At 70.5% G+C, this 115,343-nt stretch carries 94 protein-coding genes (2 of these 94 running past the window's edge); 38 read left to right on the plus strand and 56 right to left on the minus strand.

The features are described from left to right. The 5 genes from urtE to urtA all read right to left on the minus strand — a co-directional run. Positions 1 to 365, minus strand: the 5' portion of a protein-coding gene (gene urtE / locus J2S22_RS06825) for an urea ABC transporter ATP-binding subunit UrtE (RefSeq protein ID WP_272780575.1). Its footprint begins 331 nt before the window's first position; the window shows 365 of its 696 coding nt (coding positions 1-365); it begins with the start codon at positions 363 to 365; its stop codon lies off the left edge, out of view. A 145-nt stretch (positions 366 to 510) separates the two neighbouring features. Further along, positions 511 to 1,263, minus strand: coding sequence for an urea ABC transporter ATP-binding protein UrtD (urtD, locus tag J2S22_RS06830; RefSeq protein WP_272780574.1), 753 nt, complete (start codon positions 1,261 to 1,263; stop codon positions 511 to 513). Between the two features lie 4 nt (positions 1,264 to 1,267). Beyond that, positions 1,268 to 2,428, minus strand: a complete 1,161-nt coding sequence (gene urtC / locus J2S22_RS06835) for an urea ABC transporter permease subunit UrtC (RefSeq protein ID WP_272780573.1) — start codon at positions 2,426 to 2,428, stop codon at positions 1,268 to 1,270. A 154-nt stretch (positions 2,429 to 2,582) separates the two neighbouring features. Beyond that, positions 2,583 to 4,214, minus strand: coding sequence for an urea ABC transporter permease subunit UrtB (gene urtB / locus J2S22_RS06840; protein ID WP_370878184.1), 1,632 nt, complete (start codon positions 4,212 to 4,214; stop codon positions 2,583 to 2,585). Positions 4,215 to 4,468: 254 nt separating this feature from the next. Next, complete coding sequence (gene urtA / locus J2S22_RS06845) at positions 4,469 to 5,728, minus strand: urea ABC transporter substrate-binding protein (protein ID WP_272775259.1); 1,260 nt, start codon at positions 5,726 to 5,728, stop codon at positions 4,469 to 4,471. Positions 5,729 to 6,156: 428 nt separating this feature from the next. On the opposite strand from urtA, the gene J2S22_RS06850 reads away from it, so the two are divergent. The 5 genes from J2S22_RS06850 to J2S22_RS06870 all read left to right on the plus strand — a co-directional run bounded on the left by J2S22_RS06850 (position 6,157) and on the right by J2S22_RS06870 (position 11,530). Then, positions 6,157 to 7,362, plus strand: a complete 1,206-nt coding sequence (locus J2S22_RS06850; RefSeq protein ID WP_284701244.1) for a urate hydroxylase PuuD — start codon at positions 6,157 to 6,159, stop codon at positions 7,360 to 7,362. Between the two features lie 236 nt (positions 7,363 to 7,598). Continuing rightward, on the plus strand, positions 7,599 to 8,486 hold the full coding sequence (gene uraD / locus J2S22_RS06855; RefSeq protein WP_272775249.1) for a 2-oxo-4-hydroxy-4-carboxy-5-ureidoimidazoline decarboxylase: 888 nt from the start codon (positions 7,599 to 7,601) through the stop codon (positions 8,484 to 8,486). A gap of 257 nt (positions 8,487 to 8,743) precedes the next feature. Next, positions 8,744 to 9,781 (plus strand): ABC transporter substrate-binding protein, encoded by a 1,038-nt coding sequence (locus tag J2S22_RS06860; protein ID WP_272775248.1) that lies wholly within the window; start codon positions 8,744 to 8,746, stop codon positions 9,779 to 9,781. Between the two features lie 190 nt (positions 9,782 to 9,971). Next, positions 9,972 to 10,760, plus strand: a complete 789-nt coding sequence (locus tag J2S22_RS06865) for an ABC transporter ATP-binding protein (protein WP_272775247.1) — start codon at positions 9,972 to 9,974, stop codon at positions 10,758 to 10,760. Then, positions 10,757 to 11,530, plus strand: coding sequence for an ABC transporter permease (locus tag J2S22_RS06870; protein WP_272775246.1), 774 nt, complete (start codon positions 10,757 to 10,759; stop codon positions 11,528 to 11,530). Before J2S22_RS06865 ends, J2S22_RS06870 begins: the two co-directional genes overlap by 4 nt. A gap of 243 nt (positions 11,531 to 11,773) precedes the next feature. Here the strand turns inward: J2S22_RS06870 and J2S22_RS06875 are convergent, their stop codons facing one another. Then, positions 11,774 to 11,968 (minus strand): 4Fe-4S dicluster domain-containing protein, encoded by a 195-nt coding sequence (locus tag J2S22_RS06875; protein ID WP_272775245.1) that lies wholly within the window; start codon positions 11,966 to 11,968, stop codon positions 11,774 to 11,776. A gap of 196 nt (positions 11,969 to 12,164) precedes the next feature. Between J2S22_RS06875 and J2S22_RS06880 the strand changes: the two genes are divergently transcribed. Then, on the plus strand, positions 12,165 to 12,602 hold the full coding sequence (locus J2S22_RS06880) for a hypothetical protein (protein WP_272775244.1): 438 nt from the start codon (positions 12,165 to 12,167) through the stop codon (positions 12,600 to 12,602). A gap of 153 nt (positions 12,603 to 12,755) precedes the next feature. On the opposite strand, the gene J2S22_RS06885 is transcribed toward J2S22_RS06880, so the two are convergent. Beyond that, entirely contained in the window at positions 12,756 to 12,971 is a 216-nt protein-coding gene (locus tag J2S22_RS06885; RefSeq protein ID WP_272775243.1) for a hypothetical protein, read from the minus strand. 230 nt (positions 12,972 to 13,201) lie between these two features. On the opposite strand from J2S22_RS06885, the gene J2S22_RS06890 reads away from it, so the two are divergent. Continuing rightward, complete coding sequence (locus tag J2S22_RS06890; protein WP_272775242.1) at positions 13,202 to 13,495, plus strand: hypothetical protein; 294 nt, start codon at positions 13,202 to 13,204, stop codon at positions 13,493 to 13,495. Between the two features lie 63 nt (positions 13,496 to 13,558). On the opposite strand, the gene J2S22_RS06895 is transcribed toward J2S22_RS06890, so the two are convergent. Continuing rightward, positions 13,559 to 15,016 (minus strand): GntP family permease, encoded by a 1,458-nt coding sequence (locus J2S22_RS06895; protein WP_272775241.1) that lies wholly within the window; start codon positions 15,014 to 15,016, stop codon positions 13,559 to 13,561. A gap of 4 nt (positions 15,017 to 15,020) precedes the next feature. Further along, the gene (locus J2S22_RS06900) at positions 15,021 to 16,046 is read right to left on the minus strand and encodes a patatin-like phospholipase family protein (protein WP_272775240.1); all 1,026 of its coding nucleotides are present in this window, start codon (positions 16,044 to 16,046) and stop codon (positions 15,021 to 15,023) included. A 545-nt stretch (positions 16,047 to 16,591) separates the two neighbouring features. Here J2S22_RS06900 and glsA point away from each other — a divergent pair. The 5 genes from glsA to J2S22_RS06925 all read left to right on the plus strand — a co-directional run bounded on the left by glsA (position 16,592) and on the right by J2S22_RS06925 (position 24,146). Continuing rightward, the gene (glsA, locus tag J2S22_RS06905; protein WP_272775239.1) at positions 16,592 to 17,596 is read left to right on the plus strand and encodes a glutaminase A; all 1,005 of its coding nucleotides are present in this window, start codon (positions 16,592 to 16,594) and stop codon (positions 17,594 to 17,596) included. 55 nt (positions 17,597 to 17,651) lie between these two features. Beyond that, the gene (locus J2S22_RS06910; protein WP_272775238.1) at positions 17,652 to 19,301 is read left to right on the plus strand and encodes an MFS transporter; all 1,650 of its coding nucleotides are present in this window, start codon (positions 17,652 to 17,654) and stop codon (positions 19,299 to 19,301) included. 111 nt (positions 19,302 to 19,412) lie between these two features. Continuing rightward, positions 19,413 to 20,033, plus strand: coding sequence for an HdeD family acid-resistance protein (locus J2S22_RS06915; RefSeq protein WP_272775237.1), 621 nt, complete (start codon positions 19,413 to 19,415; stop codon positions 20,031 to 20,033). After that, positions 19,978 to 21,102: an efflux RND transporter periplasmic adaptor subunit gene (locus tag J2S22_RS06920; RefSeq protein WP_272775236.1), complete on the plus strand. Its 1,125-nt coding sequence runs from the start codon at positions 19,978 to 19,980 to the stop codon at positions 21,100 to 21,102. Before J2S22_RS06915 ends, J2S22_RS06920 begins: the two co-directional genes overlap by 56 nt. Further along, on the plus strand, positions 21,099 to 24,146 hold the full coding sequence (locus J2S22_RS06925) for an efflux RND transporter permease subunit (RefSeq protein WP_272775235.1): 3,048 nt from the start codon (positions 21,099 to 21,101) through the stop codon (positions 24,144 to 24,146). The genes J2S22_RS06920 and J2S22_RS06925 overlap by 4 nt, the downstream gene beginning before the upstream one ends. Before the next feature lie 15 nt (positions 24,147 to 24,161). On the opposite strand, the gene J2S22_RS06930 is transcribed toward J2S22_RS06925, so the two are convergent. Beyond that, on the minus strand, positions 24,162 to 25,226 hold the full coding sequence (locus tag J2S22_RS06930) for a ketopantoate reductase family protein (RefSeq protein ID WP_272775234.1): 1,065 nt from the start codon (positions 25,224 to 25,226) through the stop codon (positions 24,162 to 24,164). Positions 25,227 to 25,408: 182 nt separating this feature from the next. On the opposite strand from J2S22_RS06930, the gene J2S22_RS06935 reads away from it, so the two are divergent. Then, a complete protein-coding gene (locus J2S22_RS06935; RefSeq protein WP_272775233.1) occupies positions 25,409 to 27,100 on the plus strand; it encodes a GMC family oxidoreductase in 1,692 nt (563 codons plus the stop codon). 32 nt (positions 27,101 to 27,132) lie between these two features. Here the strand turns inward: J2S22_RS06935 and J2S22_RS06940 are convergent, their stop codons facing one another. The 6 genes from J2S22_RS06940 to J2S22_RS06965 all read right to left on the minus strand — a co-directional run bounded on the left by J2S22_RS06940 (position 27,133) and on the right by J2S22_RS06965 (position 32,714). After that, positions 27,133 to 28,152, minus strand: a complete 1,020-nt coding sequence (locus tag J2S22_RS06940) for a branched-chain amino acid ABC transporter permease (protein ID WP_272775232.1) — start codon at positions 28,150 to 28,152, stop codon at positions 27,133 to 27,135. A gap of 9 nt (positions 28,153 to 28,161) precedes the next feature. After that, complete coding sequence (locus J2S22_RS06945; protein ID WP_272775231.1) at positions 28,162 to 29,037, minus strand: branched-chain amino acid ABC transporter permease; 876 nt, start codon at positions 29,035 to 29,037, stop codon at positions 28,162 to 28,164. Positions 29,038 to 29,049: 12 nt separating this feature from the next. Continuing rightward, a complete protein-coding gene (locus tag J2S22_RS06950; RefSeq protein ID WP_272775230.1) occupies positions 29,050 to 29,775 on the minus strand; it encodes an ABC transporter ATP-binding protein in 726 nt (241 codons plus the stop codon). Continuing rightward, the gene (locus J2S22_RS06955; RefSeq protein ID WP_272775229.1) at positions 29,772 to 30,521 is read right to left on the minus strand and encodes an ABC transporter ATP-binding protein; all 750 of its coding nucleotides are present in this window, start codon (positions 30,519 to 30,521) and stop codon (positions 29,772 to 29,774) included. The genes J2S22_RS06950 and J2S22_RS06955 overlap by 4 nt, the downstream gene beginning before the upstream one ends. Beyond that, positions 30,518 to 31,753 carry an amino acid ABC transporter substrate-binding protein gene (locus J2S22_RS06960; protein ID WP_272775228.1) on the minus strand — a complete coding sequence of 412 codons (1,236 nt, stop codon included), beginning with the start codon at positions 31,751 to 31,753 and terminating at the stop codon, positions 30,518 to 30,520. Before J2S22_RS06960 ends, J2S22_RS06955 begins: the two co-directional genes overlap by 4 nt. Positions 31,754 to 31,832: 79 nt before the next feature. Continuing rightward, the gene (locus tag J2S22_RS06965) at positions 31,833 to 32,714 is read right to left on the minus strand and encodes an NAD(P)-dependent oxidoreductase (protein ID WP_272775227.1); all 882 of its coding nucleotides are present in this window, start codon (positions 32,712 to 32,714) and stop codon (positions 31,833 to 31,835) included. A 451-nt stretch (positions 32,715 to 33,165) separates the two neighbouring features. Between J2S22_RS06965 and J2S22_RS06970 the strand changes: the two genes are divergently transcribed. Genes J2S22_RS06970 through J2S22_RS06980 form a run of 3 tightly spaced genes read left to right on the plus strand, consistent with a single transcriptional unit; the run spans position 33,166 to position 37,576 of the window. Further along, positions 33,166 to 35,574 (plus strand): xanthine dehydrogenase family protein molybdopterin-binding subunit, encoded by a 2,409-nt coding sequence (locus J2S22_RS06970; protein ID WP_272775226.1) that lies wholly within the window; start codon positions 33,166 to 33,168, stop codon positions 35,572 to 35,574. Beyond that, on the plus strand, positions 35,571 to 36,395 hold the full coding sequence (locus J2S22_RS06975) for an FAD binding domain-containing protein (protein ID WP_272775225.1): 825 nt from the start codon (positions 35,571 to 35,573) through the stop codon (positions 36,393 to 36,395). The genes J2S22_RS06970 and J2S22_RS06975 overlap by 4 nt, the downstream gene beginning before the upstream one ends. Continuing rightward, the gene (locus J2S22_RS06980) at positions 36,392 to 37,576 is read left to right on the plus strand and encodes a xanthine dehydrogenase family Fe-S subunit (RefSeq protein ID WP_272775224.1); all 1,185 of its coding nucleotides are present in this window, start codon (positions 36,392 to 36,394) and stop codon (positions 37,574 to 37,576) included. The genes J2S22_RS06975 and J2S22_RS06980 overlap by 4 nt, the downstream gene beginning before the upstream one ends. 197 nt (positions 37,577 to 37,773) lie before the next feature. Here J2S22_RS06980 and J2S22_RS06985 read toward each other — a convergent pair whose 3' ends face one another. Genes J2S22_RS06985 through J2S22_RS07000 form a run of 4 tightly spaced genes read right to left on the minus strand, consistent with a single transcriptional unit; the run spans position 37,774 to position 42,241 of the window. Continuing rightward, complete coding sequence (locus tag J2S22_RS06985) at positions 37,774 to 38,955, minus strand: M24 family metallopeptidase (protein WP_272775223.1); 1,182 nt, start codon at positions 38,953 to 38,955, stop codon at positions 37,774 to 37,776. Between the two features lie 20 nt (positions 38,956 to 38,975). Further along, positions 38,976 to 39,959, minus strand: coding sequence for an LLM class flavin-dependent oxidoreductase (locus tag J2S22_RS06990; protein WP_272775222.1), 984 nt, complete (start codon positions 39,957 to 39,959; stop codon positions 38,976 to 38,978). Continuing rightward, positions 39,956 to 41,203 (minus strand): threonine synthase, encoded by a 1,248-nt coding sequence (locus tag J2S22_RS06995; RefSeq protein WP_272775221.1) that lies wholly within the window; start codon positions 41,201 to 41,203, stop codon positions 39,956 to 39,958. Before J2S22_RS06995 ends, J2S22_RS06990 begins: the two co-directional genes overlap by 4 nt. A gap of 24 nt (positions 41,204 to 41,227) precedes the next feature. Further along, on the minus strand, positions 41,228 to 42,241 hold the full coding sequence (locus J2S22_RS07000) for a TIGR03619 family F420-dependent LLM class oxidoreductase (RefSeq protein WP_272775220.1): 1,014 nt from the start codon (positions 42,239 to 42,241) through the stop codon (positions 41,228 to 41,230). A gap of 263 nt (positions 42,242 to 42,504) precedes the next feature. Between J2S22_RS07000 and J2S22_RS07005 the strand changes: the two genes are divergently transcribed. Further along, positions 42,505 to 43,650 carry a DUF917 domain-containing protein gene (locus tag J2S22_RS07005; protein WP_272775219.1) on the plus strand — a complete coding sequence of 382 codons (1,146 nt, stop codon included), beginning with the start codon at positions 42,505 to 42,507 and terminating at the stop codon, positions 43,648 to 43,650. A gap of 23 nt (positions 43,651 to 43,673) precedes the next feature. On the opposite strand, the gene J2S22_RS07010 is transcribed toward J2S22_RS07005, so the two are convergent. From J2S22_RS07010 to J2S22_RS07030, 5 genes are all read right to left on the minus strand, one after another. After that, positions 43,674 to 44,381, minus strand: a complete 708-nt coding sequence (locus tag J2S22_RS07010) for an ABC transporter ATP-binding protein (protein ID WP_272775218.1) — start codon at positions 44,379 to 44,381, stop codon at positions 43,674 to 43,676. Beyond that, complete coding sequence (locus J2S22_RS07015; RefSeq protein ID WP_272775217.1) at positions 44,378 to 46,183, minus strand: branched-chain amino acid ABC transporter ATP-binding protein/permease; 1,806 nt, start codon at positions 46,181 to 46,183, stop codon at positions 44,378 to 44,380. The genes J2S22_RS07010 and J2S22_RS07015 overlap by 4 nt, the downstream gene beginning before the upstream one ends. Further along, on the minus strand, positions 46,176 to 47,051 hold the full coding sequence (locus J2S22_RS07020) for a branched-chain amino acid ABC transporter permease (RefSeq protein ID WP_272775216.1): 876 nt from the start codon (positions 47,049 to 47,051) through the stop codon (positions 46,176 to 46,178). The genes J2S22_RS07015 and J2S22_RS07020 overlap by 8 nt, the downstream gene beginning before the upstream one ends. Positions 47,052 to 47,060: 9 nt before the next feature. After that, positions 47,061 to 48,266, minus strand: a complete 1,206-nt coding sequence (locus J2S22_RS07025; RefSeq protein ID WP_272775215.1) for an ABC transporter substrate-binding protein — start codon at positions 48,264 to 48,266, stop codon at positions 47,061 to 47,063. Positions 48,267 to 48,451: 185 nt separating this feature from the next. Further along, positions 48,452 to 48,901 (minus strand): hypothetical protein, encoded by a 450-nt coding sequence (locus tag J2S22_RS07030; protein ID WP_272775214.1) that lies wholly within the window; start codon positions 48,899 to 48,901, stop codon positions 48,452 to 48,454. A gap of 122 nt (positions 48,902 to 49,023) precedes the next feature. Between J2S22_RS07030 and J2S22_RS07035 the strand changes: the two genes are divergently transcribed. Beyond that, positions 49,024 to 49,305: a hypothetical protein gene (locus J2S22_RS07035; RefSeq protein ID WP_272775213.1), complete on the plus strand. Its 282-nt coding sequence runs from the start codon at positions 49,024 to 49,026 to the stop codon at positions 49,303 to 49,305. A gap of 249 nt (positions 49,306 to 49,554) precedes the next feature. Here the strand turns inward: J2S22_RS07035 and J2S22_RS07040 are convergent, their stop codons facing one another. From J2S22_RS07040 to J2S22_RS07070, 7 genes are all read right to left on the minus strand, one after another. After that, a complete protein-coding gene (locus J2S22_RS07040; protein ID WP_272775212.1) occupies positions 49,555 to 50,316 on the minus strand; it encodes an SDR family NAD(P)-dependent oxidoreductase in 762 nt (253 codons plus the stop codon). Positions 50,317 to 50,413: 97 nt separating this feature from the next. Beyond that, entirely contained in the window at positions 50,414 to 51,706 is a 1,293-nt protein-coding gene (locus J2S22_RS07045; RefSeq protein WP_272775211.1) for an MFS transporter, read from the minus strand. Between the two features lie 182 nt (positions 51,707 to 51,888). Beyond that, positions 51,889 to 53,202, minus strand: a complete 1,314-nt coding sequence (locus tag J2S22_RS07050; protein ID WP_272775210.1) for an MFS transporter — start codon at positions 53,200 to 53,202, stop codon at positions 51,889 to 51,891. Between the two features lie 249 nt (positions 53,203 to 53,451). After that, positions 53,452 to 54,075: a 3-oxoacid CoA-transferase subunit B gene (locus tag J2S22_RS07055; RefSeq protein WP_272775209.1), complete on the minus strand. Its 624-nt coding sequence runs from the start codon at positions 54,073 to 54,075 to the stop codon at positions 53,452 to 53,454. Positions 54,076 to 54,103: 28 nt separating this feature from the next. Beyond that, a complete protein-coding gene (locus J2S22_RS07060; RefSeq protein WP_272775208.1) occupies positions 54,104 to 54,754 on the minus strand; it encodes a CoA transferase subunit A in 651 nt (216 codons plus the stop codon). A gap of 4 nt (positions 54,755 to 54,758) precedes the next feature. Next, positions 54,759 to 55,928 (minus strand): thiolase family protein, encoded by a 1,170-nt coding sequence (locus J2S22_RS07065; RefSeq protein WP_272775207.1) that lies wholly within the window; start codon positions 55,926 to 55,928, stop codon positions 54,759 to 54,761. Positions 55,929 to 55,980: 52 nt separating this feature from the next. After that, positions 55,981 to 56,826, minus strand: a complete 846-nt coding sequence (locus tag J2S22_RS07070; RefSeq protein ID WP_272775206.1) for a beta-keto acid cleavage family enzyme — start codon at positions 56,824 to 56,826, stop codon at positions 55,981 to 55,983. Between the two features lie 1,087 nt (positions 56,827 to 57,913). Here J2S22_RS07070 and J2S22_RS07075 point away from each other — a divergent pair. After that, positions 57,914 to 58,942 (plus strand): LysR family transcriptional regulator, encoded by a 1,029-nt coding sequence (locus tag J2S22_RS07075; protein WP_272775205.1) that lies wholly within the window; start codon positions 57,914 to 57,916, stop codon positions 58,940 to 58,942. On the opposite strand, the gene J2S22_RS07080 is transcribed toward J2S22_RS07075, so the two are convergent. From J2S22_RS07080 to ertD, 11 genes are all read right to left on the minus strand, one after another. After that, positions 58,849 to 60,033 (minus strand): amino acid aminotransferase, encoded by a 1,185-nt coding sequence (locus J2S22_RS07080; RefSeq protein WP_272775204.1) that lies wholly within the window; start codon positions 60,031 to 60,033, stop codon positions 58,849 to 58,851. The two genes, J2S22_RS07075 and J2S22_RS07080, sit on opposite strands and share 94 nt — an antisense overlap. Positions 60,034 to 60,212: 179 nt before the next feature. Beyond that, on the minus strand, positions 60,213 to 61,622 hold the full coding sequence (locus tag J2S22_RS07085) for an FAD-binding oxidoreductase (RefSeq protein ID WP_272775203.1): 1,410 nt from the start codon (positions 61,620 to 61,622) through the stop codon (positions 60,213 to 60,215). A gap of 20 nt (positions 61,623 to 61,642) precedes the next feature. Continuing rightward, the gene (locus J2S22_RS07090; RefSeq protein WP_272775202.1) at positions 61,643 to 63,256 is read right to left on the minus strand and encodes an HAL/PAL/TAL family ammonia-lyase; all 1,614 of its coding nucleotides are present in this window, start codon (positions 63,254 to 63,256) and stop codon (positions 61,643 to 61,645) included. A 21-nt stretch (positions 63,257 to 63,277) separates the two neighbouring features. Beyond that, the gene (locus J2S22_RS07095) at positions 63,278 to 64,594 is read right to left on the minus strand and encodes a TRAP transporter large permease (RefSeq protein ID WP_272775201.1); all 1,317 of its coding nucleotides are present in this window, start codon (positions 64,592 to 64,594) and stop codon (positions 63,278 to 63,280) included. Between the two features lie 25 nt (positions 64,595 to 64,619). Next, positions 64,620 to 65,156 carry a TRAP transporter small permease gene (locus J2S22_RS07100; protein ID WP_272775200.1) on the minus strand — a complete coding sequence of 179 codons (537 nt, stop codon included), beginning with the start codon at positions 65,154 to 65,156 and terminating at the stop codon, positions 64,620 to 64,622. 69 nt (positions 65,157 to 65,225) lie between these two features. Further along, the gene (locus J2S22_RS07105) at positions 65,226 to 66,257 is read right to left on the minus strand and encodes a TRAP transporter substrate-binding protein (protein WP_272775199.1); all 1,032 of its coding nucleotides are present in this window, start codon (positions 66,255 to 66,257) and stop codon (positions 65,226 to 65,228) included. Positions 66,258 to 66,474: 217 nt separating this feature from the next. Further along, positions 66,475 to 68,136, minus strand: a complete 1,662-nt coding sequence (ertB, locus tag J2S22_RS07110) for a thiourocanate hydratase (RefSeq protein WP_272775198.1) — start codon at positions 68,134 to 68,136, stop codon at positions 66,475 to 66,477. A gap of 8 nt (positions 68,137 to 68,144) precedes the next feature. Then, positions 68,145 to 69,236: a thiohydantoin desulfurase gene (gene ertC, locus J2S22_RS07115; RefSeq protein ID WP_272775197.1), complete on the minus strand. Its 1,092-nt coding sequence runs from the start codon at positions 69,234 to 69,236 to the stop codon at positions 68,145 to 68,147. A gap of 14 nt (positions 69,237 to 69,250) precedes the next feature. Continuing rightward, positions 69,251 to 70,648 carry a UbiD family decarboxylase gene (locus tag J2S22_RS07120; protein ID WP_272775196.1) on the minus strand — a complete coding sequence of 466 codons (1,398 nt, stop codon included), beginning with the start codon at positions 70,646 to 70,648 and terminating at the stop codon, positions 69,251 to 69,253. Beyond that, positions 70,648 to 71,925 carry an N-carbamyl-l-glutamate amidohydrolase ErtE gene (gene ertE / locus J2S22_RS07125; RefSeq protein ID WP_307155807.1) on the minus strand — a complete coding sequence of 426 codons (1,278 nt, stop codon included), beginning with the start codon at positions 71,923 to 71,925 and terminating at the stop codon, positions 70,648 to 70,650. The genes J2S22_RS07120 and ertE overlap by 1 nt, the downstream gene beginning before the upstream one ends. A 12-nt stretch (positions 71,926 to 71,937) precedes the next feature. Continuing rightward, positions 71,938 to 73,302 carry a hydantoin-5-propionate amidohydrolase gene (ertD, locus tag J2S22_RS07130; protein WP_272775195.1) on the minus strand — a complete coding sequence of 455 codons (1,365 nt, stop codon included), beginning with the start codon at positions 73,300 to 73,302 and terminating at the stop codon, positions 71,938 to 71,940. Positions 73,303 to 73,811: 509 nt separating this feature from the next. Here ertD and J2S22_RS07135 point away from each other — a divergent pair. Then, on the plus strand, positions 73,812 to 74,819 hold the full coding sequence (locus tag J2S22_RS07135; protein ID WP_272775194.1) for a LysR family transcriptional regulator: 1,008 nt from the start codon (positions 73,812 to 73,814) through the stop codon (positions 74,817 to 74,819). Positions 74,820 to 75,037: 218 nt separating this feature from the next. Here the strand turns inward: J2S22_RS07135 and J2S22_RS07140 are convergent, their stop codons facing one another. Then, positions 75,038 to 75,949 (minus strand): SphA family protein, encoded by a 912-nt coding sequence (locus J2S22_RS07140; protein WP_272775193.1) that lies wholly within the window; start codon positions 75,947 to 75,949, stop codon positions 75,038 to 75,040. A gap of 635 nt (positions 75,950 to 76,584) precedes the next feature. Beyond that, positions 76,585 to 77,586, minus strand: coding sequence for an enoyl-CoA hydratase/isomerase family protein (locus tag J2S22_RS07145; RefSeq protein WP_272775192.1), 1,002 nt, complete (start codon positions 77,584 to 77,586; stop codon positions 76,585 to 76,587). Between the two features lie 808 nt (positions 77,587 to 78,394). Between J2S22_RS07145 and J2S22_RS07150 the strand changes: the two genes are divergently transcribed. From J2S22_RS07150 to J2S22_RS07160, 3 genes are all read left to right on the plus strand, one after another. Next, on the plus strand, positions 78,395 to 80,551 hold the full coding sequence (locus J2S22_RS07150; RefSeq protein WP_272775191.1) for a peptidase domain-containing ABC transporter: 2,157 nt from the start codon (positions 78,395 to 78,397) through the stop codon (positions 80,549 to 80,551). A 1-nt stretch (position 80,552) separates the two neighbouring features. After that, on the plus strand, positions 80,553 to 81,929 hold the full coding sequence (locus J2S22_RS07155) for an HlyD family type I secretion periplasmic adaptor subunit (protein ID WP_272775190.1): 1,377 nt from the start codon (positions 80,553 to 80,555) through the stop codon (positions 81,927 to 81,929). Positions 81,930 to 82,151: 222 nt separating this feature from the next. After that, positions 82,152 to 84,521, plus strand: coding sequence for a M10 family metallopeptidase C-terminal domain-containing protein (locus J2S22_RS07160; protein WP_272775189.1), 2,370 nt, complete (start codon positions 82,152 to 82,154; stop codon positions 84,519 to 84,521). Positions 84,522 to 84,551: 30 nt separating this feature from the next. On the opposite strand, the gene J2S22_RS07165 is transcribed toward J2S22_RS07160, so the two are convergent. Continuing rightward, the gene (locus J2S22_RS07165; protein ID WP_272775188.1) at positions 84,552 to 85,265 is read right to left on the minus strand and encodes a class I SAM-dependent methyltransferase; all 714 of its coding nucleotides are present in this window, start codon (positions 85,263 to 85,265) and stop codon (positions 84,552 to 84,554) included. 206 nt (positions 85,266 to 85,471) lie between these two features. On the opposite strand from J2S22_RS07165, the gene J2S22_RS07170 reads away from it, so the two are divergent. The 3 genes from J2S22_RS07170 (at position 85,472) to rfbG (ending at position 88,888) form a co-directional block, all read left to right on the plus strand. Next, complete coding sequence (locus J2S22_RS07170; protein ID WP_272775187.1) at positions 85,472 to 86,824, plus strand: hypothetical protein; 1,353 nt, start codon at positions 85,472 to 85,474, stop codon at positions 86,822 to 86,824. A 232-nt stretch (positions 86,825 to 87,056) separates the two neighbouring features. Further along, positions 87,057 to 87,827: a glucose-1-phosphate cytidylyltransferase gene (gene rfbF, locus J2S22_RS07175; RefSeq protein WP_272775186.1), complete on the plus strand. Its 771-nt coding sequence runs from the start codon at positions 87,057 to 87,059 to the stop codon at positions 87,825 to 87,827. Beyond that, positions 87,812 to 88,888, plus strand: a complete 1,077-nt coding sequence (gene rfbG, locus J2S22_RS07180; protein WP_272775185.1) for a CDP-glucose 4,6-dehydratase — start codon at positions 87,812 to 87,814, stop codon at positions 88,886 to 88,888. The genes rfbF and rfbG overlap by 16 nt, the downstream gene beginning before the upstream one ends. A 28-nt stretch (positions 88,889 to 88,916) precedes the next feature. Here rfbG and J2S22_RS07185 read toward each other — a convergent pair whose 3' ends face one another. Then, positions 88,917 to 89,828, minus strand: a complete 912-nt coding sequence (locus J2S22_RS07185) for a phosphotransferase family protein (protein WP_272775184.1) — start codon at positions 89,826 to 89,828, stop codon at positions 88,917 to 88,919. Further along, a complete protein-coding gene (locus J2S22_RS07190; protein ID WP_272775183.1) occupies positions 89,818 to 90,768 on the minus strand; it encodes a sulfotransferase family protein in 951 nt (316 codons plus the stop codon). Before J2S22_RS07190 ends, J2S22_RS07185 begins: the two co-directional genes overlap by 11 nt. Positions 90,769 to 90,937: 169 nt before the next feature. On the opposite strand from J2S22_RS07190, the gene J2S22_RS07195 reads away from it, so the two are divergent. From J2S22_RS07195 to J2S22_RS07210, 4 genes are read left to right on the plus strand one after another with little or no spacing between them, the layout of a single operon-like run. Further along, the gene (locus J2S22_RS07195; RefSeq protein ID WP_272775182.1) at positions 90,938 to 91,840 is read left to right on the plus strand and encodes an NAD-dependent epimerase/dehydratase family protein; all 903 of its coding nucleotides are present in this window, start codon (positions 90,938 to 90,940) and stop codon (positions 91,838 to 91,840) included. A gap of 17 nt (positions 91,841 to 91,857) precedes the next feature. Beyond that, a complete protein-coding gene (locus J2S22_RS07200; RefSeq protein WP_272775181.1) occupies positions 91,858 to 92,697 on the plus strand; it encodes a transketolase in 840 nt (279 codons plus the stop codon). After that, on the plus strand, positions 92,694 to 93,653 hold the full coding sequence (locus J2S22_RS07205; RefSeq protein WP_272775180.1) for a transketolase family protein: 960 nt from the start codon (positions 92,694 to 92,696) through the stop codon (positions 93,651 to 93,653). The genes J2S22_RS07200 and J2S22_RS07205 overlap by 4 nt, the downstream gene beginning before the upstream one ends. 52 nt (positions 93,654 to 93,705) lie before the next feature. Continuing rightward, positions 93,706 to 95,211, plus strand: coding sequence for a hypothetical protein (locus J2S22_RS07210; protein ID WP_272775179.1), 1,506 nt, complete (start codon positions 93,706 to 93,708; stop codon positions 95,209 to 95,211). 159 nt (positions 95,212 to 95,370) lie between these two features. Here the strand turns inward: J2S22_RS07210 and J2S22_RS07215 are convergent, their stop codons facing one another. Both J2S22_RS07215 and J2S22_RS07220 read right to left on the minus strand, forming a co-directional pair. Then, positions 95,371 to 96,420: a glycosyltransferase family 2 protein gene (locus J2S22_RS07215; RefSeq protein WP_272775178.1), complete on the minus strand. Its 1,050-nt coding sequence runs from the start codon at positions 96,418 to 96,420 to the stop codon at positions 95,371 to 95,373. 142 nt (positions 96,421 to 96,562) lie between these two features. Beyond that, complete coding sequence (locus J2S22_RS07220) at positions 96,563 to 96,967, minus strand: GtrA family protein (RefSeq protein ID WP_272775177.1); 405 nt, start codon at positions 96,965 to 96,967, stop codon at positions 96,563 to 96,565. Between the two features lie 158 nt (positions 96,968 to 97,125). Here J2S22_RS07220 and J2S22_RS07225 point away from each other — a divergent pair, with 158 nt between their 5' ends. Next, positions 97,126 to 98,493, plus strand: coding sequence for a sulfotransferase family protein (locus J2S22_RS07225; RefSeq protein WP_272775176.1), 1,368 nt, complete (start codon positions 97,126 to 97,128; stop codon positions 98,491 to 98,493). Positions 98,494 to 98,668: 175 nt separating this feature from the next. Next, on the plus strand, positions 98,669 to 99,553 hold the full coding sequence (locus tag J2S22_RS07230; RefSeq protein WP_272775175.1) for a methyltransferase domain-containing protein: 885 nt from the start codon (positions 98,669 to 98,671) through the stop codon (positions 99,551 to 99,553). 97 nt (positions 99,554 to 99,650) lie between these two features. Here J2S22_RS07230 and J2S22_RS07235 read toward each other — a convergent pair whose 3' ends face one another. The 3 genes from J2S22_RS07235 to J2S22_RS07245 form a co-directional block, all read right to left on the minus strand. Further along, a complete protein-coding gene (locus J2S22_RS07235; RefSeq protein ID WP_272775174.1) occupies positions 99,651 to 100,964 on the minus strand; it encodes a sugar phosphate nucleotidyltransferase in 1,314 nt (437 codons plus the stop codon). Beyond that, positions 100,958 to 101,995, minus strand: coding sequence for a GHMP family kinase ATP-binding protein (locus J2S22_RS07240; RefSeq protein ID WP_272840342.1), 1,038 nt, complete (start codon positions 101,993 to 101,995; stop codon positions 100,958 to 100,960). Before J2S22_RS07240 ends, J2S22_RS07235 begins: the two co-directional genes overlap by 7 nt. 101 nt (positions 101,996 to 102,096) lie before the next feature. Next, positions 102,097 to 106,479, minus strand: coding sequence for a glycosyltransferase (locus J2S22_RS07245; RefSeq protein ID WP_272775172.1), 4,383 nt, complete (start codon positions 106,477 to 106,479; stop codon positions 102,097 to 102,099). A gap of 178 nt (positions 106,480 to 106,657) precedes the next feature. Between J2S22_RS07245 and J2S22_RS07250 the strand changes: the two genes are divergently transcribed. From J2S22_RS07250 to J2S22_RS07275, 6 genes are all read left to right on the plus strand, one after another. Beyond that, positions 106,658 to 107,488, plus strand: coding sequence for an ABC transporter permease (locus J2S22_RS07250; RefSeq protein ID WP_272775171.1), 831 nt, complete (start codon positions 106,658 to 106,660; stop codon positions 107,486 to 107,488). Beyond that, a complete protein-coding gene (locus J2S22_RS07255; protein WP_272775170.1) occupies positions 107,478 to 108,971 on the plus strand; it encodes an ABC transporter ATP-binding protein in 1,494 nt (497 codons plus the stop codon). The genes J2S22_RS07250 and J2S22_RS07255 overlap by 11 nt, the downstream gene beginning before the upstream one ends. A gap of 14 nt (positions 108,972 to 108,985) precedes the next feature. Next, entirely contained in the window at positions 108,986 to 109,927 is a 942-nt protein-coding gene (locus J2S22_RS07260) for a glycosyltransferase (protein WP_272775169.1), read from the plus strand. Beyond that, entirely contained in the window at positions 109,920 to 110,759 is an 840-nt protein-coding gene (locus J2S22_RS07265; RefSeq protein ID WP_272775168.1) for a sulfotransferase, read from the plus strand. The genes J2S22_RS07260 and J2S22_RS07265 overlap by 8 nt, the downstream gene beginning before the upstream one ends. Further along, positions 110,756 to 111,499 carry a class I SAM-dependent methyltransferase gene (locus J2S22_RS07270; protein ID WP_272775167.1) on the plus strand — a complete coding sequence of 248 codons (744 nt, stop codon included), beginning with the start codon at positions 110,756 to 110,758 and terminating at the stop codon, positions 111,497 to 111,499. The genes J2S22_RS07265 and J2S22_RS07270 overlap by 4 nt, the downstream gene beginning before the upstream one ends. Before the next feature lie 179 nt (positions 111,500 to 111,678). Next, complete coding sequence (locus tag J2S22_RS07275) at positions 111,679 to 112,167, plus strand: TOBE domain-containing protein (RefSeq protein ID WP_272775165.1); 489 nt, start codon at positions 111,679 to 111,681, stop codon at positions 112,165 to 112,167. Here the strand turns inward: J2S22_RS07275 and J2S22_RS07280 are convergent. The 3 genes from J2S22_RS07280 to J2S22_RS07290 form a co-directional block, all read right to left on the minus strand. After that, entirely contained in the window at positions 112,067 to 112,558 is a 492-nt protein-coding gene (locus J2S22_RS07280) for a winged helix-turn-helix domain-containing protein (protein WP_272775164.1), read from the minus strand. The two genes, J2S22_RS07275 and J2S22_RS07280, sit on opposite strands and share 101 nt — an antisense overlap. Before the next feature lie 58 nt (positions 112,559 to 112,616). Next, a complete protein-coding gene (locus tag J2S22_RS07285; RefSeq protein ID WP_272775163.1) occupies positions 112,617 to 113,468 on the minus strand; it encodes a xanthine dehydrogenase in 852 nt (283 codons plus the stop codon). A gap of 325 nt (positions 113,469 to 113,793) precedes the next feature. After that, positions 113,794 to 115,343, minus strand: partial view of a DUF294 nucleotidyltransferase-like domain-containing protein gene (locus J2S22_RS07290; RefSeq protein ID WP_272779566.1) — the 3' portion only. 589 nt of this gene lie beyond the right edge of the window; only the last 1,550 of its 2,139 coding nucleotides appear in the window; its start codon lies off the right edge, out of view; the stop codon is at positions 113,794 to 113,796.

Below are 115,343 nucleotides of genomic sequence, written 5' to 3' on the forward strand. Positions count from 1 at the left end.
AGCACCGGGAACAGGTTGAACACGTCCGGCGGGATCGCCCGCTCGCGCCGCGGCAGCGCCGCGTAGGCGGTCTCCAGGTTCTCCTTCACGGTGAGCAGCGGGAAGATCTCGCGCCCCTGCGGCACATAGGCGATGCCGCGCCGGGCCCGCCGGTCCGGGGCGAGGCCGGCGATGTCGGTGCCCTCCCAGACGATCGCGCCCGCACGCACCGCGTGCTGGCCGACGATGGCGCGCAGCAGGCTGGTCTTGCCCACCCCGTTCCGCCCGAGCACGCACGTCACCTTGCCGGGCTCCGCCCGAAGGCTGACGCCCCGCAGCGCCTGCGCCGCGCCGTAGTAGAGGTCGATGGACTGGACGTTCAGCATGGCACGGCTCCGGTCATTCCGGGGCGCCGCGCAGCGGCGAACCCGGAATCCAGCCCCAGGGCAGGCGCCGGCGCAAACCGCTGGATTCCGGGTTCCCGCGCCGGCGGCGCGCGCCCCGGAATGACCACCATGGCGATCCCCACCCTCATCGTCCCAGATACACCTCGACCACCCGCTCGTTCTCGGACACCTGGTCGATCGACCCCTCGGCCAGGACGCGGCCCTCGTGCAGCACCGTCACCTTGACGCCCAGCGCGCGCACGAAGGTCATGTCGTGCTCGACCACCACGACGGTCTTCTCGGCGTTGATGGCGCGCAGCAGCTCGGCGGTCTGGTGGGTCTCGGCGTCGGTCATGCCGGCGACCGGCTCGTCGACCAGCAGAAGCTTCGGGTCCTGGGCCAGCAGCATCCCGATCTCCAGCCACTGCTTCTGCCCGTGCGACAGGTTGCCGGCCAGCCGCGATCGCGCGGCCGTCAACCGGATGGTCTCGAGGATGGAGGAGATGCGCTCGCGCGCCGCTACGGTCTCGCGCCAGGCGATCGCGGTGCGAGCCCGGCGGTCGCCGGCGAGCGCGAGGCGCAGGTTGTCCTCCACCGTGTGGGAGTCGAACACGGTCGGCTTCTGGAACTTCCGCCCGATGCCGAGCACCGCGATCGACGCCTCGTCGAGCGCGGTGAGGTCGTGGGTGCCGTCGAACAGCACCTCGCCCTCGTCGGGCCGCGTCTTGCCCGTGATGACGTCCATCATGGTGGTCTTGCCGGCGCCGTTGGGGCCGATGATGGCGCGCATCTCGCCGGGCGCGATGGTCAGCGACAGGCTGTTGAGCGCCTTGAAGCCGTCGAACGAGACGCTGACGGCGTCGAGATAGAGCAGCGCCGATGTGGTGCGGAACTCCATCGCCTCACTCCGCCGCCAGCGGCTTCTGCGCCGCACCGTCCGGCGCCCCCTCGGCCGGGCCGGAAGCGTCGGGCGCGACCTCGCGCCGGCGGGCGCGCCAGTGCTGCACCGTGCCGACGATGCCGCGCGGCAGCCACAGCGTCACGCCGACGAACAGGCCGCCGAGCAGGAACAGCCAGTACGGCGCCAGCGGACCGCTGGTGAAGCTGGTCTTGGCGTAGTTGACGAGCAGCGCCCCGACCACGGCGCCGGCCAGCGTGCCGCGGCCGCCGACCGCCACCCAGATCACCGCCTCGATGGAGTTGGCCGGTGAGAATTCCCCGGGATTGATGATGCCGACCTGCGGCACGTAGAGGGCGCCGGCGACGCCCGCCATGCAGGCCGAGATGACGAAGGTGGCGAGCTTGTAGGACTCGACCCGGTAGCCGAGGAAGCGGGCGCGGGCCTCGGCGTCGCGGACGGCGATCAGCACCATGCCGAACTTCGACGCCACCAGCACGCGGCACACGAGATAGCCGAGCATCAGCGCCACGCACGAGATGGCGAACAGCGCCGCCCGCGTCCCGTCCGCCTGCACGTTGAATCCCAGGATGTCCTTGAAGTCGGTGAGGCCGTTGTTGCCGCCGAAGCCGAAGTCGTTGCGGAAGAAGGCGAGCATCAGGGCGAAGGTCATCGCCTGGGTGATGATGGAGAAGTAGACACCGGTCACCCGGCTGCGGAACGCGAACCAGCCGAACACCAGCGCCAGCAGGCCCGGCACCGCGAGGACCATCAGCATGGCATAGGGGAACGACGAAAACCCCCACCAGGCGAGCGGCAGCTCCTTCCAGTTCAGGAACACCATGAAGTCGGGCAGCAGCGGGTTGCCGTAGACGCCGCGCCCGCCGATCTGGCGCATCAGATACATGCCCATGGCGTAGCCGCCGAGCGCGAAGAACGCCCCGTGGCCGAGCGAGAGGATGCCGCAATAGCCCCAGATCAGGTCGATCGACAGCGCCAGCAGGGCGAAGCAGACATACTTGCCGAACAGCGACACCAGATAGGTCGGCACGTGCAGGGGCGAGCTCTCGGGCAGCGCGAGATTGAGGGCGGGAACGACGATCGCCGCGGCGGCGACCAGGCCGAGGAAGACGAGCGTGCCGCGATCGAGGGGACGGGCGGTCATGCGGGCACCGCAGCCTTGCTCCGCCCTCGTCCTGAGGAGGCTGCGCAGCAGCCGTCTCGAAGGGCGGGGGCGGCCCGCGAGGTGGCCTCATGGTTCGAGACGCGTTCCTGCGGAACGCTCCTCACCATGAGGGCGGAAGGAAGTGCGTCCGGCCTCATGCCTCGATCGCCCTTCCCTTCAGCGCGAACAGGCCGCGCGGGCGGCGCTGGATGAACAGGATGATCAGCACCAGGATGGCGATCTTGCCCAGCACGGCGCCGGCGAAGGGCTCCAGGAACTTGTTGGCGACGCCGAGCGTGAAGGCGCCGACCAGCGTGCCCCACAGGTTCCCCACCCCGCCGAACACCACCACCATGAACGAATCGATGATGTAGCTCTGGCCGAGATTGGGCGACACGTTGTCGATCTGCGACAGCGCCACCCCGGCGATGCCGGCGATGCCGGAGCCGAGCCCGAAGGTGAGCGCGTCGATACGCGCCGTGCGGATGCCGACGCAGGCCGCCATGCCGCGGTTCTGCGTCACGGCCCGCATCTCGAGGCCGAGCCGGGTGAAGCGCAGCATGGCGAGCAGCAGCACGAACACGGTCAGGCTGAAGCAGACGATCCACAGCCGGTTCCAGGTGATGGCGAGCTGGCCGATCTCGAAGGCGCCGCTCATCCAGGACGGGTTGCTGACCTCCTTGTTGGTCGGGCCGAATCCGGTGCGCACCGCCTGCTGGAGAATCAGCGAGATGCCCCAGGTGGCGAGCAGCGTCTCCAGCGGGCGGCCGTAGAGGAAGCGGATGACGCTCCGCTCGATCAGGATCCCGACCAGGCCGGTGACCACGAAGGCGAGCGGCACGGCGACGGCGAGCGACCAGTCGAGCGTCAGCGCCGCCGGCAGCGGCAGCGACATCCCGATCTCGGTCCCCGGGATCGACAGCGAGATCGCCTTCTGGCGGATCGCCTCCTGCACCACGAAGGTCGTGTAGGCGCCGAGCATCACCATCTCGCCATGCGCCATGTTGATCACGCCCATCACGCCGAACGTGATGGCGAGCCCGATGGCGGCGAGCAGCAGCACCGAGCCGAGCGACACGCCGTACCAGGCGTTCTGCACCGCCTCCCACACCTGCAGGCGGTTGCGGATCGCGCTCGCGGCGCTGTCGGCGGCGCCCTGCACGGTGGCCGGCGTGCCGGCCGGCAGGCCGGAGAGGAGCGCCAGCGCCGCCTGGTCGCCGCGCTCGCGCAGGGTGCCGACGGCCTCGATGCGGGCCGCCTCCGGCGCGTCGGGGGACGTGATCAGGATGGCGGCCCGCGCCTCGGCGAGCGCCGCCTTCACGGCCGGATCGGTCTCCTGGGCGAGCGCCGCCTCGACGGCGGCGAGCGCGGAGGCGTCGCGCGACTTGAACACGGCCTGCGCCGCGTCGAGCCGGCGGGCGGGGTCGGGAGCCCGCAGGGTCAGCGCGCCGAGCGCCGCCTCGACGGCGCGGCGCAGCCGGTTGTTGAGGCGGACGCGCTTGAGGTCGGCCGCCGCCGGGGCGGGGCTGACGACGGCCCCGGTGGCGGCGTCCTTCGGGACGCCGCCGTCGTCGATCAGCACGCGCCGCCCCGCCGGATCGGCCAGAAGCCTGCCGTCCTGCAGCGCCTTGACCACGGCGAAGGCCCGCGCATCGCCGCCGGCCCCGAGCGCCGTCACGCCGGCCTCGGTGTCCGCATAGGAATCGGCGAGGAACTTTGTCAGGGCGTCGTCGAAGGCGTCGGCGCGGGCGATCGAGGGGCCGGCGAGAAGCGAGAACAAGAGCAGGCAGGCGATCGCGAGAATCGGGCGCGCCGCAGCCCCCTCCCCACCCCTCCCCCGCGAGCGGGGGAGAGAGCCGGGTGCGGCACGGCCGTCCGTCTTACATCGGCATCGATTCGAGGCTGCGAGGAACGAGATCAAGTGCACCGAGCCATCCTTCGTGGTCCCCTCCCCCGCTCGCGGGGGAGGGGTGTCGCCGCTCAGCGGCGACGGGAGGGGGAAAGCCCCGGCTTCTGCGCGTGCCCAGCGTCAGCCTCGGCTCACCCGCCGCATTTCTGCGTCTTGGTGTTGTAGTTGCCGCACTTGAGCTTCACCCAGTCGGCGGTGAGGTCCTTGGAGCCGTCGAGATACTTCGACCACGCCTCGCCGGGGACGAGCCCTTCGGTCTTCCACACCACGTCGAACTGGCCGTCCTCCTTGATCTCGCCGATGAACACCGGCTTGGTGATGTGGTGGTTCGCCAGCATCTCGGAGGTGCCGCCGGTCAGGTTCGGCGCCGTGGTGCCGGGCAGCGCGTCGATCACCTTGTCGGGATCCGTGGTGCCGGCCTTCTCGACCGCCTTCACCCACATGGCGAAGCCGACCACGTGCGCCTCCATCGGGTCGTTGGAGACGCGCTTGGGGTTCTTGGTGAAGGCCTTCCACTTGTCGATGAACGCCTTGTTGGCCGGCGTGTCGATCGACTGGAAGTAGTTCCAGGCGGCCAGATGGCCGAGCAGCGGCTTGGTGTCGACGCCGGCGAGCTCCTCCTCGCCGACCGAGAACGCAACCACCGGGATGTCGGTCGCCTTGACGCCCTGGTTGCCGAGCTCCTTGTAGAACGGCACGTTGGCGTCGCCGTTGATGGTGGAGACCACGGCGGTCTTCTTGCCGGCCGAGCCGAAGCGCTTGATCTCGGCGACGCGGGTCTGCCAGTCGGAATGGCCGAACGGCGTGTAGTTGATCGAGATGTCCTCCGGCTTGACGCCCTTGGACTTCAGATAGGCCTCGAGGATCTTGTTGGTGGTGCGCGGATAGACGTAGTCGGTGCCCTCCAGCACCCAGCGCTGCACCTTCTCCTCCTTCATCAGGTAGTCGACGGCCGGGATCGCCTGCTGGTTCGGCGCCGCGCCCGTGTAGAACACGTTGCGCTCCGACTCCTCGCCCTCGTACTGGACCGGATAGAACAGGATCGAGTTCAGCTCCTTGAACACCGGGAGCACGGACTTGCGCGACACCGAGGTCCAGCAGCCGAACACGGCCGAGACCTTGTCCTTGGTGATCAGCTCGCGCGCCTTCTCGGCGAACAGCGGCCAGTTGGAGGCGGGGTCGACCACCACGGCCTCGAGCTTCTTGCCGAGCAGGCCGCCCTTGGCGTTCTGCTCCTCGATCAGCATCAGCATGACGTCCTTCAGGGTCGTCTCGCTGATCGCCATGGTGCCGGAGAGCGAGTGCAGGATTCCGACCTTGATGGTCTCCTGCGCCTGCGCCGGCAGGGCGGCGGCGAGGCTCAGCGCGGTGCCGACGGCGGCGGCGAGCATGCGGCCGGCCAGCCGGCCGGCTCCTCTCCGAAGCGCTGTGTGCCGAAGAGCTTCGTGCATCGTCACTCCTTGTGCGTCCTGATGCGGTCCAGAGTCGGTCGGTCCGATGGCGTCCGCCGGAATCGGGCGGCAAAGCGCGGCCGGGCGGCCGGCGGACCGGCTTGCCGCAAGGAGCATGCCAAGGGGTCCGGGCGCCGGAACTAGCCAGCCGGCAAACGGAATCGCGGAATGCGGACAATTCGGTCCGGCGCCACAACCCGCGACCGCCTGCCGCTTGGGCGAACTGCCCAATCCATGACCACGCCCAGGGAGGTGCTGACGTCTTGAACTCGGCGCCCCGCCTCTGCCATGGTGCGCCGCCCCCGACGCATGGCCCGGCCGGGCCCCCGCCGCCATGTGTCCGACACCCCCGACGCGAGGCTGAAATCTTGGAGCTAGTTCTGACCGAATGGGCGTCCGCCCTGCTGCGGTGGCTGCACGTGGTCGCCGCCATGGCCTGGATCGGCAGCTCGTTCTACTTCATCCACCTCGATCTCAGCCTGCGCGGCCGCCACGACGGCACGCCCCTGCCGGACGGCGTCAAGGGCGAGGCCTGGCAGGTGCACGGCGGCGGCTTCTATCACATCGCCAAGTACCTGGTGGCCCCGGCCCGGATGCCGGACGAGCTCACCTGGTTCAAGTGGGAGGCCTACGCCACCTGGCTGTCGGGCTTCGCCCTGCTGGTGGTGGTCTACTATCTCGGCGCCGACCTGTTCCTGATCGACAAGGCCGTGCTCGACCTGACGGTGCCGCAGGCGGCCGGCCTCGCCTTCGGGACGCTGGTGGTCGCCTGGCTGGCCTACGAGGGCCTGTGCCGCTCGCCGCTCGGCAGGCACGAGGTGGCGCTGGCGCTCACCGGCTACGTCTTCCTGGTCGGGCTGACCTGGGCCTTCACCCACATGTTCTCGGGCCGCGGCGCGCTGACCCAGATCGGGGCGCTGGTCGGCACCATCATGGTGGCGAACGTCTTCGTCATCATCATCCCGTTCCAGAAGAAGACCGTGGCGGCGCTCATCGAGGGCCGAAAGCCGGATCCGTATTGGGGCGAGATCGGCAAGCAGCGCTCGGTGCACAACAACTATCTGACGCTGCCGGTCGTCTTCCTGATGCTGTCGAACCACTATCCGCTGGTCTTCGCGACGAAGTACAACTGGCTCATCGTCGCGATCGTGCTGCTGATCGGCCCGGTGATCCGGCACTTCTACAACACGCGGCACGCCGGCAAGGGCAGCCCGTGGTGGACCTGGGCGGTCGCCGCGGCGGGCGTCGCCGCCATCGTCTGGCTCTCCATGGCGGGGCCGCGCGAGACCAGGACCGGCGCGCTGCCGGCGACGCCGGCCTTCGCCGAGGTCAGCGACGTCGTCATCTCCCGCTGCAGCATGTGCCACGCCGGCGAGCCGGTGTGGGCCGGCATCGGCCACGCCCCGAAGGACCTGCGGCTCGACGACCCGGAGACCATCCGGCGCCACGCCCGGCTGATCGAGCTGCAGGCGGTGCGCAGCCACGCGATGCCGCCCGGCAACGTGACCGAGATGACGCTCGACGAACGCGCCCTCCTCGCCGCCTGGCTCGCCGCCGGCGCGCCGGGGGAGTGAGCGAACCGAATGCCTGTGCCGGGACGTAATGCAATGAGCTGCCGCGGCCTCCGAAACCCTCTCCCCTCGCGGGTCGCGCGCTTGCGCGACAAGAGGGTGGGTCCGAGCGAAGCTCGGACCCGGGTGAGGGGGGCCTCCGCGAGCTCGGCATTCGCGGCACGCCCCCTCACCCGCCCTCGCTCCGCGAGGGCACCCTCTCCCGCGAGGCGAGAGGGTTTTGTGCGGAGACGTCTCGCATGACCCCCATCCCCCTCGACACCCTGAACGCCGCCAGCGCGCAAGACTTCGTCGCGGCGCTGGCCGACATCTTCGAGCACTCGCCCTGGGCGGCCGAGGCGGTCGCGTCGGCGCGGCCGTTCGGATCGGTCGCGGCGCTGCGCGACGCCATGGTGGCGGCGGTCCGGGCCGCCGGTCCGGAGCGCCAGCGCGCGCTGCTCGCCGCGCATCCGGACCTCGCCGGCAAGGCGGCGCGGGCCGGCGACCTCACCGCCTCCTCGACCGCCGAGCAGGCGAGCGCCGGGCTCGACCGGCTGAGCGAGGACGAGTACGCCGCCTTCCACCGGCTCAACGACGCCTACCGGGGCAAGCACGGGATCCCGTTCATCGTCTGCGTGCGCCGCCACACCAAGGCGTCGATCCTGCGCCAGTTCGAGCGCCGGCTCGCCAGCGACAGCGCGGCCGAGCACGAGACGGCGCTCGCCGAGGTGTTCCGGATCGCCGCGCTGCGGCTCGACCAGACGATCCAGGCGCCGGACCGGCTGCCGCTCGCCGGCCGCCTGTCGACCCACGTGCTCGACACCCATGGCGGCACGCCGGCCCGGGGCATCCCGGTGACGCTGTACGAGCTCGGTCCCGGCGAGGCGCGCCGGGTCGTCGCCACCGCGGTCACCAACCACGACGGCCGCACCGACGCGCCGCTGATCGGCGGCCGGCCGGTGCCGATCGGCACCTACGAGCTGGTCTTCACGGTCGCGGCCTATTTCGCCGGGCGCGGCGTGCCGCTCGCCGACCCGCCTTTCCTCGACGCGGTGCCGCTCCGCTTCGCGGTGGCGGAGGCCGAGGGCCACTACCACGTGCCGCTGCTGGTCACGCCGTGGAGCTTCTCGACCTATCGCGGCAGCTGACCGGCGGGCCGCCGTCGGCCCGCCGTGCAGATCCGGGCCGGCACACGCGACACCACGCCCCGGCAGCCCCGCGCGATTGCGATTTCGGGATTTCGTCCGCGGCGGTATTGTGAGCAGCCGCGGTCCTCTCGCCTATTTTTAGTGCAGCGATTTCGGCGCTCTGCCGCGGACTTGCGGCATCGTCTGGTGAATCGAGTGGCACGCGGCTTGCTCACGTTCCGGGCGATCCACCCGGCATGGCCAAGGGGAGCTTCCGAATGACCAAGCCTCGCGCGACCGGTTCCGTCGTGACCGGTTCTCTCGCGATCGGCGTGCTGGCGGCGGGCCTCGCGCTCGCCGCTCCCGCCTTCGCCGACACCGACGTCAAGTTCGCCCTCGACTGGAAGTTCGAGGGGCCGTCGGCGCCCTATTTCGTCGCGCTCGACAAGGGCTACTACAAGGCCGAGGGCCTCAACGTGACGATCGACACCGGGCCCGGCTCGGTCGCCGGCATCGCCCGCGTCGCCGCCGGCACCTATCCGCTCGGCTTCTTCGACATCAACTCGCTGGTCAAGTTCCGCGACCAGAACCCCGACAAGGCCGTCAAGGCGGTGATGATGGTCTACGACCAGCCGCCCTTCGCGATCGCCACCACCACCAAGACCGGCATCGCCAAGCCGAAGGACCTGGAAGGCAAGGTGCTCGGCGCGCCCGCCGCGGACGGCGCCTTCGCCCAGTGGAAGGCCTTCGTCAAGGAGAACGGCATCGACGACTCCAAGGTGAAGATCGAGAACATCGGCTTCCCGGTGCGCGAGCCGATGCTGGCCGACGGCAAGGTCGACGCCATCACGGGCTTCTCCTTCTCGATGTACTTCAACCTGCTGCAGCGGAACCTGAAGCCGGCCGACATCAAGGTGATGCTGATGTCCGACCACGGCCTGGTGCTGTACGGCAACGCCATCATGGTCAACCCGGACTTCGCCAAGGCGAACCCGAAGATCGTGGCCGGCTTCGTGCGCGCCACCATCAAGGGCGTGCAGGACACCATCAAGGACCCCGAGGCGGCCATCAAGTCGGTGATGAAGCGCAACGAGACGGCCGACGAGAAGACCGAGCTCGAGCGCCTGAAGATGTCGCTGCGCGACAACTTCGTCACCCCGTGGGTCAAGGCCAACGGCCTCGGCGGCGTCGACATGGCGCGGCTGTCGAAGTCGATCGACCAGATCGGCATCACCTACGAGTTCAAGGCCAAGCCGAAGGCCGAGGACGTGTTCACCAGCGAGTTCCTGCCCCCCGCGGCCGATCGCAAGCTGTAGCCTCCATGCGTCGCTCCGGTGCACGGGCCGAGCGCCCGCGCACCGGGCTTCACACGCACGGAAGGGGATCACGGTATCCGGTCTCCGCCCTCCGGGACGGCACGATCGGAACGACGGCCAACAACGAGTCCACCATGCGTTTCACTTCTTCCCGCCGCGCCCGCGGCCCGATGTCGGCGGACGCCGCATCATGACGGCGTTCGTCGACATCGAGGACGTCACCCTCGTCTACAAGGGCGCCTCCGGCGGCGTGCACGCGCTCGACCGGTTCGGCGTCAGCCTGCAGAAAGGCGAGTTCGCCGCCGTGGTCGGTCCGTCCGGCTGCGGCAAGTCCTCGCTGATGAAGCTGGTCACCGGCCTGCTGCCGCCCGACTTCGGCAAGATCGCCATCGACGGCACCCCGGTGCGCGGCCCGGTCAAGATGGCCGGCATGGCGTTCCAGAACCCCAACCTGCTGCCGTGGCGCAAGGTCATCGACAACGTGCTGCTGCCGCTCGAGATCGTGCAGCCGCACCGGTCCCGGTTCCGGCGCGAGAAGGAGCGCTATCGCGAGGAGGCGAAGGCCCTGCTCGCCACCGTCGGCCTCGACGGCTTCGCCGAGCGCTTCCCGTGGGAGCTGTCGGGCGGCATGCAGCAGCGCGTCTCGCTGTGCCGCGCCCTGATCCACCAGCCGGCGCTGCTGATGCTCGACGAGCCCTTCGCGGCGCTGGACGCGTTCACGCGCGAGGAGCTGTGGTGCGTCCTGCGCGACCTCTGGCAGAAGATCGGCTTCACCGTGATCCTGGTGACGCACGACCTGCGCGAGGCGACCTTCCTGGCCGACCGCATCCACATGATGAGCGCCCGGCCCGGACGCCTGGTGCTGACCAAGGAGATCCCGTTCCCGCGTCCGCGGCCGATCGAGGTCTGTTACGAGGCCGCCTTCACGGACATCGTCCACGAGCTGCGGGCCAAGATCGGCGAGGTGCGGAAAGGATGAACACGCACACCATCGAGCGGCTGTCGCCGTGGCTGTTCACCATCGCCATGTTCCTGATCTGGGAGGTGGTGTGCCGGGCCTTCCGGGTCGACCCCTTCATCCTGCCGGCGCCGTCGCAGATCTTCGTCGCGATGGCGCAGTACTGGTGGCCGCTGGCGAAGAACTCCTTCGTCACGCTGTGGACCACGCTCGCCGGCTTCGCGCTCGCCGTGGTGTTCGGCATCGTGCTGGGGATCGTGGTCGGCTGGTCGCGGACCATCTATCGCGGCCTCTACCCGGTGATGATCGGCTTCAACTCCGTTCCCAAGGTCGCCGTGGTGCCGATCCTGGTCATCTGGTTCGGCATCGGCGAGATCCCGGCGATCCTCACCGCCTTCCTGATCTCGTTCTTCCCGATCGTCGTCAACGTCGCCACCGGCCTGTCGACCATCGAGCCGGAGCTCGAGGACGTGCTGCGGGCGCTGGGGGCGAAGAAGCTCGACATCATGCTGAAGATCGGCATCCCGCGCACCCAGCCCTACCTGTTCGGCTCGCTCAAGGTCGCCATCACGTTGGCCTTCGTCGGCACCGTGGTGTCGGAGACGATCGCGGCGAACGCCGGGCTGGGCTTCCTGATGGTGCAGGCGGGATCGAACTTCCAGATGCCGCTGGTGTTCGCCGGCCTGCTGCTGCTCGCCGCCGAGGGCATCATCATGTACGCGGTCTTCGCCTACATCGAATCCTACTTCGTCGGCTGGGCGTTCCGCTCGTCGATGAGCGCGGCCGGGTGACCGCCGGCGGTCCGCTGCGGCGGCCGCGACACGGACGGCATGGACGACACGAAGCCCCGGGCGGCGCGCCGCCCGGGGCTTTCTCGTGCCGGGAGGCGCGGCGGCTCGCGCAGCGCACGGCTCGCAGCGCGCGGGACGCCGGGCGACGAATGCGCGACGGCCGCGACGACGATGTCGGTCGCGGCCGTCACGACGCAATCGATGATGGCAATATCGGCCGTCGGGCCGAAACGCGGGCGCCGGTCAGGCGGGGACGCAGGTGCCCTCGACCGGGCAGACCGCCGCGCATTGCGGCTCGTCGAAGTGCCCCTCGCACTGCGTGCACTTGACGGCGTCGATGATGTAGATGTCGCCCTTCATGCTGATCGCGCTGTTGGGGCATTCGAACTCGCAGGCGCCGCAGGCGGTGCATTGCGAGGCGATGATCTTGTAGGCCATGACGGCACACTCCTTCGTACCGTTATGGGGTAGCAGGCTCACCCCCATCGCGGCTATTTGGAGAAATACGGATTAGAATAATTAAAAAGTACTGCGGCCATCTCGAATGTGCTGCAGCCTTGCCGGCCGGGAGCCGGCGACGCTAACAGAGGCGCGCGAACCCGCCGCCCCGGGCTGTCCCGGAACAGGAGTCCCGATGACCCGAACCGCCGTCCCGCGCCGCCTCGCGGCCACCCTGTCGGGCGTCGCGCTGCTCGCCGCCGCCACGGCGACGACCGTCGCCGCGGAGCGGCAGCGGCCGAGCAACCTGTTCACCGCCTCGGGCTTCACGGTGCGGTTCGCCGACACGCCGGAGCGCGCCGCGCAGCTGCGCGCGCTGCCGCCGGAGCGGCTCGCGGTCCGCCGCAAGGCCGGCCGGACGTACTACGTCTACGCCGATCCGAAGGGCTGCAACTGCGCCTATGTCGGCACGCCCGAGGCCTATGCGACCTACCGCAACGGCGGACCCGGCGCGCCCGCGATCGACGGCGGCCCGCCGCCCGACTACGTGCAGGAGATGGAGCGCAGCATCGACGACGACGGCTCGGTGCTGGAGCCCGGCAGCACGCTCGGCGGCTTCCTCGACGAGGAGTGAGTTCGCCATCGCCGGACTCGGCTGGTCGGCTCGCCGCCAGTCCGGGGCGCGGGCCGAAGGCGCGCGAACCCGGACTCCAGCCGGGATCTCGAGGCGTGCCGCTGCAGTCCCGTTTCGCGCGCTGTCGCGCGCGCGCCCCGGAATCACCAGGCATCACACGTCGTCGTCGGCCGCCGGCGTGAGCATGTCGACGAGGACGGCGACGCGGCCGGTCGGCAGCGCCCGGCCGTCGTTCACCAGCGCCTCGTCGGCGTTCACCCAGGCCCAGGCCTCGGCCAGCTCCGCCGGCGATGCGCCGGTCTGCACGATCTCGGCCAGCAGCACCTCGTCGATGGGTCCGAGGATCGCGACGATCTCGTCCGACGTCATGGCGACCTCCTGCGTCGGGAGGACCCGTCCTGTCCGCACACGACGCGGCCGACGGTCGCCCTCCGGTCGTAAGCTTCGATTAATCATAGCACGCGATCGGCGACGGTTTCTCCGCGAGGCGCCGCCGCCGCGGTGCGGGAGTGCAGGAAATACGATGGTAGGGCCGCGATTCCCCTGATTCCGCAGCCGCTCACGAAGGCGCATGATCCCGGTCCGGGGGAACAGGCAGCATGGCGAGACATCGCTTCGCGATCCACATGCAGGTGAGCGGCCTCGACCTCGTCGAGTTCGGATCGAAGTCGGCTGCGCGCAAGTTCCAGCAGGCGACCGACCAGTTCTTCTTCGACGGCCGCCGTGCCGCGCTGTTCGAGGCGCTGATCGCGCTCGGCATGGACGCGCGGACGATCCGCTGGCATGCCGATCATCCCGGCGAGCGCATGCCCTGCTGCGTCAATGCCGGCATCGCCATTCCGCCGCGTCCCGCCCGCCGCCCGTCGCCGCGCCGCGTCCAGCGCGCGCCCTGAGCGACGGAACACGCAAGGCTTGCCGGCCCTGCGAGCGCCGCCGGCGCCGATCAGCCCCCCGCGTCAGAACGAGCCGACCAGCGAGCCGAGCCCGATCACCACGGCGAGGGCGACGAGGGCGCCGACGATGCCGACCATGACGATGTCGAGATAGCCCTCGCGGTGGGTGGTGCCGCACACCGCGAGCAGCGTCACCACGGCACCGTTGTGGGGCAAGCTGTCGAGCGTGCCCGAGCCGATCACGGCGACCCGGTGCAGCAGCCCCGGGTCGATGCCCTGCTCGGCGGCGAGCCGCAGATAGGTGCTGCCCAGCGCGTCGAGCGCGATCGTCATGCCGCCCGAGGCGGAGCCGGTGAGCGCCGCCAGGATGTTGGTCGACACGGCGAGCGAGACCAGCGGGCCGCCCTCGATCGACAGCACCCAGTCGCGCACCACCGCGAAGGCCGGCAGCGCCGCCACCACGGCGCCGAAGCCGACCAGGCTGGCGACGCTGACGGCCGGCAGCACCGCGGCGTTGACGCCGGCGTCCATGCTGGTGCGCAGCGTGGAGAGGCGCCGCGGATTGAGCGCGACCACGGCGACGATCGCGGCGGCCAGCGCGACGATCACCGACCACACGCCGCCGACCGCCGAGAGCGAGGTGGCGCCCCAGCGCGGCTCGGCCAGGAACGCGGTGTCGAGCCGCGGCAGCACCACGAGCGACATCACCAGGTTCACCACGACGACCACGACCAGCGGCGTGAAGGCGGCGGCCGCCGGAGGCCCCGCCGAGGCCCGCTCGCCGCGCGGCGCCTCGACCGGATCGAACCCCTGCGCCACGGTCGCCCGCTCGCGCACGAGCGCGTCGGTCGCGGCGCTGTCGACGTCCGCCACCAGGCCGGGGCCGAAGCCCTCGCCGCGGCGGCGCGCCCGCCGCTCGGCGAAGGCGAGCCAGCCGAGCCCGAAGGCCAGCATGATGATCGACGCGACGATGCCGAGGCCGGGCGCCGCGAAGGGCGTGGTGCCGAAGAACGGCATCGGAATGGCGTTCTGGATCGCCGGGGTGCCGGGCAGCGCCGACATGGTGAAGGTCGAGGTGCCGAGCGCGATCGCCGCCGGCATCAGCCGGCGCGGGATCTCGGCCGCCCGGAACAGCGCCTCGGCCATCGGCGCCAGCACGAAGAAGGCGACGAACAGGCTGACGCCGCCATAGGTGACGATGGCGCCGGCGATCACCACGGCCATCACGGCGCGGCGCGGCCCCAGCGTCCGGGTCATCGCCTCGGCGATCGCCGACACCGAGCCGGAATCCTCCATCAGCTTGCCGAACAGCGCGCCGAGCAGGAAGATCGGGAAGAACTGCATGAGGAAGCGCGACGCGCTGCCCATGAAGGTCTGGGTCCAGTGGGCGAGCAGCGGCTCGCTCGCGAAGGCGGCGGCGACCAGGGCCGCGAGCGGGGCGAGCAGCAGCACGCTCCAGCCCCGGTAGGCGAGCGCGATGAGCAGCGCGAGGCCGACGAGGATTCCGGCGAGCCCGAGCATCGGATCACGGCCCCGCCAGCAGCGCGTCGAGATCGTAGGTCGAGCGCTCGCCGAGCGCCGGCGCGTTCTCGGCCAGGAAGGTCTCGGCGGCGGTCCGGCCGAGGTCGCGCAGCTTGCACAGGAAGCCCCATTCGGCGAGCAGCTTGGAGGAGGCGCCGAGCTCCGCCAGCTCGGCCGAGGCGATCCGGTGGATGCGCATCTCGGCCCACTGCGCGCCCTCGCAGTTGCCCGGATCGGCGACCTGACGCAGCAGCGCGATCATCCGCAGCTCCTTCAGCAGCACGCCGTTGAACGAGACCTCGTTGAGCCGGTTGAGGATGTCGCGCGCCGAGCGCGGCGTGCCGAGCCGCTCGATCGGATTGATCTGCACGATGATGGTGTCGCGCGAGCGGCACTCGCGGACCAGCGGCGTGATGGTCGGATTGCCCGAATAGCCGCCGTCCCAGTAGGGCTCGCCGCCGATCTCGACCGACTGGAACATGGTCGGCAGGCAGGCCGAGGCGAGCAGCACGTCGGGCGTGATCTCGCCGTTGCGGAAGACGCGGCCCTGTCCGGTGCGCACGCTGGTCGCGGTGACGAACAGCTTGATGGGCGCCTGCGCCAGCCGGGCGAAGTCGACGTGGCGCTCCAGGATCGCGGCGAGCGGATTGGTGCCGCCCGGATTGAGGTCGTAGGGCGAGACCATCCGGGCCAGCAGATCCATGGTCACGTAGAGGGGCGAGTTGTCGAGCGTCCAGCGGCCGAGCAGCAGGTCGAGCGGCGTGCGCTGGAACGGGCTGAACCGCGCCGCGTCCGACACGCTGCGCCAGAACGACGCGAGCGCCGCCCGCGCGCCGTCGCGGCCCCCCTCGGCATGGCCGTCGACCAGCACGGCGGCGTTCATGGCGCCGGCCGAGGTGCCGGAGACGCCGTCGATGTCGAGCCAGGGCTCCTCCAGGAGCCGGTCCAGCACGCCCCAGGTGAAGGCGCCGTGGGCGCCGCCCCCCTGCAGCGCGAGGTCGACGAGAACGGGTGAGCGATCGATGGTCACGAGCGCCTCGCTGTCAACATGCGGGTCGAAACGGAGTGCGGATCGAAACTGATCGGGTCCGGCCGGCGGCAGCTCCGCCCGGCCGCGGCGTAATGCATCGCAGCATCGCCTCTCGTCATGACGTTTGCAAGGAGACACGGCACGTTTTCAAGGAGTCACGGCGCCACCGGCGCGACGCCGCCCGCCGTCGCGTCGTCCGGACGCCGGTCGTGTGCCGCGCTGCCGTCGGAGCTAGTCCTCGCTCTCACTACGTACCACGCGTCGCCGTATCTTGTGCGGGCCGCGGGGCGGATCATAATCGCTCATAACCGCTGCGCCCGGACCTGATCACTGCATCGACATCACTGCATCGACATCACTGCATCGATATCATTGTATCGACATCACTGTATCGACATCACTGCCTCGACCCGACCGCGTGGAGGAAGCCACGACCGCCGCGGGCACGGCGTCGAGCCGGCGGCCGACGCCGTCCCTCCGCCGTGCTCCGTCCGACCGCCGGGTCGTGACGCCGCGACCAAGAAACGACGACAGGGAGAACGCTCATGGACGTGCGGCTCGGGGCCGGCGATCACGGCTCCTACGCGAACGTGTCGACCGGCCGCCTTCCCGGCCCCGACGAGGTCCGCTCCCTGGTGAGCGAGGCGCACGCGCTGTTCAGGGACGATCGCGACGGCGAGGTCTCGCAGGTCTATCCGGCGCTGGCGCGGGTGCCGCCCGATCTGTTCGGGATCTGCGTCGTCGGCACCAACGGCAACGTCCACGCCGTCGGCGACACCGAGGTTCCGTTCTCGATCATGAGCGTGTCGAAGCCGTTCGTGTTCGCCCTGGTGTGCGAGGCGATCGGGCCGGCGCAGGCGCGCGAGAAGCTCGGCGCGAACAGCACCGGGCTGCCCTTCAACTCGGCCGCCGCGGTGGAGTGGAGCCCCGACGGGCGCACCAATCCGATGGTCAATGCCGGCGCGATCGCGACCACCAGCCTGGTGCCCGGCGCCTCCGCGGAGGAGAAGTGGCGGTTCGTCCACGACGGCCTGTCGCGCTTCGCCGGCCGCACGCTCGCGGTCGACGACGAGGTCTACGCGTCCGCCTCCGCGACCAACTTCCGCAACCGCAGCATCGCCCACATGCTGCAGAGCCGGGGCTGCATCTACAGCGATCCCCTCGAGGCGACCGACCTCTACACCAGGCAGTGCTCGCTCGAGGTCAGCGCGCGCGACCTCGCCGTGATGGGGGCGACGCTCGCCGACGGCGGCGTCAACCCGCTGACCGGGCAGCGCGTCGTCGCGGCCGCCGTGTGCCACTACGCGCTCGCCGTGATGGCGACCGCCGGCATGTACGAGACCTCCGGCGACTGGCTGTACGAGATCGGGCTGCCGGGCAAGAGCGGCATCGGCGGCGGCATCGTCACGGTATCGCCCGGCAAGGGCGGGCTCGGCACCTTCGGGCCGCGGCTCGACGCCGCCGGCAACAGCGTCAAGGGCATCCGGGCCGCGCGCTTCCTGTCGCAGAGCCTCGGCATGGATCTGTTCGTGTCGAAGCCCGAAGCCTGAGGCCGCGCCCCGCCGGCGCGCGCCCGATCCCCGAGCCTGCCGAGGAGGATGCGAGATGAGCACAGTGTCGGCCGCCGACTCCCTGCCTGCCGCCGAGGCCCGGCGCTCCTGGGTGCCGATGATCGCGATCGCGCTCGGCCAGGTCCTGATGTCCTTCAACGTGGCGGCCCTGCCGGTCGCCATGGGCGGCATGGTGGCGAGCTTCGACGTCCCGCCCACGACCGTCGCCACCGGCATCGTCATGTACTCGATGCTGGTCGCCGGCTTCGTGATGCTCGGCGCCAAGCTCAACCAGCGCTTCGGCGCCCTCGTCGTCTTCCGCACCGTCGTCGTGCTGTTCGGCGTCGCCCAGGTGGTGATGACGCTGAGCCCCAATGCCACCGCGATGATCACGGCGCAGGGGCTGTCCGGCGCCGCCGGCGCCGCGCTGGTGCCGTCGCTGGTGGCGCTGATCGCCGAGAACTATCGCGGCAGCCAGCAGGCGACGGCGCTCGGCGCCCTCGGCTCGGCCCGCGCCGGCGCCGGCGTCGCGGCGTTCCTGATCGGCGGCGTGCTCGGCACCTTCATCGGCTGGCGCCCGGTGTTCGGCATCCTGGTCGTGCTCGCCGCCATCGTGTTCGTGCTGAGCTTCCGGCTGAGGCGCGACGCCGGACGCCCCGAGGTGCAGATCGACCTCGTCGGCGTGCTGCTCGCCGCCGCCGCGATCGTCGCGATCAGCTTCGGGTTCAACAATCTCAACCGCTGGGGGCTGGCCGTCGCCACGCCCAATGCACCCTTCGACCTCGCCGGCTTCTCGCCGGCGCCGGTGCTGATCGCGGTCGGCATCATGCTCGGCTTCGGCTTCGTGCGCTGGACCTATGCGCGCCAGCGGGCCGGCCGCACGCCGCTCCTCGCCCTCGAGGTGATCGGCTCGGCCAAGGAGCGCGCCGCCGTCTACGCCATGTTCGCGGTCGTCGCGCTGGAGGCGATGCTGAACTTCTCGGTGCCGCTCTATATCCAGATCGTGCAGGGCCGCTCGCCGCTCGCCACCGCGATCGCCATGATGCCGTTCAACCTCACCGTCTTCTTCTCGGCGATGCTGATCGTGAAGGCCTACAAGCGGCTGACGCCGCGGCAGATCGGCCGGGCCGGCTTCGCCCTGTGCACGGCGGCGCTGGTGTGGCTCGCCTTCGTGGTCCGCAACGACTGGAGCGCCGGCCCGGTGCTGGTCGGGCTGGTGCTGTTCGGCATCGGCCAGGGCTCGCTGGTCACCCTCGTCTTCAACGTGCTGGTCACCGCCTCGCCGAAGGAGCTCGCCGGCGACGTCGGCTCGCTGCGCGGAACCACCAACAATCTCGCCGCGGCGGTCGGCACCGCGGTGGCGGGCGCCCTGATGGTGGGGCTTCTCTCGAGCATCATCCTCGGCAGCCTCGCCGGCAATCCGAAGCTGCCGCCCGAGCTGCAGGCGCAGGTCGACCTCGACAGCATCACCTTCGTCAGCAACGACCGCCTGTCCGGCGTGCTGGCCGCGACCACGGCGACGCCCGAGCAGGTGCGCGAGGCGCTGCGCGTCAACGCCGAGGCGCGGCTGACCGCGCTGAAGATCGGGCTGATGATCATGGCCGTCGTCGCGATGCTCGGCATCATCCCGGCGAGCCGGCTGCCGAACTACATCCCGGGCGACATCCCGGATCCCTCGCCCGCCCCGCCCGGGCGGACGTCCTAGCCCGCCGCCGGCTCCCGCCGGGGCGGACCGGCGGTGGCCTTTGACGTCGCGCTGCGGTAGCATCGTCCCGCGATCTCGACGGGCGGACCCACCGCGCCTGCGGTGCGGGGAATGCGGGAGCGTGCGGCCGGCATGACGCGGGACGACAGGGCGGACGACGGGCGGCGGCGGGACGGGCCGTCCGCGGAGCAGACGCTCCGGTTCAGATGGTGGACGTTCCTGCTGCTCGGGCTCGTGCTGCTCGCCTGCGGGCTCGCGGCGATCTCGCTGCCGGCGACCTCGACCATGGCGGCCGGCCTCGTGCTCGGCGCCGTGCTGGTGATCGTCGGCATCGCCAAGGTCGTCCAGGCGTTCGAGACCAAGGCGTGGCCCGGCTTCGTCTGGCAGCTCCTCGGCGGCGGCGTCGAGATCGTCGGCGGCATCCTGGTCTACTTCAACCCGCTCAAGGGCGCGGTGGCGATCACGCTGCTGATCGCCATCGTGTTCGTCGTGCTCGGCCTGTCGCAGATCGGCTGCGCCGTGAAGATCCGCCGCCAGCGCGGCGCTCTCTGGCTGCTCGTCTCCGGGCTGCTCGCGCTGGTGATGAGCCTGGTGCTGGTGTTCAAGTTCCCGCATGTGCGGGAGCTGGAGGCCGGCGTCGTGGCCGGCGTGTCCCTCGTGATCTCGGGGTTGGCTTATGTCGCGATCGCCCTCGCCGTCCGCAAGGCCCTCGTGCCGGCGCCGACGCCCTGACGCCGCCGCGGGCGCCGCGATCGCGCTGGCGGCGCTGCTCGCCGCCTGCGGGCCGGCCGAGGAGGCGCGGGCGCCCGAGCCGCGGCCGGTGCGCACCGTCACGGTGACGACGCGCGAGGCCGGCGACACCGTGGCGCTCACCGGCCGCATCGCCGCCCAGGACGTCGCGGCGCTCGGCTTCCGCATCGCCGGCCGGGTGATGGAGCGGCCCGTGAACGTCGGCGACCGCGTCGCGGCCGGCCAGGTCCTCGCTCGGCTGGAGCCGCAGAACGAGACCAACGCGGTGCGCGCCGCGCAGGCCGACCGCGCCGCCGCGCAGGCCGCCCTGACCCAGGCCTCCAATCACTTCGAGCGCCAGGAGACGCTGCTGGCGCAGGGCTGGACGACCCGGGCCCTGTTCGACCAGGCCAAGAAGGAGCGCGACACCGCGCAGGCGCGGCTCGACTCCGCCGAGGCGCAGCTGAAGACCGCCGACGACCTGCTCGGCTTCACGGTGCTGAAGGCCGACGCGCCGGGCGTCGTCACGGCGGTCGGTGCCGAGCCCGGCGAGGTGGTGCAGGCCGGGCAGACGGTCGTGCGGCTCGCCCGCCAGGGCGGCCGCGACGCCGTGTTCGAGGTGCCGGCCCAGGTGCTGCGCACGGCGCCGCCGGACGCGGAGATCGCCGTGAGCCTGACCGACGATCCCGCCGTGACGGCGACCGGCCGGGTGCGCGAGGTCGCGCCGGAGGCCGATCCGGTGACCCGCACGTTCGAGGTGAAGGTCGGGCTCGCCGATCCGCCCGAGGCGATGCGGCTCGGCGCCACCGTGACGGGCCGCCTCCGCCTGGACGCCCAGGCCGTGATCGAGATTCCCGCCTCCGCCCTCACCCGCGCCGACCGGGCGCCGGCCGTGTGGATCGTCGATCCCAAGACCACCACGGTCGCGCTGCGCACCGTCGAGGTGGTGCGGTTCGATCCGGCCAAGGTGGCCGTGGCGGGCGGGCTCGACGTCGGCGAGATCGTCGTCACGGCCGGCGTGCAGGCGCTGCATCCGGGCCAGAAGGTGCGCCTCCTCGGGGCGCGCCCATGAGCGGACCGAACGTCTCAGCCTGGGCGCTGCACCACCGCTCCTTCGTGCTCTACCTGATGATCGCCGTGACGCTGGCCGGCCTCCTGTCCTACGTCCGGCTCGGCCGCAACGAGGACCCGGCGTTCACGTTCCGCGCCATGGTGGTCGAGGCGGCATGGCCGGGCGCGACCCTCGCCGACACGCTCGACCAGATCACCGACCGGCTGGAGCGCACCCTGAAGGAGGTGCCCAATCTCGATTTCCTGCGCTCGACCACGGTGCCGGGCCGGACCACGATCTTCGTCAACCTGAAAGGCTCGACACCGCCCGGAAAAGTGCCGGACATCTGGTACGAGGTGCGCAAGCGCGTCGCCGACATGCGCCACACCCTGCCGGCCGGCGTGGTCGGCCCCGGCTTCGACGACGACTTCGGCGACACCTTCGGGATCATCTACGGGCTCACGGCGGACGGCTTCACGCATCGCGAGCTGCGCGACACCGCGGAGGCGATCCGCAAGCGCCTGCTGGCGCTCGCCGACGTGTCGAAGGTCGAGATCCTCGGCGCCCAGGACGAGCGGGTGTTCATCGAGTTCTCCACCGCCACGCTGGCCGGCCTCGGGCTCGACCGCGCCGCGGTGGTCGCGGCGCTGCGGGCCCAGAACGCCGTCAGCCCGGCCGGCAGCATCCAGACCGGCGACGAGACACTGGTGCTGCGCGTCTCCGGCGCCTTCGAGTCGGAGCTCGACATTCTCGACGTCAACATCGCGGCCGGCAACAGGCTGGTGCGGCTGCGCGACATCGTCACGGTGCGGCGCGGCTTCGCCGATCCGCCGCAGCCGATGTTCCGGGTGAACGGCACGCCGGCGATCGGCCTCGCCGTCGCCATGCGCACCGGCGGCGACATCCTGGCGCTCGGCCGCGACGTGAAGACGCTGATGGCCGAGATCACGGCCGACCTGCCGATCGGCATCGAGCCGGTGCTGGTGGCCGACCAGCCCGCCGTGGTCGACACCGCCATCGGCGAGTTCATGGAATCGCTCTGGCAGGCGATCGTCATCATCATGGCGGTCAGCGTGGTCAGCCTCGGCTTCCGGGCCGGCGCCGTCGTCGCGCTGTCGATCCCGCTGACGCTCGCCCTCGTGTTCCCCGTGATGGAGCTGATCTCGGTCGACCTGCAGCGCATCTCGCTCGGCGCCCTGATCATCGCCCTCACCTTGCTGGTGGACGACGCGATGAGCACCATCGACGCCATGTCGATGAAGCTCGCCGAAGGCGCGACGAAGGCGGAGTCCGCCGCCTTCGCCTACAGGACCCTGGCGATGCCGATGCTGACAGGCTCCTTCGTCACGCTCGCCGGCTTCATCCCGATCGGCTTCGCGAGGAGCTCGGCCGGCGAGTACACGTTCTCGATCTTCGCCGTGGTGAGCGTCGCCCTGATCGCCTCCTGGGTGGTCGCCGTGCTGTTCACGCCGCTGGTGGGCGTCGCGCTGCTGCCGCCCCCCAAGGCGGCGACCGGGCCGGGCCGGCTGGTGACGCTGTTCCGCCGTACGCTGGTCGGCGCCATGCGGCATCGCTGGATCACCATCGGCGTGACGCTCGCCTGCTTCGTGGCGTCCATCGCCGCGCTGCCGCTGATCCCGCGGCAGTTCTTCCCCTCCTCGGACCGGCCCGAGCTGCTGGTCGATCTCCGCCTGCCGCAGAACGCCTCGATCCACGCCTCGGCCGGCGCGTCGGCGCGGCTCGACCGCGTGCTCGCCGCCGATCCCGACGTCGCCCACTGGAGCACCTATGTGGGCCGCGGCGTCATCCGCTTCTACCTGCCGCTCGACGTGCAGCTGAGGAACGACTTCTTCAGCCAGCTCGTGGTGGTGGCCAAGGACGTGCCGGCGCGGGACCGCCTGCGCGAAAGGCTCTCCAAGGTGCTGGCGGACGAGTTTCCGAGCGCCGTGTCGCGCATCGTGCCGCTGGAGCTCGGCCCGCCGGTCGGCTGGCCGGTGCAGTACCGCGTCAGCGGCCCGGACCTCGCCGAGGTGCGCGACGCCGCCATGCTGCTCGCCTCGACCATCGCGGCCGACACGCGGGTGCGCCAGATCAACTTCGACTGGATGGAGCCGGCCCGCAAGGTGCGCATTCGGGTCGACCAGGACCAGGCGCGCCTGCTCGGCCTCTCCTCCGAGGCGATCGCCGGGGTGCTGGCGAGCGTGGTCTCGGGCAATGCCGTGACCCAGATGCGCGACGGCATCTATCTGGTCGACGTGGTCGTGCGGGCGACCGACGAGCAGCGCGTCTCGCTCGCCACGCTGCGCAACCTGCAGGTCGCGCTGCCCAACGGCCGCACCGTGCCGCTCGGCCAGTTCGCCGTGCTGGAGGACGAGCAGGAGTATCCGCTGGTGTGGCGGCGCGACGGCCTGCCGACCCTCACGGTCCAGGCCGACGTCGCGGCGGGCGTCTCGCCCGAGGCCGTGGTGGCGGCGCTCGCCGACAAGGTCGCCTGGGTGCAGGGCGGGCTGCCGGCCGCCTATCGCATCGCCACCGGCGGCACCGTGGAGGAGAGCGCCAAGTCGCAGGCCTCGGTGTTCGCCGTGGTGCCGGCGATGCTGTTCGTCACCGTCACGATCCTGATGATCCAGCTGCAGAGCTTCTCCCGGCTCGCGCTGGTGCTGAGCGTCGTGCCGCTCGGCCTGATCGGCATCGTCGCGGCGCTCCTGCTGTACCAGAAGCCGCTCGGCTTCGTCGCCATCCTCGGCATTCTCGCCCTGATGGGGATGATCGCCCGCAACGCCGTGATCCTGATCGACCAGATCGAGACCGAGCGCGGCGAGGGCAGGCCCGTCTGGGACGCCGTGATCGCCGCCTCGCTGTCGCGGCTGCGGCCGATCGTGCTGACCGCCATCTCGACCGTGCTCGGCATGATCCCGATCGCCGCGACGATCTTCTGGGGCCCGATGGCCTATGCCATCATGGGCGGCCTCCTGGTCGCCACCGTGCTGACCCTGATCTTCCTGCCCGCCCTCTACGTCGCCGCCTTCCGGGCGCAGGAGCCGGCGGCGACCGCCGACGCCTGAGCCGACGCGGGCCGGTCAGCTCGCCGCCGGGCGGGACGCGGCCTCGCCGGCGAGCGCCTTCAGCAGCGCCAGGTTCTGCGGGCCGGGCGCGATCTCGCCGCGCTCGATGCGGCGGGCGAGATCCACCACGGCGGCGTTGACGGGCGCGGCCCCGCCGTGCCGCGCATGCGCCGCGACGACGAGGCCGTTGAGGTCGTCGACCTCGCTGTGGCGGCCCTTCATCCAGTCCTGCAGCACCGTGGTCTTGGTGTGCGGCAGCACGAAGCCGGCGAGCAGCGTGTCGAGCAGCACCTCGACCAGCCGGTTGGTCTGCCGCACGTCGTCTTCGGTCAGGCCGAAGATCGGCAGCACGCGGTGCCCCTGCAGCGCGCCGGCGTCGAGCGCCTCCTGCCCGGAGCGCAGCATCAGCTCGCGCATGCCCGGCATCGCCGCCGCCTCCAGCATCGGCACGCCGAGGATCGCCGTCGTCACCAGCGTCGTCGCGTTGCTGACCAGCTTCATCCACTTCGCCGCGCGGATGTCGTCGACGATCTCCACCGTACCGACGTGGCGCAGCAGCGCGGCGATCTCCACCTCGCGGCCCTTCGCCGCGGCGTCGATCGCGCCGACCGCGAACCACGAGCGCGGCGGCGGCGAATGGCGCTGCACCACGCCGGGATCGAACATCATCGACGAGATCTCGATGACGCAGCCCATGGTCCGGTGCGGCCCCACCACCTCGGCGATGGTGTCGGTCGTCATGCCGTTCTGCACGCCGGCGACGAGGCCGTCCGGCTTCAGATACGGCTCGATCAGCTGGCAGGACCAGCGGGTGTCGTAGGCCTTGGTGACCAGCAGCACGACGTCGAACGGCTCGCGGAACGTGCACACGTCGCAGAGGTGATGCGCCCGCACCGGCACCGTGAGCGTCTCGTCCGGCATCTCGATGCGGGCGCCGTGCGCCCGCATCGCCTCGACATGCGCCGGCCACTGGTCGATCAGCACGACGTCGAGGCCGGCGCGGGCGAGGTCGGCGCCGATCGAGGCGCCGTTGGCGCCGGCGCCCAGCACGGCGATTCGTTTGGTCTCGGACGAGGTCACGCGGCACTCCATGTGAGAACGAGATCGAGTGAGAACGAGCTCATGTGAGACACCTTCCGGAGGTCGCCGACCGAAGCGCGACGCGGGGCTTGACGAAGCGGCACCGGAGCGTGTGCGATCGGGCCCCGGCTTCGCTCCGGTCCCTTCCGTCTCTCCGTCACGCACCGTGGAACACCCCCGCCATGGACCATCCGGACTGCCTGATCGTCGGCGGCGGCAGCGCCGGCGCCGTGCTGGCGGCGCGCCTCTCCGAGGATCCGGGCCGCCGCGTGCTGCTGGTCGAGGCCGGGCCGGACACGCCGCCCGGCGCCGTGCCGGCCGACATCGCCGACACGTTCCCGACCTCGTCGCTGGCGCCGCGGTATTTCTGGCCCGGCCTCACGGCGACCCGGAAGCCGGGCGGCGCCGCCTACCCGTTCCCGCAGGCCCGCGTGATGGGCGGCGGCTCGAGCGTCATGGGCCTGTGGACCCTGCGCGCCCTGGCGAGCGACTTCGCCGCCTGGGAGGCCGCCGGCGCCGACGGCTGGAGCTTCGAGGAGGCGCTGCGGCTCTACCGCGCCGTCGAGCACGACCTCGACCGTGACGGCACCCGTGCCGCAGGACGGAACGGCCCGCACGGCCCCTATCCGGTGCGGCGGGTGCCGCGCGCCGAATGGCCCGCCTATGTGGCCGCGATGGAGCGGGCCGCCGCGGCGCGCGGCTTCGCCACGATCGAGGACATCAACGAGGCGCCGGGCGACAGCTTCTTCCCGATGCCGGTCGCCCAGGACGCGCAGGTCCGCTCGACCAGCGCCGGGTGTTATCTGACCGCGGCGGTGCGCCGGCGCCCCAATCTCGCGATCCTGGCCGACACGCAGGTGACGGCGCTGCGGCTCGACGGCCGCCGCGCTTGCGGCGTCGCGGTGCGCCAGGGCGGCGCGACCCGGACGATCGCGGCCGGCGAGGTGATCCTGTGCGCCGGCGCCATCCACTCCCCGGCCCTGCTGCTGCGCGCCGGCATCGGCCCGGCCGAGGACCTGAAGGCCCTCGGCATCGCCGTCGTCGCCGACCGGCCCGGCGTCGGCGCCAACCTGCAGAACCATCCCTATCTGCAGTTCGCCCTGACGCTGCCGAAGCCGGCCCGCATGCCGGCGGCGCTGCGGCGCTTCGCCATCGCCGGCCTGCGCGTCTCCTCCGGCCTGGAGGGCTGCCCGGCGGCGGACCTGCTGGTCTTCGCCATCGGCCGCGTCAGCCCCTATTCCTACGGCCCCGATCTCGGCATGGTCGGCGCCGCCCTCTACACGCCGTTTTCGCGCGGGCGCGTCGCCCTGCGCAGCGCCGACCCCGACGAGCCGCCGGCGATCGCCTTCGCGCTGTTGCAGGACCCGCGCGATCCGCCGCGGCTGCTGACGGCGGCGCGGCTGGTCGAGGCCCTGCTCGCCGATCCCGCGGTCACCGCGACCTATCGCGACGCCTTCCTGCTGCCGCCCGTGATGTCGCTGCAGCAGTTCAACCAGCCCGGCCTCGCCGGGCGGCTGCGCGCCGCCGCCGTCAAGGCGATCGTCAACGCGCCGGCGCCGCTCGCCCGCCTCGCGCTGAACCGGGCCCTGGCGCCCGGCCGCTTCGTCGGCCACCGCGCCGGCCGGGTGCGCGTGCCGGACGACGAGATCCTCGCCGCCGCCGCGCCGATGGCGCATCCGAGCGGCACCTGCGCGATCGGCCGCGCCGGCGATCCCCTGGCGGTGGTCGATCCGCATTGCCGGGTTCACGGGATCGCGGCCCTCCGGGTCGTGGACGCGTCGGTGATGCCGACCGTTCCGAGCGCCAACACCAATCTCACCACCCTCGTGGTCGCCGAGCGCGCCGCCGAGCTGATCCGCTCCGAGACGCGATGACGCGCACCGGCGCAGCGCCGCGCGCCGCGCCGTCACGGTGCCGGCAGGCCGCTCGCCGCGGCATCCTCGGGCTTCGGCTGGCGGGCGCGCCGCCAGCGCGACACCACGCCCATCACGCCGCCCGGGACGAACAGCGCGATCAGGATGACGATCATGCTGAAGATCACCCGGTTCACCTCGGACGTCACGGTGACGCGCAGCATGTCGGCGACCAGCAGCACGATCGGCGCGCCGATCAGCGGGCCCTGCCAGAAGCCGGCGCCGCCGATCACCGCCATCAGCACGACGTTGAGCGAGATGTCGAACGCGAACGTCCCGGTCGGCTCGATATAGGCGATGCGCTGGGCGTAGAGCCCGCCGACCACCCCGGCGATGAAGCAGGTGACGGCGTTGACGGCCCACTTCACCTCGACGGTGCGCACCCCGACGATCTCGGCGGCGTCCTCGTCCTCGCGGATGGCGACCAGGGCCCAGCCGATGTTGGAGTGCTCCACCGCCCACACCAGCGCCGTCACCAGCACGGCGAGGCCGAGGAAGACGAAGTAGAACAGCCGCTCCACCGCGATCGGCTTCAGCGGCAGGGCCGGCAGGTAGATGCCGAGCGCCCCCTGCGTGATGGTCAGGTCGAGGGCGAGGATCTGCACCGCGAAGGTGACGATCATGGTCACCAGCGCGAAATAGGCGCCGCGCAGCCGCAGCGTCGGGATGCCGATGGCGAGCCCGGCGATCGCCGCCGCGACCCCGGCGAGCGGCGCCGTCAGGAACGGCGACAGCTCGTGGTACTGGAACAGGATGCCGGTCGTGTAGGCGCCGATGCCGAAGAAGGTGACGAGGCCGAAATTGAGATAGCCGCCGTAGCCGCCGAGCAGGTTCCAGGCCTGGGTCAGCACCACGTACATGAACACGGTGGCGAGCGTGCTGAGCACGAACAGCCGGGTGCCGAACAGGCCGTAGGCCGCGAGGCCGGCGAGCAGCGCGAGCCACACGCCCCACGCGGCGAGCGCCGCCGTCCGGCTGCCGGTCGCCTTCGGGATCAGGAAGACCGAGAACACCTGATTCTCCTAGATGGTCCGGCGCACGGCGCGGCTCAGGCCCTCGCGACGGACCGTGAGGATGACGGCGAGCAGGACGTAGAGGACGAGATAGACGGTGTCGAACGGCATCACGGCCGTGCAGACGCTCTGGATCAGGCCGACCGCGATGCCGGCGGCGAGCGTGCTCGCGACGCTGCCGAGCCCGCCCAGGATGACGACCAGGAAGGCCCAGGCGAGCCACACCACCTGGGTGTTGGGCGAGAACGGAAACACCATGGCGAGCGCGACGCCGGCCGCGCCGGCGCAGGCGATGCCGAGCCCGAACATCACGGCCGACAGCCGGGCGATGTCGACGCCGACGATGCGGGCCGCCTCCGGGTTCTGGCCCATGGCGCGGATCGCCCGGCCCGTGAGGGTGAAGCGCAGGAACGCCCAGACCCCCCCGATCAGCAGGAGCGCGAGGCCGCCGGCGATCAGCCGCACATGGGGCAGCACCACGCCGCCGAGCACCAGCGAGGCGTTGGTGTAGGACGCCGTGACGACCCGCGTGTCGGTCGTCCAGGCGATGGTGCCGAGATTCTCGATCAGCACCATCAGGCCGAACATGGCGACCAGCCCCTGGGTCTGCGCCGCGCTCTGCACCCGCGTGATGACGACCCGGTAGACCACGATGCCGAGCACGAAGAACACCGGCAGCGCCAGGACGAAGGCGACGACGGGATCGACCCCGAAGCGGCGGAACAGCTCGAAGGCGAGGAACGAGCCGAGCATCACGAAGGCGCTGTGGGCGACGTTGACGATGCCCATGACGCCGAGCACCAGGCTCAGCCCCAGCCCGGTGATGGCGTAGATGAGCCCGAGCAGGACGCCGTCGGCGACGATCGAGAGGACGTGGGTCAGCATCGCGCGGTCCCCCTAGACGCCGAGCCAGCCGCGCACCATGGCGCCGAGATCGCCCTCGAAGGCGGAGCGGTCGCCCTCGATGTCGTTGCGGCCGGAGCCGAGCACGTAGACGTAGTCGGCGACCGCGATGGCGGCGCGCACGTCCTGGTCGACCAGCAGGATGGTGCGGCCCTCGGCCCGCAGCGCCTGGAGCTCCTGGTAGACCTGGCGGGCGACGATCGGCGACAGGCCGACCGACGGCTCGTCGACCAGCAGCACCCTGGGGTCCGGCACCAGCATGCGGGCGATCTCGACGGCGCGCTGCTGGCCGCCGCTGAGGCTGCCGGCGGCGCGCCGGCGCAGCGCGCGCAGATGCGGATAGCGGGTCAGCACCGCCTCGACGGCCTCGGCGAGGCGCCGGCGGTCGTTGCGCATCGACCAGCCGCCGAGCTCGATGTTCTCTTCGACGGTGAGGTCCGGGAAGGTCGAGCGGCCCTGCGGCAGCAGGCCGATGCCGAGGGCGACGTGGCGATGCGCCGGCAGGGCGCCGATGTCGTCGTCGCCCAGCATCACGCTGCCGCGCAGCGGCGCCAGGAACCCGGCCACCACCTTCAGCAGGGTCGACTTGCCGGCGCCATTCGGCCCCAGCACCACGGTGATGCGGCCCGCCTCGGCGACGAGGTCGACGCCGCGCAGGATCGGATGCCCGGGGACGTAGCCGGCATGCAGGCCGGCGATGCGCAGCGGCGGGGCGGTCACGCGGCCTCCTCGCTGCGGCCCAGATAGCCGTCGATCACCTTCTCCTCCCGGATCACGTCGGCGGGCAGCCCCCAGGCGGCGACGGCGCCCTCGACCAGGCACACCATCCGGTCCGACATGGCGACGAGGTCCGGCACCTCGTGGCTGACGATCAGGAACGAGGCGCCCTCGGCCGCCACCGTCTCGCGGATGCAGCGGATCAGGGTCGCCTTGATCTGCGGATGCACGCCGGCGAAGGGCTCGTCCATCAGCACGATCTTGGGCCGGGTCACCAGCGTGCGGGCGAACTCGAGCAGGCGCTGCTGGCCGCCCGACAGCTCGCTCGCCACCCGGTCGGCGTGGCGCTCGAGGCCGACGAAGGCGAGCAGCTCCAGGGCCCGGCGGTGGGCGGCGCGCCGCTCCAGCGCGCGCTGGTGCAGCAGCGGCACGAACAGGTTCTGGGTCACGGTCAGGGTGCTGAACACCCGCGCCGCCTGGAAGGTGCGCGCCACGCCGAGCGCCGCGAGGTCGGACGGACGCCGCCCCGTCGTGACGGCGCCGGACAGGCGGATCTCGCCCTGGTCCGGCGCCAGCACGCCGTTGACGATGTTGAGGAGCGTGGTCTTGCCGGAGCCGTTCGGGCCGATCAGCCCGAGCACCGACCGCGGCGCCACCGTGAACGACACGTCCTTCACGGCGACCACGCCCCGGAAGCGCTTGCCGATCCCGTCGACGGTCAGCAGCGCCTCCGCACCCGCCTCGCTCATGGCTTGCCGAGCACCGGCTGCGCCGTCTGCGCCTGCTTCGGCCACACGACCTGGTTCCTGCCGTTCTGGAACTGAATCAGGATCTGGCTGAACACCGGCGTGCCGTCGTCCTGGTAGCGGAACGTGCCGGCCGCGGTCTTGAACTCGTTGGCGTGGATGTAGGCCTTGAGCTTCTCCTGATCGAGCGTCTTGGCGCCCTCCACGGCCTGCTCGATCACCTGCAGGATGGCGTAGCCGACGATCGCGTAGGTCGGCAGCGTCTCGTAGCCGCGCGCCTTGAACACCGCGGCCAGGTCGGCGAGTCCGGGATAGCCCTGGGTCGGCCACGACACCGTGGTGCCGAAGCCGCCCTCGGCCGCCTCGCCGAGCTTCGGCCACGCCGACAGCGTCGTCACCTGCGAGCCGCAGGTGCAGAACACCATCGGCTTGAGTCCCTGCTGATGCACGCTGCGGGCGATGTTGAGCGTGTCGTTCGGCAGGCCGAGCGCCAGCACCATGTCGGCATTGGCCGCCTTGGCCTTCTGCACCAGGCCGTTGAAGTCGGTGGTCGTGGGCGGATACTGCTCGTCGAGGACGACCGGGATGCCGGCCTCCTTGGCGTAGTTCAGGGCGCCGCCCTTGCCGCCGATGCCGGCCCGCACCACCACGGTGAACGGGTTCTGCGAGGTGAAGATCGCCAGCCGCTTGGGCCGCTGCTCGGCCGGCAGGTCCTTCAGCATCTCGAACAGGCCGCGCGTGTAGTCCGGCTCCTGATAGGTGAAGCTGCCGATGATCGAGCCCTTGTTGTTCCTGAAGATGTTGATGCCGACGAAGCCGCCGTTGAACAGGAGCTTGCCGTGCGACATCACGATCGGCACCACGGCGCCGCCCACGAAGGTGGTGTAGGGGGCGATCACGATGTCGACCTTGTCCTGGTCGAGCAGCCGGTTGTACAGCGACTGCGCCACCGTCGGCGTGCTCTCGTCGTTGTAGACGACCATCTTGACCGGCCGGCCGAGCAGCCCGCCCTTCTTGTTCACCTCCTCGAGCCAGCGGTCGTAGACGAACTTGTAGTCGGTCGACGGCTCCGCATAGGCGCCGGTGAGGCCGAGCGTGCCGCCGATCACGATCGGCGCCTGCTGGGCGACCGCCGGCGCGGCGGCTGCGACCGCCAGCGCGAGTCCGGCGGCCACGCCGGCGGCGAGACCGGCGGCGCCGAGCACGCGGCGGCGGGTCGGGTCGAACGTCGTCATCGAGAACCTCCCTGGCGTTCTTGTCGTCGTCGAACGTGTCGGTGTGCAACCCGTCGGTGTTGAACGTGTCGGCGGCGCGTCAGGTCGCGTCGAGCGCCGCGCGCCGCGTCGCGACCTGGGTGATGGCCGACCAGTCCTTCGTCTCCGCCCCGTGGGCGAGGGCGTCGAGATAGTTGTCGCGCAGCACGCTGGCGAAGGGCAGCGGCAGGTGCACGGCCTCGCCGGCGGCGAGCGCGAGCTGGGTGTCCTTCAGCCCGAGCCGCAGGTCGAAGCCGGCCGGCTCGAACGTTTCGCTCGCGACGAGATCCGCGTAGGTGCGGACGATCGGCACGTCGAACAGCGAGCCGACCACGACGCCGAGCAGGTCGGCCGGCGGGATGGCGTGGGCGCGGGCGAGCGCCGCCGCCTCGCCGAGCGACTCGATCATGCAGGCGACGATCAGGTTGCCGGCGATCTTGGTGACGTTGGCGCTGGTCGGCTCCTCGCCGAGCCGCCACGTCCTGCGGCCGATCGCGTCGAACAGCGGCTGCACCCGGTCGATCGCCTCCGGCGGGCCGGCCGCCATGACGTTCAGCTCGCGCCGCGCCGCCATCTCGGGCCGGCCGAACACCGGTGCCGACACGTAGGCGACTCCGCGCGCCGCATGGGCCGAGGCGAGCTCGCGCGCGCAGGCGACCGAGGCGGTCGCCATGTTGACGTGGACCAGCGACCAGGGCGCGCGGGCCAGCACGTCGCTCTCCAGGAACACCGCCCGCATGGCGCGGTCGTTCGGCAGCATGGAGAGGACGGCGTCGCCCCGGACCGCGTCCGCGGCGGTCGCGGCCGCGGTGGCGCCGGCCGCCACCGCCCGGGCGACGGCCGCTTCCGACACGTCGAAGACCCGGACGCCGTGGCCGGCCGCGACGAGATTGCGGATCATCGCGAGGCCCATGCGCCCCGCGCCGACGAACCCGACCTCCATGACGTCTCCATCCCGGATGTTTTTTGGTCTTTGTATGCCAGGCAGGTTAGCGGTTCGCCGCGCCGTTGCAAGCCGGGCGTTGCCGCGCCGCCGGGCGGATCGGCGCGGCCGGCGATCCCCGGGCGACGGGGCGAGTGCCGGCCGGCGCGGCGCGGCCGGTCGTGGTCCGGCCGAACCGGACCGGGAGATCGCGGGCGGTCTTGCGTTTCGGCGACCGGAACCCGGGCACGGAACTTGCTATGATATGTTGGTCTGCTATCGAAGGTCGCGACGAGGACGGTCCGGCACCGCGACGACGACCTCGTGGACCAGGACCGAAGGCGCGGCGGGATCGTCGCGGTGGGAGTGACGGGATGGACTGCACCGCGATGCCGCCGACGCCGCGTTCGGGGAAGCCGCAGGGCGACGGGCCGCGGCGGCACGCGACCGGACGCTGCACGAGCGGACCGCGATGAGCGGGCCCGAGATCGGCTGCCCGGAGATCGGCTGCCAGGAGATCGGCTGCCAGGAGACCGGCCCCCAGGGGATCGGCGCGCGGGTGCCGCGCAAGGAGGACGCGCGCTTCCTGCACGGGCGCGGCGCCTACGTGTCCGACATGGTGCTGCCGGGCCAGCGCGAGGTCGCCTTCCTGCGCAGCCCGGTCGCCCACGCCCGCATCCTCGGGGTGCGCAAGCCCGCCGCCCGCTTCGTCTTCGTGCGCGACGACATGCCGGAGGCCCGGCCGATCCTCGGCCAGTCCGGCCTGCCGACCTACCGGCCGGTCGCCCAGCATCCGCTCGCCCACGAGAAGGTGCGCTTCGTCGGCGAGCCGGTGGCGATGGCCTGTGCCGCCACCCGGGCCGAGGCCGAGGATCTGATCGAGGAGATCGACCTCGATCTCGACGAGCTGCCGCCCGTGATCGACGCGGTCGCGGCGAAGCGCGATCCCGCCGTGCGGCCGCACGAGGACTGGGACGACAACCTGTTCCTGTCGCTGCGCTACGAGAGCGGCTTCGCCGAGAACGCCGCCGCGGCCGCCGTGGTGGTGGAGCGCGAGCTGTCGCTGTCGCGCCAGGCCATGGTGCCGCTGGAAGGCAAGGCCGTGCTCGCCACCTGGGACGCCCGCGCCGACCGGCTGGTCGTCTACGCGTCCAGCCAGGCGCCGCATCTGCTGCGCATCGGGCTGGCCAAGTTCCTCGGCCTCGATCAGCGCCGCGTGCAGGTGATCGCGCCCGACGTCGGCGGCGCCTTCGGCTACAAGTACAACATGCATCCCGAGGAGCTGTGCGTCGCCTGGCTGGCGATGCGGTTCCGCGCCCCGTTCCGCTATGTCGAGGACCGCCGCGAGCACCTGGTCGCCGGCGCCAACACGCGCCAGCACCATTACCGCATCACCGGCTATGCGGATCCGCGCGGCCGCCTGCTGGCGCTCGACGCCGAGGTGACGGTCGACGGGGGCGCCTACTCCAACTGGCACCAGACCATCGGGCTCGAGCCCGGCCAGATCGTCGGCAACCTGCCCGGCCCCTACGCGCTTCCGGGCTACCGGGTGCGCGCCGACTGCGTCGCCACCAACAAGCCGGGATTCCTGCCCTATCGCGGCGTGGCGCGCACCGGCGTGTGCTTCGCCATGGAGCTGATGATCGACGCGATCGCCCGCGCGGTCGACCGCGAGCCGTGGGAGGTGCGCCGCGACAATCTCGTGCCCGCCGACGCGATGCCGTACCGGAACGTCGCCGGGAAGCTGTTCGACAGCGGCGACTATCAGAAGGGCCTCGACATGGCGCGCGAGGCGATCCGGTTCGATCAGTGGCGGGCGCGCCAGCGCGACGGCGAGCCGGACGGCCGGCTGATCGGCATCGGCTTCGCCAGCTACTGCGAGCAGTCGGCCCACGGCATGAGCGTGTTCAAGAGCTGGGGCATGGAGTTCATCCCCGGTTACGAGCAGGCGATGGTGCGGGTCACGCCGGAGGGCGCGATCGAGGTGCGGGCCGGCGTGCATTCGCACGGCCAGGGCATGGAGACGACGCTCGCCCAGGTCGCCCACACGGTACTGGGCGTCGACATCGCCGACATCCAGGTGCTGCTCGGCGATACCGCCGAGACGCCGTTCTCCACCGGCACCTACGCGTCGCGCAGCATCGTGATGACGAGCGGCGCGGTAGCCGACGCCTGCCGGGCGCTGGTGCCGCGGCTTCTCGGCATCGGGGCGCATCTGATGCAGGCGGCGACCGGCACGGTGCGGCTGGAGCGCGGCCGCGTCGTCGGCCCGCAGGCGTCGCTGTCGCTGCGCGAGGTCGCCGAGGCGTGGTACTGCCGGCCCGACCGGCTGCCGCCGGACGTCGACGTCGGCGGGCTCGAGGCGACCGTGGCGCATCGCCCGCAGGTCGACACCGGCGCCTTCTCCTACGCCACCCACGCCGCCGTGGTGGCGGTCGATCCCGGCTTCGGCCATGTCGAGATCCTCGACTACGTGATCGTCGAGGACTGCGGCACGCTGGTGAACCCGATGATCGTCGAGGGCCAGACGCTCGGCGGCGCCGCCCAGGGGATCGGCACGGCGCTGTACGAGGAGAGCCCCTACGACGCCGCCGGCCAGCCGCTCGCCGCCACGCTCGCCGACTACGTGATGCCCGGCCCGGCCGAGATTCCCGACATCCGGATCACCCACATGGAGACGCCCTCGCCCTACACGGCCTTCGGCATCAAGGGCATGGGCGAAGGCGGCGCGATCGCGCCGCCGGCCGCGCTCGCCAACGCCGTCAACGACGCGCTGCGGCCGCTCGGCGTCGAGATCGGCGCGACGCCGCTGTCGCCGGAGCGCGTGCTCGCCGCCATCCTGCGCGGCCGGGCGCCGGCCCGGTCGGACGCCGCGTCGTGAAGGCGCCGGCGTTCGACTATGTGCGGCCGGCGAGCCTCGACGAGGCGCAGGCCCTGCTGGCCGGATCGGACGGCGCCAAGCTGCTCGCCGGCGGCCAGTCGCTCGGGCCGATGCTGAACCTGCGGCTGGCGCGGCCCGCCCTGCTCGTCGACATCTCGCGCCTCGACGTGCTGACGGAGATCGGCGAGGCGCCGGAGGCCTGGCGCATCGGCGCCGGCGTCACCCATGCGCGGCTCGAGGATCTGGGCGACCGGCTCGCCGGCGCGGCCATGGTGGGCACGGTGGCGCGCGGCATCGCCTATCGCTCGGTGCGCACCCGCGGCACCATCGGCGGCTCGATCGCCCATGCCGACCCGGCCGCCGACTGGCCGCTCGCGCTGGTCGCGCTCGGCGCGTCGATCGAGATCAGGACGCACGACGACACCCGCGTGCAGCCGGCGGAGCGCTTCGTGCGCGCCGCCTTCACCACCGACCTCGCCGCCGACGAGATCGTCAACGCGGTCGTCGTGCCGAAACGGTCAGCGCAGGCCCGCACCGGATACTTCAAGTTCTGCCGCAAGGCCGGCGAGTATCCGCTGGTCAGCGCCGCCGTGGTGCTCGATCGGCCGTCGGGCTTCGCCCGCATCGTGATGGGCGCGCTGCCGTCCGGCCCGACCGCCCTCCCCGATCTCGCGGAGACGGTGCTGACCGGCGGTGCCGCGGCGGCGACCGAGACGATCGTCGAGACCGCGGTCGCCGCCGCCGTGCCGGGACTCGACCCGGTCGCGCTGCGGATGCGGGCGAGCGCCGTCCGCCGCGCCATCCTGCAGGCCTACGCATGACTCACGTGACCCTGACCGTGAACGGCGAGACCATCGCGGCCGACCTGGCGCCGCGCACCTCGCTCGCCGACCTGCTGCGCGAGCGGCTGCGGCTCACCGGCACGCATCTCGGCTGCGAGCACGGCATCTGCGGCGCCTGCACGGTGCTGATCGACGACGCGCCGGCCCGCGCCTGCATCGTCCTCGCCGTCTCCTGCGACGGGCAGGCGGTGCGCACCATCGAAGGCTTCGACGACGACCCGGTGATGGCCGAGCTGCGCAGCGCGTTCTCGCGCGAGCACGCGCTGCAGTGCGGCTTCTGCACGCCCGGCATGCTGATCGCCGGCCGCGACCTGGCGCTGCGCCTGCCCGACGCCGCGCCCGAGACGGTGCGGCACGAGCTGTCCGGCAACCTGTGCCGCTGCACCGGCTATGCCGGCATCGTGCGCGCGGTGACGAGCGTCGCGGCGGGCGAGGCCGCGGCGCGGGCCCGGTCGGCACCGCCCGCCGCGCCGCCGGCCTTCCCGGCCGTCGCGGCGCCGGCGGTTGGCGCGTCGGCGGCGGGCGCGACGCCGGTCCCGTCGTCCGCGGTGTCCGCCTCCACCGCCGTCGCGCCGGATCTCGCGGACGCGCCGGCCCCGCCGGCCGGCTGGACGCGGTTCGAGGAGACCTTCTCCATCGCGCGGCCACCCGCGACCGTGTGGGCGGCGCTGTGCGACTTTCCGATGGTGGCGTCCTGCGTGCCGGGCGCCGAGCTGATCGAGCACGGCGCCGATCACGTGCGCGGGCGCCTGGTCGTCGCGGTCGGGCCGATCAAGGCGGCGTTCGCCGGCTCCGCGAAGATCGTCCGCGACGAGACGCGGCGGATCGGCCGCGTGCAGGGCGCCGGCAGCGACAAGGCCTCGGGCTCGCGCTCGCGCGCCGAGGCGACCTTCCGGGTCGAACCGGAGTCGCGGGACGGCAGCCGCGTCGTTCTGGTGGTCGACTACGTGCTGCAGGGCACGCTGGCCCAGGTGTCGCGCTCCGGCGTCGCCCAGGAGATCGGCCGCCGCCTCGTCGCCACCTTCGCGGCCAATCTGGACGCCGCGCTCGCCGGCGACACGGCGCCGGCGCGGACGCCGGCCGCCCTCGACGCCAAGGCGCTGCTGTGGGCCTCGCTGAAGGCCTGGCTCGGCCGGCTGCTCGGCCGAAGCCGCGGCTGAGGCGGCTTCCGTCTGATCAACTCGGCCATTCCGGGGCGGCGCCATCGGGTCCGGCCTTCGGCCGGCCCGACGACAGGCTCCGCGCCGAACCCGGACTCCAGCCGAGACCGCAGAGTTCGCCGTTGGATTCCGGGTTCGCACCTTCGGTGCGCCCCGGAATGACCCCGAACTGATCAGGCGGGATTCGTATCAGCTCCTCATCCCAGCACGCGCAGGTCGCGCGGCAGCTCGGTCAGGCACTCGCAGCCGTCCGGCTTGATCAGGATGATGTCCTCGACCATCATGCCGCCCCAGCCGAGTTCGTAGAACGGCGTCTCGACGCACAGCACCATGTTCTCGAGAATCTCGACGTCGCGGTTGGCGGGGTTGAGGGTCGGGAACTCGTGCGGCCCGATGCCGAGCCCGTGGCCGCAGTGGCTGCGCCGATAGTCCGGCAGCGCGCCCTGCCGCACCCGGTTCACGGCGACCTCGAACAGCTCGCCCGCCGTGACGCCGGCCTTGGCGATGGCGAGCTGCGCCAGCTCGCCGTCGAGCAGCGCCTGGTAGCGGTCGCGTTGCAGCGCCGTCGGCGCGCCGACCACGGCGGTGCGCGCCATGTCGCACCAGTAGCCGTCGACCGTGCAGCCGAGATCGAAGCGCACCAGGTCGCCCGGGGCGAGCACGGCCCGGGTCGCGTAGGCGTCGGCCAGCGCGGCGCGGTCGCCCGCCGTCACGACGACGAAGCGCGGGATGCCGCCGCCGGCGACGATCTCGGTCGAGATGATGGTGGCGAGGTCGAGCTCGGTCATGCCGGGGCGCGCGGCGTCCAGCGCCTTGGCCAGCCCGCGCTCGGTGATCGCCGCGGCGTGCCGCATGGTGGCGATCTCGCCCGGCGTCTTGACGCTGCGCGCCCTGATCACCGCCGGCCGCACGTCGAACGTCGTCGCGCAGCCCGCCAGCGCCTCGACCTGCTGCAGGTCGGCCGGCGCCGCCGCGTCGATGCCGACCACGTCGCCCGGCCGCACATGCGCCGCGACGGCCGCGGCGAGCGCCTCGGGGAAGGTCGCCTTGGCCTCGGGCATCGACGCGAGATCGATGCCGCCCGCGACCGACGAGACGTAGAAGACGCCGTAGCGGTGGATGCAGGTCGGGTCGCGCAGCACCTCCAGGGCCGGCGCCGCGTCGCTCGTCCCGGTCACCAGCACGGTGCGCTCGGGCGTGAGGATCGCGGCGCAGCGGAAGTAGCGGTCGGCGTCGGCCAGCACGCTGCGATAGCCGGTGAGCCAGCCGACATGGATCGGGTCCGTGGAGACGATCACGGTGGCGTCGTCGCGCGCCGCCGCGAAGGCCTTGGCACGCGCCGCCTCGGCGATCGCGCGCATGTCGTCCCGGTAATGCATGGGTCCTACTCCGGTGATTCTCAGGCGGCGGCGCCGCCCGTCACGGCGAGCACGTCGGCCAGCTGCCGGCGGTCCTGCACGCCATAGGTGACGATCTCGTCGAGCCCCACGGCCCGATAGGCGGCGAGCGCCGCGGCGACCTGGTCGGGCGTGCCGCTCGCGGTGTGCCGGTGCAGCACGTCGTCGGTCACCAGCGCCTCGACGGCCGGCCAGTCCTCGCGCGCGAAGGCGGCGGCGAGCGCCTCCTGATCGAGCGCCGTCCCGGCCAGCTCCAGGTTTTTGGCGTGATGCTGGCCGCGCAGGATGTAGGCGATGGTCCGCCGCAGCCGGTCGCGCGCGGTGCGGGCGTCCGCCGCCACCGAGCAGAACACCAGGCCGGCCTTGCGCACGCTGCGGCCGGCCTTCGCCTCGCCGCGCGCCACCAGATCGAGCGACCAGCGCACGAATGCGGGCGAGGTCGCGGCGCTGATCAGCACGCCGTCGGCGCGCTCGCCGGCGAGCTCCAGCATGCGCGGGCCGGAGGCGGCGAGCCAGAGCGGCAGCGGCCGCGCCCCGGTGGCGAGCCGGCGGCCGGCGGTGCGGAAGCGCTCGCCCGCATAGGTGACGGTCTCGCCGGCGAGCAGCGCCCGGGCGATGTCGATGCTCTCGCGCAGCGCCGCCAGCGGGTGCGCGGCGGCGACGCCGATCGCCTCCAGGTCGCGCGGCGCGCCGGAGCCGAAGCACAGGCCGACCCGGCCCGGAAACGCCTCGTCGAGCGTCGCGGCCGCCATGGCGGCGTGCACCGGGTGCACCGTGTAGGGGCTCATCGCCATCAGCACGACGCCGATGCGGCGGCTGCGGGCGAGCATCAGGGCGGCCGTCGCGATCGGCTCGCGGTGGAACAGATGCGACGCAACCCACAGGTTCGCGGCGCCCGCCGCGTCGGCCTGCTCGACCATGGCGGCGAGCTCGGCCGGCGCGCCCGCGCCGTCGTAGGAGATCGAGCAGAGGAACGACGCGCTCACGCTCCCGCCCCCCGCTTCAAGGCCGCGATCAGGTCGTCGAGCGACACCGGCTCGGCCGGCGGCGGCGGCACGACGGCGGGCATCTCCTTGAGGCCGGTCGAGGTGAGCACGACGACGACCGGCTCCTCGATCGCCTCGCCGCGGCGCACCGCCTCGTGCAGCGCCGCGAGGCCCGCCACGCCGGAGAACTCCTGCCACAGGCCCTCGTGCGCCAGCCGGGTCGCCGCCTCGCGCAGCACGTCGTCGTGGAAGGTCAGCGGCCGGCCGCCGGATTCGCGCAGCGCCACGGCGGCCCGGTACGACGAGACCGTGCAGGCGATGCCGGCGGCGATCGAAGCCGGCCCGCTCACCTCGGCGGCGGCGACGTTCTGGGCCATGGCGCGGGCGAGCGGCGCCCGCACGATCGGCTCGGCCGAGAGAAGCCGCGGCACCCGGTGGGTGAGTCCCAGCCGCTTCAGCTCGCGAAATCCCTTGTGGACGCCGAACAGCATCTCGCCGTAGCCGGTCGGCAGCACCACGGTGCCGGGCAGCTCGCGGCCGAGCTGGGCGAAGATCTCGTAGGCGATCGTCTTGTAGCCTTCCGGCCCGAACGGGTTGCCGGTGTGGAAGCGGGTGAGGTTCGAGGCCGGCATGAAGCCGGTCTCCTCGATGATGCGGCGGAGCGTCGGCCAGCGCGCGCTGCCCTCGACCTGGAGGAAGGTGCTGCCGAGCGCCGCCTGCAGATGCACGAAGGCGGGCTGCGCGTCGCGCGTCGAGATCACCACGCAGGGCAGGCCGGCGCGGCGCGCGTAGGCGGCGGCCGCGGCGCCGTGATTGCCCGTCGAGGCGACCGCGATGCCGGGCGCGCCGGTCTTCACCGCGGTCGAGACGATGCAGTAGTTGAGCCGGTCCTTGTGGCTCCAGGTCGGATTGCGGCTCTCGTCCTTCAGCCACACCGGCAGGTCGAGGCCGAGCCAGCGGCCGATCGCCTCGCTCTCGATCAGCGCGGTGCCGCCCTCGCCCATCGACAGCTCCGGCACCAGCGGCGGCAGCAGGGGCGCCCAGCGGGCGAGCCCGGGCAGCGGCGGCTGGGCGAAGATGTCGCGCGGCACCTTCGCGTAGTCGTAGTCGATCTCCAGCGGATACTGCATCTCCTCGGTGCTGGTCGCCGGGCACCCGGTCAGCAGCGGCCGGGCGAGCGGGAACAGCAGGCTCGGATCGCCGAGCGAGCGCTGGCCGATGGCGGTCGACGCCGTCGCGGTCATGGGCGTGCCTCTCCGCGCCGCGGCTCAGCCGATCTTCGGCCGAACCTCCTCGGCGAACATCTGCATCTGGTCCTTCAGCTCGGCGACGCTGTTGGCGGCGAAGAACAGGCCGAGGAAGTGGGTGACGCCGGCCTCGCGGAACGCATTGGCGCGGTCGACCACGGTCTGCACGCTGCCGACCAGGTTGATGTCCTCCGACTTGGTGCCGGCCTGCCCCTTCAGGGTCGACTTCCGCAGCGACTCGAAATGCTTGAACATCTGGCTCTGCTGGTAGCGCGCGACCGCGCTCTCCTGGTCCTTGCCGAGATGCACCACGTATTGCGGGGCGATCTGCAGCTTGGAGAAGTCGCGCCCGGCCGCCTCGGTCATGCCCTTCAGCTCCTGCACCATCCGGCGCAGCGTCTCCAGCGGCAGCCCGGCCGGCACCCAGCCGTCGGCCGACTCGGCCGTGCGGCGCAGATGGTTCGGGTTGTTGCCGCCGAAATAGATCGGCAGATGCGCCTGCTTGGTCTTGGGGTACAGCTCGACGTCCTTGAACTTGTAGTACGTGCCGTCGAACGAGGCGCTGCGCTCGGAGAACAGCAGCTGCAGCGCCTTGACGCCCTCCTCCACCATGTCGCCGCGATGCACCTGGCCGTCCGGATTCAGCGCCTCGAACTCCTCGCGATAGGCGCCGACGCCGACCCCGATCTCGACGCGGCCGTTGCTGAGGTGATCGAGCGTCGCGATCTGCTTCGCCGTGACCACGATGTCGCGCCGCATCGGCAGCACCAGCACGCCGGTGCCGAAGCGCAGCGTCGTCGTGTGGGCGGCCAGGAACGCGTAGGTGACCAGCGGCTCCCAGAACCGCGGCGGCACCGGGAACTCGGCCCGCACATAGTGCTGGGTCGTCATGTGGTCGTTGCCCCAGATCGAATGATAGCCGAGCTTCTCCGAATACTGGGCGATCTCCACCAGGGTCTCGGGATCCGAGAACGGGATCGGATAGGTCAGCCCTTCCATTCCGGTGGGGAAGCCGACGCTGAAGAGCAGGCTCATCGATTCGTCCTCTGGTTTCGCACCGCGCAACGAGTCCCGCTGTCGCGGGCCGGGCGCCGTGCCGTCGATCCTCGGGGGGTGTAAGGAAAGGTCGGGTCGTGCGGCCCCTGCGTAGCCACGCCCTCGTCCGAGGGCAAGGGTTCGCCCATCGAGACGGGGCGCGGCACGATCGACCGCGCGGAGTTGGACCGCCGCTTGCAGACGCGACGGGGCGGACGCAGGCCGGCGGAACGGACCGCCGGCGCGGCAACGGAGAGACCGGAATGAGCGGAACGATCGCCACCCTCGACGAGGTCGAGGACTTCTGCTGGGGCCTGACCTTCTTCGGCACCGGCGGCGGCGGCCGCATCGAGGCCGGCCGCGACCTGCTCGCGCCGCTCGTCGCCGCCGGCGAGACGATCGCACTCACCGACCCGGCGACGCTGCCCGACGACACCCTGGTGTGCTGGGCCGTGATCGTCGGTGGCAAGGATCCGGACGAGCCACCGCCCGCCGACGAGCTGGCGCAGCACGGGCTGGTCGCCGAGGCGTTCCCCGCCATCGTGCCACGGCTCGCCGCCGCGGTGCGGGCCCTGGAGAGCCACACCGGCACGACGGTCGGCGCCCTGGTCTCGCTGGAGCTGTCGAGCGCCGCGACGGCCGCCACCATCGCCACGGCCCGCCTGCTCGGCATCGGCGTGCTGGATGGCGACGTCGTGGGTCGCGCCATTCCGGAGCTGCCGCTCACCAAGCTGGAGCTGCTCGGCCGGCGCGCCACGCCGGTCGTCATGATCGACCGCTGGGGCGACCGCCTCGTCGTCGACGCGGCGGTCGGCACGCCGATGGTGGACCGGATCGGCCGCATGATCAGCCGCGCCGCCTATGGACGCGGCATCGCGACGGTCGGCCATCTGATGCGGCTCGGCGAGGCGCGGGCCGCGCTGGTGGAGCACAGCCTGCTGCGCGCCCGCACCGTCGGGGCCGCGCTCCGCCGCGGCGCCGCGGACGGCGGCGACCTCGCCGCGCGGCTGGCGCCGCTCGTCGCGGCGACCGGCGGCCGCGTGCTGGCGGTCACCGAGGCGGTGGCGACGGACTGGCGCGACACCCCGCCCTACACGTTCCGCGAGCTGACCTACCGGCTGCGCGGCACCGGCGATCACGCCGGGGAGGCGATCGACGTGTGGGTCAAGAACGAGCATCACGTGGTGTGGCGCGACGGCGCCGTGGTCGCCACCAGCCCCGACGTGATCGCGCTGCTCGACCGCGACACCAACCGGCCGCTCACGACGCTCGGCGAGGTGACGCCCGGCCGCGGCGTGGTCGTGTTCGCCATGCCGGCGCTCGATCCGGTGTGGCGCAGCCCGGCGGGCCGCGCCCTGCTCGGCCCGCGCCACTTCGGCTTCGATTTCGACGGCGTGGATCTCGCCTGAGGCGACGGCGGCGCGGCGCTGCATCAGTGGGTGCCGAAATAGACCCGCGCCGCCTCGTTGCGGGCGATCGCCTCGTCCATGGTCCCCTCCCAGGCGAGGCTGCCGGCCGCCAGCATGGTGCAGCGGCTGCCGATCGCGCGGGCGATCTCCATGTTCTGCTCGACCAGCAGGATCGGCACGCCCGAGTCGCGGATGCGGATGATCGCCTGGATCAGGCTGCGGGTGATGCCCTGGGCGAGGCCGGCGGACGGCTCGTCGAGCAGCAGCAGCCGCGGATTGGTGACGAGGGCCCGGCCGATCGCCAGCATCTGCTGCTCGCCGCCCGACAGCGAGCCGGCGAGCTGGCCCCGCCGCTCCTCCAGCACCGGGAACAGGGCGTAGATCTCCTCGAGCGGCTTCGGCGACCGCCCCTGCGCCGCGCCCGTCGCGGCGACCAGCGTCTCCTCGACCGAGAAGGTCGGGAACAGCTCGCGCCACTGCGGCACCAGAGCGAGGCCCTTGCGCACGATGGCGCTCGCGGTGAGGCCGGAGATGTCCTCGCCGAACAGCTCCACCCGTCCGGCCCGCTTCGGCAGCAGGCCGGCGATCGCCTCGACCGCCGAGGTCTTGCCGGCGCCGTTGGGGCCGAGCAGCGCCAGCGCCTCGCCCGCCGCGATGTTGAGATCGAGGTCGCGGACGGCGGCGACCCGCCCGTAGCTCACCGTCAGTCCGGTCACGCGCAGCGGAATCATGCGGCCACGTCCTCGCCGAAATAGAGCTGCCGCACCGCCGGCATGGCGATCACGTCGGCCGGCGTTCCCTCGGCCACGATGGCGCCCGCCCCCATCACCGAGAGCGAGCGGCACAGCCGGGCGACGAACGGGATGTTGTGCTCGACCACCAGCATGGCGATCCGCCGCTCCGCGTTGATGCGCAGGAGCAGCGCGCGCAGCTCCTCGATCTCGGCCTCGGCGACGCCGGAGACCGGCTCGTCGAGCAGGATCAGCCGGGGATCGGAGACGATCGCCCGGGCGATCTCCAGCCGCCGCTGGTTGCCGAGCGAGAGGGCGCCGGCCGGCATGCCGGCGAGATCGGCGAGGCCGACGGCGTCGAGCGCCGCCAGCGCCTCGCCGCGGGCCCTGGCGGTCAGCGGTCCGCTGCGCATCTCGTCGACGCTCTGGCCGATCGCGGCGAGCACGCCGTTGCGGCCGCGGCCGATGATCACGTTGTCGAGGCAGGAGAGCTGGCCGAACACCGCGACGTGCTGGAACGTGCGGGTGATGCCGAGCCGGATGCGGTCGCGCGGCGCCAGCTCGAGCAGCGAGGTGCCGTCGAAGGCGACGCGCCCGGCGTCCGCCGCCAGGAAGCCCGACACGATGTTGAACAGCGAGGTCTTGCCGGCGCCGTTCGGCCCGATCAGCCCGTGGATGCCGCCGACCGGGACGGTCAGGTGCGCGGCGTTGACGGCGTGCAGGGCGCCGAAATGCCGGTCGACCCCCTCGACCACGAGCAGCGGCGCGGCGCCGTCGGGCGCCGGCAGCGGCGTCACGGCGGCGGCCGCCTGCGCGCCCGCGACGGCCGGCTGCGGCGCCTCGCGCGGGCCGGCAGGGTGTCCGCGCAGGGCCAGGACGCCGCGCCGGATCAGCTCGACGAAGCCGCCCGGGAAGAACATCACGACGACGATGACCAGCGAGGCGAAGAACAGCTCCTGATAATCGGCCACGGGCCGCAGGAACTCGGGCAGCACGCGCAGCCCGCCGCCGCCGAGGAGCCCGCCCCAGATCGAGTGCATGCCGCCGACGATCGGATAGGCGAGCATGAAGATCGACGCCATCACGCCGTAGCTCTCGGGATCGAGAATGCGCACCCGCGGCGCCGCCAGCGCGCCGGCGAAGGCGACGCCGACCGAGCTGATCACGAAGGCGGCCGTGAGATAGGCCGGCACGCTGATCCCGAAGGCCTCGGCCGCCACCTCGTTCCCGGCCGCGGCCTGCAGGTTCTTGCCGAAGGCGCCGCGCACCAGGACGGTGAGGACCAGCACGGCGAGCGCCGAGAGCACGCCGATCAGCAGCAGGAAGTCGCCGTCGCTCCGCACCGTCCAGCCGAACAGCGAGGGCGCCGGCACGTGGATGCCCTCGGCGCCGCCGGTCAGCGTCTTCGCCTCGCGGATCAGGATGATGCAGACGCTCTGGAACACCAGCGTCACCATCGCGAGGTTGTGGCCGCGGAACCGGGTGCCCGGCAGGGCGATCAGCCAGCCGGCGATCGCCCCGGTGAGCAGCGCGGCGGCGAGCCCGATCAGGTAGGGCACGCCGAGATGGATCGCCAGCAGGCTCGACGTGTAGGCGCCGATCGCCATCACGGATCCGGCCGCCAGCGTGATGCAGCGGGCGAGCCCGACCAGCACCACCAGCGACGCCCCGACCACGATCGAGACGATCGCGATGGCGATCACGTATTTCGGATAGTTGTCGAGCGGCAGCCCGGCCAGGGTGGCGCCGAGGACGACGAGGGCCGGCGCCAGGCCGGCGAGGAGGCGGCGCGGCTCAGACACGGCGGGCCACCGTCTCGGGGAACAGGCCCTCCGGGCGCCACATCAGCACCACGAACAGCAGCAGGAAGCTGATGCAGTTCTTGAGCGCGCTGGACACGTAGGCGGCCGCCAGGCTCTCGCTGACGCCGAGCAGGAGCCCGCCCAGGATCGCCCCCTTCAGGCTGTCGAAGCCGCCGATCACGCCGGCGACGAAGCCGGCCGAGATGATCGCGATCGACAGCTCGACCGAGACGCCGCTCACCGGCGCGACGAAGACGCCGGCGAGCCCCGCCATCGCGCCGCCCAGGAACCAGGCGAACATGTAGACGCGGTCGACCGAGTAGCCGCAGAGCTGGGCGCCCCGCACGTTCGACGCCATGGCGCGCATGCCGCGGCCGAGCCGGCCGTAGCGGAACAGCAGCACGCAGGCGACGCAGATCACCAGCGCGCCGGCGATCACCCACAGGGTCTCCTGGGTCATGAACACCCCGTGGAAGACGAACGGCATGCCGACGAACATGCCCGGCACGGCGAGCAGCTCGGTGTTGTAGGTGAGGCGGAAGGCCTCCGACAGGGCGATGCCGAGGAACACGGTGGCGATGACCACCGTGAACATGTCGGCCCGCCGGAGCGGCCGCAGGATCAGGAACTCGATCAGGGCCGCGACCACGCCGATGAGCGGCGGGGTCAGGACATAGGCCATCCAGTACGGCCACTGCCAGTGCACGACGACGAGATAGCTGGAGAACGCGCCCAGCATGGCGAAGGCGCCATGGGCGAAGTTCACGGTCTTGGTCGCCTTGTGGACGACCACCAGACCGAGCGCCGCCAGCGCGTAGATGGCGCCGAACTTGGCGCCGGCGATCAGGACGAGAGCCAGCTCCGCCATCGTGACCGCTCAGGGCCGCTCGATGACGCGATAGACCTGCCACTCGCCGTTCTTCACGACGGCGGCGCCGAGGCGGTAGTTGCCCTGGTGGTCGGTCTCGGTGAAGCTCTCCGGGAAGCTCACGTCGAGGCCGCCCATCGTCTTGGGTCCGGCGTTCTTCAGGCTGGACCACGAGGCGAGGAACTTGTCGCGGGTGAGCTGGCAGCCGGTGCCGGTGATCGCGTCGGCGATCACGTAGGTCGAGCCGTAGGCGATCATGTCGTAGTTGTTCGGCCGGCCCTGCGGCATCGAGCCGAGCTGCTTCTTCAGCCGCGCCTCGAACTCCCGCACCGTGTCGTTCTGGCCCGGGAAGGCGGGATTGTTGAAGTAGCCGCGGATGCCGTCGGCGTTGCCGATGATCGGCACGATGGCGCGGCTGACGGCGGAGCCGTCCAGCACCCAGCGGATGTTGGCCATGCCGAGCTCGCGCGCCTGCTTGATGGCGAAGCCGGCCTCCGAGAAGCTGCCGAGGATCAGCACCGAATCGACCTTCTGGCGGCCGAAGGAGACGAGCTGGGAGGTGAAGTCGCGCGCCGACTGGTCGAACTGCTCGAGCGCGTAGTCGATCTTCTTGGACTTCAGATGCGCCTCGACCGCCTTGAGCGTCGCCTGCGGGAACGCGTAGGTGCCGGCCAGCACGCCGATCTTCTGCGGCTTGTGGCCGTCGTCGTAGAACAAGCCGATCAGGCCCGGCGCCGCGACCTCGACGGGCACGATGGCGCCGTGGAAGACGTTCTTGGAGAACGGCTCGCGGATGATCGGCGTCGAGCCGTAGAGATTGTAGGTGGGCACGCCGACCTGCCGCACGTAGTCGGCGGCGGCGGCGGCGCCGGTGCTGCCGGAGGCGAGCACCAGGGCGAACACCTTGTCCTGCTCGACCAGCTTCTTGACGGCGGCGAGGCTCTCGGCCGGGGTCGACGCGTGCTCGAAGTTCAGCTTCAGCTTGCGGCCGCACACGCCGCCCTTGGCGTTGATCTCGTCGATCGCCAGCGTCATGCCGTCGCGGCCCGGCGTGCCGATGAAGGCGATCGGTCCGGTCAGCGCCCCGATCGCGCCGATGGTGATCTCGGTGTCGCTGACGCCGGCTTCCTGCGCCATGGCGGACGGCGCCACGGTCGATGCGAGCGCCGCGGCGGCCAGCGCCAGCGCGATACGATGAAGGGGGCCACGTCGCATGGATCTCTCCTGGTTGTACTCGGCATGCAAAGGCGATCAAGTGGCGAGACTGACGGGCGGCGGTCGTTCGTCGCACGGTTCGAAGAGCGAAACCCGTCCGCACGCGACGGTCGTGATCTTAGGGCATCCGCCGGAGCGATCAATCGCCGCTCCGAGGGACGCCCGAATCTCCGCCGCGGACCGCCTCATTCGCCTTTCAGATGCTCCCCGGACCCGTAGAAGTCGTGCAGTGTCGCCTGCGACCGCGCGATCGTCGGTGCGAGCGCCCGCATCGACGGACCCGCGGCCCGCACCTGCGCTAGCAATTCCCGTTCCAGGTTCTCGAGATCGACGCCGGGCACGCGGCCGTCGCGGACGACCTCGCGGCCGTCGACGATCAGGCCGCGCACGTGGCGCCGCGTTGCGCGCGTCAGAACGACGTCGGTCTCCTCGACCATGCCGTCGATCACGTCGCCGGCCATCGCCTCCCAGTCGAGCAGCACGATGTCGGCCGGCAGGCCGGGAGCGATCTCGCCGTAGTCGTCGCGTCCGGTGGCGACCGTGAATCCGGTCCGCAGTGCCGCCTCGAAGAGCAGCGCGGGGGTGAGCGGCGCCGCATTTCCGGTCAGCGCGTGCAGCCAGTGGGTGACGCGCATCTCCTTCAGCGCATCGTCGTCGTCGTCGAAGGACGAGGAGTCGACCCCGATGGCGCGGGAACGCGCGGAGAGCGGGGCGCGATCAGTGGAGACGGCACAGACCCTCGTCGGAGAGTGTCTGGTTGGAGGCACGGTTCGAAGCGGCCGGCGGCGTGATCGGCGGCGGCGGCGCCGCCGACGGGATCGGCCGGGCGCTCGCCCGCGGCGAGGGCGAGACCGCCGACCTGATGTCCGGCGGCGCCCGGGGGCTCGCCGCCACCCGCACCTCGCTCGGCATCCGCATCGGCAAGGCGACCGCGTGGCCGATGGTGAAGACGGGCCACGAGCCCCTGCCGGCCGCGACCGCATGCCGAACACCGAAGTTCACGCGGCCGATGGCCGCCCGCATCGCCCGTACGACCTGATCGGCGGCAGCTTCGCCGCCTTCTTCCCCGACGCGCGGCCCCGGCCGGCGATCTCGCCCGACACCCTGGTCCCTGGTCCGCCGCGACGACTGCGTCGCCGCCGTCCAGCCGATCCGCCGCGGCGCCGCCGAAGCCGCCTGCCGCCGCATCGTCGGGCGATGAGGCGGGGCGGCATCGGCCGGAAATGGCCGCGAATCCGACGGCATGCCGGGAACGACATTCCGCGCGCGTCTTCCCGACAGCGCGGGATCAAAGACACATTCCGTTGTCGATCACCAGGTACTGACCGGTGATCGCCTTCGACTCGTCGCAGGCCAGGAACAGGATTGCATTGGCCTGGTCGATCGTCTCCGTCACCGGCAGGCTGGTGTCGACGTGACGCGCGGTGATCTCACGCATGTCGCGGTCCACGTCCTCCCGCTCGGTGGCCGCCAGCATCGGCGTCGGCGTCGGTCCCGGGCAGGTGGCGTTGCAGCGGATGCCGCGTCCGGCGTACTGGATCGCGATGTTCCTGGTGAGGGCGAGGACGGCGGCCTTGGCGGAAGAATACGACGCACCGGCGATGCCGTAGACGCCGCCGATCGAGGAGACGTTGACGATCGTGCCCGCGCCCTGCCGTTCCATCCGAGGCAGCGCCGCCCGGCACATCCGGAACACCCCGGTCAGGTTGGTGGCGATCACCCTGCCCCAGAGGTCGTCCGTGGTGTTGACGGTCGACTTGTGCTGATCGGCGATCCCCGCATTGTTCACCAGCACGTCCAGCCGGCCGAACGCGGCGACGGCGCCGGCGACCGCCGTCTCGCAGCCGTCGCGCGTGCTCAGATCCGCCGCGACATGGGCCGCCGCCCCGCCGGCGGCCTCGATCTCCGCCTCCACGCGCCGAAGGCTCGCCTCACGGCGCCCGACCAGCACGACGCGGGCGCCCTCCCGGGCGAAGAGCTTCGCCGTCGTCTCCCCGATCCCCGAGCCGGCCCCCGTCACGAGGGCCGTCCTGCCGACGAGCCTGCCCATCACACGCCCCTTTTGCGATCGATCGATCCGGTCCCGTCGCCCGGCCTCCGGTCCTGGACGGCACGCCGACCAGGACCGGAGAGCCCGCCCCTGTCCGTCAGGTCACCGGCGAGGTGTCGGTCACCCAGAACAGGAGTGCGTTGATCACCGCGACTCCGGCCAGCAGCGCGTAGGCCCCGAAGTAGCCACCCAGATAGGTGAGCCCGAAGGCCAGGACCGCGAAGGCGCAGCACCGCACCACGCCCTGGATCGGCTGGATCACCCCGAAGGCCGTGATGAAGGCCGCCCGCGGAAACTTCTCGGCGACGATGGAGGTGGTCAGATTGGTGGCCCCGCCGAACGACAGGCCGATCATCAGCAGCGAGGCCCACAGCGTGTAGATGTTGAGCTCGAACATGTTGAGCACCACCGCGACGCCCCACCACAACGAATAGACGATGAGACCCGCCTTGGTGCCGAGCCGCTGGCCGAGCCAGCCCCACAGATAGGCCCCGGGCACGCCGATGAACGCGGCGATCGCGAGATACAGGATGGCGGTGTTGAGCTCGTAGCCCATCGCCATCAGTCGCGGCACCAGCTGCGACAGGACGCCGACCAGCACCACGTAGATGCCGCCCGACCCGAGGCCGATCGTCCAGACGTCCCGCATGCCGAGCAGCTGGACCGAGGTGAACGGGCAGACATAGGTCTCCTGCTCGACGCGGGAGCGCTGCAGCTCCTCCGGCGTCATGCTGACGTTGTCGGGCGTGCAGCCGCGCTCCTCCGGCGTGTTGGTCACGAAGATTCCCACCAGCACGATCAGAGCGCCCATCATGAGGGCCACGATCCAGAACCCGTTGCGCACGCCGAAGAGGCCGAAGAACAGGGCGAGCATCGGCACGAACAGGGCCGTGGACATGGTCTGCCCCATCGTGACCCAGCCGAAGGCGAGACTCTTCTTGCGGGGGAACCAGTTGGCGATCAGGGCCGTGCCGCCGACATAGGCGTAGCCCGAGCCGAAGAAGCAGACGCCGCAGAACAGCGCCGTGAAGGCCCACACCGAGCTCCAGGTGCCAAGCAGGCCGAAGCAGACCGCGCAGGCGGCGAGACACAGCAGGATGTTGTACTTGGCGCCCTTCCACTCGACCAGCTTCGCGCAGAGATAGCCGGCCACGACCGATCCCCACGAGGCCGGCGTGGCCCAGAAGAGCAGCGTCGTCTTCTCGATGGCGAACTCCTGCGAGAGGACCGGCACGATGATGTTGAGGCCGTGCACCTGGACGCCGGCGCTGATCCACAGCATCAGTCCCTCGACGAGAATGATCGTCCACCCCCACCTGCCGAAGTTGGAGCGGGTGTCGGCGACGGCGACCTCCGGCAATCCCGTGGCACATGCGGTCTGTTGGCTCATGGCGGTTCACTCCTCTGGCTGCGAGCCGCGACGGGGACATCCTGCGGGCGGCTGCGAGCGCGGCGCGGCGGGCAAGCCTGGTCCGTTCCGCGAGCCCGAGAGCTCGCGGTCGGTCCGGACGTTCGGTTCGGAGACAGGCGGAGCCGCGTACGACCCGCCTCGCGTTCAGGGCGGCGCGTGCGTCAGCGTGTCACCTCCGCATCGACCGGCGTGGTGTCGATGTTCCAGATGAGGGCCATCGAGACGAACGCCACCAGCGTCAGGATCGCGTAAGCGCCCTGGAATCCCCCGAGATAGGTGACGCCGAAGGCGAGAATGGCGAAGGCGCAGCAGCGGACGATCGACTGAATCGGATTCACGATCCCCCACGCCTTCACGAAGGCGCCGCGCGGGAACTTCTCGGCGACGATCGACATGGAGAGATTGGTCGCCCCACCGAGCGCCTCCCCGATCATCACCAGCGAGATCCACAAGGTCACGGCGTTGAGCTCGAAGATGTTGAGAACCAGCGCCACGGCGTACCAGGCGAGGTAGAGCATCGCGCAGTGCTTCACGCCGAGCTTCTGGCTGAGCCATCCCCACATGTAGGCGCCGGGAACGCCGAGCATCGCGGCGATCGACATGTAGAGGATGGCTGTCTCGAGCGGATAGCCCATCGCGACGAGACGCGGCACGAACTGCGACAGGAGCCCGACGATGACGATGTAGAGCCCGCCGAAGGCCAGCCCCATGAACCAGACGTCCTTCATGCCGAGCAGCTGACGCACCGTGAAGGGACAGACGTAGCTCTCCTGCTCGGCACGCGAGCGTGCGATCTCGACCCCGGTCATCGGACGATTGTCGGGCGAGCATCCGAGCTCTTCCGGCCGGTCGGCCGCGAACCACCAGACCACGACGAACATCACGGCCATCAGCGCCGTGATTCCCCAGAAGCCGGCCTGCACTCCGAGGGTGGAGAAGCAGAAGCTCACGTAGGGCACGTAGGTCGCCGTGGAGAAGGTCTGGCCCATCGTGCACCAGCCGAAGGCCAGCCCCTTCTTGCGCGGAAACCAGCTCGTCACCAGCGCGGGCCCGCCGACATAGGCGAAGCAGCTGTCGAAGAAGCACACGGTGGCGAAGAGGACGACGAATCCGGTCGTCGACCCCCAGGTTCCCATCAGCCCGAAGGCGAGGCCGCCGCAGGCGAGACTCAGGAGGACGAGAAACTTCGGTCCGCGGCCGGCGCAGATCCAGGCCCCGACGAAGCCGGCCGCGATGGACGCCCAGGAGGCGGGCGTCGCCAGCGCCAGCAGCCGCGTGTATTCGAGATCGTAGGTCTGCGAGAGTGCCGGCAGGATGACGTTCAGGCCGTGCACCACCGACCCGGAGGAGATCCACAGGAGGGCCGCCTCGATGAGCAGGATCGACCATCCCCTGGCGCCGAAGTCCGAACGTCGGTCGAAGGCCGAATCGGTCGGGAGCCGTTCGTCGCCTCTGCCGGCTGCCAGCGTGTTCATGACGCGTGGCCCGACGGCGGCGGAGCCGCGCTGCGGGGGCGGGTGCGGGCACGGGCATCGCTCGCGTCGCGGCTCGTCCCGGCCATGGCCGCGGATGACCGCATCCGATGGACACCAGCGATCCGGCCCGCCCCGACTCGGCGGGCCGAGGAGGTGCCACGGACCGGAGCCGGACGGTGAATCCCGATCCCGCCCCGATGGTCGACCGCCACTTCGGCGTGCAAGCCGTCCATGACCCGCCCCTTCCGTTCAGGCGGCCATGATCGCGAGATCGTCGGCGACGACGAGCGTCGGCTCGACCTGCCTCTGGATCTCTTCGGGCGTGACGCCGTCGAGCACCTCGCGCAGGACGAGGCCCTCGGGGGTCACGTCGATCACGCACTGCTCGGTGACGATGTGATCGACGCAGGCTGCGCCGGTCAGGGGATAGGTGCACGCCTTCAGGATCTTCGGCGCACCCTTGGCGGTCAGCTCCATGGTGACGATCACCTTCCGGGCGCCGTTGACGAGATCCATGGCGCCGCCCATGCCGACCATCTTGCCGGGCCGGGCCCAGTTGGCGAGGTCGCCCTTCTCCGAAACCTGGAGGCCACCGAGCACGGTGGCGGCGAGCCTGCCGGAGCGAACGATGGCGAAGCTCTCGGCGCTGTCGAAGACGCTGGCGCCGGGCATCGGCACGAAACGCATGCCGTTGGCGTTGGAGAAGCTCTCCACCCGCTGGAGACCTTCGGCGAGCGGCCCGACACCGATCAGACCGTTCTCGGTGTGGAACATCACGCCCGGAGGCGCATAGTTGTTGCAGAGGCTGGGAACGCCGATGCCGAGATTGACGATGTCGCCAGCGGCGAAATAGGCGGCGGCGCGCTTGGCCATTCGGTGACGGATGTCCATGTCGTCGGTCTCACTTCGCCAGAATCATGTCGACGTAGACGCCGGGCGTGACGACGCTGTCGCCCTCGATCTCGTCCAGCTCGACCAGCATGTCGGCCTCCACCACGGTGACGGCGGCGGCCCTTGCGACCAGCGGGTTGAAGTTGCGACAGGTGCCGCGATAGGTGAGATTGCCGATCGGATCCGCGGAGCGGGCCCGCACCAGGCCGACATCGCCGCGCAGGGCGGGCTCGAGCAGCCAGCGCTCGCCGTCCACCTCGACGATCGTCTTGCCCTTCTCCGCCACCGTGCCGAGACCTGTCTTGGTCAGGACGCCGCCGAGGCCGGCGCCGCCGCAGCGCATGCGCTCGGCGAGGCTGCCCTGCGGGACCAGCGTCACCTCGATCTTTCCGGAGGCGACCAGCGCGACGGTCTCCGTGTTCATGCCGATGTGGGAGGCGACGACCTTGTCGACCCGCCCGGCATGGACCAGACGTCCGATGGTGAGATCGGCGTCGCCGGTGTCGTTGGACAGCAGAGTGAGGTGCCTGGCGCCGCTGTCGAGGACGCAATCGATCAACGCGTCCGGGACGCCGTGGTTGGCGAAGCCGCCGACCACGATGGTCTGGCCGTCGGCGAAGAGCGCGACGATCTCGTCCTTGGTTCTGAGCTTGCTGGACACGAGTTCAATCCCGTTCGAGAAGGACGGCGACGCCTTGTCCGCCGCCGACGCAGAAGGTGACGACCGCGCGGTGCAGGTCGCGGCGCTCCATCTCGCGCACCGTCCGGGCGACGAGGACGGCCCCGGACCCGGCGAGCGGATGCCCGATGGCGATGGCGCCGCCGTTCGGATTGACCTTGTCGAGGTCCATGCCGATGTCACGGATACAGGCGAGCGACTGCGAGGCGAACGCCTCGTTGAGCTCCCACAGATCGACGTCGGCGACCGCGAGGCCGGTCCGGCGCATCAGCTTGGCGACGGCCGCGACCGGGCCGATGCCCATCACGTTCGGATCGACGCCGGCCACGGCGTAGCCGCGGAACACCGCCATCGGCGCGAGGCCGAGGCTCTGCGCGGTCTCCCGCGACGTCACCACCATGGCGCCACCGCCGTCCGACATCGGAGAGGAGTTGCCGGGCGTGACGATGCCGTTCTCGACGAAGCACGGACGCAGCGCGGCGAGCGTCTCGACCGTGCAGTCGGCGCGGACGGATTCGTCGCGGGCGACGACCACGGTCCTGCCCTTGCCGGCATCGACCGTGATCGGCACCACCTCGTCGTCGAACCGGCCCGCGTCCCACGCAGCTGCGGCGAGCACATGGCTGCGGACCGAGAACGCGTCGAGCTCGCGCCGGGTGAGCCCGTAGCGCGCCGCGACGGTCTCGGCGGTGACGCCCATGCTCGGATTGCCGATGCGGTCGGGCGAGGTGTGGATGTCGACCCAACGCGGCGGCGTGACGGACCACGCCGTGTCGCATTTCTCCAGCGAGTAGGTGCGCCGGCTGTCGCTCTCGGCGCCCCCCGCGACGATCACGTCGGCGAAGCCGGCCATGATCTGGATCGCCCCGTAGGCGAGCGCGTTCAGCGAGGCGGCGCACTGGCGATCGAGGGTGACGCCGCCGACCGAGATCGGCAGGCCCGCCTCGAGCGCCACCATGCGCCCCATGTTGTTGATCTCGTTGTTCATCAGGTTCGCGAAGATCACGTCGTCGATCCGCTCCGGATCGAGTCCCGTGCGCTTCACGGCCTCGGCCACGACGGCGGCACCGAGCACGTGGGCCGGCACCGAGGCGAGGCTGCCGCGACAGCGGCCGACGGGGGTGCGCACCGCCGATACGATGACTGCTTCTCTCATCAGAGGTCTCCGGGCGGCCGGCGTCTCGAGACGAGACCACGGCGCGAGAGGATCAGCGCTTCAGGGCGGGGATGCCGAGGATCTCGCGTGCTTGCGCCGACGTCGCGGGCGTCTTGCCGAAGAGGCGCACGGCCTCGACGGCGCGGGTCACGAGGCCGACATTCGTGGCGGGCACGCCTTTGGAGAAGTAGACGTTGTCCTCGAGCCCGACCCGGAGGTTCCCGCCCAGCGCCAGCGTCCCGAACAGGATCGGCAGGTGGTCCTTTCCGACGCCGAACGCCGACCAGGTCGCGCCCGGCGGGATCTTGGACTTCAGGTAGAGGAGGTTCTCCACCGTCGCCGGCATGCCGCCGAGCACGCCGAGGCAGAACTGATAGTGCCCCGGCGTCGACAGCCGCCCCTGCTTCATGAAGTAGTCGGCGACGCCGAGCATGCCCGCGTCGAAGATCTCGATCTCCGGCTTGACGCCGTGCCGCATCATCGTCTCGCCGAGCTCGCCGAGGAAGGCCGGTGAGTTCATGAACACGCCGCCCGGCATCCAGTTGAAGGAGCCGGCGTCGTAGGAGGCCATCTCGATCTCCGGAAGCGCCGCGATGTGGGCCATCCGCTCGGCGTCGCTCGCGCGGCTGTCGCCCGAGGTGGTGCAGTTGATCACCACGTCGCAGGCGGGATCGGCCCGGATCAGCCGGATGGTCTCCGCGAACCTCTCGGCGCTCATCGTGCCGAGGCCGGCCGCGTCCCGCATGTGGAGATGGACGATCGCCGCACCGGCCTTCCAGCAGGCCCGCGCCTGTTCGGCGATCTCGGCCGGCGTCGTCGGAATCGACTCGTTGATGTCCTTCGGAGTGACGGCGCCGGTCAGTGCTGCCGTGATGATGACGCGTTCTTGTTGGCTCATGGAGCGGCTCGTTCTGATCGTCTGATGGAGGTGAAGCGGGTGGTCGCCCCCGCGGCTTGCCCGCGGGTGTCTGCCGCGCAGGATCGCCGGGCCGCGACGGGCGGTGGCGCTCGTGCACGCGGATGTCCGCGTTGCGGATCGTTTGCTTCGCGTGAGGGCGAATCCGGGCCGACATCCGGCTCGGATGCCGGTGCGGATCAGTGCTCGCGGGACGCCGGCACGGGTGCCGCGCGGCGGAACGCGGAAGGTCTCGTCGCGGCGGTCGCGCACCTGCGCGCCGCGGAGTCCCGGAGGCGGCGCATCCTCGTCGCGAGACATCGCGACGCCACGCTCCCGGCGAGACTTGTCAGGCCGGCTGTTGTCGATGTCATCGCCCCTCCACAAGCACGATCGATAGCATCGGCGGCCGCCCGGCGCCGCGACCCCGCCCGTCGTGAACGATGGCTTCTCGGGTCGCGTGGTCCGTGCGGAACGCCGCTCGTCGAGGCAGGAGCATAATGATATCGGGTGTGCGCTCTAATTCTATTTCGAGCGCCGCTTATGACCGTTCCGCATAACCATCGCCGATCGCATCGCGTGAGGTGGAGTCGCGGGCGGCAGCTCACCACGGGCGCCGGCACTGGCCGCGCCGATCGGGCAGCGGCGAGCGCCGGCAGGCTCACCGCGCAATCGTCGCGCGACGGGCCGATGGCTTTGGCGGGTGGCGGGCTCCTCGCCGGGGAAGCTCCCGACCGGCGCGGTGCGGCGCTCGATCTCGCCGTCGAGGCGCCCGATCGGTTCGGTCGAAAGCAGGCTCGGGCGAGCCAGCGAGGATCGGGTCGTCGCAATGGACAAGTGGGCCGGCCCGGCCCGACGAACCGGGCCACCCTGGTGACGGTCGCCTCCTCGTCACGCCCTCGGCGACGGGTTGACCTGATCCGCCAAGCACAACCGCGACGCGTCGCCCGCGGGGTCGTCTCCGCATCCCCGATCTCGGGCTGTGCAGAGGGATGACGCCTATTTGAGCAGCCAGGCGCTTCGATTACGGGGTAGGCTTCGGGCACCCCGGCCGGCGGCCGGGGCGCCCGCCTCACCTTTCGGACTCGCCATGCGGCTGCGCCATATCGAGGTTCTCCACGCCATCAGGCGGACCGGCTCGCTGAGCCGCGCCGCCGAGAGCCTGTCGATCACCCAGCCGGCGGCCAGCAAGATCCTCAAGCACGCGGAGCAGCAGCTCGGCTTCCCGCTGTTTCATCGCAGCCGCGGCCGGCTGCAGCCGACCGATCAGGCCGATGTTCTGATGCGCGAAATCGAGCAGGTGTTCGAGGCGCTGGAGCGGACCCGCCGGATGGCGCAGACGCTGCGCAGCGAGCTCGACACCCATCTGCGGGTGGTCTGCGTGCCGAGCCTCGGCATGGGGCTGGTGCCGCGCGCCGTGCAGCTCTTCCAGAGCCGGCGGCCCCGCACCATGATCGAGATCGCGTCGCGCCACGATCCGGAGATCGCCGCCGGCCTGCTCGCCCGCGACTTCGACATCGGAATCGGCTTCGGCCCGGCCGAAGGCGTCGCCGAAGTGCCGGGGCTGCGCGCCGTCCGGGTCGACGTCGCCGAGATGGTGTTCATCGACCATCCCGCACGCCCGTCCGGCCGGGACGGCCAGCCGATCCGGCTGGCGCAGATCGACCAGAAACGGCTGATCGGCCTCACCTCGGGGCATTTCCTCGGCACCGCGATCAAGGACGCGTTCCGGCGCGAGGACATCGCGCTGACGCCCGGCATCCAGGTGCAGACCTACTACATCGCCCGCACCCTGGTGGCCGCCGGGACCGGCTGTGCCGTCATCGACGAGTTCACGGCGAACGCGCATTCCGGCGACACCGTGGTGAGGCCGCTCGATCCGGCGGTGCGGTTCGGCGTCTATGTCTGGACGCGCGAGCAGCATCCGCTGTCGGCACGCGGCGAGGAGTTCGTCGCCTGCCTGCGGACGGTGTGCGAGACGAGCCGGCGCCCGGCGTCGCCGGGCGTCGTCCCGGAGGCTCCCGATCAGCCGCAGACCGCCGCGACGGCGGCGACGAACGGCTCGATCTGGTCGTCGCGCAAGCCGGCGAGATTGATCCGGCCGTCCGCCACGATATAGACGGCGTGCTCGGCGCGCAGGCGCGCCGCCTGCTCGGGCGTGGTGCCGAGCAGCGAGAACATGCCGCGGTGCGTCGTGAGAAAGTCGAAGCGATCCGTGTTCGTTCGCCGGCGGAACGCCTCGGCGAGCGCCTCGCGGTGTCCGACCACGTAGCCGCGCATCGCCGCGAGCTCGGCCTTCCAGTCCGCCGTCAGGCTCGGATCCGCGAGAATGATCCGCACGATCGCGCCGCCGTGGTCGGGCGGCATCGAATAGGTGATGCGGGCGACGACGACCAGCTGGCTGTGGGCGACGGCGGCGCGCGCCGCATCGGTCGCCAGCACGAAGGCGGCGCCGGTGCGCTCGCGATAGATGCCGAAGTTCTTCGAGCACGACACCGCGACCACCATCTCGGGCAGCCGGCGGGCGAACAGGCGCACCGCGTAGGCGTCCTCCTCGAGCCCGTCGCCGAAGCCCTGATAGGCGAGGTCGACGAAGGGGAACAGGTTCCGCGACGTGATCACGTCGCACACCGCGTCCCAGTCGGCCGCGGTCAGCGACGCGCCGGTCGGGTTGTGGCAGCAGCCGTGCAGCAGCACGACGTCACCCGGCGCGGCGCCGCGCAGCGCGTCGAGCATGGCGTCGACCCGCACGCCGCCGGTCGCCGGATCGAAATAGGGATGCGGTCGCACCGGCAGGCCGGCATCGGCCAGGATCGAGATGTGGTTCACCCAGGTCGGGTCGGGCACCCAGACGGTGACGCCCGGCCGGCTGCGGGCGATCAGCCCGGCCAGCACCCGCAGCGCGCCGGCGCCGCCCGGCGTCTGCACGGCGCGCAGCCGGTCGCCCGGATGCGCCTCGCCGAACACCAGGCCGGCGACCGCGGCACAGAACGCCGGATCGCCGGCCGGCCCGACATAGGTCTTGGTCGTCTCGCTCTCGTAGAGGCGCCGCTCCGCCTCGCGCACCGTGCGCAGGATCGGGGTGTGGCCCGCGGCATCGCGATAGACGCCGATGCCGAGATCGATCTTGCCGGGCCGCGGGTCGTCGCGGAACAGGCCGATCAGCGACAGGATCGGGTCGGGCGGGGCCGCCGCCAGGGTCTCGAACATGGTGTGTCCTCGTTGCGCCGTGCGCGTGTCGTGCCAGCCCTCGCCGGCCTCGCCCCGGCTCCGTCATTGCCGGGCTCGACCCGGCAATCCATCACGCTACGGGAAACGCACGTCTTTGGAAGTGATGGATGCGTGGGTCGGACCCGCGCATGACGCGTCGGAGAGTGTGGCGGTCGGTCTCACTCGAAGAGCTTGCCGGGATTGAACAGGCCGTCCGGGTCGAAGGCCGTCTTCACGGCCCGCATCAGATCGCGCTCGGGCACCGAGAGCATGCGCGCGAGCGCGGCGCGCTTGCCCTGGCCGATGCCGTGCTCGGCGCTCACCGTGCCGCCGAGGTCGAGCGCGATGTCTTCGATGCATCTGGCGATGTCGGGGGCCTTCTCCCGCAGGGCCGAGTCGCCCCCGCCCTCCGGCGGCAGCACGTTGACGTGGATGTTGCCGTCGCCGACATGGCCGAAGGCCATGGTCCGGCTGCCCGCCGGTGCGGCCGCGGCCATCGCCGCCTCGACGCGATCCACGAAGTCCGGTACCCGGCCGATCGGCACCGCCGTGTCGGTCTTGACCATGTAGAACTTCGCCTCGCCCATGGCGACCGCGATCCCCTCGCGCACCGTCCACAGGGCGCGGCGCTGCGCCTCGGAGGCGGCGACGACGCCGGTGACGGCGAGGCCGTCGCCGAGCGCCCGCTCCAGCACGGCCTCGAAGGCGTCGGAGAGCGCGAGATGGCGCGACGTCGCCTCGGTCTCGACCAGCACCAGCCACGGCGTCGGCGTGTCGAGCGGCTCGCGGCCCTGGCCCGCATGCGCCAGGTGGAACAGCAGCGACGGCCGCGAGATCAGCTCGAAGGCCGACACCGCCTCGCCGAGCTCGCGGCGCACCAGGCCGAGCAGCGCCAGCGCGTCGCGCGGCGTCGCGACGCCGAGCATCGCGGTGGCGCGCGCCACCGGCGCCGGCCGCAGCGCCAGCGCCACCGCGGTGACGATGGCGAGCGTCCCCTCCGAGCCGACCAGCAGGTGGCGGAGGTCGTAGCCGGCGTTGCACTTGCGCAGCAGGCGGGGCGGCGCCAGCACGCGGCCGTCGGCCAGCACGGCCTCGACCCCGAGCACCTGGTCGCGCGCCATGCCGTAGCGCAGCACGTTGTTGCCGCCCGCATTGGTGGCGATGTTGCCGCCGATGGCGCTCGACCCGGCGCCGCCGTGATCGAGCCCGACGGTGCGGCCGACCGCGGCGGCGGCCGCCTGCACCTCGTGCAGGGTGACGCCCGCCTCAGCGACCAGCACGTCGCCGACCGGGTCGACCAGGCGGATGCGCCGCAGCCGCTCGGTCGACAGCACCACGACCGCCTGGCCCGGCACCGGCAGGGCGCCGCCGCCGAAGCCGGTGCCGCCGCCGCGCGGCACGATCGGCACGCCGGCCGCGCGGCAGGCCAGCACGACCGCGGCGACCTGCGCCGTGTCGGACGGCCGTACGACGCACAGGATGCCGTCCGGCGCGTGGTGCGTGCTGTCCGCCCGGTAGCCGGCGAGGTCGGACGGCGCGACCAGCACGCCGCCCGGACCGACGATGCTGCCGAGACGGTCGGCGATCATGGGCCGCGCTCCGCCGTCCGTCAGTCCAGGGCGCCGATCGCCGCCTCGGCGGCGTCGAGCAGGGCCCCCTTGCGGGCGAGGTCGACGGCCGGCCCGCTCTGCAGCGGCATGTAGAGGTCGTCCATCTGGAACGGGATGGCGGCGCGCAGCGCCTTGTAGGCGGCCGTCGAGCCGGCGCCGAGCGCGTAGCCGCCGAGCTGCTCCTCGGTGACGAAGATGGCGCGCGCCGCGAGCAGCGCCTCGATGCCGACGATCTTGGGCAGGTTGTCGATGATCTGGCGCGCCTTGCGGCAGGCCCAGGCGGCCATGCTGACATGGTCCTCCTGGTTGCTCTTGGTCGGGATCGTGTCGACGCTCGCCGGGAAGCACAGCGTCTTGTTCTCCGAGGCGACCGAGGCGGCCGAGCACGAGATGATCGAGTAGCCCGAATTGAGGCCGATCGGCTCGCCGGCGAGATTGGCCGGCAGGCCGTAGCTCAGCGTCGGGTCGCACAGCGCGAACAGCCGGCGCTCCGAGATGTTGCCGATCTCGGCGAGCGACATCGCCAGGATGTCCATGGCGAAGGCGATCGGCTCGCAGTGGAAGTTGCCGCCCGACAGGAACTCCAGCGCGCCGCGCTCGTCCCAGAACACCAGCGGATTGTCGGTCGCGGCGTTGAGCTCGCGCTCGATCAGCGTCTTGGCGTAGGCGAGATTGTCGCGGCAGGCGCCGTGCACCTGCGGCAGGCAGCGGAACGAGTACTGGTCCTGGACGCGCGCCGTGTGGGTCGGGTGCAGCACGTCGTGCGGCAGCCGGACCGCGCGGGCGCCTTCGGTCGAGCGGCGGGTGCCGGCCATGATGCGCCGGACATTGCCGGCGACCGTGATCTGGCCGGGCTGGCGGCGCGCCGCGTGGATGCGCGCATCGAACGCCGCCTGCTCGCCGCGGATCGCCTCGACCGACAGCGCGCCGGTGACGTCGGCCTGCTTCATCAGCCGCTCGCCGTCGTGCAGGTTGAGGGCCGCCATGGCGGCGCACAGGCTGTTGCCGTTGATCAGCGCCAGGCAGTCCTTGGCCTTGAGGTCGAACCTCACCGGCGCGATGCCGGCCTTCTCCAGCGCCGCCGGTGCCGGCATGCGGACGCCCTGGTAGAACGCCTCGGCCTTCTCGTAGCCGATCATCACCGAGACCATGTGGGCGAGCGGCGCGAGATCGCCGGAGGCGCCGACCGAGCCCTGCAGCGGCACCACCGGGTGGACGCCGCGATTGAGCATCGTGATCAGCCGGCCGACCACCTCGATGCGCAGGCCCGAGACGCCGAGGCAGAAGGCGTTGATGCGGATCGCCATCATGGCCCGCACCCAGTCCTCCGGCGCCGGATCGCCCATGCCGCCGCAATGCGACATGACGATCGAGAGCTGGAAGCGGTCGTTGTCGGCCTGCGAGATGACGAAGTCCTTCAGCTTGCCGACGCCGGTGTTGAAGCCGTAGGTCGCGGGCGCGTTGTCGGTGAGCCAGTGGGTGTCGATGTAGTCCCGCACCTTGACGATCTCGGCGCGTGCCGCGGCGCTGATCTCCACGCTCGCGCCCTCGCGGGCGATCCGCACCACGTCGGCGATCGACAGCGTCTCGCCGTCCAGGCAAACAGTCGTCATGTCTCTTACTCGTGTTGGGGGTCAGCGGAGGCCGGGCAGCCACAGGCAGACGATCGGGAACAGGATCAGCAGGGCGACCCGGATGAAGTCCATCAGGCAGAAGCCGAGGACGCCGATGTAGGTCTCCCTCATCGGAACGTCCTTGGCGAGCGAGTTGATCAGGAACAGGTTGAGCCCGAAGGGCGGCGACACCATCCCGACCTCGACGCTCATCAGCACCAGGATGCCGAACCACACGAGCTTGGCGTCGTGCGACAGGCCGAAGTCGAGCGTGAGCAGCAGCGGGATGAACACCGGCAGGGTCAGCAGCACCATGGAGAGCGACTCCATGAAGCAGCCGAGGATGAAGTAGACGACGACGATGAAGAACATCACGACGAGGGGATCGGCGTTCAGGGCGGCGACGTGGCCGGCGAGCTCGGCCGGCATCCGCGACGAGGCCAGCGCCGCCGAGAACAGCTCGGCCGCCAGCATGATCAGGAACATCATCGCGGTGGTCTGGCCGGCGGCGAGCAGGCACTCGACGAAGCCCTTGAAGCGCATGCCGCCCTGGACGATGGCGAACAGCATGGTGACGAAGGCGCCGACCGCGGCGCCTTCGGTCGGCGAGAACCAGCCGAGATAGATGCCCGCGACGATCAGCCCGAACACCGTGAGGATCGGCCACACCTCCTGGGTCGCGACGAGGCGCTCCCGCCACGAGGCGCGCGCGAGCGAGCCGGCCGAGCCCGGCACGAGCCGAGTGAACAGGTTGACGACGATCATGTACTGGACCACCGCGATCAGCCCGGGGATCACGGCGGCGACGAACAGGGCGCCGACCGACTGCTCGGTGTAGACGGCGTAGACGACCAGGATGACCGAGGGAGGGATGAGGATGCCGAGCGTGCCGCCCGCGGCGAGCGTGCCGGTCGCCAGCGCCGGCGAGTAGCCGGACTTGCGCATCTCCGGCAACGCCACCTGCGACATGGTGGCGGCGGTGGCGAGCGAGGAGCCGCAGATCGCCCCGAAGGCGGCGCAGCCGCCGATGGTGGCGACCGCGAGCCCGCCGCGCCAGTGCCCGAGCCAGGCCCGCGCGGTGCGGAACAGCCGGGCGTTCATGCCGCCGCGGCTGGCGAACTCGCCCATCAGCAGGAACAGGGGCAACACCGACAGGCCGTTGTTGGCGAACTTGGAGTAGGTGATGGTCTTCAGCGTGCTCAGCAGCGGCAGCCAGCCGTTGATCGCCGCGTAGCCGAGACCGCCGACCAGCAGCATGGCTCCGGCGACCGTCATGCGCAGCGCGATCAGCGCCAGCGCGGCGACGAACATGAGGAGGCCGATGTCGAAACGGTCCATGGGTCTTGCTCTGCGGATGCGCCGGTCAGCCGAACTGCACTTCGTCGGCGGGGGCGGACAGGCGTCCGCGGGCCCGCAGGACGGACTCGTAGGCGACGTACAGGATCACGACGATCCACAGGACCGAGGTCAGGCTGCCGACCGCATAGACCCACCATTCGGGGATCTCGAGGAACATGCTGGCCTGCTCGCGCGTGAAGGCCGAGAGGCCGCCGGCCATCAGGCGCCAGGCGATCACGCCGGCGACGACCGCGAAGGCGAGATTCATCACCACGTCGAGCCAGTCGCGCACCACCCGCGGCAGCGGCTTGGCGAAGAAGTCGACGATCACGTTGCCGCCGTGCAGGTGGCACCACGGCAGGAAGCAGAACACGACGACGCCGGTGAGGCTGTCGACGATCTCGGTGTCGCCGAGGATCGGATGGCGGAACAGGTTCGAGCCGAGCACCGACGCCACCACGACCAGCATCACGGCGACCAGCGCGACGCACCCGACCAGCGCGACGGCGCGGCACGCCGCCTCCATGGTGCGGCGGCCGGGCGGGATCGGGGATGAGCGCATCGGCGTGTCCTCGTCGATCGTCGGGGGCGGCGCGTCGCGCGCCGCCCCCGCCTCGGTTGCGGTCGGGGTCTACTTGCGGCCGTACTTGGCCGTGGTGGCGAGGAGATCGTCGAACATGGCCTGGCCGGGCAGGCCCTTCTTGTCCATCTCGGCGATCCACAGCTTGTAGACCGGCGCCATGGCGGCGCGCCACTTGGCGAGCTCCTCGGGAGAGAGCGAGTACAGCGTGTTGCCGCTGTCGGCGATCGTCTTCTTGGCCGGGACCGTGAGCTCGTCGATCTTCTTGGCCACCTCGGTCGAGTAGGCGATGCCGATATTGTCGTCGATCACCTTCTTCAGGTCGGCCGGAAGCTTGTCGTAGGAGGCCTGGCTCATCAGCGACATGATGGCGTTCTGATAGAACGGCGTCTCCATGTTGAACTTGGTGACCTCCTGCAGCTTGTAGGGAGTCATGATCGCCCAGTTGATGGTCATGCCGTCGATCTGGCCGCGCTGCAGGCTCTCGTAGATGTCGCTGAGCGGCAGGCCGACCGGGGTCGCGCCCAGGCTCTTCATGGCCTCGCCGACGAACCGGCCCGGCACGCGGATCTTCAGGCCCTTCAGGTCGGCGGCGGTCTCGATCTTCTTGGTCCTCGTGTGCAGCACGGCCGCGTCGGTGGCGTGCATGTGGATGATCTTGATGCCCTTGAACTCGTTCTTCAGGAGCCACTTGTTCACCCACTCCAGCATCGCCGGGGTCTGGCCCGCCGAGGTGCCGACATTGGTGAAGGGCAGCTCGGTGCCCTGCAGCACCGGGAAGCGGTTCGGGGCGACGCCCGGGTTCATCATCACGATGTCGACGACGCCGTCCTCGAGCTGCTGGATCAGGTCGCTCGTCTTGCCGCCGAGCTGCATGCTCGGATAGAATTCGACCTTGAGCCGGCCGTTCGACTCCTTGTTGACCTTCTCGATCCACGGCAGCATCTGATACACGGCCTCGGGCGCCTGCGGGCTCGAGAACGAGTGCACCTTGAGGATGATCGGCTGCTGCGCGGCGGCCGGGGCCGTGAACGTCAGCGCGGCGAGCGTCGCGGCGGTGGCGGCCAGCATCAGGGTCTTCATGCGGCGATCCTTGGGTTCGGCGTTGCGGTGAGGGACGGCCCGGCAGAGAACGGAAGAGAGAACGGGAGGAAGCGTAGCGCGAGGCGGGCGGGGCGCGGTAGCGCCGGGTGGCGCCGGGCGGCCGCCGCCGCGGTTTCGGGCGGTGCAGCCAAGTGCATGACGCGGCTGCGCAAAGCCGCCCACCCATAACCCCCGGTCATGTGCTGGTCGGCAAATTTCATGCGCCGCCGCCCGGGAAATGCGCGATCCCCTTGCGGCTCGCCTCGTCGATCGCCTCGTCGTAGCCGGCGTCGGCGTAGCGCATCACCCCGAGCGACGTGTCGTTGTCGAGCGTCAGCCGCAGCCGTTCCTCGGCCGCCGGCGTGCCGTCGGCGATCAGGGTGACGCCGGCGCTGGTCATGTAGCCCGCATAGCCGCCGCCGCCGGAATGGATCGCGACCAGATCGGCCTGCGACGAGCAGGTGATCATCGCGTTGAGCAGCGGCCAGTCGGCGATCGCGTCGGAGCCGTCGCGCATCCGCTCGGTCATGATGTTCGGATGCGCCATGGCGCCGGCGTCGAGGTGATCGCGCGTGAAGGCGACCGGTCCGGCGAGCCGGCCCTCCGCCACCATCCGGTTGACGGCGAGCGCCAGCGCGGTGCGCTCGCCGTGGCCGAGCCAGGCGATGCGGGCCGGCAGCCCCTCGAACGGCACGGCGTCGCGGGCGAGCCGGATCCAGTTGGTGACGATGCGGTTGTCCGGGAACAGCGCGAGCACGAGGTCGTCGATGGCGGCGATGTCGGCCGGATCGTTCGACAGCGCGATCCAGCGGAACGGCCCGATGGCGCGGCAGAACAGCGGCCGCAGGAACGCCTCGGTGAAGATCGGGATGTCGAAGGCGTCGGCGACCCCGCCCTCGCGCGCCTGGGTGCGGATCAGGTTGCCGTTGTCGAACACCACGGCGCCGGCGCGCCGGAACGCCAGCATCGCCTCGACATGGCGGACGATCGCGGCGCGGCTTTCCGCCATCAGGCGCTTGGGATCTTCGCTGCGCAGCCGCCGCACCGCGTCGAGCGACAGGCCGGGCGGCACGTAGCCGTAGAGCAGGTCGTGCGCCGAGGTCTGGTCGGTCACCACGTCGGGCACGATGCCGCGGGCGACCAGCGCCGGATAGATCTCGGCGGCGTTGCCGCAGAGGCCGACGGACAGCGCCCGGCCGCTCGACTGCGCCTGGCGGATCATGCCGAGCGCGATGTCGAGGTCGGCGGCGCTGGCGTCGAGATAGCCGTTCTCGATGCGCTTGACGATGCGCGCCTCGTCCACCTCGATGCACAGGATGGCGGCGCCCGCCATGCGGCCGGCGAGCGGCTGCGCCCCGCCCATCCCGCCGAGGCCGGCGGTCAGCACGAAGCGGCCGGCCAGCGACCCACCGAAATGCCGCTCGGCGATGCGCGACAGGATCTCGTAGGTGCCCTGGATGACGCCCTGCGAGCCGATGTACTGCCAGTCGCCGGCGGTCAGCCCGCCCCAGCAGATCAGGCCCTTCTGCTCGAGGTCGTAGAAGGTCTCGGCGTTCGCCCACTGGCCGACGATGTTGCAGTTGGCCATCACCACGATGGGGGCGCGCGCGTGGGTGCGGAGGAGGCCGATCGGCTTGCCGGACTGGACGACCAGCGTCTCGCTCTCGTCCATGGTCCGCAGCGTCTCGACGATGCGCCGGTAGGACGGCCAGTCGCGCGCCGCCTTGCCGAGCGCCGCGTAGACGACGAGATCCTTCGGGTTCTCGCCGACCGCCAGCACGTTCTCCAGGAGGCGCAGCAGGCCCTCCTGCCGCCAGCCCTTGCAGCGCAGCGCCGGCCCGCCCGTGACCTTGAACTCCTGGCGTGACTCGTGCGGCATGGCGATCCTCACCGGCCGAGCGCGTAGGACGAGATGTCCATCCCGAGCGCCGTCTCGACGATCGGGTAGACGGACGGGTCGGTGACGCTCGCCGACAGCGGGATCACGTCCCTGGCGACGCGCAGCACGTGGAGCCGCATGCCTTCGCGGATCTCGCCGACGCTGACCGGCACGCCGTCGTCGTCGAGCGTCGTGATCACGTCCGGATAGGTGGCGAGCCGCTCGCCGTCCGGCCCGCTCACCGCCATGTACTCGTTCATCACGTGCAGCACGCGCCGGCCGGCGCCGCTGCCGATCGTCACGGTGCCGATGTCGAAGGCCTCCTGCGTGTAGGCGACCGCCTTCTCGACGACCTCGCCCGTGCCGATGATGCCGCCGCGCGAAGCCTCGCAGATCGCGTCGATCACGGCGGCGCCACCCTTCGGCTCAGCCGCCATGATCGCCTCGCCCAGCGCCAGCGCCATCGAGATGCCGCCGAGCGCCGCGTGCTCGCGCACGTAGGACGCGCGGATCGGGTTGCGGCAGGAGGCGATGAAGCCGCCCGACATGTCGGCCGCCTTGCGCAGGATCGGCGACACCTTCCCGGTCGCGCCGCGCACGACGAGCTCGAGATAGGCGTTGTTCGCGCGGTTGCCGCCGACCGCGGTCTGGATGGTCGGCTCGGGGCTGTTCGCGAGCCCGAGCGAGCCCATGTCGCCGGTCGGGTGGGCGCGAAGATCCCCCACCGCGTCGATCACCTTGGTGCCGAGCAGGGCGGAGGGCAGCCACGCATTGAGGGTGCTCGACTTGCCGTTCTGGCCGATGATCAGGCCGGCGACCGGGGCGCCGAGCTCGTCCTGGAGGAGCTGCACGGCCTTCACGTAGTCGGCGCCGAGCATCTGCCACGCCGTCGTGCCGGCCGGGGCGCCGATCGCCGCGGCGGTGGCGATCCACGCGTCGTCCGGCAGCTCGTCGATCGACACCAGCTCGGGCTGGCCGGCATTGACGGCGGCGGTGCCCAGCATGCGGCCGTGGTCGGCCCAGCCGCCGCCGCCGGCGGCGAACACGGCACCGCCCTTGATGGCGGGCTCGACGTCGCGGGCGGTCAGGATCCTGCGCATGCGTCGTCTCCTGGTCAGATGGTGCGGGCGCCGCGCCTGATCGCGTCGACGATCGGCGCCACCCGGGCATAGGCGTCGGCGGGCGGCAGCGCGCGGGTCCAGTCGTCGCGGTCCTCGTCGCGGCGGGTGGCGTCGAAGCCGAGCTTGGTGATGGTGCCGCCGAGCTTCATCGGCTCGGACCGGTCGGTGCGCAGGCCGGGCACCATCACGATGTCGCGCTCGGCGCGCATCCGCGTCGTCACGGCCCACTGCACGGCGGCGTCGTCCCACGGGTCGATGTCGTCGTCGACCACGGTGACCTGCTTGACCAGGTTCACGGCGGCGAGCGCGCCGAGGATCGCCTTGCGGGCGTCGCCGGGCCGGTGGTCGGCCGACAGGCTCACGACGGCGGCGAGCCGGCCGCAGCCGCCCATCCCCACCGCGACGCCGGCGACCGCCGGGATGAAGGCCTTCAGGTGCGACTGCAGGCCGGCCGCGATCGACACGCCGCCGAGCAGCACGTGCTCGACGTGATAGCCGGGCTCGACCACCTGCAGCATCGCGTCGGCGCGACGCGTGATCGCCTTCACCTCGACCACCCAGCCGGCGCCGTAGCGCTCGTACATGCCGTGATACTCGCTGACCGGCCCTTCCTCGACGCTCTGCGCCGTGTCGATCTCGCCCTCGATCACGATCTCGGCATGGGCCGGCACGATCAGGCCGCTGGTGGTGCAGCGCGCCGCGGCGATCGGAGCGCCCTGCAGGGCGCCGGCGACCGCCAGCTCGTCCTGGCCGAGCGCCAGGTAGAGCGCGCCCGCCATCAGCACGACCGGATGGTTGCCGAGCGTGATCGCGATCGGCAGCCGCTCGCCGCGCGCCGCGGCGGCGCGCGCCATCACGGCGAGATGGTGGTTCGGCGCGATGCCGATCAGGGCGCGGTCGGGACCGAGCGGCTTCAGCCGCGCATAGGAGAGGTTGCGGTCGCCGGTGACGCGGTCCTCCGCGACGATGCAGCCGGCCGTCACGTAAGGCCCGGTCTCGTGCTCGAAGAAGCGCGGGATCGGCAGCAGGCCGAGGTCGGGCGGCAGCACCGTCTGCTGCACGGGCGGGTTCTCGACGACGACCGGCGCCAGCGGCGCCGCGATCGCGGCGGCGATCCGGGCGGTCAGCGCGTCGCGGCCGACGCCGAGCCCGAAGGCGATGCGGTCGAGCCCGGCCAGCACGTTGCCGACCACCGGGATGCCGCTCGCGCCGGTGCCGGTGAACACCAGCGCCGGGCCGCCGTCGAGCGCCGACAGGCAGGCCGAGATCTCGAAGCCGGCCGGATCGAGCGCCGTCTCGACCACGGCGAGCTCGTCCCGCGCCTGCAGCGCGGCCAGGAAGGTGCGCAGCGAGTGCGTCTCGCCGGGACCGGCGGGGGGAAGACCACGCATCATCTCGTCTCCTCGCGGCGCGGCGGATCGCGGTCGATCCGGCACACCGCCTCGAACAGCACGGCCGCGCCGGCCGCGACCTCGTCCGGCTCGCTCCATTCCTCCGGGCAGTGGCTGCGGCCCTCCCGGCACGGGATGAACAGCATCGCGGACGGCGCGATGCGCGACACGAAGGCCGCGTCGTGCCCGGCGCCCGACGCCATCACGGTGGTGGTGCAGCCGAGCGCCGCGGCGCTGTCGGCGAGCGTTTTTCGCAATCCCGGATCGCAGGCGCTGGGATCGTTGCGCGACAGCACCGCGAAGCGCGCCAGCGTGACGCCGGTCTCGGCCGCGATCGCCTTGGCCTGCGCCGCGATGCCGGCGAGCAGCAGGTCGCACAGCGCCCTGGTCTCGGCCCGTGCGTCGATCACGATGCGGGCCTCGCCCGGCACCACGTTGGCGGCGCCCGGCGACACCGTGACGATGCCCGTGGTGGCGACGACGTAGCCCTCGCCGCGGTCGAGCAGCGCGGTGGCGACGTCGCGCACCGCCAGCACGGCGGCGCTCGCCGCCACCGCCGCGTCACGGCGATGGCGCATCCCGGCCGTCCCGGCATGCGCCGCCTCGCCCTGGAAGACGATCTCGACCCGGGTGATGCCGACGATCGCCGTGACGATGCCGGCATCGAGTGCTTGGGACTCCAGCACCGTGCCCTGCTCGATGTGCAGCTCGAGATAGGCCGCGACGTCGTCGCGGACCGCCTCGGCGAGCCGCTCCGGGGCGCCGCCGACGCGCGCGATGGCGGCGCCGAGCGTCTCGCCGCCCGGCCCGGTCATGGCGAGCTCGGCCGGGCCGAGCGCGCCCGCCATGCCGCGGCTGCCGACGCAGGAGAGGCCGTAGTCGCTCGGCTCCTCGGCGAGGAAGTCGATCACCTCGACCGCATGGTCCAGCACGACGCCGCGATCGAAAAGCGCACGGGCGACCTCGAGCCCGGCCAGCACGCCGGCCGGCCCGTCGAAGCGGCCGCCGCTCGGCACGCTGTCGCTGTGCGAGCCGATCAGGATCGCCTTGGCGCCCGCGACGCGGCCCTCGCGGCGGCCGATCAGGTTGCCGGCGGCGTCGATCCGCACGGCGAGACCGGCGTCCTGGAAGCGCCGCGCCAGCCAGGCGCGGCCTTCGAGAAAGCGCGGCGTGAACGAGCGCCGCGTCCACGGCCTGTCCGGATCCGTCACGGCGGCGAGCGCCATCAGGTCGGCCCACAGCCGGTCGCGGTTCACGGGGGCGTTGGACAGGTCCACGCGGGCCTCCGCTCAGCCGGCGACCGCGGGGGGCCGCACGAAGGTGCCGGTCCCCGGGGCCGCCGTGACGGCGCTGCCGTCGAACGCCATCCGGCCGCGCACGAAGGTCGCCACCGGACGGTAGGGCAGCTCCATCCCCTCGTAGGGGCTCCAGCCGACCACGCAATGCCCGCTCGCCGCCGCATCGTAGCGGCCCGGCCGGTGGCCGAGCACGACGATGTCAGCGTCGCGGCCGGGTGCCAGCGCGCCCTTGCGGTGGCCGATGCGGAACAGCCGGGCCGGATTGGCGGCGAGCAGCCGGGCCGCCCAGGAGAGCGGCAGGTTCCGCTCGGTCAGGCCCTTGACCAGCAGCGGCACCAGCACCTCGAGGCCGGGCACGCCGGAGGCGTTCTTCAGCATGTCGGGGTCGGTCTTGCGGTCCTCCGACCAGCTCACATGGTCGGTCGACACCACCGTGACGTTGCCGGCGGCGAGATGCGCCCACAGCGCCTCGCGCTCGGCGCGGCCGCGCACCGGCGGGTTGATCTTGGCCTTGCCGCCGAGGCGGGCGACGTCGTCCTCCTCGCTCAGCGTCAGGTAGTGGATGCAGGCCTCGACGGTCGCATCGACCCCCTGCGCCCGGTAGGCGGCGGCGAGCGCGTAGCCGCGGCCGACCGAGCAGTGGACGACATGGGCCGAGCAGCCGGTCGCGGCGGCGATCTCGTAGACCTCGGCCATCGCCAGCGTCTCGGTGACGGGCGGCCGCGACAGGCCGTGCGCGAGATAATCGGTGCGGCCGGAGGCAGTCACCCGCTCGACGAAGGCGCGCACGCACTCGTCGTTCTCGTTGTGCACGCCGGCGGCGAGCCCGTGCGGCGCGATGGCGGCGAACACGTCGCAGAGCAGCGGCGTCGGGATGCGCGGGAAGCGCTCCGGATGCGTCTCGTAGGTGGAGAACTTGAAGGCGCTGGCGCCGGCCGCGACCATCTCGGCGACGTGCCGCGGCCCGTCGGCCGGCCGGATCGTGCCGTAGAGCGCGAAGTCGACCCGGGCGTCGCGGCCGGCCGCCTCCGCCTTGGCGGCGAGGCGCTCGCCCGTGCAGATCAGGTTGCCGTCGTCGTAGGGCATGTCGACGATGGTGGTCACGCCGCCGGCGGCGGCCGCGCGGGTCGACCAGTCGAAGCCCTCGTGGTTCTTCTGCGAGCAGGAATGCACCTGCGCGTCGATGGCGCCGGGCAGCACCAGGGCGGCGCCGAAGTCGTGCCGCTCGCGGGCGGCCGGGCCGGCGCCGGCGCCGACGCGCTCCACGGTGCCGTCACGCACCGCGACGAAGCCACGGGGGATCGTGCGGTCGGTGAGGACGACGTGGCCCGTCACCACCAGATCGAAATCGCTCATCGTCGGCATTCTTCTTTTTTACCGGGGTCGACCATGCGCGCGAGCATAGCCGAGCCCCGGACCGGCCGCCCATTCCCAGAGCGACGGCACCCATAACCCGACGGACTGCGCGATGCGGTTTGTGCGGTGCAGTGTCATCCGGCCGGCCCGGCAGCCGGGACGCCGCCAGCGTGCGTGTCGTCGACACGACCATCTCGCGCGCGCCCGGCGCCCGGTCGGGACCGCCGTCGAGGCGCGCCTGCCGCCGGACCGGCGTGTCATGCCTGTCCGATCGCCACCACGGTCCCGCCACGTCGTTCTTGTTGTCGAGTGCCCCGGGCACAACTTCGATCGCCCGGCATACGTTCTACTCCTAGCCTCCGTTTTCAAGACGCGACCACGCCGCTAGTGTGCCGGTCGATAGCCGCTGCCGAACCGGAGCTCCGTCACGCGTCACGTCGATCGTCTGCCGAGCGCAAAGCCTCCCTCGATCGCCCGGCCTCGGCACCTGCTCCAAGCGGACCAAGACCATGGACATCAGGCTTCTGCGCGAGTTCCTCGTTTTGTCCGAATGCCTCAACTTCAGCCGCGCCGCCGAAAGGCTCGCCATGACGCAGCCGGTGCTCTCGCGGCACGTCAAGTTCCTCGAGGATCATTTCGGCGCTCAGCTTCTCAACCGCAGCACGCATCGGGTGGAGATGACCGAGGTCGGCCGCGTCTTCGCGCAGGAAGCGGCCAAGATCGTCGGCCAGTTCGAGCAGTCGGTGGCGGTGATCCGGGCCTGTCCGGGGGTCGGCCGGCATTCGCTCTCGATCGGCTTCCTCGGCGAGGCGACGCGACCGTTCCTCGCCACGTTTCTCGGCCGCTACTCCGAGCGCCATCCGAAGGTCGCCATCGAATGCGTCGACGGCGACCTCGACCTGATCGTCGGCCGCCTGGAGAAGAACACCTGCGACCTCGGCTTCATCATCCGGCCGCAGGACGGACTGCGGATCGACCATCTCAGCCACCTGACGCTGTTCAGTGATCCGCTCTGCGCGGTGCTCAACCGAAACCATCCGCTCGCGGCCCGCGACGGCGTGGCCCTCGCCGACGTGGCACGGTGGCCGATCATCGGCATCGCCCGACACGTCTCGCCGCTCGCGCACGAGTGCAATCAGCTGTTCTTCGCGCGCCACGAGGTCGAGTACCGGATCGCGAAGGAGTGCCCCAATCTCGAATCGTGCTGCTTCACGGTCGAGTTCAACGAGCAGGCGATCGTGCTGCTGCCCCGTCACCGGGGGTTCCTGACGGGTGTGAACTCGGTCCTCAAGCCGGTCACCGACGCCGGCTGCAGCTTCGACATCGACTTGGTGTGGGACGCGGCCAATCCGAATCCCTGCATCCGGGGCTTCCTCGACGATTTCACCGCCTTCTGCCGCAACCGGGATTGGGAAGCGGATCTGGCGCGGCGCTTCGAGCCGGCGGTCGCAACCCCGATGACCGCCGGACCGGTGGGGCACGATCGCGTCTCCGCCTGCGCGGTCTCACCGGGCTGAGACCGACGGCGGCGGGCTCCGACCGCTCCGTCCGTCACGGCCGGGCATCACGAGCGTGCGTCAGCGGCCGCGGGAACGAGATCGACCGCTTCCGGCCCGAGACCGGGACGTCGACCCGCGTCGCGAGGACGAGGACGGCCGCGTTCCTCTCGGACGCGGCCGCGCCGACGTGGTCCGGCCGAACGAGCTGGATGCCGCCCGGAGCGAGCCTCGGACCCTCAGTAGAGCTTCCACCCCACGGTGAGATGGGCGAACGAGACGCCGACGTCGTTTCGGGTATGAAGAGCCTGAAGATAGCGGGCCGTCACCGTGAATGCGCCGAAATCGTAGCCGACCATCACGCCGGCCTTGAGATGCTGGATCTTCGTGTCGGGCTGCGCGACCCCGAAGATCTCGTCGTCCTCGAGCTGCTGGGTGTAGTTGCCGATGACGCCGAGCGTGTATTTCCCGATGCGCCTGGCGACGGTCGCGTCCAGATAATAGATGTTGCCGGTCCTGTAGTTCGTCCTGGTGTTCTCGCTGTTGATGTCGAGAATGTTGTTGAGGGTGAGGGTCCAGTCGCCCGTCATGTAGGTCACGGCGAGATTGGGCTCGACCGTCCAGTAGTTGTTCCCGATGTTCTTCGTCGTGGTCCTCCAGCGGGTGCCGGTCCACGTGTAGTCGGTCGTCGCGTCGGGCACGATCACGGCGACACCCGTGCCGACGAACAGGCCGTTTCCCAGGTTCCACGACAGGTTCAGCGGCGAGATCGACGTGTTGACCATGCCGGAGGCGCCGGTGGCCTCGTCGAAGACGGTGGTGTGGGCGTACTTGAGCGGTTGCGCGAGCATCGCGCCATAGTCGGCACCGAACAGCTTCCATCCCGGGACCCACAGCAGCACGCCGACCGTGGAGACGTTCGAGGCCTTGAGCTTGGGGCTCGTCTGGTCGCTTCCGGAGTCGTCCTTCAGCTTGCCGAACTCGTAGGCCGTATCCCAGCTGAAATAGAGTCCCGGCGGCGGCAGCGCACCGGCCGGATTGCCGGTCGTGGCACCCGGCTGCAGCGGCGAGATGCCCTCGGCCGCCTGTGCGATCCCGCTCCCGGCGATGACGGCGGCGACGCCCGCTGCCGCCCAGATGAATCTGCTCATGATCCTCGAACCCCCGTCTGTCGGTAAACGTCTTCGTTGATGTCCCGGCCTCCGGATCGCGAGCCTGCGGTCCTGCGGCCGACGCCGCTGCCGGTGAAGCGGCAAGCCGACGCCGTCCCCGTTCCGCACGGATGCGGCGAGTTCCGATCGGCCGATATGGTGGCTGTCGGGCGAAGCGCTCGGCCGGTCAGGCCGGGCGCGCGTCGCCCCGCGGAAGGCCGGTCGCGTCCGGGGGCGAACCGTCGATCGCCCCCGTGCCCGGCATGGTCTCGGCTGGCGCCTCGGCGCGCCGGTGCCGCCTCTCGAGCATGATCATGTCCTCGGCCCCCCGTAACCGGCGGTCTTCCGTCGAGACGACATCACGAATTCACGTCGAGGATCTCTTAGTCATCGGCCGGTGCGGCGGCCAATTCTATCTCGGGATAGGCTCATGCCGTGCGTACATAAGGCCGACGCGCCTGGGCACTTCGAGAATCGCCGCGGGCGGCATCGACAGCGATCGATACCGCCCGCACGCTCTCACGGCTCGCCGCGCACACGTGTCGCCATCGGGCCGTCCCGCACGGAACGCCCTGGTCCACGCGAAGCGCGCCCTCGCGACGGAGGCGAGATGCCTCTTCGTCGCGGTCGAAAGCTCACTTGATCTCGTCTTCCTCCCGGCCGCCGTCGATCCGCGGACGGATGATCTTGCCCTTCTTCTCGGCCGCCTTGACGAGCTCGGCCTCCTCGTGCGCCCAGTGCCAGTAGTTGACCTCGTGCGGCGAGTGCTCGGTGGCGGTCACGAACATCTCGGTCGCGAAGCTGCCGCGGAGCTCCTTGGCGATGTCCTCCTTCCAGGCCTGGCGGAGGATCTGGGTGGTGACGCGACGGGTCGTGCGGGTGCCGGTCCGCATGATCAGCTCGGCGATCTCCCAGGCGCGATCGTAACAGGATTCCGTGTCGGGGCAGATCTCGTTGACCATGCCGAGGGCGAGGGCCTTGCGGGCCGTGATGATCTCGCCGGTCAGCTCCGCATAGGCGTAGCGCTTCCGGCCCATCAGCTCGCGCCAGGCGATCTGGATGCCGTCGCCCGGGACCATGTTGACCCGGAAGTGCATCTCCGTGGTCCACGCGTCCTCTGTGCAGAGCGTGATGTCGCTGAAGAGGACCAGATCCGAATGGAAGGCGGCACCGTTCCACACGCCGATGGTCGGAACCTCGAGATCGAAGACCTGCCCTTCGATGTCGTTCGTCCCGTCGTAATACTGGAAGTCGTACATCTTCCAGGCTTCCGAGGGGTGCGAGCTGAACTCGGTCGCCGGCTGCCACTTGCCGTTCTCGTCGAGCCGGCCGATGCCCCGCATGAAGTCCTTGCCGGTACCGCCGAGGATGATGACCTCGTTCTCCGGATCGCGCCCGGCCCAATCGAAGAAGTAGTGCAGGCCCTGGTGCGCCGGCGCGCCCCACTGCAGGCTGTCGCCGCCGGTGTGAAGCCGGGCTTCGAGAATTCCGTTCTTCCGCTTCATGGTGAAGCAGTGCTTCAGCCGTTCCGAATACTCCGCGAGCGTCATGTGGGGAACGACCCCGTACTCCCGTTCCGCCTTGGTCGACACCTTGCTTCGTTCGTGATCGGAAGGGTAATTGGCCCTGATGACCATCGCTTGTTCCTTTGCACTTTGGAGTCTGTTCCGCCGCCCACCGAGATGCGGACGCAGGATCACTCGAAGACACGCGTTCCGTGCCCGATGTCGATCGAAGCAATACTATCCGTTACTTTCGACCTTCGAGGATCGATATCACCGCCCCCCGGGGCGACAGAAATTCTTTTTGGGCCAATTGTTATGTCGGCCGGGCATAGCCAGGGCCGGCCGGCCCGGATCGCCGCGCCGACCCGTTTCGGGCCCCGCCCGCGTGATGGCGGCGATGCCGGCGAGCCGTCTCCGCGGTCGATGCGACCCAGGCGACTTCGACGACGGGAGACCGCGGTGAGCCGGGCCACGCCCGGCGGAGCCGAGCCGGCAGCCCGTGCGAATCCGGGGCAGCGCGCCGGCAACACGGCGTGGCAGCGGAGGCGAGGGCGGTCCGCCCCGCCCTCCCGGGCGAAGCTGATCTGGATCTCCTTGGTGGCTGCTGGCCCTCCTGGTGCTGCCGAGCACCCACGGCCCCGCCGGGGTCTGACGCTGGAGATGGACGGGGCCGGCCGCGACGGGACGTCATGGATCGGAACCGGCGGGGCGATGCGCGGGAGCCCCGCTTCCGGCATCACGCCCGAGCTCGAGCAACACATCGTGCTGATCGGGGAGGCCGGCCGGGTGCGCCCGCTTCTCGACGGCCGCGTCGTCTACGACGACCCAAACGTGCGGCTCGAGCCGAGCGACAGCCCGCCGATGCTGGGCGCTTGGTACGGGCCCAGCCGCGGCATGAAAGAATCGGCTATGAGTGTGCAACCACGACGATTCGCACGGGATGCTCGAACACTCCGCACCACGCCCACAGACCGCGCTGCACTGCTTCGTGTGGATCGCACGGCAGGCGGGGGTGGACCTGTCGGTCGAGCGGCTGATCCACGACCATGCGATCGGTCCCGGCGAGCTGTCGGCCAGGGAGCTGGTGCGGATCGTCCGGGCGAGCGGGATGCGCGGCAAGGCGGCGCGGCTGACCGTGCCGGAGCTGCTGGCGCTCGGCCCCTCCTTCCCGGTGCTGGCGCGCGTCAAGGACGGCTCGACCATCGTGGTGGTCGGGGTGCGGCGCGGCCCCGACGGGGAGCACATCGGCCTGCTCGATCCGCTCGCCAAGGTGCAGGGCGTGATCGCCGTGACGCCGGAGCAGTTCGCCCCCAACTGGACCGGCGAGGTGGTGCTGGTCCAGCCGGTGCGCCGGATCACCGACCCGGACCAGCCCTTCGGGCTCGCCTGGTTCGTGCCGGAGCTGCTGCGCCAGAAGCGCTTCTTCGTCGGCGTCGGGGTCGCCGCCGTGATGCTGCATCTCCTCGGCCTCGCGGTGCCGCTGTTCTTCCAGCTCGTCATCGACAAGGTGCTGCCGCACGAGAGCGTCGCCACCCTGTGGGTGCTCGGCATCGCGGTGACGCTCGGCCTCGCCTTCGAGGCGCTGTTCGGCTTCCTGCGCCGCTTCCTGCTGCTCTACGCCAGCAACCGCATCGACGTGCGCACCGCGCGGCGGACCTTCGGGCGGCTGATGCTGCTGCCCATCTCGTTCTTCGACCGCATCCCGGCCGGCGTGCTGGTGCGCCACATGCAGCAGGTGCAGCGCATCCGCGAGTTCCTGTCCGGGCGGCTGTTCCTCACCCTGCTCGACGCCGTCGCCCTCGTCGTCTTCCTGCCGGTGCTGATGCTCTACAGCGGGACGCTGACCATCCTGGTGCTGGTGTTCTCGGCGCTGATCGGCGGCTGCATCGCGCTGATGCTGCCGGCGCTGCGGCGCCGGCTGTTCCGGCTCTACGAGGCGGAGTCGCAGCGCCAGGCCTTCCTGACCGAGAGCATCCACGGCATGGCGACCATCAAGGCGCTGGCGCTCGAGCCGCGCCAGCGCAGCGACTGGGACGACCGCACCGCCGACACGGTGCGCACCCAGTTCGAGGTCGGCCGCATCTCGATCGGCGCGCAGGCGATCATCGGCTTCCTGGAGAAGCTCCTGATGGTCGCCGTGATCATGGTGGGGGCGCATCTCGTCTTCGCCGGCACGCTCACCATCGGGGCGCTGGTCGCCTTCCAGATGCTGGCCAACCGGGTCAGCAACCCGCTCGTCCAGCTCATCGGCCTGGTCAACGAGTACCAGGAGACGGCGCTCGCCATCGGCATGCTGGCCGGGGTGATGAACCAGGCGCCGGAGCGGGCCGGCGGCCAGCGCGGCTACCGGCCGCCGATCCGCGGCGAGATCGAGGTGGCGGATGTCGGCTTCAGCTACGGCCCCGGCCTGCCGAGCGTGCTGCGCGACGTCTCGTTCAAGATTCCGGCCGGCGGCTTCGTCGGCCTGGTCGGCACCTCGGGGGCCGGCAAGACCACCCTGACGCGGCTGATCCAGGGCCTCTACGTGCCGCAGAGCGGCGTCGTGCGCATCGACGGCACCGACATCCGCGAGATCGACATCGTCCATCTGCGCCAGCACATGGGCGTGGTGCTGCAGGACAGCTTCATGTTCCGCGGCACCATCCGGGAGAACATCGGCATGGGGCGCCCGGACGCCAGCATCGAGCAGATCGTCGAGGCGGCCCGGCTCGGCGGCGCGCTGGAGTTCGTCGAGCGGCTGCCCAAGGGCTTCGACACGCTGCTGGAGGAGAACGCCTCGAACCTCTCCGGCGGCCAGCGCCAGCGGCTGTCGATCGCCCGGGCGCTGCTGCGCCAGCCGCGCATCCTGCTGTTCGACGAGGCGACCAGCGCGCTCGACCCGGAGAGCGAGGCGATCGTCTACGGGAACCTGCGGGCGATCGCCCGCGGCCGCACCCTGATCATGATCTCGCACCGGCTCGCGTCGCTGGTCGAGGCCGACAGCATCGTGGTGCTCGACAAGGGCGGCGTCGCCGGCCTAGGCTCGCATGCCGCGCTCCTGAAGACCTGCGCGCCCTACCAGCAGCTGTGGGCGCGCCAGACCAGCTTCCTGCGCTGAGATGCCCGACCCGCGCCCGCCCGCGAAGAGCGACGCCCCGGCCCCGAAGCCGGCGGTCGCCCGCGAGTTCCAGCCGGCCGCGATCGCGCTGGAGGAGGAGGAGCCGGCACGCGTGCACTGGTGGACCCTCTACGCCGCGACCGGGCTGCTGGCGACCGCCGTGCTGTGGGCGTCGCTCGCCGACATCGACCGCATCGTGATGGCGCGCGGCGAGCTGGTCACCGTCGAGCCGGCGCTGGTCGTGCAGCCGCTGGAGCGGGTCGGCGTGCGGGCCGTGCACGTGAGGACCGGCGACATCGTCGCCAAGGGACAGGTGCTCGCCTCGCTCGACCAGACCTTCGCCCAGGCCGACGTCGAGCAGCTGCAGACCAAGGTGGCGAGCTACCGGGCCCGCCAGGCGCGGCTCGAGGCGGAGATCCGCAACGCCGACTTCCGGCCGGGGGACGAGCCGGACCGCTCCGCGCGGCTCGAGCTGTCGCTGTTCAACGAGCGGCGGCAGACCTACGCGGCGCGGCTGCGCACCTATCACGAGGAGCTCTCGCGCATCGGCGCCTCGCTGGCCGCCACCCGGGCCGACATCGACAAGGCGTCGTCCCGCATGGCGCTGCTGCAGCAGATCGTCGACATGCGCCAGGCCATGGTGATGCGCGAGTACGACACCCAGCTGCGGCTGCTGGAGGCCAAGGCGCAGCTCATCGCCACCGAGCGGGAGAAGATCCAGGGCGAGGGCAAGATCGCCGAGCTGCAGCACCAGCTGATGAGCGTCAACGCCCAGCGCGACGCCTATGTGCAGGAGTGGCGCGAGAAGGCGGCCGACGAGCTCGTCACGGTGCGGCGCGAGCGCGAGGCGGCCACCGAGGAGCTGAACAAGGCGCTGCGCCGGCGCGACATGGTCACGCTGGTCGCGCCGGAGGCCGGGGTCGTGCAGGAGATCGGCCAGCGCTCGATCGGCTCGGTGCTGCGCGAGGCCGAGATCCTGTTCACGCTGGTGCCGCTCGAGGCGGTGCTGGAGGCCGAGGTGCGGGTGTCGCCGCGCGACATCGGCGTCGTCAAGGTGGGCGACGAGGTGCGCATCAAGCTCGACGCCTTCCCGTTCCAGCAGCACGGCACCGCGACCGGCCGCGTCACCACCATCAGCGCCGACGCGTTCCGACCCGGCCGCGGCGAGGGCCAGGACCCGCAGCGCACCGAGGCGGTCCAGTTCCACAAGGCCCGCGTCACCCTCGCCGACACGGCGCTGCGCAACGTGCCCCCGCATTTCCGCCTGCTGCCCGGCATGACCGTCTCGGCCGAGATCAAGGTCGGCACCCGACGGGTGATCTCCTATCTCCTCAACCCGATCCTCAAGGGACTGGACGAGAGCCTGAGGGAACCCTAGGCGCGCATCGTACGAAATTGCCCGTATTTCGTGCACCAAAAATTAGGAATATATGCGCGTTGACGATCTGTTTCCGTTCGTTTCCGCAGAATAACGAATGAACCTGCCGTCCCGACCCGGGCATACAATCGAGCATCACCGGTGTCGAAGTCCGTCGAGTCACGTCCGGAATCCATCCCTTCGACCGCTGCCCGAAGCGGCCGGCAGCCCGGAAGCTGAACAATGCCCGACATCATCGAGACGACAGACGCCTCGGCCGGCACGACCACGGCCTATTCGCTTCAGATCGGGCAGATCGCGCAGGGGCGGCTGAGCGCCGCGGGCGACCACGACTGGTATCGAGTCACCCTGACGGCCGGGCAGATCTACACGGTCGCCCTGGTCGGCACCGGGACGAGCGGCGTGACCGATCCGTACCTGCAGATCTACGGCACCAATGGCTCCACGGTCGTCGCCTCGGACGACGACAGCCTGCCCAACATCAACTCCGTCGTGACCTTCACGGCGTCCACGTCGGGCACCTACTACATCGACGCCGGGGCGTACAACAACAGCGGAGCGGGGCAGTACGGCGTGTCGATCACCACCGGCACGCGGGCGATCGTCGACGTGCCGATGGGCGCCGGGATCATCGACGCCTATGGCGGCAGCAGCGAATACGCCTGGAGCGCGACGCCCGGCACCGGCGCCACCGTGACGGTCGGCTTCCGGGTCACCGACGACGGGCTGGAGCCGAACTTCTCGCAGTTCTCGGCCCAGCAGCGGACCGCCCTGGAGGCCGTGCTCCAGCTCTATCGCGACGTCTGCGGCCTGAACCTCGTCAACTCGGGCCAGACCGACAACGCCACCATCCTGCTGTCGAACTACAACTACAACGACAATTCGGGCGGCTACGCCCAGTATCCGGGCTCGACGGCGGCGAGCTCGCAGGCCGGCAACATCCACATCAACATCGCCGGCGGCAACTCGACCACCTCGGTTCCGGTCGGCTCCTACAGCTTCTTCACCCTGATGCACGAGTTCGGCCACGCGGTCGGCCTCACGCATCCGGGCCTCTACAACGCGGCGCCCGGCGTCTCCATCACCTACGCGGCGAATGCCGAGTTCACGCAGGACACTCATCAGTACACGGTGATGAGCTACTTCGACGAGTCCTACACGACGGGGAGCTACGGCAGCTATCCCGACGGCCTCATGCTCTACGACATCTACGCGCTGCAGCAGATCTACGGCGCCAACATGTCGACGCGCACCGGGGCGACGGTGTACGGGTTCAACTCCACGGCGGGCGGCATCTACGACTTCACCAGCAACACCTCGCCCGCCCTCTGCATCTGGGACGCCGGCGGGATCGACACGCTGGACCTCTCGGGCTACGCCAGCACGCAGTCCATCAGCCTGGTCGCGGGCACCTTCTGCAGCGTCGGCGGGCTGACCGGCAACCTCTCGATCGCCTACGGCTGCACGATCGAGAACGCCGTCGGCGGCAGCGGCAACGACACCATCACGGGCAACAGCGCCAACAACATCCTGCGCGGCGGCGGCGGCACCGACACGATCGACGGCGGCGCCGGCTGGGACAAGGCGATGTTCACCGGGACGATCGGAACCGCCTCGATCTCCCGCAACACGACGACGAACACGTGGACCATCACGTCCGGCGGTCAGACGGCCACGCTGACGAACGTCGAGGTGGCGCAGTTCTCTAACGGGACGAGGGCGCTGCGGGAGCGGCCGGCCGCCGATTTCAATGCTGATAACAGGTCCGATATCCTGTGGAGGAATACGTCGAGCGGATCGATCGGCTATTGGCAGATGTCCGGTGGATCGCCGCAGTTGGTCGGATTGAGCACCGTCGCGAGCAGTTGGACCATTTCCGGCTCGGGCGATTTCAACGCGGACGGCGGTTCAGAGATCCTCTGGCGGAACTCCAATGGTCTGGTGGGCTACTGGAACGTGGCTGGATCGCAGCCGCAATTCGTCGGGCTATCGACCGTCGGCAATGATTGGAGCATCGCCGGAACCGGGGACTTCGATGTGGACGGCCGAACCGACGTCCTCTGGCGGAACAGCAACGGCGGAACGGGATACTGGACGCTGAGCGGTAGCCAGCCACAACTCGTCGGCTTGGCGTCTGTCGGCAACGAGTGGGACGTTTCCGGGATCGGGGACTTCAACGCAGACGGCCGTTCGGACATTCTTTGGCGAAACGACAACGGCCAAGTGGGTTACTGGAACGTGAGTTCCGCAAATCCGACCTTTGTCGGTCTGGCTTCCGTCGGCAACGATTGGGAAATCGCTGGAACTGGGGACTTCAATGCCGACGGACGAACAGATGTCCTTTGGCAGAACGACAGCGGATGGGTCGGATACTGGAGCATGGCCACCGGCCAAGTTCAATTCAACGGGCTGGCCGGGGTCGGCAACGACTGGTCGATCGCCGGCACCGGAGACTACAACACCGACGGCAGAACCGACGTCCTTTGGCGAAACGCCGGCGGTGGAGTCAGTTACTGGAACTTGGCCGCTGGTCAGCCTCAGCTTGTCAACCTGGCCACCGTGGACTCAAGTTGGCAGATTCAGCCCACCTGAGGGCGCCGGAGAAACCACCAAACGTCGCGGTCAGACCTTGGTCGAAATCGCGTATTGCGACACGTAGTACTTCATCCAAACCGCGAGAGTCGCATAGACCTCGTTCGCGTCCCGTCGCGCAATGCGCAACATGTCGTCTTCGATGTAACGGTTGCGAATGTAGCCGCTTTCCTCGACGAAAAACCCAGCCGCCTGAGTTCTCTCGACTTGCGTCTGAAGGGTTATCGTGGCGCGATGGGTTTTGTCGTCCCTGAAATTTCCACAGACGACCGGCAGACCGACCGCGTGGAATTCTTCGCGTCGAGGAACTTCCTCCATGAAAGGGCTCGGGCCTTCCACGTAGAGCATTCCGCCGCACCGGAGTCTGCGAAACGCGAACTCCGACAAACGATCTATCCCGCCATCGATATGTTCGACAAAGTTGGAACTGTACATGGCATCGAAAACCATCCCCCCGAAGCCCGGCTCCCCCTTGTCGAAGTCGACCAACTCGTAGCCTTCGTAACGATGGAAGTGAGCGCCCGCGCCGAGCGACACGGCATAGAGCTTCAGATCAGGCCTCAGGGGCTCAAGCCAATCCTTGAAGATAGCCAAAGCCCCGTCGCCGGCACCGAGATCGAGGACCGTCGAGTTGATGGGAAGGGACTTGAGAAATCGAACTCTCGGAGAGGCCAAGTGCAGCCAGGAGGTGACGACGGCAGGATCGAGTGATCCGGCGGTCGCTTCTGCGACCAGCTCTTGCATGGACGGAAGTTTCGGGTTCATGCGCGACGAATATAAACGACATGCCTCGCGATGCCAAGCGAGCTCGATCGAGCCTCCACTCTCGACTGCCAGCGCGATCGCCGTTATGTAGCTGAATCATCGAATCCGCGCCTTCGCATCGCGTATCCGACTGCTTGAAACGGACTTCGTCGCATCGTGTCATCATCGAACAATGGAGACGTCGGATGATGCGATCCATCCCGACCTCAGCCGCTCGCCGCGCGGCCGCATTTCTGGCGCTGTCGGCACCCGCACTCCTTTCCGCTTACTATATTTTTTCATATAGCATCGACATACCGTATTATGACGAATGGGCAATGGTCCCCATGGTCGACCGCTGGCTTTCGGGCCACGGAGCATGGTCGGATCTATTCATCAGACAGGGTGGCCACGTCATAGCTCTGCAGAGGGCCATCACCATCCTGAGCGCCGAACTCTTCGGCTGGGACATACGGATAGAGATCCTGGTCGGATTTTTCTTCCTAGTCGCAACTGCACTTCTACTGATCAGACAAGCCGTTCGCACCGGCCTTTTCACCGCTCCCGCCATTGCATTTCCCGCCATCCTGGCGGTCATGAGCGTTCTCTTTGGACTCCGTCAGTGGGAGAATTTACTGGCTCCCTGGTCGATCAACCCCTTTGGATCCACCTTTTTCGCCCTGACGTCATTTTATTTTCTTAGCAAGGACGTGACGGCGAGTTTCTTTCTCATCCTCGTCGCGACCGCATCGGCACTGCTCGCATCGCTGACGTTCACGAACGGACTCCTGGTCTGGCCTATTGGAATTCTAATAATAATCGCCACACGGAAAGCGAAGCCACTCCTGTTGATCACTTGGCTCGCCGCCACTGCTCTCTGCGTAACCATCTACGCTGTCGGCTCCGCCACCGGATCGGCGCACCTCGTTCGGATCGGCGCGATTTCGGCATTCCGCGGACTCGCCGTCCTCGGCGCCCAGTTCTCGGCAGACAAATCCATCATCACGGGTGGCGCGACTTCTGTCCCGAGCACCTTCATTGACGGAGGACAAGCGATAGCGCTCGGGCTCGCACTGATTGCAGCCGTTGCTTGGGCCTTGTGGCGCGCGCGACACTCAATGTCGCCTCACGCCTTCTCCATCTCCGTCATTCTATTCGGACTAGGGAGCTGCGCCTTCATCGCTGCTGGTCGCGCAGATTTGGGAATTTTACAGTCGACTGCGTCCCGTTACACCAGCACCAGCGGGCTGGTCGTGATCGGGCTACTGCTGTTGATCGCCGAGCTGACCACCAAAGATCGTACAAACCAGTTCAATATCGGCTCAGCTCTCGTCGCGGCAGTCCTCGTGAGCGCCAGCTACGGCATCTTCGCCGAACTTGCACTCGGACCGGCGCGCCGCCAAGCCATGACCGCTTGGGCGAATCACATAAGGCAATATCAGTCAGCCATTGACGCAGACCTAAAAAACCCACACTACACTCCCGAACAAATCCGCAAGTTCTCCACCATTCTTCAGCAGCATAAACTCAGCGTATTTTCCAGATCTTCTGACCATTGATCTGTTTTCACACGATTACCCCCAACCTTTTCGCGCACTTGGCCGTGCCCGCTGCATGTGCATAACTCTCCGCCGCCGACGCGAGCGTCCTTGACCACGTCAAGGCGGACGCCCATTGATGTCCGCAATTTTTCGCTCCGGTGTCGCGAGGGCAGGAGGACGTGCAAGGCGTCGTTCGGCGGACTCGGCCTACGCGGACGGGATTGCAGACGGGCTTCCGGGAGTGAGCGCGATGAAGGTGGTGATCCTGGCGGGCGGGCTCGGCAGCCGCCTCTCCGAGGAGACCACGGTGCGGCCGAAGCCGATGGTCGAGATCGGCGGGCGGCCGATCCTCTGGCACATCATGAAGATCTACAGCCGCTTCGGCTTCCACGACTTCGTCGTGTGCCTCGGCTACAAGGGCTACATGATCAAGGAGTTCTTCGCGAACTACTTCATGCACACCTCGGACGTCACCTTCCACCTCGCCGAGAACCGGATGGACATCCACCGGCAGACCGCCGAGCCCTGGCGGGTGACGCTGGTCGACACCGGGGACGCGACCCAGACCGGCGGACGCCTCAAGCGGGTGCTGCGCTACGTCGCCGACGAGGAGGTGTTCGCGCTCACCTACGGCGACGGCGTCGCCGACATCGACCTCGACGCCGAGATCGCCTTCCACCGCGGCCACGGCCGGCTCGCCACCGTGACGGTGGTGCGGCCGGCCAAGCGGTTCGGCGCCGTGTCGATCGACGGCGACCGGGTCACCGCCTTCGCCGAGAAGCCGGACGACGACGGCGGCTGGATCAACGGCGGCTTCTTCCTGCTGTCGCCGCGGGTCGGCGAGCTGATCGCCGGCGACGACACCGTGTGGGAGCGCGAGCCGATGGAGACGCTGGCCAAGACCGACCAGCTGCGCGCCTACACGCATCGCGGCTTCTGGCATCCGATGGACACGCTGCGCGACCGCACCTTCCTGGAGGGCGAGTGGGCGAGCGGAACCGCGAAATGGAGGATGTGGTGATCGATCCGGCGTTCTGGGCCGGGCGCCGCGTCCTGATCACCGGCCATACGGGCTTCAAGGGCGCCTGGGCGTCGCTTCTGCTCGGGTCGATGGGGGCGGAGGTCACCGGCCTCGCGCTGCCGCCCGAGACCGACGAGGGGCTGTTCGTGGCGGCCGGGCTCGCCGGCGGCATGCGGCACCGCATCGGCGACATCCGCGACCTCGCCACGGTGCGCGACGCCGTCGCCGCGGCACGCCCGCAGATCGTCGTCCACATGGCGGCGCAGTCGCTGGTCCGCCTCTCCTACGACGATCCGGTCGGCACCTACGCCACCAACGTGATGGGCACCGTCAACGTGCTCGAGGCGGTCCGTCACGCGCCGGACGTCGAGGCCGTGCTCGTCGTCACCAGCGACAAGTGCTACGAGAACGTCGGCTGGGTGTGGGGCTATCGCGAGATCGACCGGCTCGGCGGCCACGATCCCTACAGCAACAGCAAGGGCTGCGCCGAGCTGGTCGCCGACGCGTACCGGCGCAGCTTCTTCGGTGGCGAAGGCGCGGCCCGCGTCGCCACGGTGCGGGCCGGCAACGTCATCGGCGGCGGCGACTTCGCCCGCGACCGGCTGGTGCCGGACGCGATCCGGGCGTTCCGGGCCGGCCGGCCGCTGCGCATCCGCAATCCGCTGTCGATCCGTCCGTGGCAGCACGTGCTCGACCCGGTGATCGGCTATCTCCGCCTCGCCGAGCGGCTCGCCGCAGGGGTCGACGGCACGGCCGACGCCTGGAACTTCGGCCCCGGTGCGGCGAGCGAGGTTCCGGTCGCGCAGATCGCCGACACGCTGGTGCGGCTGTGGAGAGGCCGGGCGGCCTGGGAGCAGGATCCCGGCGAGCATCCGCACGAGGCCCATCTCCTGAAGCTCGACTGCACCAAGGCGACCACGCGGCTCGGCTGGCGCCCGCTCGTCGGCCTCGACGCGGCGCTCGGCATGGTCGTCGACTGGTACAAGGCGCTCGATGGCGGCGCCGACATGCGCGCCGTCACGCTGGGGCAGATCGCCGGCGTGCTGGCGTCCGCGCGGTAGACGGCGCTCGGCGGCTCGCGGTGACTCGTCAGGACGCCGCCGGAAGCGCCAGCACCTCGGCCATGCGGGCCTCGATCGGCACGGCGTGGCGGAGATGGGCGCCCGAGCGCACCGACAGCTCGGACTTCAGCAGCACCACGAGCGCCAGGATCGCGCGCTCCAGCGGCGCGCCGAGCCCGGTGCGGCCGAAGGCGGCGCCCGAGAGGTGCGGCCGGTTCTCGATGAAGGTCAGCCAGTACAGATAATCGTAGCCGGGCACGCCCCAGAAGGCGTCCTCCCAGTCGATCGCCACCGGTCGCGAGCCGTCGGTCATCAGGTTCTTGGGGCCGAGATCGCCGTGGCACAGCACCCGCGGCAGGCCCTCGAGCGCCGCCCGCAGCTGCGCGAGAAGGCCCGCGACCGCCGCGGCGGTCGGCGACGTGAGGAAGCCCTGCCCTTCGAGCCGCGCCACGGCCCGCTCGCCATGGGCGACGTAGTGTTCGATGGTCCAGTCGTCCGGCAGGCCGGCCGGACGCCAGCCGGCGAGCATCTGGGAAAAATCCCGGACCAGCGCGGCCGCGTCGGCCGGCGGCATCGGCGCGGTGCGCGGCGCGAGCTCCGCCATCACGAGGCACAGCCGTGCGGCCTCTCCGGGCACGACGACCTCCACGGCGTCGCGCAGGACGGCGGTGCCGTAGAGGCGGCGCAGGATCTCGCCCTCCTTGGCGAGATTGGCCCGCGCCGCCGCGCTCGGGAGATGCGTCTTCAGGAACAGCCGCTCGGCGCCGACCTCGACATGGCAGCAGACGCCGAGCGTTCCGCCGGAGGCCGGGACGACGCGGACGGGCCGGCCGCCCTGCCCGAGCTGCCGGGCGATGGCGGCACGAAGCGCCTCGTCCTGCCCGGGTCCTGCCGACGGCGCCGGCGCGCCCGCCTCGAAGAAGGCGAGCTTACTGAGCATAGAGCTCGGCGAGATAGTCGATCCTGTCGTAGCCGAAATGGCGCGCCAGCGCCGCCGTGCCCTGGGCGATCTGCCGGCGCTCCGCGTCCGAGAGCTCCTGGATGACGGCCCGGTTGTAGTCCTTCGTGCTCTTCAGCACGGTGCCCCAGGGCGCGATGCTCTCCTTGATCTCGACGCCGTTCCAGCTCGGATACAGCATGGTCTCGGCGAACGGCACGCCGATGAACGCCGCGGCGTCGGTCATGAAGCGACGCTTGTCGTCGACCAGATCCTCGTAGCGCAGGACACGGACGTTGTTCGGATGCATCCTGGCGAACATCTCCACGGTGGAGTGGTAGATGTTCCAGGTGATCAGGTATTTCGACAGCGGCTGCGGGAACGGCCGGCGCTTGGTGTCCCGGTAGGCCGAGAAGGGATTGCGCACGATGTGCAGGATGCGGATGTCGGGGAAGTCGCGCACCATCCGGTCGGCGTCGATGCCGATCGCCGGCGAGTAACCCATGTGGACCATTCCGGGCCGCGGCCTTGTGTAGTAGTTCTCCCAGGCCGTGAAGGTCGAGCGGAAGAAGGCCTCGACGACCTGGCGGCGGAAGATCGGCGGCTCGCCGACGAGGCGGGCGAACTCGGCGATCCGGTTCTTCTCGTCCATCACCAGGTCGGCGTCCTTGAACTTGGAGCCGTTCCGCTTGCGCAGGAAGGTCTTCATCTCCTCGTCGATGATCTGCTCGTAAAGCTCGACCGCCGTCAGTCCCTCCGGGAACTCGGGATAGCGGTACTGCACGCGCTCGACCGAGGCGAGGAAGTCGTTGAAGTTGCGGTTCCCGAGCTGGGATTCGAAGGGATAGACGAGCAGGTCGGGATGCCCGTCGAAATGACGATGGGTGACGTTCCCGCCGTGCTCGAAGCCGGCCGAGATCATTGCCAGACGAAAGTCGCTCATGTCCGCGTGCCCCGAAATCCTTTGCGCCACCGCGCCCCTGGCTTACTGGGGCGGGCCGCGATGATCAAGGCCGGCCTCGGGCGCAGGGCGGCCATGCCCGCCGGCGGGACCACGGCCATCGGCCGCCCCGCCGTTGACGCGCCGTCCGGGCTTCTCTAAGCGGTGCATCATGCGTGTCCTGGTCACCGGCGCGAGCGGCTTTCTCGGCTCCCATCTGGCCGCCGACCTCGTCGCGCGTGGGCACGAGGTGGTGGCGCTGCTGCGCCCGGGCTCGCAGGCGCCGCGCCTCGCCGGGCTGATGGACCGCCTCCGCGTCGTCCATGCGACGCTCGAGGACCGGGCCGCTCTGAACCGGCATCTCACGACGGTGCGGCCCGACGCGATCGCGCATCTCGGCTGGGACGGCGTCGGCAACGTGGACCGCAACGCGCCGCGCCAGGCCCGCAATGTCGGCACCACGGTCGACCTCCTCGCCCTCGCGGCGGACGCCGGGGCGCGCATCTTCGTCGGCGCCGGCTCGCAGGCCGAGTACGGCCCGTGCGACCACGTCATCCGCGAGACCGACCCGACCCGGCCGACCACGCTCTACGGCCATGCGAAGCTCGCCGCCGGCGCGATGGCGGACCGGCTCGCCGCGCTGCGCGACGTGCGCTTCGCCTGGCTTCGCGTCTTCTCCACCTACGGCGCCGGCGACAATCCGGGCTGGCTGATCTCCGACCTGATCGGCAAGCTGAAGCGGCGCGAGCGCATGGCGCTGACCCGCGGCGAGCAGCGCTGGGGCTTCCTGCACGCCCGCGACGCCGCCGCGGCGTTCCGCACCGTGCTCGAATCCGACACCGCGCACGGCGTCTTCAACGTCGGCAGCCCCGACGCGCCGCCGCTGCGCGACACCATCCTGACGCTGCGCGACCTGATCGACCCCACGGTCGAGCTCGGCTTCGGCGAGGTGCCGTACCGGCCCGACCAGGTGATGCTGCTGCAGGCCGACATCGCGCGCCTCGTCGCGCTCGGCTGGCGTCCCGAGGTCGACCTGCGCCGCGGCCTCGCCGAGGCCGTGGCGGCCCACGCCTGACAGAGCCCGCAGACACCATGCCCGACACGATGCCCGAGAGCCCGCGCGACAACACCATGGATCCGGCCGAGTTCGCCCGGCGCATCCGCGTCCATGCGCTGCGCATGGTGCACCGGGCGAACGCCTCGCACATCGGCAGCTGCTTCTCGATGGCCGACGTCCTGGCCGTGCTCTACACCCGCGTGCTGCGGCTCGATCCGACCCGGCCGGACGATCCCGACCGCGACCGCTTCGTGCTGAGCAAGGGCCACGCCGCCGCGATCCTCTACGCGGCGCTCGCCGAGCGCGGCTTCTTCCCGCCGGCGCTGCTCGACGACTACAGCCGCAACGGCTCGCCCTTCACGGGCCATGTCAGCCACGCGATCCCGGGCGTCGAGGTGTCGACCGGCTCGCTCGGCCACGGCCTGCCGATCGCCACCGGGCTGGCGCTCGCGGCGCGCGCCGCCGGCCGGCCGAGCCGCGTCGTCTGCCTGCTCAGCGACGGCGAGTGCGACGAGGGCTCGAACTGGGAGGCGATCCTGTTCGCCCCGCATCACCGGCTGACCAACCTCACCGTGATCGTCGACCACAACAAGATCCAGAGCTTCGGCCGGGTCGACGAGGTGCTCGACCTCGCGCCCTTCGCCGACAAGTGGCGCGCCTTCGGCTGGCGCACCGTCGAGGTCGACGGCCACGACCTCGGCGCGCTCGAGGGCGCGCTCGGCGCCCCGCCGGATCCGGAGAAGCCGCGCGTCGTGATCGCCCACACGGTCAAGGGGCGCGGCGTGAGCTTCATGGAAGACCGGCTGGAGTGGCACTACAAGTCGCCGTCGGCCGAGCAGCTGGCGCAGGCCGTCGCGGAGATCCTCGGGTCATGAGAAACACCTTCGTGGCGACCCTGGAGGAGATCGCGGCGCGCGATCCGCGCATCTGGCTGCTCAACGGCGACCTCGGCTTCTCGGTGCTGGAGCGCTTCGCCGAGAAGCATCCGGGCCGCTACCTCAACGTCGGCGTCGCCGAGCAGAACATGGCCGGCATCGCGGCCGGGCTCGGGATGAGCGGCAACACCGTGTTCGTCTACTCGATCGGCAACTTCCCGACGTTGCGCTGCCTGGAGCAGCTGCGCAACGACGTCTGCTATCACGGCGCCGACGTGAAGGTGGTGTCGGTCGGCGGCGGCTACGCCTATGGCAGCCAGGGCTACACCCACCACGCCCTGGAGGACGTCGCCGTGATGGCGGTGCTGCCCGGCATCGAGGTGTTCGTGCCGAGCGATCCGGCCGAGGTGCGGGCGATCGTCGCCGCCGTCGCCGCCTCCGGCAAGCCGGCCTATCTCCGGCTCAGCCGCGCCGGCGAGCCGGTGCTCGACCCGCGCCCGATCGGCGACGTGCGCCGGGTACGCCCGCTGCGCGACGGGTCCGACGTGGCGATCCTGGCGAGCGGCCCGGTGGCGCGCGCCGCCCTGGCGGCGGCCGATCTTCTGGCGGAGCGTGGCGTCTCCGCACGGGTGCTCAGCGTGCCGTGCCTGAAGCCGCTCGACCGCGACGGCATTGTCGCGGCGGCGGCCGGCGTGCGGCTGGTGGTGACCATCGAGGAGCACATCGCCCGCGGCGGCTTCGGCCGCGAGGTGGCGGCCGTGCTGATCGGCGAGCCCGGCCACCCGCCGCTGCTGACGCTCGCGGTGCCGGAGACCGATCCCGGCAAGGGCTGCGTCGCCGGCGACCGCGACGCCCTGCTGGCGGCGGCCGGCCTCTCGCCCGCCGCCATCGCCGACCGGATTCGCGCCGCGGTCCGCAGCCCCGAAGGTCCCGCACGAGAAGGCCGGCCACCGTAAGCCGCTTCGGTCGCGCACGCGGCCAGAGGTCTCGACTCAGGGAGCGTCCAGGATGTCGAAAACCTGTTATTGGTCGAGCTGGGCGCTTTTGCTGGTTATTACATTTTTCAGCGTCCATCTGTTCCTGGCCGGATATCGCCTGACGGCCGATGACGTGCTGTACCATCAGGTCGGCCTGGGAGGTTTCCGGAAGGCGTGGGAGTTCACGCGCGGCGCGGCGGCTGCACAAGGCCGGATCGGCCACTACCTGGACGTCGGCCTATCGGTGCTGTCGGCTCCCTTCGTAGATTTTTATGCTTTCAGGGTCCTTTATACAGGACTTTACTATTCTACATTCTATCTCTTCGGATATTACGTCTCCCTGCTCGGGGGGGGCCACCTCGGCCTCGTCACCGCCCTGCTTCTCGTTTCTCACCATGCGCTGGATTATTATCATCTCCCGCCGAACTCCTACCCGTTCCACATCTCCGTCCCGATCGCGGCGATCATCCTCTCCAGGATTGTTCTTCTGCACCGGCGTCGAGAGGAAACGACCCGATCGGAGTGGCCGATGCTGGCCCTGATGGGCGCCGGCGCGATCTTCAATGAAAAGGCGTTCGCCTTCTGCATTGCCTTGCTGTTCGTGGAAAAGTCCTGGGCTGTCGTGCAGGATTCGGAACGTGTCGGCCTTCGGCTCGCCGTCCTGGGGCGGCTTCGGAGCCGCTCGACATGGGCCGATATCGCCCCCTTGGTCGGGGTGGTCCTGGTCTATGCCGTGTTCCGAGCGGCGCATCCCTCCAGTTACGAGGGAAACCAGCTTTCGCCTTCGCTGATCGGCATTCCCTTCTTCAAGACGATGCTCGGGCACATGTTTGGCGGCTCGGCGCCGGGCACGATCACGCGGATGCTCGATGAGTACCGGCGGGGCGGCGGCGGCCCGTCCGACTGGAATTGGATGTCCGTAGCGATCGTATCGTTTTCGACGCTCGGCGTCGCGCGACTGGTCTTGCGCTCCGAAGCGAACGACGGCGGCGCTCGACCTCGATATTTCGTCCTGGTGGCGATCTTCCTTCTTGCCGCCATGATGGTCACGGCACCGGTCGCCATCGTCGAGAAGTATCAGAACTGGTGCCAGGCCTTCGTTTTCTGCATGTTCGTCGACACGCGCCTTTCGTTCGTATTTCTCGGCGGAGCGGGAGCATCGTTCATCCTCGGCTTGAATCGGATCGCCCGGACGACCTCCCTGTCGAACGCGGTCACCTGGTCGCTTGCGTTCCTGCTTGCCGTGCTCGCCGCGCTGGTCTTCTCTCGAAATACGCTTCTCGAAAGGGACATGCGGGACTATGTATCCGGGTGGGAGCGGGCGAAGCTTCTGGCGTGTGTCTCGGACGACGATCTGGATGCCCGTCGTCAAGAGCTGCCGAGCCTCATCGAGCCCCGGAAGCGAATCTCCTTTCATCCCAATTTCGATGTCGCGGCATACTGGCTCGCCTATGTCCGGAGCACACGAGGACGGATCGACTGCGGCACGGCTGGTCCGATGGACTCCACTCTCGGCGGCCTCGCCAAGGACCGTTGAGAGTGCACATGGTACGCATGACCCCGCGATGCTTGACGCTCATCTCGGGTAAACCCGAGATCGGTGGCGAGCACCTCGGGATGACGTGTCGCTGTCCGAGGCAGCGGGGTCAGCGACCAGGGCCGGTGCAAGACTGGTCGAGCGTGAGGACGGTCCGCGTCAGTGCAGGTCGAATGGCGGAGCAGCCCCGCGCGGATCTCCATGCATTGGTCGCCCGGACGAAGGCGCCGCCTCGAAGTTGATCCGCTCGCGCTCGAACACCACCGGCTTCTCGCGCACCTGGCCGTAGATCGCCAGCACGTACTCGCCGATCACGCCCATGAAGAACAGCTGGACGCCGCCGAAGAAGAACAGCGCCACGATCAGCGTCATGATGCCGGGCTCGGCGAGCTGCTGGTAGAAGGCGAGGCCGATGATCAGGTTGGTGACCGCGTAGACGAGGCTCATGGTGGCCAGCGCGAAGCCGACGAACAGGGCGAGCCGCAGCGGCGCCGTGGTGAACGAGACGAGGCCGTTGAGGCCCTGGTCGATCAGCGACGACATGCGGTTCTTGGAGAAGCCCTTCCTGCGGGCCCGCCAGGTGTAGGGGATGCCGACGGCGCGGCCGCCGCACTCGAACGTCATCATCCGCATGAACGGGTAGCCGTCGCGCACCCGCCGCATCGAGTCGATCACGCGGCGATCGACGAGCTGGAAGTCGCCGACGCCGGGCGGCACCTTCACCTCGGAGAAGCTGGTGAGCACCCGATAGTAAAGATGGCGGAGGGAGCGCATCACCCGCCCCTCCTCGCGCGTCGCCCGGATGCCGTAGACGATGTCGTAGCCCTGCTCCCACAGGGCGACGAACTCGGGCAGCAGCTCGGGCGGATCCTGCAGGTCGGCCGGCAGGAACAGCAGCACGGCGTCGCCGGAGCTCGCCATCACGCCGTTGTAGGTGTTCTTCAGCGGCCCGAAGTTGCGCGCGTTGACGATGATCCGCACGCCGGCGTCCGCGGCCGCGATCTCCCTGAGGATCGCCAGCGTGCCGTCGGTCGAGGCGTTGTCGCAGAAGATGTGCTCGCGCCGGTAGCCGGCGAGCGGGCCGTCGAACAGCGCCTTCACGGCCTCCCAGCAGTCGCGGACGTTCTGCTCCTCGTTGTAGCAGGGCGTCACGACCGTGATGGTCTTGACGGTGGAGGTCTCGACTGCGGAGGTCTCGCGGTCCGGCATGGCGGGCTTTCGGGTCGGTTCGGGTCGGCCGCACCATGCCGGCTCGGGCCGGCGATGGGAAGCGCCGAATCGGCATCGCCGCGCCGCCCGGCGCGGGCGCGGCGCCGCGGGCGACGGGATCAGGTGCCGGCGGGGCGGCCGGTCAGGGGGCCCCGGGAGCCGGCGGCGCGCTCCGGCCGGCCGTCCGGAACACCAGCCGGTGGTTGATCTGGTAGGACAGGAGAACCACCGGCGGAAGCGCGACGAGCTGGCCCAGCACGGGCGACACCCCGGCGAGCAGCAGGCCGTCGACCAGCAGGATGTTGAGCCCGCAGGTGACGACGTAGCCCAGCACGAACGGCACGAAGGCGCGCAGCCGCCGCGACCCGAACACCAGCCGCCCGGTCGAGAAGAAGTTGAAGACGACGCCGAGCACGGTGGCGATCACGATGGCGACGCGATGCCGCCCGGTGGCGAGATAGATCGCCGCGAAGAGCCCGTATCCCACCGCCGTGTTGAGCACCCCCACGACGAGAAAGCGGAGGAAGCGGGGGGACGCCGTCCACACGGCGGCGCGGTCCTCTTCCCCCGGCTTCCCGGCACGGTCCGACGCCGCCAGCCCGAACATCGCACGCAATCCCCTGTCAGCGCCCTGCCCGCCTGGACGAACGCGGCAAAAAATGTCTAATTCGCGGCAGCCGCCATGCCGGAGTTTTGCAGGGTAACATGCTGGCATTCTGGACGAAACGGGCGAGACAAGAACCGAAACTTCCGGCGACGTGCTCGCTCCCGCTCGCCCCGATCTTCATCATCGGGTCCTACCGGTCCGCCACGAGCGTCACCACCTGGGCGCTCGGCCAGCATCCCAACATCTTCCCGCTGGAGGAGACCCATTTCCTCTACAAGCTCGCCGTCGACCTCGACTACCTGTACGAGATCGGGTCGGGGCTGGGGGATCGATCGTTTCTCGGCGCGGCGGGCCTGCGGCGTCGCGACTTCTACCAGGTGTTCGGACAGGCCTGCGACGGCCTCGTCCAGAGCTCGCGGGACGGCATCATCCGCCGGTCGTCCTCCGAGAGGCACAAGGCCAGCTGGAGCGACAACTTCATGCTGGCCCGCGCGCCGCAGGATCCCAAGCGCCGATGGGTCGACGGCACGCCCGAGAACTCGCATTTCGTCTATCCGCTCCTGCGCCTGTTTCCCGGGGCGAAGTTCATCCACATCCTGCGTAACCCGAAGCGCGTGGCGACCTCGCTGATGCATTTCTCCTCGGTCGCGTCGGGTGGACCACCCGACTATCGCGAACAGGAGGCGTACGACACCTGGGCGGGGCTGGTCCGCAGTGCGGCTTTGGCCGAGATGGCCTTCGGGCCGAAGCGAGTGCTGCGGATCGACCACGGGGAGATCGAACGGGACCCGGAGACCGTGGTGCGTCGTTGCCTCGATTTCGTCGGCGAGCCGTACGATTCGAACTGCACGCTGCCGTTCCGGAGCCGCATCAACGGCTCGCGCTACGACGACCCCGGAGACTGCAGCATCGAGGCCAATCTGTCGTCTCCCGAGGCCCATGTTCGAGACGCGTTCACGCTCTACCAGGCCGCCCTTTCCGGACGCGTTCCCGGCGTCGAGACGCCCGTCCAGGCGTTTCGCGCGCTGAAGAGCGCGTTCAGGCAGTACGCGGACAGCCTGCGCCCGTCGACGAACCAGTGGATGAGCGACGAATGTGCCCGGTTGAGCGCCGAGCTTTCGGCGCTTCGCACGCACGCTGCGAAGCTGGAGGGGCGGCTCAAGGCCATCGAGCGACCGCTCCGGATCGTCTCGTTCGGTCCGGACCGCGTACGCATCGGCGAAGCGTTCAATCTGCAGCCCACCGGCGACTCCGCCCTGTGGCTCCGGACCGAGAACGCCGGGCCGAATGCCGTGATCGAGCTCGGCGGACGGGACCTCGAAACCGTGGTCGATTGCGGCGGAACGTTGCTGACGGCCTGCGTCCCGGCGGATCTGCTGTCGCGGGCCGGCGAGCTTCAGCTGTTCGTCAAGGACTCCGTCACCGGCGAGCGGGTCGGCCCGGAGCTGCTGCGCGTCGCAGGATGATCGGAGACTCCGGCGCGAGGGCGCGCCGCGCCGGCATGCCTCCCGTTGTTCCCGCGAATACGACACACGCCGTCGGCCACAGGGGTGCCCGAATCCGCCGAACACCCTAGAATGACGCGGATCTCATGGAGGACGAGCGATGGGCGGTGTCTGTGACGTTTGCCGGCAGGGCCGAGTGTCGCTGTTCCGCACGATCGCCGGGGTCGACTATTTCGCTTGTGACGCGTGCGGATCGATCGTCGCGGATCGGGCTGGCTTGCGCCGCGGCGAACAGGACATCTCGCGCAAGTACGACGAGAGCTACTGGCAGGCGGAGCTTTCGGCCGCCCGGGAGCGCTCCTTCGGGTCGTCGCTGCTCCGGATCGCCGAGCTGTTCCGGATGGCACGACGTCCTCTGACCCGCGTCCTCGATGTCAGTGCGGGCGACGGCAGCCTGTTGACCGCCCTGGAGGTCGTGCTGCCCGAGCTGTCGGAGGTGTTCCACGGGATCGAGCCGTTCCCGCCTCCTGAGGTGTATCGGACCACCCACCGGAACTATCGCGTCGGCCACGTTCACGATCTCGACGGGGCATTCGACGGCGGCGTCTGCATCGAGGTGATCGAGCATCTGTTTCCCGATACGCTCGCCGAGATGATCGGCGCCTTGGCCGCGAAGTCCAATCCCGGTGCCGTGTACTACTTCAACTCGGCGCAGCCGAGCTTCGTCGTGGAGCGCGACAACGCCTATCTCGACCCGTTCGAGCGCGGCCATGTGGCGTCGTATTCGGTCGCAGGGCTCCGCGCGCTGTTCGCCGGAGCCGGCTTCACGGTCCAGACACTGCCGGGCCGGGACTGGGCGTTCCTGGCGGAGTACGGCCCGTTCGAGGTGCTGACGACGGACCAGATGTTCACCCGGCTCTGGTATCCGGTCGAGGCGAACATGGCGGCGCTTCGTGGCTGCCGGCTCGGGCCGATGATGATCGCGGCAGGGCTGGAAAGCGCGCGATGCTATCTGGAAGCAGCCACGGCCGCCGAACGGACCAGGTGGGCGCTGTGCCTGCAGGCTGCACAACGGGCCTGACGGCATCGCGGTCTCACAAGCCCACGCTCGAAGACGAATACGCCCGTGGTGTCCCGCCGGCCACGCCGTCGCGTGAAGGCGACGAAGCGCATGCAGGTTACGAGACATCGCGCGGATCGGAGATGCTCTCCGTCGTGCTGCCCGGGGCCGCGCAACCCGCGCCGGCGCGGCCGCCGGACGTCCCCAGTGCCGTCTTCACGATCGTATCCAGCCGGCCGCGTCCGCACAGCACGCCGGGCAGCCCCACGCGCGCCGCCGCCGCGGCCTCGGCCGGCTTGACGGCGACCAGGAAGGAGCCGGCTCGCGCGATCGGCCATTCGGCGAAGGCCCGGTGGAGGAGCCCGGCGCCAGACACTCCGTCGTCCTGCTCGATCGTCGAACGCGCGCCCGTTCCGCTCCGCTGGCACGACGCGGCATAGACGCCGTCGACATGGGCGCCGGCGCGGGCGAGGCATGCCCGGAGGGCCAGCGTGAACGGCGTCGAGTCGTCGTGCATGTCATCGCCGCGGGCGATGCCCGGCCGATCGTCGACGAGGAAGACGAAGTAGCCGCGATCGTTCAGATGCCGCACCGCCTCCGCGGCTCCGTCGACGAGGGCGAGATCGTCCGCCCGGGTCGCGGCGCCGCGACCGACATCGAGAACCGCGTCACGGACCAGGAAGACCGCCGGCCGGACCCGTACGGCCGGCAGCTCCGCACGTCCGCGGGCGAGCGACTCCGGCGTTCCGATATCGATGAAGTAGTCGTCGAACACACGCCCGCGGACCTCCCCGCGGGTGACCAGCAGGGGGAACACGTCCCGCTCGATGGAGCACGGGAGCGGCGCGGCGAGGTCGACCACGGAGCGGCGAAGCACGTAGATGCCTCCGTTGATCGTCCCCGGCGCCCGGACCGTGGGGTCCTTCTCGACGAACGCGACGACCCGGCCGTCCTCGACGGTCACCCGGCCGTAACGGCCGGTGTCGTCGAGCGCCTTGAGGGCGAGCGTGGCGGTGGCACCGTCGACGCTCGCCTCGGCCTCGAGAGCGCGCAGGTTGATGTCGAACAGCGCGTCGCCGTTCATCATGAGGAACGCGTCGTCCAGAACGGCGCGCGCCACCGTGAGGGCCCCGCCCGTGCCGAGCGGCTCCGGCTCCCGCAGAACCCGCAACGTCGAACCGTGCAGCGTGCGTCCGGCATAGCGGCTCTCGACCTGCTCGCCGAGATGTCCGGCGAGAAGCACGACGTCGAAGTAGCCGTGGCGCGCCACCGATTCGAGAATGTAGTCGAGAAACACCCGGTCGCCGTCGATCGGCAGCAGCGGCTTCGGCACGTCCCGCGCGAGCTCGCCGAGCCGGGTGCCACGCCCGCCGACGAGAACGACCGCCTGGCGGATCGGCTCACGGACTGTCGCAGGCGCGCCGGTCACCATCGCCAGCTTTCGACGCCGGAGCTCGTGAAGTTGCACGGGAGGACGACCCCGCCGAGTTCCGCGAGGGCCCGGACCACCTCGTGCCGTCGCGGAGGATCCGAGAGAAGCATCACGAAGCCGCCGCCGCCCGCACCCGAGACCTTTCCGGCATAGGCGCCGGCTGCGAGTGCGGCCTCGATCAGCGTCGCGATCCGGTCCGTGCTGATGCCGGGCGCCGTCTTCTGCTTGGCGAGCCATCCGCGATGCAGCGCTTCGCCCACCTTTCGGATCTCGCCCTTGAGGATGGCCTCCTTCATGTCGATCGCCTCCTGCCGCAGCAACAGCAGGCTCTCGATCGACGCCTTGTGGTCCGTCCTCATGTTGCGGATCTGGCGATCGATGATCTCCGCCGACGATCGTGACTTGCCCGTGTAGCAGAGGACGATCGAGCTCTCGAGCTCCCAGAGCGTCGTCGGCTTGATCCGCAGGGGATTGATGACGACGCGATCGCCGGCCGAGAACTCCATGAAGTTGAATCCGCCGAAGGCGGCGGCGTACTGATCCTGACGGCCGCCGGACAGCCCGATCTCCTCGCGCTCGATCTCGAAGGCGAGCCGGGCGATGTCGTACTCGCCGAGCGGCAGATTGAGGTAGTTCCGGAAGGCCTCGACCAGTGCCACGACGAGCGTCGACGACGATCCGAGCCCGGAACCGGCCGGCACGTCCACGGTCGTGCGCACCTCGACCGGCAGCGCCTGCCCGCCGTTGAACTGGCGGACCATGCGATTGTAGACGCCCTTGTGCAGAAGGGACGTCCCCTGAAGGGGAACCTCGGCGACCGCGGGCCCCGTGAAGCATTCGTCGATGTCCGCGGCATCGAAACGCAGGCAATCGTCGGACGACGAGGTGAGATAGGCGTAGGCGTAGAGCTTGACCGTCGCGTTCATCACCAGACCGCCGTGCTCGTCACAGAACGGCGAGACGTCGGTGCCGCCGCCGGCAAACCCCAGCCGGAGCGGCGCACGCGCACGGATCACGGGGCCGGAACTCAAGGTCTCTTCCTCCCGTCGGCGCCTCGAGCACCGGTACCGACTCTCCCGCCCATCCTGAACCTCCGATCGGGTCCTGCCGTCGCGCGCCTCGCCCCGTTCCGTCACACCGACAGTTCGGGCATGAACGAGGCGAAGGACGCGGCGACCGCCTCCGCCGTATAGTGTCGGCGGACGAAGTCGAGTCCGCGGCGAGCCCGACGTACGGCCTCGTCGCGATCCGCGAGCGCATGCCGGACCGCCGAGGCGAAGCTCCCGGCGTCCTCGCCGAGGAACAGCATCGCCTCGGGATCGTCGATTCCCTGTGCACCGATAGATGTCGTCGCGATCGGTCGTCCCTTCGCCATCGCCTCGACGACCTTTCCCTTCACACCGCCGCCGAACCTCAGCGGAGCCACGACGAGATCGGCCTCGGCATACAGTCGGGTCAGCGCGTCGTCGCTGACCCGACCATGCACCACGATGTCGGGCCCGGCGAGCGCGGCCACGGCCGCCGGAACGTTGGAGCCGACGATGTGAAACCGCACGCCGGTCGCGATCCTCCGCAACTCTGGCATCACCGCTTCGGCGAACCAGAGGACCGCATCGACATTCGGGCCGTGTCGGTAGCCCCCCACGAAAAGCAGCTCCGCCGTGCCGCGCTCCATGTGCCGGTCGAGGGCCGCGGCTCCTGCGGCCAGGTCTGCCTCGTCGAACACGTAGGCCGGCACCGGCTCGACCCTGACACCGGAAGGCAGCGCAGCCCGGAGGACGTCGACCTCCTCCTGCGACGGATAGAGCGAGACGTCGGCCCGACGGACGATGCCGTACTCGCAATCCCTCATGGCTTCGATGTCGGCCATCAGGCTCTCGCTCGGCTCGAGCCGATACTCGCCGGCCATCCGACGGTGATGGAGATCATGCCCGTAGTACAGGACCTTCACGCCGGGATGCTGCTTGACCTCGCCGATGTACTTCTCCGCGACGTGCGGACGGCTGAGCAGGACGTAGCGGGTGTGGCCTGCCCTTTCGGCAAACCACTCGGGAAAACGGTTCCGATAGCTCGCCGAGTAGATCACCTCGACGCCGAGATCCTGAAGAGCGGGCGTGTACTCCGGATCCTCGTGAAGATTGTCGGGCCAGAACGCCACATGAAACCCGCGCTCGACCAGCATCTTCATGAAACCATGCATCGTGCGGGACCCGGCGTCCCGGTCCCACTGCGGGACATAATGGTCGACGACGAGAATGCGGACGCGGTTCCGGGAGCGGTCGCGTGCGAGAACGACGTCCGTTCCGCTGTCGAAGTGCTCCTCCTCCAGGACGGCACGCCACCGCTCGTGGAGCTTGCGCTGGTTGACGGTCTGAAACGCCTTGATCCCGGTCCCGATCTCGCGACCGTGGCTCAGCCCTTCGAGATGGAACACCTCCGAGCGCGGCTGGTAGACCACCGAGAGCCCCTCGGCGCGGACCCGGAAGGCGAGGTCGGCGTCCTCGCAATAGGCCGGAGCGAAGGCCTCGTCGAATCCGGACAGGCGGTCCCAGACGGAGCGGCGAAGCGCCATCGCGGCGCCCGACACGTAGTCGACCTCCTTCCGGTAGTTGAATTCCGGGAGCCCGGGTTCCTGTCCGCGCCCGTAGTTCCAGGCCGAGCCGTCCCGCCAGAAGATTCCCCCCGCCTCCTGCAGCGTGGCGTCGGCGTTGAGCAGCTTCGATCCGACGAGGCCGACATCGGCGTGTTCGTCGAGGAGGTCGATCAGCGCATCGAGCCATCCGGGCAGGACCAGCGTGTCGTTGTTGAGGAAGACCAGACAGGCTCCGCGCGTCTCCGCCGCGGCGCGATTGCAGTTCCGGAGAAATCCGAGATTCGTCGCCTGACGCACGTGACGGACGCAGCCGCCGATCGTTCCGAACAGCTCGGCGCGGGCGTCGGGGGAGCAGTCGTCGGCGATCACCAGCTCGAACGGCCTGCGGCTGCCGACCTCGAGAACCGAAACGGCGCAGGCGAGCGTCACGAGAACGTTGTCGAACATCGGAACGACGACGGACACCTCGGGCTCCGCCGCCGACGCACGTTGCGCCGCGCTGCGGGCGCGCGCCAGCAGGCGCCGCTCGAGGTCGGCCTCACGGTCGCCGGCCTCGCCCGCGGCCGCATCGAAGAGGTCGCCATACGCGGCCGCCGAGTCGCCGCCGTGGCGGGCGACGATGTACCGCAAGGCCCGTGCCTTCGCTGCTCCGGCAAGGCCCGTGGAGGCGGTCCCGGGGCGCCGCTCGACGCTCCCGGTCCGATCCGGCGGCTCGGACAGCGGCGGCCGGGCGCCGTCGCCGGAGGGGAGGGACGACGGAGGGCGCCAGACATCCGGCCGGGGCGAGCGCCCCTCGGCACGCCCGTGCAGGAGGTAGTGCACCAGCGGGTTCGAGCCCGCCATCCGGACGTCCAGATAGCGATCCAGATAGCCGCTGGTGCTGAACTGCGGATGCGGGTCACGGCCCTCCCGCCAGCCGTGGACGAGATAATGCCGGACCGGATCGGCGCCTTTCGTCCGCACGTCGGGATTCCGGGCCAGGTACCACTCGCTGTCGAAGAGGCCGGACGGGACGACGATCGTCCGCGCCACTCTCCAGGTCACGACGCGATCCACGAGGCGTTTCGGCAGCACGGCTTCGGCGAGACGCCGGAGCGTCGCCCTGGACCCGCCCGCGCCGGACATCAGCCTGCGCTCTGCTGCGGTCCGACCCGCGGCGCGGGCCGGCGGGAACGCGGGCCGCGAGCCGACCCGGCCCGCCATGCGCCGCACGAACCGCAACGGTGCGGTGATGCGCCAGGACGTGGAGGACCGCAGGGCGATCACGGTGGCCTCGAGCGTCGCGATGGTCTCCGCCCGGCGCGCCAGCTCCGATTCGCTGACCTGCGCGTCCACGTTCCGCTGCCGGCGAAGACCTTCGACGTCCTCGCGAAGGCCGGCGATCTCGGCGTCACGTTCCCGGCGCTCGAGGGCGAAGGCACTCTCCCGCTCCGCGAGGGCGCGCTCCAGCTCGGCCCCCCGCTGCCGCGCCTGCTGCAGGTCGTCCTCGCGCAGGGAAAGCCGGATCTCGTGCTCGCTGACGGCCGCGTCGCGCTGGGTGACGGCGGTATCGCGCTGAGCGACCGCGGTGTCTCGCTGCGCAAGCGCGGTGTCGCGCTGCGCCAGCGCGGCTTCGCGCTGGGCGAGCGCCGCTTCCCGGTGGGCAAGAGCAGCTTCCAGGCGAGCGATCGTGCTGTCGCGTTCCGAGAGGACGGCCCTCTGCTCCGACAGGCTCAGGTTACATTGCGCGACGAGATCACTCGCGGCCGCGAGCATCTTCTCGCGCTCCGCGATCACGAGGTCCCGTCGCTCGACGTCTCCCCGCAGCGCCAGGATCTCGCGCTCGCGCTCGCGAACGAACTCGCGTTCCGACACCAGCTCCTGCTCGCTGCTCCGGATCGCCGCCTCGAGCTCGGCGCACTGTGCGCGGACGGTGCCGGCCTCGGCACTCAGGGCCTCGGCGTGCGCCACAGCTCGCCGGACGTCCTCTCTGGCCCGCTCGACGACGGGCCGGAACAGTGGATCGGCCTCTCCGAGCGCGGTCCTGACGCGATCCAGCGCGGCCGTGTCCAAGGGACGATGCCGATCGCGGCAGGCCGCGTCGAGAATCGCGAAGGTCTCGCGGATCCATCCGGCCACCGTCTGGTCGTCCAAGACGGCGGAATCCGGAACGTCGTGATGGCGCAGCGACGGTCGGAGGAACGCCGCCACGTCGGACGCGACCTCCTCGACGTCCCGGGGCCACGACAGATCGAGCGCGGCCCCCAGGCTGGACACCGACGCCCGCCAGTCCCCCAAGACCTCGTCGTAACGGACGAAGACCCTCGCTACCCCGCGCGACCCGAACTCCGCATCCAGCGCGTGCCGCAACCAGAGAAGCTGCGCGAACCCGGGCTCCATCTCGTTGCGGGCCTGCAGGGACGCGGCGACGTCGAACGGATTGCGGACCGGGATCACGACCCGCGGCTCGATCGCTGCCGTCTCCAGCACCGGCAGCCACAACGGCAGCAGCCGACACAGCCGGGGATCCTTCAGGACGAAAAGCGGGCTGGCGCCGAACTCCTCCGCCAGCACCTCGAGGCACCGGCTCCGGAACGCCCTGGCGTCCGTCGTCTCGAACCAGCCGGGATCGATGGCGCGCCAGTCGTCCCAGGTCGCTCCGTGTGCCGCCAGGATGGCGTCGTTCAGGACCGAGACGGCGATCGATTCCCAGTGCCCGGCCTCGTTGCCGATCCCGGCCGGCATCAGGGTCTTCGGCAGATCGCACCCGAGCAGGTTGAGCAGGCGGGCCACGGCGGAGGTCCCGCTGCGGTGCATGCCGGCCACCAGGACCGCGATCCTCCGGCGCTCCGGCGCCGCCGACTCGCGCGCGGCCGGCAGGCCTTCGGGCGACACCCGGCCGGGTCCGAGCTCTTCCGAGACAAGGCCTGACAATTCAACCATAATTCAGCCCCGCGGGCACGGCTGTCCGACGCATTCGGAGGCCGGAGCCGCGCGCCCCGTCTTTACGCAACCCGTCCCCTCCCCGCAACCTTTCCGGCCTGCGTCGCTCGCTTGGTTCGGTCCGGGCCGCGTGGTAAGCAGGCCGCGCATGCATGGACATCTTCGAGGAGGCTTCGGGGTGGCAAGTCAGCCTGCCCGGTTACACCTGCTGGCGTCACAGGTGCTGGCGCGGGTCCGGCTCGCCGTTCAGCTCGCGCAGCGCGAGGTGGCGGCGCGATACCGCGACTCGGCTCTCGGCCTCGTCTGGTCTCTCCTGACGCCGCTGTTCATGCTCGCCGTCTTCACCTTCGTGTTCGGCACCGTGTTCAAGTCGCGCTGGCCCACGGCCGACGACGGCGGCGATCACTCGACGGCCGAGTTCGCCGTCATCCTGTTCACCGGAATGACCGTGTTCCAGCTCTTCGCCGACGTGATCACGCGCGCGCCGCGGCTCGTGTTGGAGAACGTCAACTACGTGAAGAAGATCGTCTTCCCGCTGGCGATCCTGCCCATGGTGGCGGTCGGCTCGACGCTGTTCGACACGGCGATCAGGCTGGCCGTTCTGATCGTCTTCATCGTCGCGATCCAAGGCGGCCTGCCCGCCACCGCGCTTCTCCTGCCGCTCGTGCTCGTGCCTTATCTCGTCCTGATCCTCGGGCTGTCCTGGTTCCTGTCGGCCCTCGGAGTCTATATCCGCGACATCGCCCAGATCATCGCGCCGCTGTTGACGGCGATGATGTTCCTGTCGCCGATCTTCTTTCCGGCCAGCGCCCTGCCGGCATGGACCCGCCCGATCCAGGTGCTCAACCCGATCGTCCTCCCGGTCGAGGAGGCCCGCAACGTGCTGATCTGGGGGCACCCGCCCGACTGGACCGCCTTGGCGCTCTATTCGGTGACCGCCGGCATCGTCGCGGCGCTCGGCCTGCTGTGGTTCCAGAAGACCCGCAAGGGATTCGCCGATGTCCTCTGACGCGACCCGCGGCGACGTCGCCATCCGGGTGCGCGACATCTCCAAGCACTTCCTGCTGTTCGACCGGCCGCAGGACCGGCTCAAGCAGTCGATCGTGCCGCGCCTGCAGCGACTCGCCGGTCGGCCGCCGCGGCGCTACTACCGCGAGTTCGCCGCGCTCGGCGGCGTCTCGTTCGACGTCCGCCGCGGCGAGACGGTCGGCATCGTCGGCCGCAACGGATCGGGCAAGTCGACGCTGCTGCAGATCGTCTGCGGCACGCTGCGGCCGAACGCCGGCAGCGTCGAGGTGAACGGCCGCGTCGCCGCGCTGCTCGAACTCGGCGCCGGCTTCAATCCGGCCTTCACGGGCCGCGAGAACGTCTATCTCAACGGCGCCATTCTCGGCCTGTCGCGCGCCGAGATCGACGAGCGCTTCGACGCCATCGCCGGCTTCGCCGACATCGGTGCCTTCATCGACCAGCCGGTGAAGACCTACTCGTCGGGCATGTATGTGCGGCTCGCCTTCGCGACCGCCATCAACGTCGATCCCGACATCCTGGTCGTCGACGAGGCCCTCGCCGTCGGCGACGAGGCGTTCCAGCGCAAGTGCTTCGCCCGCCTCGAGCAGATCCAGGAGCGCGGCGCCACCATCCTGTTCGTCAGCCACTCGGCCCAGCTGGTGGTCCAGCTCTGCTCGCGGGCGCTGCTCGTCGATCGCGGCGAGCTGATCCTCGACGGGCAGCCGAAGACCGTGACGGTCCAGTATCAGCGGCTGGTCAACGCGAGTCCCGAGATCGCGCCGGATATCCGCGCCGCCATCCTGGCGATGCACCTCGATCCGGTGGCGCCGCCGGATGGGGCCGCGGCGACGCCCGCTCCGCCGCACGACCCGCCGGCGGCCGAGGCGGCGGCACCGCCGCCCGCCGACGCGCCGAGACCGGCGGCGGCCACGGCCCCCGCGCCCGACGCCCCGGTCATTCCGGCCGCCGCGCCCTCAGGTGCCGAGTTCTACGATCCCGGGCTGCGATCGCAGTCCATGGTCGACGTCGAGCAGCGCGGGGCCCTGATCCGGGACGTGCGGGTCACGACGATGCGGGGCGAGGCCGTCAACGTGCTGATGACGGGCCGGCGCTACGTCGTCGCGTACGACGTCGACTTCTCGTGCCGGGCCGAGAGCGTCGGCTTCTCGACCTATCTCAAGACCCTGCACGGGCAGGGCCTGGCCGGCGCCTCGACCCTGTTCAACAAGAGCCTTCGGACCCCGCTCGTCCGTCCCGGGACCACCGCCCATGTGCGTTTCGAGTTTCAGTGCCAGCTGCTCCCGGGAACCTATTTCTGGAACGCCGGGGTCGTCGGCACCGTCGACGGAGAGCGCTACTATCTTCACCGCCTCATCGACGTCGTGGTCACGCGCGTTCTCCCGACTCCGGAACCGGTGGCGCTCGGGGTCGTCGACATGGGAATGATCCCCTATGTGACGATCGACGAGAGCCCGATTTCCTGACGACCGGAGCAGACATGTCCGTGGTCTACGTCGTCGGCGCCCACATCCCGGCCGGAGGGGCCTACATGGCCTACCATCTCGGCCTCCTCCTGAATCGGCATTTCGGCCGGCCGGTCGTCTCCGTCGATCCGCGCCGCATCGACGAAGACGACGTCTTCGAACGGGAGGCCGCCCTGCCGCGCATCGGGATCGAGGAGATGCTGGCCCGGGCCGGCACCGCCGACATCCTGATCTGCAATCCCTCCTTCTCCCACTTCGGCCTGGGCCTCCGGTTTCCCGGCCGGACGCTGTCCTATCTGCAGGGGTTCAACACCTACCCTCTGCTCGACGTCCATTTCGAGCGATACGTCTGCGTCAGCCGCTTCGTGGCCGACTATGTCCGCGGCCTCTACGCCATCGACGCCAAGGTGATCCCCGCCTTCGTCGAAGCGCCGCCGGAGCCGCCGCCGCCGTGGCGCGAGCGTCCGGCCCGCCGGGCCCTGGTCCACACCAAGGGGGCGACCCTGCTTCACCGCGCCGTCGAGGACGAGGTGATGCGGCGGCTGAGGTCGCGCTGCCCGGACGTCTCCTTCGAGCCCCTGCTGGCGCAGGGCCGGGTCGCTCACGACGCGCTGATGCGGCGGCTCGGGCAGCACCGCTATCTGATCACGCTGGCTCCGGCGGAGGGATTCGGGCTGGTGCCGCTCGAGGCCATGAGCCTCTCCGTCGCCGTCGCCGGCTTCGACGGGTTCGGAGGGCGGGAATTCATGGTGCCCGGCGCCAACTGCCTGGTGACGCGCTACGGCGACATCGACGGTGTCGTCGAGAGGGCGCGCCGCATGCTGCTCGACGACGCTCTGGCGGCATCGTTGGCGCACGACGGCGTCGGGACGGCGTCCCGCTACACGCGGGCGGCCTTCGAGCGGCGATGGATCGACGAGTTCGCGGAGTTCCTCGATGAACGGCCCCGTGCGTGATCTTCTCGTGACGGGCGTCCCGCGGTCGGGCACGACGCTCGCGGCTGCGTTGATCGACAGCTGCGCGAACGCGGTGTGCCTGTCCGAGCCGGACCATCAGGTCCGGCTCTCGCAGGAGTCCGGGACGGCCGACGCGTTCGCGGAACGGCTGCGCGACGACCTGCGCGACATCCGGACGACGCTCCGCTCGGGCGGAACCGTGCTGGACCGCCGGGCGGCCGACGGCGGGCCGGTCACCAACTACTTCTCGACCGCGCGCACCGACGGCACGCGGCGGACCGACTACACGCTGGTCGCCCGCGCCGCGCGCGACCTGCCCGAGGACTTCCTGCTGGCGGTCAAGCACAATGCCCTGTTCACGGCGGCCCTCCCGGAGCTGAGCCGGCACAGCGGCGCGGCGATCGTCGCGATCGTTCGCGATCCGGTGGCGACGATCCTGTCCTGGCGGTCGCTCGATCTTCCGGTCAGCGGCGGCCGGCTTCCGGCGGCGGAGCGCTTCTGGCCCGCGATCCGCATCATCTCCGAGACGGACGTCCCGCTGATCGACAAGCATGTCCTGATCATCGAGGCGTTCTGCCGGCGCTACGCCGACCTCGTCCCCGCCGTCGCCGTCCTGCACTACGAGAGCCTCACGGCCGATCCGGACGGCGTGCTGGCACGGCTGGGGCTCGACCCGACCACCGCCGCGCGCGACCTGATCGCGGTGGCGGCCCCGGTCCGCCCGGCGACGGCCGAGGCCGTGGACATCGCCCGCCGGATCCGGGAGATGGCGAGGACCCGGGGCCTCCCCGGGCTGCTGACCTTCTACCCCGAATACGGGACGGACCGATGAGCGACCAGGATCGCGATCCCGCCGCGTTCGATAATCGAGCCTTCTGGAGCCGGAGATACACGACGGCCCCCTGGCTCGGCAGCGGCCCCGGTTCCAGAGGAATCGCGGCCTGGTACAAACGCGCCATCGTGGAGAGAGTGATCGTCGAACGAGACGTACGCTCGGTTCTCGACGTCGGCTGTGGCGATCTGTGCTGGATCGACCCGAAGGACAATGTCCTCGACGCCCGGAACATCCGGTACATGGGGCTGGACATCGCCGCGCCCGTCGTCGCGCTCGGACAGGCCCGGTTTCCGCAGTTCGAATTCCGCGTGTTCGACCTTCTCGCCGACGACCTGCCCGACGGATTCGACCTTCTGATCTGCTTCGACGTCCTCATCCATCAGTGCGGCGAGGGCCAGCTCCTGCTCTGCATGGACAAGCTCGTGGCCGCCACGAACGGCACCGCATTGATCAGCTATTCGACACCTGGGTGCACCGAGCCGGCCATGCCGGATCTCGCTTCACCGGACGCGTCCGCGCTCGAGGCCGCGTTTCAGGACGAGTTCCGCACGAGGCGCGAGCGAGTGGAGGCGGCGAGGGTCCGGACGCTCGGAAGCTTTCCGGATCTCGTACGCCAACGCCACCCGACCATCGGGATTTCGGAACTGGGACGGTACAGGTTCCAGACGATCTACGAGCTCGGCAAGTCGACGGGCGACGAGGACGGGGCACAGCATTCGGCTGCTTCGCCCCGGTGACGCCAGCGGCCGGACCTTCGCCCCGTCTTCCCGAAGACACCGGACGCAACCGAGCCGCGACATCCGTGACTCCGGCCCGTCGCTCCGGGAGAGGACTTCGGCCGCAGCCCGCGCCCTACCCCCCGCCTCGCTCCCGCCCCATCTCCCCCCGCCGGCGCGTTTCTGGCATGGTGGGGGGCATGTCCGATCCCACTGCCGCGGCGGCCGCCTCGCCGGTCGCCTTCGCCACCACGCTCGACGCCCGGGTGCTGCGCCACGACCCGCAATGGGGCCTGTCGACCCTGTTCTTCGGCGACGGCGAGCTGCGGGTGCCGATGGTGGCGGCGCCGGTCGACACCGGCGTGCGGGTGACGATCGACGCCCGCGACGTCGCCGTGGCGCTGACCCGGCCCATGGACGTGTCGATCACCAACCGGCTGCCCGGCACGATCGTCACGGTGGAGCGGCTCGCCGCCCCCTATGCGCGGATCACCTTCGACCTCGGCACCACCCGGCTCGACGCGCTGGTGACCTGGGAATCGGTCGAGCGGCTGGCGCTCGAGCCCGGCCTCAAGGCCTGGGCGATGATCAAGTCGGTCGCGATCGGGAACGAGGCCGTTCGTCCGGCGGATCTGCCGACGCCGCGCCGCTGGCCCGTGGTCGGTAGTCCGGATCGAGCGCCGCGGTGAGCTCGGCCAGCGTGCTCGCCCCGCTGCGGCGGGCCTGCCGCTCCAGCGACCGGTAGAGCGCGACCAGCCGCTCGCCGAACACGGTGAGCTCCGCCCCGCCGCCGCGCCGGCCCGGGAAGGTCTCCACCACCGGCGTCTCGAAGGTGTGGTTGAGGGCGTCCACCATCAGCCAGCACTTGCGGTAGGAGGTGCCGGTCGCCCGGCTGGCGCCGAGGATCGAGCGCTCGCGCCGGATCGTCTCCAGGAGGGCGATGTCCTCCGGATCGAGGCTGCCGCCGTTGCCGAAGGCGAGACGCAGCTCGATCGTCGTCGGCGTGGTCGCCGGCGTCCGCGCCGCGGCGTCGCCGGGCACCGTCTCGACCGTTCGGGCCGCCGCCGTCCTGTGTGGCATGCCGATCGCCTCGGGGGTCATGGTCACGGCGCCGCGGGCCGTCACCGGTCCCGTGCCGTCACCGGTCTCTTGCGTAGGTCAGGATGCGGCCGGTGGCAAGCGGACCGGCCCGCAGGTCGATGGCGGCGAGCGTCGCCTCGGCGATTCGTCGCGGGCGGTCGTCGAGGCCGGTCCAGCGCGCCTGCCGGCCGCGCGGATCGATCTCGATCAGCTTGACCCCGGCCGGCACCTCGAGCCCGTCGCGCACCGCGCCGCGCAGGATGCCGTCCATCGGCGCCGGCACCGGCACGCCGTCCAGGTGCCCGACCGGGAAGCCGACGAAGACCCGCCTGCCGATCTCCACGGCGCTGCGCCAGCGCCCGGCCGCCGCCGCGTAGACGAAGCGCTCGCGCCCCGCCCCGCCGAGCCGGCTCGGCACCCCGTCGGCCGCCTCGGTCCGCCCTTCGGTGACGGGCCGCACCGGGCTCACCGGCCGGGTCTCCACCGCCACGTCGCAGTTGGCGCCGACCGCGAAGCCGGGCCCGAGCCCGACCGCGACGCCGGCGAGATGGCGCAGGTCCGGCGTCTCGCTGCGCTTGTGCAGGCGGGCGTCGACCAGCACGTCGAGGCGGCCGTGGACGATGAGGTCCAGGAGCCCGAGGCGGGTGACCGCCACGGTGTCGGGGATCGCCAGCACCGGGGCGAGATCGACGAAGCGGTCGGCCCGCCGGCCGACCACCTCCTCCACGGCGGCGACGTCGTCGTAGAGCGCGTCGTGGAACGCCATGCCGCGGCGGATCACCGGCGGGTTCGGGTCGTGCACCAGCACCACGGCGTCGCCGGCCCGCCGCAGCAGCACGGCGACCGCCGAGGCGATCTCGTTGGTGCCGAGCACGACGGCGAGACGGCGGGTCGGATCGGGACGGAACATCTTTGGGATCCCCGGGTTGCCGGGGATCCGTCAGCAAGCCGCGGGCCAGAGTCCCCGGCGCCCGAACGAGGCAGCGATTTCAGGCGTTTCCAACACCCGTACGCGCCCCCGGCCAGTCCCGGCCGCGCCCGCTGTGCTGTACCCTACACGATACAGCTTCGCCCTGTCGGACACGCGACAGCCTATCGGCCGGAGCGATGCGCCGGCCTCCGTCGTTCCGGGGCGCGGACCTGACGGTCCGCGCCCCGGAATCCAGCGACGGCCTCCGAATTCTCGGCGGGATTCCGGGTTCGCACCTTCGGTGCGCCCCGGAATGACCGCCCCCTCACCGGCCGATCAGCAGATCGCGCGTCAGCCAGTCGATCTGGGCGACCTGCTCGAGGCCGAGGCGGAGGCGCTCGCGGTCGCGCTGGGCGAGCTGCTTGACCACCACGGCGTTGCCGGCCGGGATGCCGTGCTCGAGGTCGGCGAGCTGCTGGGCGAGGATCAGGTCGAGGAACGTCCCGAGCGCGTCGACCAGGCCCTGCAGGTCGTGCTGGCCGCCGAGCCCCAGCGTCCGCATGGCGGCGAGCCGCTCCGGCGTCGAGCGCTCGACCACGTGGTGGCGGATCGCCAGCGCCCGCGCCGCGGTGACGATCGGGAACGTGCCGGTGCGCTTGAGGTCGAGCCGGCCGCCCTGGGTGCGGAAGCCGCCGAAGAAGCCGAGCCCCAGCTCCACCGCCCCGGCCGATTCGGCGAGCAGCTTGGCGAAGGCGATCTCGCCCTTCGCCGCGTCGAAGGCGGCGGCGCGCAGGTCGTTGGCGATCGCCGGGTCGCCGTGCACGGGCCGCAGGTCGAAGAAGATGTCGACCGAGAGCAGGTCCTGCGGCCGCGAGCGGCGCACCCAGGCGGCGATGCGCTCCCGCCAGGTGGCGACCGAGCCGCGCCACTCCGGCGTCTTGCCCATCACGCCGCCCTTGCAGAACGGCAGGCCGACATCGTTGAGGATCGCCGCCAGATGGGTGCCGAGCTCGGCGAACCAGCGGTCCTCCGGGCCGTCGGGGTCGCCGGTCGCGAAGAACAGCGCGTTGTCCTGGTCCATGGCGAGTAGGCTCTCGCCGCGTCCGGCCGAGCCGAGCACGGCGACCGCATAGGCGCACGGCGGCTCGCCGCGGCCGGCGTCGCGCATGCGCGCCTCGGCGATCACGGCGGCCTGGCGGGTGACCGCGCCGAGCTCGCGCGAGATCACCGCGGCGACGTTGCGGGCCGACACCTTCTCGGCGCTCAGCGCCGCGGCCACCCGCGGCAGCGTCGCCCAGGCGGCGGCCAGCCCCTCGACGTCCTCGGCCTGGTCGATGGCGTCGCCGAGCGTCACCGCCTCGCCGGCGCGCAGCCGCAGCAGGTCGCGCGCCGAGAGGGCGCCGACCACGAAGCCGGCCTCGTCGACCGCGGCGAGATGGCGGACGCCGAGCCGCCCCATGCGGCCGATGGCGCGATACACGAAGGCGTCGGCCGGCACCGCGGCGAGCGGCTTCGCCATCACCTTGGCGACCGGCAGGGCGAAGGCGTCCGGCCCGTGATGGGCGAGCGCGCGCAGGATGTCGCGCTCGGTGACGATGCCGAGATCGGCCGGCCGGAGCCGCGCCGGATCGGCGCCCGGCGCGTGGACGAACAGCGACGAGATGCGCTCGCCGACCAGGGTGCCGAGCGCCGCCGAGAGCGGCGTGTCGGAGGCGGCGAGGCGCGGCGGCGCCCGCATGATCTCGCCGATCGTGTGCCGGTACGGGTAGGAGTCGATGCGGGCGAACACCGCCTCGCGGTCGGAGCGCACCGGCGCCGACACCGGCTCGACCCAGCCGGCGCGGTGGTGCTGGTCGAGCACCTCGGTGAGGGTGC

Source organism: Rhodoplanes tepidamans, assembly GCF_030813915.1.
Taxonomy (GTDB): Bacteria; Pseudomonadota; Alphaproteobacteria; order Rhizobiales; family Xanthobacteraceae; genus Rhodoplanes; species Rhodoplanes tepidamans.

Bases quoted from the DNA above. Each gene is read 5' to 3' on its own strand.
- urtD (WP_272780574.1), bottom strand. From the start codon at position 1,263: ATGGAGTTCCGCACCACATCGGCGCTGCTCTATCTCGACGCCGTCAGC.
- urtC (WP_272780573.1), bottom strand. From the start codon at position 2,428: ATGACCGCCCGTCCCCTCGATCGCGGCACGCTCGTCTTCCTCGGCCTG.
- urtA (WP_272775259.1), bottom strand. From the start codon at position 5,728: ATGCTCGCCGCCGCCGTCGGCACCGCGCTGAGCCTCGCCGCCGCCCTG.
- uraD (WP_272775249.1), top strand. From the start codon at position 7,599: ATGACCCCCATCCCCCTCGACACCCTGAACGCCGCCAGCGCGCAAGAC.
- J2S22_RS06860 (WP_272775248.1), top strand. From the start codon at position 8,744: ATGACCAAGCCTCGCGCGACCGGTTCCGTCGTGACCGGTTCTCTCGCG.
- J2S22_RS06865 (WP_272775247.1), top strand. From the start codon at position 9,972: ATGACGGCGTTCGTCGACATCGAGGACGTCACCCTCGTCTACAAGGGC.
- J2S22_RS06870 (WP_272775246.1), top strand. From the start codon at position 10,757: ATGAACACGCACACCATCGAGCGGCTGTCGCCGTGGCTGTTCACCATC.
- J2S22_RS06875 (WP_272775245.1), bottom strand. From the start codon at position 11,968: ATGGCCTACAAGATCATCGCCTCGCAATGCACCGCCTGCGGCGCCTGC.
- J2S22_RS06880 (WP_272775244.1), top strand. From the start codon at position 12,165: ATGACCCGAACCGCCGTCCCGCGCCGCCTCGCGGCCACCCTGTCGGGC.
- J2S22_RS06885 (WP_272775243.1), bottom strand. From the start codon at position 12,971: ATGACGTCGGACGAGATCGTCGCGATCCTCGGACCCATCGACGAGGTG.
- J2S22_RS06890 (WP_272775242.1), top strand. From the start codon at position 13,202: ATGGCGAGACATCGCTTCGCGATCCACATGCAGGTGAGCGGCCTCGAC.
- J2S22_RS06895 (WP_272775241.1), bottom strand. From the start codon at position 15,016: ATGCTCGGGCTCGCCGGAATCCTCGTCGGCCTCGCGCTGCTCATCGCG.
- glsA (WP_272775239.1), top strand. From the start codon at position 16,592: ATGGACGTGCGGCTCGGGGCCGGCGATCACGGCTCCTACGCGAACGTG.
- J2S22_RS06910 (WP_272775238.1), top strand. From the start codon at position 17,652: ATGAGCACAGTGTCGGCCGCCGACTCCCTGCCTGCCGCCGAGGCCCGG.
- J2S22_RS06915 (WP_272775237.1), top strand. From the start codon at position 19,413: ATGCGGGAGCGTGCGGCCGGCATGACGCGGGACGACAGGGCGGACGAC.
- J2S22_RS06920 (WP_272775236.1), top strand. From the start codon at position 19,978: ATGTCGCGATCGCCCTCGCCGTCCGCAAGGCCCTCGTGCCGGCGCCGA.
- J2S22_RS06925 (WP_272775235.1), top strand. From the start codon at position 21,099: ATGAGCGGACCGAACGTCTCAGCCTGGGCGCTGCACCACCGCTCCTTC.
- J2S22_RS06935 (WP_272775233.1), top strand. From the start codon at position 25,409: ATGGACCATCCGGACTGCCTGATCGTCGGCGGCGGCAGCGCCGGCGCC.
- J2S22_RS06945 (WP_272775231.1), bottom strand. From the start codon at position 29,037: ATGCTGACCCACGTCCTCTCGATCGTCGCCGACGGCGTCCTGCTCGGG.
- J2S22_RS06955 (WP_272775229.1), bottom strand. From the start codon at position 30,521: ATGAGCGAGGCGGGTGCGGAGGCGCTGCTGACCGTCGACGGGATCGGC.
- J2S22_RS06960 (WP_272775228.1), bottom strand. From the start codon at position 31,753: ATGACGACGTTCGACCCGACCCGCCGCCGCGTGCTCGGCGCCGCCGGT.
- J2S22_RS06965 (WP_272775227.1), bottom strand. From the start codon at position 32,714: ATGGAGGTCGGGTTCGTCGGCGCGGGGCGCATGGGCCTCGCGATGATC.
- J2S22_RS06970 (WP_272775226.1), top strand. From the start codon at position 33,166: ATGAGCGGGCCCGAGATCGGCTGCCCGGAGATCGGCTGCCAGGAGATC.
- J2S22_RS06980 (WP_272775224.1), top strand. From the start codon at position 36,392: ATGACTCACGTGACCCTGACCGTGAACGGCGAGACCATCGCGGCCGAC.
- J2S22_RS06985 (WP_272775223.1), bottom strand. From the start codon at position 38,955: ATGCATTACCGGGACGACATGCGCGCGATCGCCGAGGCGGCGCGTGCC.
- J2S22_RS06995 (WP_272775221.1), bottom strand. From the start codon at position 41,203: ATGACCGCGACGGCGTCGACCGCCATCGGCCAGCGCTCGCTCGGCGAT.
- J2S22_RS07000 (WP_272775220.1), bottom strand. From the start codon at position 42,241: ATGAGCCTGCTCTTCAGCGTCGGCTTCCCCACCGGAATGGAAGGGCTG.
- J2S22_RS07005 (WP_272775219.1), top strand. From the start codon at position 42,505: ATGAGCGGAACGATCGCCACCCTCGACGAGGTCGAGGACTTCTGCTGG.
- J2S22_RS07010 (WP_272775218.1), bottom strand. From the start codon at position 44,381: ATGATTCCGCTGCGCGTGACCGGACTGACGGTGAGCTACGGGCGGGTC.
- J2S22_RS07020 (WP_272775216.1), bottom strand. From the start codon at position 47,051: ATGGCGGAGCTGGCTCTCGTCCTGATCGCCGGCGCCAAGTTCGGCGCC.
- J2S22_RS07025 (WP_272775215.1), bottom strand. From the start codon at position 48,266: ATGCGACGTGGCCCCCTTCATCGTATCGCGCTGGCGCTGGCCGCCGCG.
- J2S22_RS07030 (WP_272775214.1), bottom strand. From the start codon at position 48,901: ATGCGCGTCACCCACTGGCTGCACGCGCTGACCGGAAATGCGGCGCCG.
- J2S22_RS07040 (WP_272775212.1), bottom strand. From the start codon at position 50,316: ATGGGCAGGCTCGTCGGCAGGACGGCCCTCGTGACGGGGGCCGGCTCG.
- J2S22_RS07045 (WP_272775211.1), bottom strand. From the start codon at position 51,706: ATGAGCCAACAGACCGCATGTGCCACGGGATTGCCGGAGGTCGCCGTC.
- J2S22_RS07050 (WP_272775210.1), bottom strand. From the start codon at position 53,202: ATGAACACGCTGGCAGCCGGCAGAGGCGACGAACGGCTCCCGACCGAT.
- J2S22_RS07055 (WP_272775209.1), bottom strand. From the start codon at position 54,075: ATGGCCAAGCGCGCCGCCGCCTATTTCGCCGCTGGCGACATCGTCAAT.
- J2S22_RS07065 (WP_272775207.1), bottom strand. From the start codon at position 55,928: ATGAGAGAAGCAGTCATCGTATCGGCGGTGCGCACCCCCGTCGGCCGC.
- J2S22_RS07070 (WP_272775206.1), bottom strand. From the start codon at position 56,826: ATGAGCCAACAAGAACGCGTCATCATCACGGCAGCACTGACCGGCGCC.
- J2S22_RS07075 (WP_272775205.1), top strand. From the start codon at position 57,914: ATGCGGCTGCGCCATATCGAGGTTCTCCACGCCATCAGGCGGACCGGC.
- J2S22_RS07080 (WP_272775204.1), bottom strand. From the start codon at position 60,033: ATGTTCGAGACCCTGGCGGCGGCCCCGCCCGACCCGATCCTGTCGCTG.
- J2S22_RS07085 (WP_272775203.1), bottom strand. From the start codon at position 61,622: ATGATCGCCGACCGTCTCGGCAGCATCGTCGGTCCGGGCGGCGTGCTG.
- J2S22_RS07090 (WP_272775202.1), bottom strand. From the start codon at position 63,256: ATGACGACTGTTTGCCTGGACGGCGAGACGCTGTCGATCGCCGACGTG.
- J2S22_RS07095 (WP_272775201.1), bottom strand. From the start codon at position 64,594: ATGGACCGTTTCGACATCGGCCTCCTCATGTTCGTCGCCGCGCTGGCG.
- J2S22_RS07100 (WP_272775200.1), bottom strand. From the start codon at position 65,156: ATGCGCTCATCCCCGATCCCGCCCGGCCGCCGCACCATGGAGGCGGCG.
- J2S22_RS07105 (WP_272775199.1), bottom strand. From the start codon at position 66,257: ATGAAGACCCTGATGCTGGCCGCCACCGCCGCGACGCTCGCCGCGCTG.
- ertB (WP_272775198.1), bottom strand. From the start codon at position 68,136: ATGCCGCACGAGTCACGCCAGGAGTTCAAGGTCACGGGCGGGCCGGCG.
- ertC (WP_272775197.1), bottom strand. From the start codon at position 69,236: ATGCGCAGGATCCTGACCGCCCGCGACGTCGAGCCCGCCATCAAGGGC.
- J2S22_RS07120 (WP_272775196.1), bottom strand. From the start codon at position 70,648: ATGCGTGGTCTTCCCCCCGCCGGTCCCGGCGAGACGCACTCGCTGCGC.
- ertD (WP_272775195.1), bottom strand. From the start codon at position 73,302: ATGAGCGATTTCGATCTGGTGGTGACGGGCCACGTCGTCCTCACCGAC.
- J2S22_RS07135 (WP_272775194.1), top strand. From the start codon at position 73,812: ATGGACATCAGGCTTCTGCGCGAGTTCCTCGTTTTGTCCGAATGCCTC.
- J2S22_RS07140 (WP_272775193.1), bottom strand. From the start codon at position 75,949: ATGAGCAGATTCATCTGGGCGGCAGCGGGCGTCGCCGCCGTCATCGCC.
- J2S22_RS07145 (WP_272775192.1), bottom strand. From the start codon at position 77,586: ATGGTCATCAGGGCCAATTACCCTTCCGATCACGAACGAAGCAAGGTG.
- J2S22_RS07150 (WP_272775191.1), top strand. From the start codon at position 78,395: ATGCTCGAACACTCCGCACCACGCCCACAGACCGCGCTGCACTGCTTC.
- J2S22_RS07155 (WP_272775190.1), top strand. From the start codon at position 80,553: ATGCCCGACCCGCGCCCGCCCGCGAAGAGCGACGCCCCGGCCCCGAAG.
- J2S22_RS07160 (WP_272775189.1), top strand. From the start codon at position 82,152: ATGCCCGACATCATCGAGACGACAGACGCCTCGGCCGGCACGACCACG.
- J2S22_RS07165 (WP_272775188.1), bottom strand. From the start codon at position 85,265: ATGCAAGAGCTGGTCGCAGAAGCGACCGCCGGATCACTCGATCCTGCC.
- J2S22_RS07170 (WP_272775187.1), top strand. From the start codon at position 85,472: ATGATGCGATCCATCCCGACCTCAGCCGCTCGCCGCGCGGCCGCATTT.
- rfbF (WP_272775186.1), top strand. From the start codon at position 87,057: ATGAAGGTGGTGATCCTGGCGGGCGGGCTCGGCAGCCGCCTCTCCGAG.
- rfbG (WP_272775185.1), top strand. From the start codon at position 87,812: ATGGAGGATGTGGTGATCGATCCGGCGTTCTGGGCCGGGCGCCGCGTC.
- J2S22_RS07185 (WP_272775184.1), bottom strand. From the start codon at position 89,828: ATGCTCAGTAAGCTCGCCTTCTTCGAGGCGGGCGCGCCGGCGCCGTCG.
- J2S22_RS07190 (WP_272775183.1), bottom strand. From the start codon at position 90,768: ATGAGCGACTTTCGTCTGGCAATGATCTCGGCCGGCTTCGAGCACGGC.
- J2S22_RS07195 (WP_272775182.1), top strand. From the start codon at position 90,938: ATGCGTGTCCTGGTCACCGGCGCGAGCGGCTTTCTCGGCTCCCATCTG.
- J2S22_RS07200 (WP_272775181.1), top strand. From the start codon at position 91,858: ATGCCCGACACGATGCCCGAGAGCCCGCGCGACAACACCATGGATCCG.
- J2S22_RS07205 (WP_272775180.1), top strand. From the start codon at position 92,694: ATGAGAAACACCTTCGTGGCGACCCTGGAGGAGATCGCGGCGCGCGAT.
- J2S22_RS07210 (WP_272775179.1), top strand. From the start codon at position 93,706: ATGTCGAAAACCTGTTATTGGTCGAGCTGGGCGCTTTTGCTGGTTATT.
- J2S22_RS07215 (WP_272775178.1), bottom strand. From the start codon at position 96,420: ATGCCGGACCGCGAGACCTCCGCAGTCGAGACCTCCACCGTCAAGACC.
- J2S22_RS07225 (WP_272775176.1), top strand. From the start codon at position 97,126: ATGCTGGCATTCTGGACGAAACGGGCGAGACAAGAACCGAAACTTCCG.
- J2S22_RS07235 (WP_272775174.1), bottom strand. From the start codon at position 100,964: ATGGTGACCGGCGCGCCTGCGACAGTCCGTGAGCCGATCCGCCAGGCG.
- J2S22_RS07245 (WP_272775172.1), bottom strand. From the start codon at position 106,479: ATGGTTGAATTGTCAGGCCTTGTCTCGGAAGAGCTCGGACCCGGCCGG.
- J2S22_RS07255 (WP_272775170.1), top strand. From the start codon at position 107,478: ATGTCCTCTGACGCGACCCGCGGCGACGTCGCCATCCGGGTGCGCGAC.
- J2S22_RS07260 (WP_272775169.1), top strand. From the start codon at position 108,986: ATGTCCGTGGTCTACGTCGTCGGCGCCCACATCCCGGCCGGAGGGGCC.
- J2S22_RS07270 (WP_272775167.1), top strand. From the start codon at position 110,756: ATGAGCGACCAGGATCGCGATCCCGCCGCGTTCGATAATCGAGCCTTC.
- J2S22_RS07275 (WP_272775165.1), top strand. From the start codon at position 111,679: ATGTCCGATCCCACTGCCGCGGCGGCCGCCTCGCCGGTCGCCTTCGCC.
- J2S22_RS07280 (WP_272775164.1), bottom strand. From the start codon at position 112,558: ATGCCACACAGGACGGCGGCGGCCCGAACGGTCGAGACGGTGCCCGGC.
- J2S22_RS07285 (WP_272775163.1), bottom strand. From the start codon at position 113,468: ATGTTCCGTCCCGATCCGACCCGCCGTCTCGCCGTCGTGCTCGGCACC.